Origin of the sequence: Buttiauxella cochleicola (assembly GCF_021282435.1) — a bacterium.
Classification (GTDB): Bacteria; Pseudomonadota; Gammaproteobacteria; order Enterobacterales; family Enterobacteriaceae; genus Buttiauxella; species Buttiauxella massiliensis.
Map to the genome: position 1 here is coordinate 1 of NZ_JAJSOT010000010.1, position 115,343 is coordinate 115,343.

The window sequence follows — 115,343 nt, forward strand, 5'->3', positions numbered from 1 at the left end:
ACAGCAACGCAGCGATGCTAAAACTCCCCTCGAGGCGTGAGCGTGAATATGCAAGGGAAGTGAGAGAAAAAAGGTCGAAATATCCCTTAAAAAACAATGCCGGTCACCTTAAGTGACCGGCATTAGGCCATTCGGCCCCTTTATTATTTCTTATTCTTTATTTCTTAGGATAAAGCTCTTTGCGGCGGTAAGGTTCTGTCTCCCCTTCCTTGCGCGTTTTAAGCAATTTCAGTATCCAGGTATATTGCTCGAGATTCGGCCCTACCAAAATTTCCACTTCTTCGTTCATACGCCGGGCAATGGTGTTGTCGTCTGCCTCAAGCAGGTCATCCATCGGCGGGCGAATATGAATATCCAGGCGATGCGTCTTGCTGTTATAAACAGGGAACAGCGGAACAACACGCGCACGCGATATTTTCATTAAGCGGCCAATCGCTGGTAATGTCGCTTTGTATGTCCCGAAGAAATCAACAAATTCACTGTGCTCGGCACCGTGGTCCTGGTCTGGCAGATAATATCCCCAATATCCCTGACGCACAGAGCTGATAAACGGCTTAATCCCGTCATTACGCGCATGCAGTCGACCACCAAAACGGCGACGTACGGTATTCCACATGTAATCAAATAGCGGGTTGCCCTGATTGTGGAACATCGCCGCCATTTTCTGCCCTTGAGACGCCAGTAGCATCGCAGGGATATCCACAGCCCAGCCGTGCGGTACGAGGAAGATGACATTTTCTTCGCGTTGCTTTAGCTCGTCGATAATCTCTTTACCGTGCCAGTCAACGCGCTGCATGACTTTTTGCGGATCTTTAATCGCAAGCTCCGCCATCATCACCATCGCTTGAGGGGCGGTGGCAAACATTTCATCAATAATAGCTTCGCGGTCAGCTTCCGGCATATCGGGGAAGCAATACAGCAGATTTATTTGTGCACGACGGCGCGCACTTTTACCCAGGCGCCCGGCAATACGCCCTACTTTGCCCAAAAGCGGATCCCGTAATGATGGCGGTAACATTGCAAGCCCTGCGAAAGCGCCAACGCCTAACCAGGCGCCCCAAAATTTCGGGTGCAAGAAGGCCTTTTGAAATTCAGGAATGAACTCACTGTGACTTTTTTTTGCTTTTTCCATGCATATTCTCAGTACAGCATCAAATCATTGATGACATGAATTTGTAAGTATCTTAGCGGGCTAATGCCCATCAGACAAAGAAAAAGCCGGCAACAAAGTACCGGCCTTTTTCATAACGATGGATTAATTGAAGCTAAGTTGCGGTGTGACTTCACGAACTTGTGCCAGATAATCATTACGATCCGAGCCTATCAGCCCTTCGGTACGAGGCAATTTCGCAGTTAATGGGTTTACCGCCTGCTGATTAACCCACACTTCATAATGCAAATGCGGCCCCGTAGAACGCCCGGTATTACCGGAGAGTGCGATACGGTCCCCACGTTTCACTTTCTGCCCAGGCTGAACCAACAGCTTTTTCAGGTGCATATAACGAGTGGTATATGTACGACCATGACGGATAGCGACAAAGTAACCTGCCGCACCACTGCGTTTGGCCATAACAACTTCACCATCACCGACCGCCAGCACCGGAGTACCTTGTGGCATCGCAAAATCTACACCTTTGTGCGGGGCCACACGACCGGTTACCGGGTTGAGACGGCGTGGATTAAAGTTTGACGAGATACGGAACTGTTTTGCAGTTGGGAAGCGCATAAAACCTTTCGCAAGCCCGGAACCACTACGATCGTAGAATTTACCGTCTTCCGCACGAATGGCGTAGTAGTCTTTACCACTGCTGCGCAGGCGCACGCCCACCAATTGGCTTTGTTCACGTTTGCCATCGAGCATTTCGCGTGACATCAGCACAGAAAACTCATCGCCTTTCTTCAGCTTGCGGAAATCCATCTGCCACTGCATGGCTTTGATAACCGAGCTGATCTCAGCACTTGTTAATCCGGCATCTTTCGCACTACTCACAAAACTATTGCCAACCGTGCCTTTCAGCACATTGTTAACCCATTCGCCTTGCTGCATTTCGCTGCTGAGTTTGAAAGTACTGCCTGAACGGTCGTATGTGCGCGTTTCGCGGCGTGACATTTCCCATGTCAGACGTTGCAGTTCGCCATCGTCGTTTAACGTCCAGGAGATCTGTTGGCCGATTTTAAGATTACGCAGGTCTTTATCTACCGTCGCAAGTTGGCTGATATCGCCCATGTCGATGCCATACTGATTCAGGATGCTACCGAGCGTATCCCCTGTCGACACGACATATTCATGAACACCCGTTTCACCGGCAGTTTTGTCGTCCAGTTCATCCTGCGGAATTGTGTCGTCTTCTGCGTCCGGAGACTGATCTAACGGTTCACTGGCTTCAGGGAGTAACGAGCGAATTTCGTTTTTCTCAAGCTCAATGGTTTTAATGACGGGGCTGGCTTCAGGATGATAGACGTACGGTCGCCAGACAGCGACCGCAAGTGTAAGAACTGTAAGAGACCCCAGCATAACGCGGTGGGGCCGGGACAAATTGTCGAATGCCAGGGCGACAGAGCGGGCTATCTGTTGCACGTATTCACTTCCTCATTAATCTCCTTTCAGGCAGCTCGCATATTGGTTCGCAAGCCCGCTCAAAAACTGCATATAGCTGTCTTTGCCGAGTTTAACCTCAATCCCCAGCGGGTCCAGCGTTCCAGAACGAACGTTAGTGCCACGGGCTACGGCATTGATTACGGCTGGCCTGAACTGCGGTTCAGCAAAAACGCACACGGCTTTTTGCTCAACCAACTGTGTTCTGATGTCATGTAAACGCTGCGCACCGGGTTGGATTTCTGGGTTAACGGTAAAATGGCCAAGTGGCGTTAGACCGTAATGTTTTTCAAAGTAGCCGTAGGCGTCGTGAAAAACGAAATACCCTTTTCCTTTGAGCGGTGCGAGCACGCTACCAACTTGCTTATCGATGTTGGCTAATCCTAACTCGAAAGTTTGCAAGTTGGCGTCAAGTTTGGCTCTATTTTGGGGCATAAGTTCCACTAATTTATCGTGGATTGCAACCGCTGACAGGCGCGCTACCTCTGGCGAAAGCCAGATATGCATGTTGTATTCACCATGATGGTGATCTTTGTCACTATTTTCGGCTGAATGGTCATGTCCTTCGTGACCATGTTCGTCATCGTCATCACCCTTCATCAGCAACGGTTTCACGCCAGGTAAAGCTGCAAGTTGCACTTGTTTTTGTTCAGCTAATTGCTTAACCGACTTCTGCATGAATGCCTCCATTTCAGGGCCAACCCACACAACTAAGTCCGCGCTTTGTAAGCGTTTTACATCAGATGGACGGAGTGCATAATCATGCTCTGAAGCACCATCTGGCAGCAAAACCTCGGTAGGCGTGACGCCGTCAGCGATCGCTGCGGCAATAAAACCTAATGGCTTGATAGAAGCAACCACAGCCGCGTGAGCCGGGACCGTTGCCGCCCCTAAAAAAGCAGTTGTTAAAGCTGCGCAAAGAAATGAGTTTTTATGTAACATAATGCGACTTTTCATCGTTATGAATGTGAGAAGTGTGATATTATAACATCCGCTAACTTCTGCAACCCCTGAAATTGTCATGACAAATCTGGTATCACTGGAAAATATTTCTGTTTCTTTCGGACAACGCCGTGTGCTGTCTGATATTTCACTCGATCTCAAGCCAGGGCGCATTTTGACGCTGCTTGGGCCAAATGGTGCAGGAAAATCAACGCTAGTTCGTGTGGTTCTTGGACTGGTAGCCCCTGATGAGGGAGTTATCAAGCGTGACCGCGACTTGCGAATTGGTTACGTACCGCAAAAATTACATCTGGATGCCACTCTGCCGCTAACCGTTAGCCGGTTTATGCGCTTGCGCCCAAGTGTGAAAAAATCCGATATCCTGCCCGCATTAAAACGCGTTCAGGCGGCGCACCTGATTGAAGCTCCGATGCAAAAACTCTCTGGCGGCGAGAATCAACGCGTTCTGCTGGCTCGTGCATTGTTAAATCAGCCGCAGTTATTGGTGCTTGATGAGCCGACCCAGGGTGTTGATGTTAACGGCCAACTGGCACTGTACAACCTGATTGATCAACTGCGTCAGGAACTGAATTGTGCAGTGATGATGGTTTCCCACGACCTGCATTTGGTGATGGCGAAAACCGATGATGTGCTATGCCTGAATCACCATATTTGCTGTTCAGGTACGCCCGAAGTGGTGTCGATGCATCCGGAATTTATTTCGATGTTTGGCGCGCGTGGCGCCGAGCAGTTAGGGATTTATCGCCACCATCATAACCACCGTCACGATCTTACCGGACGTATTGTTCTGCGCAGAGGGAATGGCCAGTCATGATTGAATTGTTGTTGCCCGGCTGGCTTGCCGGGATTTTGCTGGCGTGTGCTGCTGGCCCGCTCGGCTCTTTTGTTGTCTGGCGCCGGATGTCCTATTTTGGCGACACCCTCGCTCACGCATCTTTATTAGGCGTTGCTTTCGGCTTACTGCTCAATGTAAACCCGTTTTATGCGGTGATTGCGGTAACGTTAATGCTGGCGTTAGGTCTGGTCTGGCTCGAAAAACGCCCGCATCTGGCGTTAGATACCTTGCTCGGAATTATGGCGCACAGCGCATTGTCGCTCGGCCTGGTTGTAGTCAGTTTAATGTCTAATGTGCGTGTCGATTTGATGGCCTATCTGTTTGGCGATCTGCTATCGGTCACTATGCCCGATATTATTTCTATTGCTTCGGGCGTCGCTGTGGTAGTAGGCGTGCTTCTCTGGCAATGGCGCAATCTGTTGTCGATGACGATTAGCCCGGACCTGGCTCATGTGGACGGGGTTAATCTGCAACGGGTGAAAATGTTGCTGATGCTGGTGACTGCGCTGACCATAGGCGTGGCGATGAAATTTGTCGGTGCGCTGATTATCACATCGTTGTTGATTATTCCTGCGGCAACGGCACGTCGTTTTGCACGAACGCCGGAGCAAATGGCTGGTTTTGCGGTGATTATCGGCATGCTTTCAGTTACTGGCGGACTGACTTTCTCAGCGTTTTATGACACGCCTGCCGGGCCGTCAGTGGTGTTGAGTTCGGCAGTGTTGTTTGTGTTGAGTATGGCGAAAAAGCAAGCGGCTTAAATTGTGTTGGATGGCGCTTGCGCTTATCCAACCTACAAAACCGTAGGGCGGATAAGTGCAACGTCATCCGCCATTTTACTTAAACTACCGGCGGTACAATTCCAAAGTGAGTCCAGGCTCTTGGTGTTGCCATTCGACCGCGCGGAGTACGTTGCAAGAAGCCCTGTTGAATCAAGAACGGCTCCAGCACATCTTCGATGGTTTCTCGCTCTTCCCCAATCGCCGCCGCCAGGTTATCCAGCCCGACCGGGCCGCCAAGAAACTTGTCTATCACCGCCAGCAATAACTTGCGGTCCATATAGTCAAAACCTTCGGTATCGACATTTAGCATATCCAGTGCTTGCGACGCGATTTCGGCACTGATGGTGCCATCGTGGCGCACTTCCGAAAAATCACGCACGCGGCGCAGTAAGCGGTTAGCGATACGCGGCGTACCGCGCGCGCGCTTAGCTACTTCATATGCGCCCTCTTCGCTCATCTCCAGCCCCAACACAGTCGCGCTGCGGCCTACAATGTGCTGCAAATCGGAAACTCCGTAAAACTCCAGGCGCTGCACAATGCCGAATCGGTCACGCAGTGGCGAAGTCAGAGAACCGGCACGCGTGGTTGCGCCGATCAGGGTAAATGGTGGTAAATCGATTTTAATCGAACGCGCTGCCGGGCCTTCGCCAATCATGATATCGAGTTGGTAATCTTCCATTGCCGGGTACAGCACTTCTTCGACAACTGGCGAAAGACGGTGGATTTCATCAATGAACAGCACGTCGTGCGGCTCAAGATTGGTCAACATCGCCGCCAAATCTCCTGCCTTTTCCAGCACCGGGCCGGAGGTGGTTCGCAGATTCACGCCCATTTCGTTGGCAACGATATTCGCCAGTGTGGTTTTACCCAACCCTGGCGGGCCAAAAATCAACAGATGATCGAGCGCATCCCCACGCAGTTTTGCCGCCTGGATGAAAATTTCCATTTGCGATGTAACCTGCGGCTGGCCGACGTAATCCGCCAAAAAACGCGGGCGAATCGCGCGGTCAATTAACTCATCAGGGGTGATAGTATCTGGCGAAACCAGACGGTCTGCTTCAATCATCCTTCATCTACCTCAGGGGCTTTAAAGTGCTGCGCGGAGTGCTTCACGAATCAGGGTTTCGCAATCGGCACCAGCCTTGCCAACTTTGCTGATCATGCGACTGGCTTCTTGTGGTTTATAGCCCAGCGATACCAACGCCGCAACGGCTTCCTGCTCGGCGTCGTCAGTGGCTCCGCTTTCGGGCGCAGTCAGCACCAGGTCTGATGCTGGAGTAAACAGGTCGCCATGCATGCCTTTGAAGCGGTCTTTCATTTCTACAATCAAACGCTCCGCGGTCTTTTTACCTACTCCCGGCAGTTTGACCAGAGAACCAATTTCTTCACGCTCAACAGCATTCACGAACTGTTGTGCAGACATACCTGAAAGGATTGCCAGCGCCAGTTTAGGGCCAACGCCATTCACTTTGATAAGCTCGCGGAACAGGGTACGTTCTTGTTTGTTATTAAAACCGTAGAGCAGTTGCGCGTCTTCACGCACCACAAACTGGGTAAACACCACAGCTTCTTTGCCGATTTCCGGTAATTCATAGAAGCAAGTCATTGGCATGTGTACTTCATATCCAACGCCGCCCACTTCCATCAATACCAGCGGTGGTTGCTTTTCCAGGATGATGCCTCTGAGTCGTCCAATCACACTGCTTCCCCTACGGTTGCGTAAAAAATTTTGCCTATCATATAAAAAAGGCTGGATAGATATCCAGCCCTATTTATTTTAAACGTCCTCGGGAGAGATTGAGTCGAGACTCACTCATCTGCATCGAGTTCTGCGTCACGTGACAATGCGTGATGGCAATCGCCAGCGCATCTGCCGCATCCGCTTGCGGATTCGCAGATAGTTTCAGCAAGGTCCGCACCATATGCTGCACCTGGCTTTTTTCAGCACTACCAATGCCAACGACCGTCTGTTTAACCTGACGAGCCGCATACTCAAACACCGGCAAATCATGGTTTACAGCAGCGACAATCGCCGCGCCACGCGCCTGGCCGAGTTTCAGTGCGGAATCCGCGTTCTTCGCCATAAATACCGATTCGATGGCGAAATATTCTGGCTGGAACTGGGTGATGATTTCGCTCACCCCCGCGTAGATAAGCTTCAAACGCGAGGGTAAGTCGGTCACCTGAGTACGAATACAGCCGCTACCCAGATAGGTTAGCTGCCGGCCGGTCTGGCGAATAACGCCGTAACCGGTAACGCGTGATCCCGGATCGATGCCGAGGATAATCGCCATCACGCGTCTCCCGTAAACAGAGGTACGGTTTCAGCAAACGCCATTACAGCGTTGCCGCAACCTCGTCAGAGATCTCACCGTTGTGATAAACCTCTTGCACGTCATCACAGTCTTCGAGCATATCGATAAGACGCATCAATTTCGGCGCTGTTTCTGCGTCCATATCCGCTTTAGTGGATGGGATCATAGAAATTTCGGCTTCGTCGGCTTTCAGGCCAGCAGCTTCCAGCGCGTCACGTACTGCACCCATTTCTTCCCACGCAGTGAACACGTCGATTGCACCGTCGTCGTAAGAAACAACGTCTTCAGCACCCGCTTCCAGAGCAGCTTCCATCACGGTGTCTTCATCTTTGCCAGGAGCATAAGAGATAACGCCTTTTTTGGTGAACAGGTAGGCTACAGAGCCATCAGTTCCCAGGTTACCACCGCATTTGTTGAACGCGTGACGTACTTCAGCCACGGTACGGTTACGGTTATCACTCAGGCATTCAACCATGACTGCTGAACCACCAGGACCGTAACCTTCATAAATGATGGTTTCCATATTGGTGTCTTCGTCGCCACCCACACCACGTGCGATTGCACGGTTTAACGTGTCACGCGTCATGTTGTTGGATAACGCTTTATCAATCGCCGCACGCAGACGCGGGTTAGAACCCGGATCACCACCGCCAAGACGAGCTGCAGTTACCAGCTCACGGATAATTTTGGTGAAAATTTTACCGCGTTTGGAATCCTGCGCAGCTTTGCGGTGCTTTGTGTTGGCCCACTTACTATGACCTGCCATAAAAATATCTCCAAAATAGCTACCTGACGGCAGCATTAATTACAAACTCTTCAATCGCTTCCCGGTTGCTCCACGACTTGGTCATAGCAGCCGCAGCTTGTGCGTCGGTCCACTCCCAGGCCAGATGTTCCGAGATGGAAATCAGCCGTTCGTTTGGCAGCGCAAGACAGAACCAATATTCCGTGTTGCGCGTAATTCCCGGGGCATAGCGATGACGCAAATGTGTAAAAATCTCGAACTCAACACAGCGCTGGCAGTCAATCAAGGTCAGTTGCTCTGAGACAACATCGATATCGACCTCTTCCTTTACTTCACGCTGCGCGGCATACAGCGCGGTTTCACCCTCTTCAATGCTGCCGGTAACCGACTGCCAGAATTCAGGATCATCGCGCCGCTGTAACATGAGCACCCGTCCGGTGTCTTTCGCGAAAATCACTACCAGCACCGAAACGGGACGCTTAAAGGCCATTTATTCTTTCTCAGCCTTTTTAATCACTGCCACACCCAGTTCAGCCAACGCCTGTGGGTTTGCGAAGCTAGGCGCTTCGGTCATCAGACACGCTGCTGCAGTGGTTTTCGGGAACGCGATAACATCACGGATGTTGTCGGTGCCGGTCAACAGCATGGTCAGACGGTCAAGACCAAATGCCAGGCCTGCATGCGGTGGAGTACCGTATTTCAGGGCGTCGAGCAGGAAGCCAAACTTCTCGCGTTGATCTTCCTCGGTGATACCCAGAATGCCGAACACAGTCTGCTGCATCTGGCCGTTGTGGATACGCACGGAACCGCCGCCCACTTCGTAACCGTTGATAACCATATCGTATGCGTTCGCAACTGCTGCTTCCGGATCTGCCGCCAGTTGTTCTGGGGACATATCTTTCGGCGCGGTGAACGGGTGATGCATCGCGGTCAGGCCGCCTTCGCCGTTGTCTTCAAACATTGGGAAGTCGATAACCCACAGCGGCGCCCATGCTTTTTCATCGGTGATGCTCAGATCTTTACCGATTTTCAGACGCAGTGCGCCAAGCGCATCGGCAACCACTTTCTTGTTGTCTGCGCCGAAGAAGATCATGTCGCCATCTTGTGCACCGGAGCGGGCCAGAATAGCTTCAACGATGTCTGCGTTCAGGAATTTAGCTACCGGGCTTGTAATACCTTCGATTCCTTTAGCACGTTCGTTCACTTTGATGTAAGCCAGCCCTTTCGCGCCGTAAATCTCAATGAACTTGCCGTAATCGTCAATCTGTTTACGGCTTAACTGTGCGCCACCTGGCACACGCAGTGCAGCAACGCGGCCTTTCGCATCATTTGCTGGGCCCGCGAACACTTTAAACTCAACGTCTTTGAGCAGGTCAGCAACATCCACCAGCTCCATTGGGTTACGCAAGTCTGGTTTGTCAGACCCGTAACGACGCTCAGCTTCGGCGAAAGTCATGATTGGGAAGTCGCCCAGGTCGACGTTTTTCACGTCCAGCCACAGGTCACGAACCAACTTTTCCATCACTTCACGCACTTGCGGTGCGCTCATAAAGGAGGTTTCTACGTCGATCTGAGTAAATTCTGGCTGACGGTCAGCACGCAAATCTTCGTCACGGAAGCATTTAACGATTTGATAGTAGCGATCAAAACCAGACATCATCAGCAGCTGTTTGAACAACTGTGGGGATTGCGGCAGCGCGTAGAATTTACCTTTGTGAACACGGCTTGGCACCAGGTAGTCACGAGCACCTTCTGGTGTAGCTTTGGTCAGCATTGGGGTTTCGATATCAAGGAAACCGTGGTCGTCCATAAAGCGGCGCACAAAGCTGGTGATTTTCGCACGCGTCTTCAGGCGGTTTGCCATTTCAGGGCGGCGCAGATCCAGGTAGCGGAATTTCAGACGCGCTTCTTCTGTGTTGACGTGGTTTGAATCCAGCGGCAGCGCTTCAGAACGGTTGATGATGGTCAGATCGGTTGCGAAAACTTCTACCGCACCGGTAGCCATATCTTTGTTGATGTTTTTCTCATCACGCGGACGAACAGTACCGGTGATTTGGATGCAGAACTCATTACGCAGTTCGGATGCCAACTGGAACGCGTCCTGACGATCAGGGTCGAAAAACACCTGCACGATGCCTTCGCGATCGCGCATATCAATAAAGATAAGGCTACCGAGGTCACGACGACGATTGACCCAACCACACAGTGTTACTTGTTGTCCCACATGGGATTGATTGAGCTGCCCGCAATATACTGTACGCATGAGATATCCCTTAAATTAGCCGCTCACTGTCCAATACCTGCAACGGTGGCCACTATTTTTGTCTGTCAGATATAGTTGAAAAAAGGGGGCTATTATACTGGAAATATTGCCCCACGATAAGAACTGACGCGTCTCAAAACGCCTTGTTTAGCCTATTCTCACAAAAATTAACAAAATTTGTAAACGATCGCGTTCAGGTTCCATCGTAAGGTATTACGCGATAACCCCATTTTGACCCGGAGTCACCGAATGTTAGAACTGAATACTTCCAAAACCGCACTTGTCGTTATTGATTTGCAGGAAGGTATCCTGCCGTTTGCAGGTGGCCCGCACAGTGCACAGGATGTGGTGGCTCGTTCAGCCAGGCTGGCTGATAAATTCCGCGCTAATGGCGCCCCGGTGATTATGGTTCGCGTGGGCTGGTCAAAGGACTTTGCCGAAGCGCTCAAGCAACCGGTTGATGCACAAGCTGGCGCGCATACGCTGCCTGATAACTGGTGGATTTACCCGCAGGCGCTGGGTAAAAAAGACACTGATATTGAAGTAACTAAACGCCAGTGGGGCGCATTCTACGGCACCGATCTCGAGCTTCAACTGCGCCGCCGTGGTATCGACACTATTGTGCTGTGCGGGATTTCCACCAACATCGGCGTCGAATCCACCGCGCGTAACGCCTGGGAATTAGGCTTTAACCTGGTCATTGCCGAAGACGCGTGCAGTGCCGCCAGCAGCGATCAACACCAGGGCAGCATGACAAATATCTTCCCGCGTATTGGCCGCGTTCGCAGCACTGAAGAGGTCATCGCAGCGCTGTGATTTATGTTGGCCTTCCACAATGGTCGCATCCAAAATGGGTGCGACTGGGCATTACTTCACTTGAAGATTACGCTCGCCATTTCAATTGCGTGGAAGGCAACACCACGCTGTACGCGCTTCCCAAAGCAGAAACGGTATTACGCTGGCGCGAAATGACCGACGATAATTTTCGTTTCTGCTTTAAATTCCCGGCGACGATTTCCCACAATGCGGCATTACGCCAGTGTGGCGATTTAACCGCCGAGTTTCTTGAGCGAATGTCACCGCTGGCAAATCGCATCGGGCAATACTGGCTCCAGCTTCCGGCTGCATTTGGGCCGTCAGATTTACCTGCTTTGTGGAATTTCCTCGATTCGTTACCGCAAGATTTCACCTACGGCGTGGAAGTTCGCCACCCTTCTTTCTTCGATAAAAGTGCCGATGAACAAGCGCTAAATCGCGGTCTGCATGAGCGCAATGTCAATCGCGTGATCCTTGATAGCCGCCCGGTTCACAGCGCCAAACCGCATAACGAAGCGATTCGTGAAGCTCAGCGCAAAAAACCAAAAGTGCCGGTTCATGCGCTCGTGACGGCAAACAACCCGCTGGTGCGTTTCATCGGCAGCGACGACATGACGCAAAATCAAGCGCTCTTCGATGTCTGGCTAAAAAAGCTCCCCGAATGGGAACAAAAAACCACGCCGTATCTCTTTTTGCATACACCCGATATTGGCCTGGTGCAGGACCTGGTTCACGCGTTATGGCCCGGGTTGCAGCAAGCATTCCCGGCGTTAGGCAACGAACCCGCCATTCCCAAACAAAACTCCCTATTTTAGGGGGAGCGACAGCTTATGGGTTGCACTGCTATCATAGGCGGTGCTGGAACTATCTCTAAAGGATGTGGGTATGGTAAGCGCGCTCTACGCCGTGTTGGGTGCTTTGTTGCTAATTAAGTTCTCGTTTGATGTTGTTCGTATGCGTTTGCAGTACCGCGTCTCATATGGTGACGGTGGTTTTAGCGAACTCCAGAGCGCAATTAGAATTCATGGTAATGCGGTGGAATATATTCCAGTCGCGTTGATGCTTTTATTACTGATGGAAATGAACGGCGCAGAAACCTGGATGGTACATGTCTGCGGGCTGCTGCTCATTGCTGGTCGCCTGATGCATGCGTATGGTTTTCACCATCGCTTAATCCGCTGGCGTCGCTCCGGTATGAGTGCAACATGGAGCTCTTTAATCCTGATGGTGTTGGCTAATCTATGGTATATGCCATGGGAGTTGGTTTTCTCGCTGCATTAACGCAAAATATGCCCCTTTCGAATTTCCGGATTTAACGTTATGTCTGACCGCGATACGCTGTTTTCCGCCCCGATCGCCAAATTAGGTGACTGGACCTTTGATGAACGCGTGGCTGAAGTGTTCCCCGATATGATTCAACGATCGGTGCCTGGCTACTCCAACATCATTTCTATGATTGGTATGCTGGCGGAGCGCTTTGTGGCACCGGGTAGCCAGGTTTATGACCTTGGCTGTTCGCTTGGTGCGGCAACGTTATCCGTGCGACGTAACATCCAGTATGACAACTGCAAAATTATCGCGGTAGACAATTCCCCGGCTATGGTCGAGCGCTGCCGCCGCCATCTCGACGCCTTTAAAGCACAAACTCCGGTAGAGGTTATTGAAGGCGATATCCGCGATATCGTTATCGAAAACGCCTCAATGGTAGTGCTGAACTTCACGCTGCAATTTCTTGAACCCGATGACCGCAAACTGCTGCTGGAAAAAATCTACAAGGGTCTGAACCCGGGTGGCGCGTTAGTGCTGTCGGAAAAATTCAGTTTTGAAGATGGTGAAGTGGGTGAATTGCTGTTCAACATGCACCACGATTTTAAACGCGCGAACGGTTATAGCGAGCTGGAAATCAGCCAAAAACGCAGCATGCTGGAAAACGTCATGCTCACCGACTCTGTCGAAACACATAAAAAACGCCTCAAACAAGCCGGATTTGACCACGCAGAATTATGGTTCCAGTGCTTTAACTTTGGCTCTTTAGTTGCACTGAAATCAGGAACATCTGCATGATCGACTTTGGTAATTTTTATCAGCTTATTGCGAAAAGCCCGCTGGCTCCGTGGTTAGAAACCCTGCCTGCACAAATTGCTACCTGGCAGCGTGAGAACCTGCACGGCCAGTTCAAGCACTGGTACAACACTGTTGAATACCTGCCGGAACTGGTGCCATATCGCCTGGATTTATTGCACAGCGTCACCGCTGAGTCTGAAACGCCACTCAGCGATGGGCAGCGCCTGGGTATTGAAAAGTTACTGCGTAACCTGATGCCATGGCGCAAAGGGCCATATTCTCTGTATGGCGTAGACATCGATACCGAATGGCGTTCCGACCTGAAATGGGATCGCGTTTTACCGCATATTTCCCCACTTACCGGGCGCACCATTCTGGATGTCGGCTGCGGTAGCGGTTACCACCTGTGGCGGATGATTGGTGCGGGTGCACACCTCGCGGTGGGTATCGACCCAATGCAGTTGTTTGTTTGCCAGTTTGAAGCGGTACGCAAACTGCTGGGTAACGACCAACGTGCCCATGTGCTGCCACTGGGCATTGAGCAACTTCCTGAGCTAAATATTTTCGACACCGTGTTTTCGATGGGCGTGCTGTATCACCGCCGCTCCCCACTCGACCATCTTTATCAGCTAAAAAATCAGCTCGCTAAAGATGGCGAACTGGTACTCGAAACGCTGGTTGTGGAAGGCGATGAGAATACAGTGTTGGTGCCGGGCGAGCGTTACGCGCAAATGCGCAACGTTTACTACATCCCATCTGCTCTGGCGTTGAAAAACTGGCTGGAGAAGTGTGGTTTTGTCGACGTGAAAATTGTCGATCATTGCTATACCACAAGCGAAGAGCAACGTCGTACTAGCTGGTTGACCACCGAATCACTGGCCGACTTCCTTGATCCGAACGATGTGAGCAAAACCATAGAAGGTTATCCAGCCCCACTGCGCGCCGTTCTGGTGGCCCGTAAGCCATAATTATTTAAGGCCACGGAATGTGGCCTTACTTATTTCGCCTCAAATCCAAGCGCCCGAATGACTTCTTGCATCGCACTACCCGTCAATTCAGAACGCTGAATCTTACTATTAGCTGACATGGCTCTGACAACACCCGCAATGACAACATGTTTGGGTTCCTGGCCAAGATCGCGCATCTCAAGCACCACCTTCCCAACAACACGACACATTTCATCGTAAAGTTCTTTATCTGTGATACTCATACCGCCCTCCATTGTTTAGAGGGAGCCTAACACGTTTAAATCATTAAAATAAAAAAAGCCCCAGCAAAACGCCGGGGCCTGGTACGAGCAACATCACATGGGCGACATGATGCGCGGTTAAAATCTTTAAGTGTCAGGCTGCAGTCTTCCCTGCAACCAACACCGCTTTCATTGCTGCCACTACATCACCATCAACGCAGTAACGATTAAACTCATCGGCTTCCGCATCGGCACTCATCGACACACCCGCTTTACGGTAACGCATCGGCGATGGCACGGTCTGCCCGGCTGAACTGTGCATTTCCTCAATGCCTTGATCGACAAACTTTTTCAAGTTGCTCAATCGCACGCCAGCACCGGCCATAATGATTGGAGCACGGGAATGCTGTTTTAGTTCCCTAAGTAATGAAAGTCCTAATTCCGCATTCTGCTGTTGGCCTGAAGTCAGGATACGCGCCACGCCTAAATCGGTGAGTTGTTCCAACGCCTGGTGGGGGTTATGGCACATATCAAACGCCCGGTGGAAAGTCACCGCCATACCTTTAGCCTGCTCCATAACTCGCTTCATGCGAGGTACATCAACATGCCCTTCCCCGTCTAACATACCGATTACCAGTCCCGGATAACCGAGCTTGCGGACGAAAGCGATATCTTCAAGCATGGTTTCGAACTCGGCATCGGTGTAACAAAAATCACCGCCGCGCGGGCGAATAATTGGATGCACAGGTATCGAAACTCGTTCTTTCACTTTACGCAGCACTCCGGCGGAAGGGGTCAAACCACCCTCTTTGGGGGCTGAACATAATTCAAGCCTGTCCGCTCCGGCAAGTTGCGCTGTGACCGCACAGTCAATTCCGTAACAACATATCTCAAGCAAAGGCATTGATTACTCCTTAAAAATCTTTAGCCTGGCGGTTGTGTCATGGGTTCAGAATGATAATCTGAAAATCACGATCCCAAAAAGGTAATAGCTAATCATGATGGCATTCAATTTTGATGAAGGCATCGACCGCCGTCACAGCGACAGTTCGAAGTGGAATAAATATGGTGATGAAGTGTTACCTATGTGGGTGGCAGATATGGATTTTCGCTCACCACCTTGTATTCTCGAAGCTCTTCATAAACGCGTAGATCACGGCATTTTTGGTTACGGTAACCGGCCGCAAGAATTAGTGGATATTGTCGTTGAAAGAATGTCCAGCCGCTACCAGTGGCAGATTAAACCAGAGTGGATCGTCTTTTTACCGGGCATTGTCGCGGGCCTGAATTTGAGTGTTCGTGCTTTTACGACCCCCGATGAAATTACCATTGCGCCAACACCGATTTACCCTCCATTCCGAAAATCATCTGCGTTTGCCAATCGTTCACAACTCAACGCGCCACTGCGCCTTGAAAATGGCCGCTGGGTTATGGATTTGCAGGCACTGGAATCTCAGCTAACCGGAAAAGAAAAATTGCTGATGTTGTGCAACCCGCAAAATCCAGGCGGCACCATCTATACTCGTGAGGAATTACAGCAGCACCTGGCATTTGCCCAACGCCACAACATGATTGTCTGTTCTGATGAAATTCATTGTGATTTGCTGCTTGATCCCGGTGCGAAACACATTCCTTTTGCCACACTGAGCCACGACGCAGAACAGCGTTCTATCACGCTGCTTTCACCGTCCAAAACTTTCAATATTGCCGGGCTTGGCGCATCACTTGCGATTATCCCTGACCCGCAATTGCGTAAGCAATTTAATACGGTTCGCGATGGGATTGTACCGAGTGTAGATGTGCTGGCGCTGACGGCCGCCACCGCAGCGTGGCGCGATGGTGAACCGTGGTTGCAAGAGTTACTGCCCTATCTGCGTCGAAATCGCGACACTTTGGTGACTGCCGTGAATAATATGTCAGGCCTTACGATGGCATCGCCACCCGCCACTTATCTCGGATGGGTGGATGCAAGCACTCTGCCGGTAGAAAATCCGACGCTATTCTTCCAGAAAGCGGGGCTGGGTTTCTCGCCAGGGGCTGATTTTGGCGAAGCGAAATTCGTGCGAATTAACTTTGGCTGCACCTCAGCAACGCTTAATGAAGCCATTAAACGTATGGAAGCAGCCGTGAAATCAGTCGGCTAATTCGCTGGCAACAATCTCTTCAATACTCCACGGATGGAATTTGATGGTGACTTTGCCGTCGGTCACTGCAAGCGTTGGGTTTGGCAAGCGCTCGCGTTCGCCTTTTGGCGAACTGGTTTTCACTGAAATTCCGGTCTGGCGTAAACCCGCGTCAGACATTAAATCCAGCGCTCGGGCATTTAGCGTTTCAGGCTCCCCGGGCAGCACAATTTCTACATGCTCCCAACCTTCGTGCGGATAGCGTTTTTCACCCGGCCACGGCAGTTCCACCACGCTAAATTCCCAGTGCGCCACGCAAACTGGCTCGTCTAATTTGAACAAGCAAATTGGCCGATCATTAATGATATTTTCCGACAGCAATGTGCCGCACTTTTCCAGGCCTGCACGCCAGCGTTCCGCCGTCGTATTCTGATGGCAACGCAGAGAAATGTGATCGGCGTCAAGCGGCGCAATCTCCAAATCAAGCCGAGCGGCAAGTTCTGTTAACGCTTGTGTAAATCGCGGGAGATCCGCTGAAATATCATTCAGTTCTGCAATTGTCTGCCAGTTGGCCATCACCCTATCCTCTGAAGTCACGAATGCGGGCTAATCTACCAATTTAGGCAGATATCACCAACACCCGAAACGTGGCTATATTTCTGAATGGTTATTCACTATACCGTTGATATTAGTCCAGGGCGCACCGGGCAAGGCTTTTGCTGACTAAGGGGGATAAATACAGTTATACTTACGCCCTAATTTTATCCCCAATGATACGGCTGCTGTAAAAGTCACGGCAGCCCTTAGCAAAAAGTAAGGTATCCCGGTGAATATTCAGGCTCTTCTCTCAGATAAAGTCAGTCAGGCACTGATTGCCGCAGGTGCACCTGCGGATTGCGAACCGCAGGTTCGTCAATCAGCAAAAGTTCAGTTCGGCGACTATCAGGCCAATGGCGTGATGTCAGTTGCAAAATCACTGGGCAAGCCACCACGACAAGTCGCAGAGTTGGTCATTGCCAATCTGGATTTGACCGGAATTGCCAGCAAAGTTGAAATCGCCGGCCCAGGCTTTATCAACATTTTCCTCGACCCAGCATTCCTTGCGAAGAGTGTCGACGAAGCAGTTGCTTCTGACCGCGTAGGCGTGAATACCGTTGCGCCGCAAACCATCGTGGTCGACTATTCCGCACCAAACGTAGCGAAAGAGATGCACGTGGGTCATATCCGCTCCACTATCATTGGTGATGCTGCGGTGCGTACGCTGGAATTCCTCGGCCATAAAGTTATCCGGGCCAACCATGTGGGTGACTGGGGCACACAGTTCGGGATGCTGATCGCGTATCTTGAAAAGCAGCAGCAAGAAAACGCAGGTGAGATGGCGCTGGCCGACCTGGAAGAGTTCTATCGTGCAGCCAAGAAACACTACGACGAAGACGCAGAATTTGCGGAACGTGCTCGTGCATACGTCGTGAAACTGCAAGGCGGCGACGAATACTGCCGTGAAATGTGGCGTAAGCTGGTCGATATCACCATGACACAGAACCAGCAAACCTACGATCGCCTTAACGTGACGCTGACCCGTGATGATGTAATGGGTGAAAGTCTTTATAACCCAATGCTGCCGGGCATCGTGGCTGATCTTAAGGCGAAAGGTCTTGCGGTCGAGAGCGAAGGCGCAACCGTGGTTTACCTGGATGAGTTCAAAAACAAAGACGGCGACCCAATGGGCGTTATCATCCAGAAAAAAGATGGCGGCTATCTCTACACCACAACCGATATTGCCTGTGCGAAATATCGCTATGAAACCCTGCATGCGGACCGCGTGCTTTACTTTATCGACTCCCGCCAGCATCAACACCTGATGCAAGCATGGACCATCGTGCGTAAAGCCGGTTACGTTCCAGAATCTGTCACCCTGGAACACCAGATGTTCGGCATGATGCTGGGCAAAGACGGCAAGCCGTTCAAAACCCGTTCTGGCGGCACGGTAAAACTGACCGATCTGCTCGACGAAGCCATGGAACGTGCGCGTAATCTGGTGGCAGAGAAAAACCCGAACATGCCTGCGGATGAACTGGAAGCGTTAGCGAAATCCGTCGGTATTGGCGCAGTGAAATACGCCGACCTGTCGAAAAGCCGTACCACCGATTACATCTTTGACTGGGACAACATGTTGGCCTTCGAAGGCAACACCGCGCCGTATATGCAATATGCATACACTCGCGTGCTGTCTGTGTTCCGCAAAGCTGAGATTGATGAAGCTGAGCTGCTCAAAGCACCAGTAGTGATTCGTGAAGACCGCGAAGCACAGTTGGCTGCGCGCCTGCTGCAATTTGAAGAAACGCTGAACGTGGTTGCGCGTGATGGTACACCGCACGTGATGTGTACTTACTTGTACGACGTGGCAGGCCTGTTCTCTGGTTTCTACGAGCATTGCCCAATTCTGGCTGCTGACTCGGAAGAAGCGCGTAACAGCCGCCTGAAACTGGCTCTGTTAACCGCGAAAACGCTGAAGCTTGGTCTGGATACCCTGGGTATCGAAACCGTAGAACGTATGTAATAGCAAAAAGCTCGTCGCCTGATGCGGCGGGCTTTTTCAAATCACATTAGCGAACAATTCCCCGCGCCGACCGCGCAAAAAAACGATCATAAAGGCCAATCACCGGGAAATCACTCTCCAGTATTTTCAACGACCTCTTCACTTCTTCTATCGACAACGCCTGGTTGTAAAAACGCTCATACAATGTATGAATCAAATCCTGCTGTTCTGGCTCTAACGCCTGAAACGCTTTCGAACTTGCGTTGATACCCAGCGGCACAGCGCGGTTACCTCCAGCCGTCACAAACGGCGGCACATCCTGAACCACTGCTGATTGGTCGAGGATCTTAACCCCACTTGCCAATATGCAAAATTGATGGATAGCACACATAAAGCCTATCTGCGCATCATCATCAAGCTCAACGTGCCCGGCAAGCCCACTGTTATCAGCAATCAATGTGCCATTACCGACCACACAATCATGACCAATATGGACACAATTCAAAAAGCGATTGTCATTACCGATGATAGTGGTGCTAAGCCCCTGAACTGTTCCACGATGAATAGTGGCATTTTTGCCAATCTGATTCCGGTCACCAATAACGACCGTCGTGGGTTCACCGGCATATTTAAGGTCCTGATTCGCATCACCTATGGATGAAAACTGGCCGAAAGTATTGTTACAGCCGATTGTTGTCAGGCCATTAATCACCGAATAAGCACCGACAACAGTTCCTTCGCCTATCACTACACCTGCGGAAATAACACAAAACGGGCCAATACTTACATGCGCACCGAGCACCACACCCGGCTCCACAATACTATTACTGGCAACCCGGGCTAACGGGGAAATAGACATCAATTTATCCTGATGACGGCACGAAACGGAGAACGCCTGTCATCGTTTAGTTATTAATCCAGACCGGGGATCAACAAGAAAGGAGGGACGAAAGAGAAGCTCCGCTTCGCCATTCGCATTATCGTTAAGGAGGGTGAAAACCAGTGAAGGGCTTATCGACAGCGGCAGCATAATGAATTGCGTCACACATTACGCCATTTATTTATTATTAAATTGGAGGAACTTTATGGGGTTTGCCCGCAGGTTTGATTTAGCAGTAATTTGCAGGCCTGGTTCCCCAGGCCTGTTGTATGCGCTTACAAATAAATTCTCAAATACTCACCCATACAGAGGATCGCCATCGCCTGTCCGTACGGCATTGAGGTCAGCGGGATTTGGCGATAAAACTCCAGGTTACTGCCCATTCCCGTGCCAAACGAAACCTGCAACAACTCACCTTCCGGGGAGATATTTTTGACGATACCTTTCATCGCCTTTTCTGCCACTTCTGCATACTCTTTGCCGATATAGCGCTTACGAATGCCTTTCAGAATGCCGTAGGCAAAACCGGCAGTCGCGGATGCCTCCAGATACGAATCGGGGTCGTCAAGCAAGGTGTGCCATAAACCACTGTCGTCCTGGCATTTTGCCAACGCGGCAACCTGATTTTCCAGCACCTGTACCAGATAGCGACGCACCGCGTTGTTCTCAGGTAAATCCACAAGCTCAAGGAAATCAGGGATCACAATAGTCAACCAGCTATTCCCCCGCGCCCAACGCGCATTGGCAAAGTTATGATTGCCTTCGTAACTCCAGCCGTGGAACCACAGCCCGGTTTCGCGATCCATCAGGTTCTGCACATGCAACAAGAACTGATAAGTCGCCTCTTCCACATATTCCGGGCGATTCAACAATTTGCCAATTTTTGCCAGTGGCAATACGGTCATCATCAGGGTGTCGTCCCACATCTGCTGATGGTTCTCTTCCGCAAGCGTAATGTGCTGCATGCCGCCGTGTTCGGTACGCGGCATTTCATACATTGCCCACTCAGCCCAGCTTTCAAGCCAGGGTAAGTAAGATGGATCGCGCGTTTCTTCGTAGCGGTAGGCCAGCGTCAGGAACGGTGCCATGGTATTGACGTTTTTGGTGGTAGCACCTTCTGCGAAACGGTCTGCAAACCAGCTATCAATAATTTCGCACATCTTCTTTTCACCGGTCTGGCGATAATACTGATACATGCCGTACAAACCGACGCCGTGCGTCCACTCCCAACCTGCCCAACCTTTGGTATCAATGACTCGTCCGTCATCCAGTCGCAGCAAGAATTGGCCCGTTTCATCCTTAATATTAATCAGATTATCCGTCACCTTGTGGATCAGGGTTTTCAGCTCATCCCGGGCAATAAAATGCTCCGGCTGGCACAGTAAAGGGCTGTGTTTGACGGGATAAATAATCATTAACTTAACCTCTGTGATGATGTATTCGAACGCATTGCAGCAGCCTCTTTCAATGACGGAGCCGCAGGTTTATTACGGTTGAGATAGCCAATATTGTTGTTGCCCCAAAGCGTGTCGTAAGGCATACCAGCCAACATTTCGACTGTGGCGCGAGCTTGTGGCGTGGTTGCTTCCGGAACCGGACGGCCCGCAACACGCATCTTCGCCGTCTCTTCACGTAATACGCTATGAGTTTGTAAATTGAGTTTAAAGCGCAGAGAAACTAAGAAACCGCACGCCAGTACCGCTACAGTACCGAAGCTTAAAATCATCAGAATAGTGTGGCTTACCGCTGGCGGCTGTACGGCCTGGCCGGAAACAAAACCAGAAAGCTGCATCACGATACCCACTAACATCACGGCCCCTGCCTGAGAAGCTTTACGCGTCAGAGTCATGATCCCGGCGAAGATCCCTTCACGACGCTGGCCGGTAATCACTTCATCAACATCAGCAATATAGGTGTAGGTATTCCACGGCACATAGTTGATGCCACCACGGCCCAAACCGGCGATAGCAGAAACCAGCATCAGCAGCGAGAAGACATCGCTTAATCCCGCGTAATACAATAATGCGTAAGAGATGGAACTCAGGCCAAAGAGCACTACAACCATACGGTAGGACGGCGCCGGGCCATATTTGATACACAGAGGAATCATGCCGATAACCGCGATAAATTGCAGAATCGCCATAGTACCGAGCAAGCTGGAAGCCATGCTTGCACTTTGCATCAGCACAAACACCACATAGTAGGTAAACACGGCATTGAACACATCCTGAGCAATATAACCGCCCAAATACATGCCCAAGTGTTGGCGGAAGATCTTAACGCGCAGCGTAGAAGTCAGTTCAACGTTCAGGCGCTTCATACTCTGCGCAAACGTCAGGGTTTTCTTCTCTTCTTCTGCACGCAGTGCCGCTTCTGTCCAGTCTGAACGAGGGCGCTCCCAGGTGAAGAACCAGACAAATGTCAGCACGATGGCACATATTGTGGCGAACACCAGACTTGAATAGAAGAAGGAGACTGCGTTGTCTTTCCCGAAGTGGTTTAACAGAATGCCCGGCAGGAAGGCGGCAAGAATTGCGGAGAGTTGCGCCATTGAGATACGTGCGCCGGAGAATTTGGTTTTCTGTTTGAAGTCATCGGTCATTTCCGGAACCAGTGTTTCATACGGCACCAGAATCATGGTGTAGACCACATCAAAAATCAGATAGGTCACCAGGTAATACCAATAACTCATCTCCCCAACCCACATAAAGCTGTAGCTGAAGACCAGCGGGATACCGAGCAATATAAAGAATTTACGGCGTCCAAAACGCTTACCAAGCCAGGTAGAACCAAAGTTATCGGTCAGGAAGCCCATCAGCGGACTGACAACGGCATCCAACACCCTCGCCATCGCAAAGATAAACGTCGCTTCAATCGGTGAAAGGCCACAGAAGGTAGTATAAAAGTAGAGCAACCAGGCGGCGGTGAGTGCCGTCGTCCCCGCCCCGAGAAAATCCCCGGAGCCGTAGGCAAGATAATTTGCCAATCCAATCTTACGTGTTTTCATTGCCGTCAAACCCCGTTAATTTTTTTATGGAGATTGCACGTCCCGGTACTTGTCGGGCTTGCGAGAACCTTACCTTGCTAAGGTAGAAGGACGGGGCAATTGAAACCTTTCCATTTTTGCCATCGTTTGATGAATGGTGGCAAAAATACAAAGTGTCTCAGCACTCGCATCACCGATTTATAAAACAGGGGTTTGTTTTTATCAAAAGCAGGGATTGAAAATGAGATCCGGAAGGTGAAAAGCCGCATCAGCGATGCGGCTTTAAAGACTATTTGTAATTCACGATAACCTGATTGCTACGAACTTTCAGTGCCGGGAAAAGAGCGCCGCCACCAGGAACTTCCCAGACAAACCGCAGCGGCTCATTTGCCGCCACATTGGTCAATCCACGTGTCGTCCCACTCTGCCCTTCAATTTCGGCACAGCGAGTCAGCGAGCACAGCCGGACATTTAACCCCGCAGGCGTCGGCCCAATCAGCTCATAACGCCAGGCGACCATCGTCATTACCCCATTCACGGGTTGCGAAGGTGCCAGAGCACGGGATGATGCTGAAGTGCCCCGGTGGCTAAGCGTGGCACCCACGCCACTGGCCTGCCATGCTCCCTCACCTGCGGCATGGGTCATTAAAGGGAAGAGAATCAGCAATAACAGGCGGCTCATTATTTCGCTCCAATGGTCGCAGTCATACGGATGTTACGGTTTTCGGATAGCTCAAGGCTTGAAAGCACCATGAGTTGCGGCAGGCTGCGACGTAAGAAACGCGCCAACAATGGTCGCAGCGCATGGTTAACCAACAACACCGGCGGTGCACCGAGCATTTCCTGACGTTTCAGCGCCTCCTGAGCTTGCTCCAGCAAGCGATCGGCAAGGCCAGGTTCTAACCCACCGCCCCCCTGCAATGCCTGCAATAACAAACGTTCAAGTGCCGCATCCAGGCCAATGACTTGCACTTCACCATTGCCTGGGAACCATTGCTGAGTAATCGCCCTTCCCAGCGCTACACGCACTACCGCTGTTAATTCATGCGGGTCATTTTGTATCGGTGCATGTTCTGCCAGAGTTTCAAGAATTGTGCGCATATCACGAATCGGCACTTTCTCAGCCAGCAGGTTTTGCAGAACTTTATGCAGTGTGGTTAACGTCACCACACCCGGCACCAGGTCCTCCGTCAATTTCGGCATCTCCTGGGTGACACGGTCGAGTAATTGTTGTGCTTCCTGGCGGCCAAACAGTTCTGGCGCAAACTGGCCAATCAAATGGTTAAGATGCGTGGCGACCACGGTACTGGCTTCGACCACGGTAAAGCCCTGAATTTGTGCCTGCTCTTTAAGCGCGCTTTCAATCCAGGTGGCGGCAAGGCCAAATGCCGGGTCAGTCGTGGTTTCGCCGGGAAGAGTGCCTGCGGCTGTGCCTGGGTTGATAGCAAGCCAGCGCCCCGGATAAGCGTCGCCACTGCCAATCTCGACGCCCTTCATCAGGATACGATAACGTGCAGGCGGCAAGTCCATATTGTCGCGAATATGGACTACCGGCGGTAAGAACCCCATATCCTGCGCAAATTTCTTACGGATACTGCGGATTCGCCCTAACAGCTCGCCGTCTTGCTGGAAGTCCACCATCGGAATCAGGCGGTAACCGACTTCCATTCCCAGCGAATCTTCCAGTTGCACATCATTCCAGGTTGCTTCAACCGCCTGTGGGTTTTCCTGCGGTTTGACCGGGGCTGATGGTGCCGTGGGCTGCTCCATCTGACGGCCGCGCATCCACCATGCCAGCCCAAGCAATGCAGCAGTAAACAGCAGGAAGACAAAGTTTGGCATTCCCGGCACCATGCCAAGCAAACCAAGAACACCGGCACTCAGCAGCATAACGCGCGGATTGTTGAACAGTTGGGTGACCATCTGCTCGCCAACATCCTGATCGGTTGCAACACGGGTAACGATAACGCCCGCTGCGGTCGAGATGACCAACGCAGGGATCTGCGCAACCAGGCCATCACCGATGGTCAACAGCGTATAAGTTTCTGCTGCTGCACCAAAAGGCATGTCGTGCTGAAGCATGCCGACTAACAGGCCACCCACCACGTTAATCACCATGATCATCAGCCCGGCGACCGCATCTCCACGCACGAATTTACTGGCCCCGTCCATCGAGCCGTAAAAATCAGCTTCTTGGGTGACTTCTGAACGGCGTTTTTTCGCTTCGTCTTCACCAATCAAGCCGGCGTTAAGATCGGCATCAATCGCCATCTGTTTACCCGGCATACCGTCCAGCACAAAGCGCGCGCCGACTTCAGCAATACGCCCGGCACCTTTAGTGATAACCATAAAGTTGATGATAACGAGGATGATAAACACCACGATACCGATGGCAAAGTTGCCGCCAACGAGGAAGTGGCCGAAGGCTTCAACCACTTTACCCGCTGCCGCACCACCGGTGTGCCCGTCCATCAAAATGATACGTGTTGATGCCACGTTCAACGCCAGGCGCAGTAAGGTGGTAAACAGTAGAATGGTTGGGAAAGCGGCGAACTCGAGGGTTTTCTGGGTGAACATTGCCACCAGCAGAACCATAATCGACAACGCGATGTTAAAGGTGAAGAGCAAATCCAGTATAAACGCCGGAAGCGGCAGTACCATCATCGACAAGATCATCAAGATCAGTATCGGTCCGGCAAGAATTTGCCATTGCCCGGATTTCATACTGGCAGGCAGACGCAGTGTTGCGAGCAAATTAGCCATCGGAGTCCTTCTCGTTTGCAAAGTCCAGCGCTTCAGGCACTGGAAGGTTTTCAGGTTTTTTCGGGATTAATCCGCCAGCGACACGCCAGCGCCGCAGTTGCCATACCCATGCCAGCACTTCTGCTACGGCGGAATACAACTGCCCAGGAATTTGTTGCCCTATTTCAGCATGACGGTATAACGCACGCGCAAGCGGTGGAGCTTCGAGCATTGGAATACGGTGCTCATTACCAATTTCACGAATACGCAGCGCAACCAGGCCGGCCCCTTTCGCCAGCACTTTTGGCGCACTCATTTTGTTTTCGTCGTACTGTAAGGCCACCGAATAGTGCGTTGGGTTGGTCACAATCACATCGGCCTTCGGCACATCTGACATCATGCGGCGACGAGCGGCGGCACGCTGTTGTTGGCGAATACGGCCTTTAACATGTGGGTCGCCTTCTTGTTGCTTGAATTCGTCGCGAATATCCTGGCGGCTCATGCGAAGCTTTTTAATGTTGCTGAAAATCTGGAAGAACACGTCGAAGCCGACCATTGGTGTCAGCCCCAGTACAATCAGCAAACCGCACACCGCTACCATATTTAATGCGTGTCCCAAAGCGGCCAATGGCGGTTCACTCATCAGGCGCATCATCTCTGGCCATTTGTGCAGCAGATACCAGGCCGTTACGCAGCCGACCAAAATGGCTTTGAGGAAGGCTTTTAGCAGTTCAGCGCCTGCCTGGGCTGAGAACATCCGCCCGAGTCCGGAAATTGGATTCATTTTGCTGAATTTAAACTGTATCGACTTCCCGCTGAACAGGATGCCACCCAACAGCATGGGGGCTGCAATCGCCACAATCACCAGCCCGAAAATCAGCGGTAACAGTGCCCAGACGGCCTGTTTAATCAGTTGGCTGATTTGTTTAACGATAAGATTGGGATCGTTAATAATGCTGTGATCAAAATGGAGACCAGTAGACAACATTGCCGCCAGCTGTCGCGCCAACGGCTCCCCACCCATCCAGATAATGCTGATTCCCACCAATAGCATAAGCAGTGAGGTCAACTCGCGGGATCGGGGGATCTGCCCATCTTCGCGCGCTTTTTCAAGTCGGTGGGGTGTGGGGGCTTCTGTTTTGTCGTCGTCGCTTTCTTCTGACACTGCAACAATCTCGTGGCCACAATTACCAGCACAGCATGTCAGAAAGGGGGAACGCTAATGGGAGGAAAACGGGGGAATTTGTAGGTTTGTTTGTGGGTTAAGTAGTTTGTGTGCGCAACGATAGGATTTCATTTTCTTGCATCTGGATTTGCGAGCATGGCCTAAAGATTAAAAAATCAACGCCCTGCCATCTTCTCATCCAAAGATCCGTTTGCTACTTTTCCACCGTTTTATCAATCATGATTAAATAAGGAGCAAACGATGCAATGGACTGAATTACTTAACGCTAATCGGCGTAAACCTAAAAAAACCAATTCTGTAGGAACCGCCAAAGGTCGGCTTCAGATAGAACGAGATTTCGACCGAATTTTATTTGCGGCCCCCACTCGCCGCCTGGCAGATAAGACCCAGGTTTTTCCCCTGGATAAAAATGATAGTGTGAGAACGCGTCTGACCCACTCACATGAAGTAGCCAATCTGGCACGAGGAATTGGGGTTAGGTTGGCGTTCGAAATGAAAGAGGATATTTTCGGCACAAACCTACCTGACGTTTGTGTTGAACGTGATGTCCCGGCACTGCTCGCTGCTATAGGTTTAGTACATGATCTTGGCAACCCCCCTTTTGGCCATCAAGGGGAACGGGCGATGGGTGAATGGTTCAGGAAAGAAATTCCCGTTTGTACCAGTTGCCCCATGGATAAAATTTACAATGATTTCCGCCAGTTTGATGGGAATTCACAAACCTTCAGGCTGGTAACCAAACTTCAAATTCTCAATGATGAGTTTGGCCTTAATCTTACCTACGCCACACTGGCCTCAATGCTCAAGTACCCGCGAACCTCATTTTCAAGTTCAAAGCAGTGGAAAAAGCATGGTTTCTTCTACTCCGAAGAGCCCGTCGTCAAAGACATCTGGGAGAAAACCGGTCTCAGAGAAGGCATCCGTCATCCTTTCACTTATCTTATGGAAGCGTGTGATGATATTGCTTATTCAGTACTTGATGCAGAAGATACGGTTAAAAAGGGTTTAGCTTCATTCCATGATTTAATGGACTTCCTCTCTTGTCAGAATAATGCCTCATCCGATGAAATAATGCGTAATGTCATTACTAAAAGCAAAGAAGACAATAAAGAGTATGCCAAAGGAGAGTTATCCCCAGCAGAGCTGAATGACATGAGCATGCAAATGTTCAGGGTTTATGCCATAGCTGAATTAGTTGATGCTGTTGTCATTGCATTCAAAGAAAACAAAGACAACTTTCTTGACATTAATTGTCAGGAAAAAGATCTCATTTCAATAAGTAAAGGACATGCTTTATGTGAAGCCCTGAAAATGTTCGACCGAACCAGAGGATACCAACATCGCAGTGTATTAAAACTCGAATTAGAAGGTTCGAATTATATAAAGGGATTAATGGATATGCTCTGGGTTGGTATTCATGGACATAAAACTAAACAGCAAAAGAAAGATGAAAAGCTTTCATCAGCCACAACATTGCCGGAATACCATTCTGATACACCATTTGGCAGATATGTCTATGGCAGAATCTCCGAAAATTATCGCCGCATTTTTGAAAGCCCTCAAAACGATCTGCCCGTGCTTTACAAAGAAGCGCAACTTCTCGCCGATGCTATTTCTGGCATGACAGATAGTTATTTGATTGCCCTACACGATGAGCTAAAATCCTTGTATGAGTATGAACATAGTTCAAAGTAAGCGAAATCTGAAGCGAAGAGTTGAAGGATTTTTCGCTTCAGAGAAAGACGAGCGTCAGGCGGCCAGCAACTTCATCGAAGCGCTGTCTATGCATGCTCATGTCTACATTTTCGGTGGCATGATTCGCGACATAGGACTGTTTGGCCATAACGGCTTCAGTTCAGACATCGATCTGGTCTTCCACGGAAGTCGTCATGAGTTGTATGAGGCGTTAGAATCATTAAACATCCCAAACTTTACCGAGAATAAATTTGGTGGTTTCCGGCTGACTTACTCACGCATGGATTATGATATCTGGAGCCTGGAAGATACCTGGGCGTTCAGAGAGGATGTTATTTCACTACATAATATCGATAGCTTACTACATACCACGTTAATGACCTGGGATGCTGTAATTTATGATATTAAAGCAAAGAAAATAATCACTCAGCCAAATTATTTACAGGACTTAATTAACAGACGTTTAGACCTGGTGTTAGAAAAAAACCCTAACGAAAAAGGTTCTGTAGTAAAAATCATCCGGACTATTTACGGGAAAAATGCTGCTACATTAGGAGGAAAACTTTGTGCCTTCCTTCAAAGTCATTTGTCCTGCTATAGCAGCACCGAGTTAATACAATACGAACGCGCCAACTTTGACAAAAATTTAATCACCGCAGATCGAATTGACAAGTTACTTATTTTACTTGAACAATGGCAGAAAGGTGAGGACATTATTATCAATGTTCAACAAAAACCAAAAACCATTCACTATAAATGCATTTCCGAAAAAGGTAATGTATTTCCCTGATGTGATCTCTCTCTCAAATTATACTTGTAATCTTTTGGGTATATACCCATTAGCATTCGAGTTACAAATAGGCGGCCAGGGAGCTTATCCCAATGAGCTTACTAAGGTAAGTAGTTTGGGTAAGTGAGCGCAGCCAACACCCCTGCAGCTTGAAGGATGATGGATATATAACGTCATTAAGAAAAAATGACGCTGTGCCACTTAGACACAGCACCCAATATTAAAACCCTAAACTATCCAGTAAATCATCAACCTGATCCTGGCTTGCAACCACACCCGCTGCGGTCGCGTTCATTTGCGGGCCGTTGAGCAGGCTGTCGGCTGGGCGTTTTGCACGCGCATCCAGTTCTGGCATGTTCTCCATTAACACCATCAACAACTGGCGTTCAATTTCCTGGATAACATCCATCATGCGCTTGATGACCTGACCGGTTAAATCCTGGAAGTCTTGCGCCATCATGATTTCCAGAAGCTGGGCGTTGGTGAAGCTGGTGTGACTCGGGACGCCAGACAAGTAGCTGCGCGTATCGGTAACCAGTTCACGGGCATCACCCAGCTCGATTGGGTTTTCAAACCAGGCATCCCAACGGCCATTGAGTGCTTTGGCGTCGGATTCCAGTTTGTTCTGATGAGGCTGAGCCAGCTCCACACAGTTCAGCGCGCGCTCTGCGGCCTGCGCGGTCATCTGCACCACGTAGTCCAGGCGGTCACGAGCATCGGGAATCGCTTCCGCCGCTTCGGCAATCGCCTGGTCAAGGCCCAGCTCGCGTAGGCTGTCGCGCAGCATTCGGGTCAGGCTGCCTATCCGAACGATAATATCGCCGGTTGAATGTAACTCTGACGCGGGATTGGTAGATGAGTGCATGAGCCTCTCCTTACATGCCGAGCTTTTCGAAGATTTTGTTTAACTTCTCTTCAAGTGTTGCGGCGGTAAACGGTTTTACCACATAGCCACTCGCCCCCGCCTGTGCTGCGGCAATGATGTTCTCTTTCTTCGCCTCAGCGGTCACCATCAATACCGGCAGAGCCGACATTGCACCGTTGCCACGAATGGTTTTCAGCAACTCCAGACCGTCCATGTTCGGCATGTTCCAGTCAGAGATAACAAAACCAAAGCCGCCACCGTTGAGTTTATTGAGCGCATCGACACCATCTTCTGCTTCTTCGACGTTGTTGAAACCCAGCTCTTTTAGCAGGTTACGGACAATGCGACGCATGGTAGAGAAGTCATCCACCACCAAAAATTTGAGTTCTTTATCTGCCATTTATTGGGTTCCTTCGGTTAAATACGTATTGCCTGTCCGGCACTAATTTTTGCCAACATCTGTTGACTGATTACGCTTAAATCGACCACTTCGCTGACACCACCACTGTTGATGGCCTCACGCGGCATGCCGAACACCACACAACTTGCTTCGTTTTGGGCGATAGTCCATGCCCCGGCTTTATGCATTGCCAACATCCCTGCAGCGCCGTCATTCCCCATTCCCGTCAAAATGACGCCCACGGCGTTACGCCCGGCGAATTTGGCGACAGAGTGGAACAGCACATCCACGGCCGGACGATGCCGGTTCACGGGTGGGCCGTCATGAATTTTGATTTGGTAGTTCGCCCCGCTACGGGCAAGCTCCATATGTTTATCGCCCGGTGCGATGTAGGCGTGCCCCGGTAACACACGCTCGCCATCCTCTGCCTCTTTCACCGCTATCTGGCATAACTTGTTAAGCCGGTCAGCAAACGAGCGAGTAAAACCTGGAGGCATATGCTGCGTAATTAGTACCGCCGGGCTTGATAGCGGCAGCGGTTGCAGGACATGGCGAATCGCCTCGGTACCACCGGTTGATGCACCAATAGCTATCAATTTTTCTGAACTGAGTAATGGCCCGGCTTTCAACGCAGCAGGCGCTGCAACGGGTGCTCGCGCCGCCAGTTTTGCCTTCGCAGCAGTACGCACTTTCTCAGCAATAGTTTCGCTATAGGCCAGCATTCCTTCACGAATGCCTAACTGCGGCTTGGTGACAAAATCAATCGCGCCCAACTCCAGCGCTCGTAAAGTCACTTCCGAACCTTTCCCGGTGAGCGATGAAACCATCACCACCGGCATCGGGCGCAGGCGCATTAATTTCTCAAGGAAATCCAGACCGTCCATGCGCGGCATTTCTACATCCAGCGTCAGCACGTCAGGGTTGAATTTCTTAATCAAATCACGAGCCACAAGCGGGTCTGGCGCGGTTGCCACCATTTCCATGTCATCGTGGCTATTGACAATTTCTGTCATGATCTGGCGCATCAGGGCGGAGTCATCGACGCACAGCACGGTTATTTTTGTCATGATCTTTCCTTACTCAGTCCGTACACGGTCTGCCCACGCAGTAAAAACTCGCGGCTGAGGTTACTGAAGTTTTCCGAATGCCCGGCAAACAGCAATCCGCCCGGTTTTAGCAGCGGTACAAAACGCTGCAAAATTTGCTGCTGTGTCGCTTTATCAAAATAAATCATCACATTGCGACAAAAAATGGCGTCAAACGGTCCAGGAATTGGCGCTTGCTTGTCCAAAAGATTGATTGGCGCAAACTCCATGTGACTGGCCAGATCGCTACGCACCCGTACCAGCCCATCGTGTGGCCCGGTGCCACGCAGGAAATAACGCTGCATCTGTACTGGCGACAGCGTTTTCAGTTCATCCTGGCGATAAATGGCACTCTGGGCTTTCTCCAGCACCTGGGTGTCGATATCACTGGCGAAGACTTTCCAGCGCCCAGGTGCCATACCCAGCACATCTGCAAGCGTTATAGCGATGGAATACGGCTCTTCACCGGTTGAGGCTGCCGCACTCCAGACTTTGTACTCCCCACTACGTTTACGCGCATGTTCTGCGAGAATCGGAAAGTGGTGACCTTCGCGAAAAAAAGCCGTCAGGTTAGTGGTCAGGGAGTTAATGAACGCCTGCCATTCGGCATTACTGCCGTTAGCCTCCAGCATGCTCAGGTAGTGTCCAAAATCCTCCAGCCCCAGAGTACGTAAACGTCGCACCAGGCGGTTGTAAACCATGTCTCGCTTGTGATCGGCCAGCACAATTCCTGCACGCTGGTAAATCAACTGGCATATCCGGCGAAAGTGCGTGTCGGACAGCGGTAGACGCTGTGTCATCTGTAACATTAATGACGATTGTCCAGTGGACAGTGGTGATGTCATAGCGTCTTCTCAATTACTTTCAGGAGGTGGCGAGCACCCCGTTGGTGACTAAATCTCTGGTGACGTCTTCATTGCCGACAGTTTCCAGATTAAACACCGATACCACACCGCTAAGGTGTTCGGCCTGGTTTGCCAGAGCATCGGTTGCTGCTGCCGCTTCTTCTACCAGCGCGGCGTTTTGCTGTGTCACTTGATCCATCTGGCTTACCGCGAGTGCTACCTGCTCGATACCACGGCGCTGTTCGTCGGATGCCGAAGCAATTTCGCCCATGATGTCGTTAACCTGCGTAACCGAACGCACGATTTCCGCCATCGTCGTGGCTGCCGTATCAACCAGTTGTGAACCGTGCTGCACGCGGTCGACCGATTCTTCAATAAGCACTTTGATCTCTTTGGCAGCCTGCGCACTGCGTTGTGCCAGGTTGCGTACTTCACCGGCCACCACGGCAAACCCACGCCCTTGCTCACCGGCACGCGCAGCTTCAACGGCGGCGTTCAGAGCAAGGATGTTGGTCTGGAAGGCGATACCATCAATCACGCTGGTGATGTCGCCAATTTTCTTCGAGCTGCCCGCAATGTCGTGCATGGTGCGGGCAACGTTTGCAGCCTGTTTTCCGCCCTGTTGAGCGGTGTCTGCCGCAGTCCGGGAAAGCTGTGCAGCCTGACGTGCGTTATCGGCGTTCTGGCCCACTGTTGCGGTCAGTTGCTCCATGCTGGCGGCAGTTTCAGCAAGTGATGCGGCCTGTTGTTCAGTTCGGGAAGAGAGATCGTTGTTGCCCGCGGCAATTTCAGCGATCCCGGTGTGCATCGCTCCACTGCCCTGACGCACTTGCTGCACGGTCTCTTTCAGCGCTTGCTGCATGTTTTTCAGGCTACGGAAAATCTCGGAGATTTCGTTACGCCCATACACGCTTATCGGGCGTGCTAAATCACCCGCGGCAATGTGTTCAAAGTGGCTACGCACAATATCCAGCGGTTGCACCAGCATTCTGCTCGACCAGATAATTGAACCAATCAGCATCAGGATGGCGATCACCGTCACGCTGGCGAAAATAATCGCCGAGATCTGGTAGTTCATTTTGCTGTCAGCACTCGATGCCGCCACGGTGTCATTGATGCTCTGCTGCCAGGCGTTAAAGTAAGCGTCAAAAATATCCTGTGATTTCTGAATCGGCGCACCCAGGAAGTCAGAAAGCTGATTGCTTTCAAGCCAGGTCGCCTGATGCTGTAAATCATCGCGATAAGCGGCGTAACTCTGCTTTGTCGATACCACCATATCCTCACCTTCTTTATTTAAAGGTGGGATTTCCAGAAACTGGTTAAACAGCATGTCAGCCTGTTTCAGGCTGCCACGGGCATTTGCCATCAAGCGCTTAATGTCTTCCGGCGGGTAACTGAGCGCCGTCAGCGTACCGGCACGGCTCAAGGCAGTGCTGGCCTGTAACAAAGCCGCGCGGCTTTGCGTTAAGGTGTCACGTTGCTGGTTTCCGACTTCAACCATTTTAAGATTCTGAAAATCATCCCTGAATGCCCAAAAAGACAATCCATTACTACCAATCTGCAACACGCCGCAGACGATCAAGATTAACAACAGAGTGGTCGAAATTCGGATACGGTTGAACATCACAGCCCCTCAGCCGGCACGTCTGCCGGCCATTAATGTTTCTTAGAAAGTTTCCCAGTTATCGTCGTGCCCGCTTGTTGTCGGCTTACTCGTTTTGATAACCGGAGCTGACGATACCGTGGCGCTAACGGACGGTGTAACAGTCGGTTCAGTCGTTAAACGGAAGGCCGCAACCAGTTGACTTAGCATGCTGGCTTGCTCTTCAAGTGCGGCAGCCGCAGAGGCTGATTCCTCAACCAAAGAGGCGTTCTGCTGAGTGACGCGGTCCATTTCTGAAACCGCCAGCGCAACCTGGTCGATACCACGGCTTTGCTCATCAGAGGCGGAGGCAATTTCGCCCATGATATCGGTCACACGCGTAACGGCATTCACGATGTCACTCATGGTTTCTCCGGCGCTTTCAACCAGCACAGAGCCGGTATCCACGCGGGAAACAGAATCTTCGATCAGCCCTTTAATCTCTTTCGCCGCCTGGGCGCTACGCTGTGCAAGGTTGCGCACTTCGCCCGCAACGACGGCAAAACCACGCCCCTGTTCACCGGCGCGCGCCGCTTCTACTGCGGCGTTCAGCGCCAGAATGTTGGTCTGGAAAGCGATGCCGTCAATCACGCCGGTAATATCAGCAATTTTCTTCGATGAACCGGCGATGTCGTGCATGGTCTTCACTACACCATCCACAACTTTGCCGCCGCGCTGAGCGGTTTCGGAGGCGCTTAATGCTAATTGAGATGCCTGACGGGCGTTTTCCGCGTTCTGTTTCACGGTCGCGGTGAGCTGTTCCATGCTAGCGGCGGTTTCTTCAAGCGATGCCGCCTGCTGTTCAGTGCGGGAAGAGAGGTCGTTATTTCCGGCGGCAATTTCCGTCGCACCGCTGTAGATGGCATCAGAACCATCACGCACGCTGCCGACGGTTATGATCAGTTCTTGCTGCATATGGCGCACGCTGGAGGTCAGCTCGCTCATTTCGTTGCGCCCGGTAGAAACAATATTTTCCGTCAGATTGCCGTTGGCGATTTCACGAATATGCCCAATCACCACTGCCAGCGGTTGCAGCAGGATGCGTCGCATACCGAACCACACCAGCACAATCACCGCGAACAGCGCGAGTGCAAGCCCCGCAATCTGCCACTTGGCAAAGTTATAGTCGTGAGTGCTGGCAATATACGATTGCTCGTACATGCGGTCGTTGAGCGCAATGTAGTCGGCGTATTCTTTCTCGAGGGCGTTTTGCAGGCTTTGGGTGGACTGCGCAAAATAGGCGTCCATGTTGCCGGTTTCCAGATACCCAACCAACTCGCTCAGCGCCTGGTTGTAGTTGCGGTAATCGTCATCAATGCCCTGCACCAGCGCTTCAAGTTCTGGCGTAATCGCGGGGATTTGTTTGAAGGCGGCGTAATGTTTTTGCGCTTCAACGAGAGATTTTTTGGCGTTATTCAGCAGGTCCGTTTTTGCTGCACTTTGCCCATTGCTGGCATCCATCATCATCCGCGCCGCAGAACGGCTCAGGTTGATGCGTGTTTGCAGCATCAATTCCCAGGTGTTGGCCAGTTCTGACTGCTGAACGCGTAACTCCCTGGAAACTTTAAAGCTGTCGTTATTATGTTTGAGTGAGTTAAAAAACATTCCGCCAGAGATGAGCTGGAGCAGCGCGAACACCACCAGCACCATCATTAGCATGGTGACAACGCGAATACGGTTCAACATATAACACCCTTTTAATGATTTCTTATGGGTGTTATCGGCATGGGGTATTGAAACTTTACGTGAAACTTTGGGGTGGGTTTGTCGGGAGCGTTGCGCTTGCACGACCTACAAGAGCTTTGGTTGAGATGTCACAGAAGATGGGCGGAATAATTAATATTACTTTCGCGATTGCTATCAGATCGTTACATAAAAGACGCCATATTAACAATTGCGACAAAAAGTAAAAAATAGTTGAATCCTGCCGCGCTTTGGTTCAATTTATGGGCCGAATATATATTGGCCAATCATAAAAATTACATATGGCTCAATAAGTTAATTAATTGTTACTAATCGACGGGGTTATTACGTAATTGTCTAGTTCAAACAAACTTACGCTATTCATTCTTCTATTCATGTTTGCCGGGATCCTTTCCGGTGCTGCAATCCATGAATATGCCGCTGCTGACAACATCAAAAGCTATGCCGAAAACATCACGCTGTTTACCGACATCTTTTTACGCCTGATCAAAATGGTTATTGCTCCATTGGTCTTCAGCACCCTGACCGTGGGCATTATGAAGATGGGCGAGACGTCCACCATTGGCCGCGTGGGTGGTAAAGCAATGGTGTGGTTTGTTTCATCTTCTGTGCTTTCTATTCTGGTCGGTTTATTCATTGTTACCCTCCAGCAGCCGGGCGCTGGCATGAACCTTCAAGTGCCTGCGGGAGATGTGCAAACCGGCCTTGCTGTAAGCGGCATGAACCTGAAAGCGTTTATCTCGCACACCATTCCAACCAGCATTGCAGGTGCAATGTCGAACAACGAAATCCTGCAAATCGTCGTGTTCTCTCTGTTCTTCGGTATTGCTGGTGCGTCGCTGGGCGAGAAATTTAACACCCCGCTAGTCGCGGCTCTGGATGTGGTTTCTCACATCATGCTCAAAGTCACAGGCTATGTGATGTATGTGGCACCACTGGCTATCTTCGCGGCAATTTCTTCTGTAATTGCGACGGAAGGCCTGGGGATTTTGCTTAACTACGCATCCTTCATTGGTGGTTACTACCTCGCAATTATCCTGACGTGCATGGTGCTTGTGGGCGTTGGCTATATGGTTCTCAAGCGTGATGTTTTCCGCCTGATTGCCATGCTGAAAGACCCGGTTCTGGTCGCGTTTACTACCAGCAGCTCCGAAGCGGCTTATCCGAAAACCCTGGACCAGCTAACACGCTTTGGTTGTTCTCGTAACATTGCATCATTTGTTCTACCGATTGGTTATTCGTTCAACCTGGTCGGTTCAATGGTGTATTGCTCTTTCGCTTCTATGTTTATTGCGCAGGCTTACAACATTCACCTCACTTTCTCTGAGATTGTGGTGCTGATGCTGACATTAATGCTGGCGTCAAAAGGGATTGCAGGTGTACCGCGTTCTGCGCTGGTTGTACTGGCAGCCACCATCCCAAGCTTCAATATTCCGGTAGCAGGTATTTTACTGCTGATGGGTGTCGACCACTTCCTGGATATGGGCCGTTCTGCCATCAACGTATTGGGTAATGGCGTTGCAACAGCAATGCTGTCGAAAAATGAAGGTGAGCTGGAAGAACAAACGGAAGCAGGTGAGCGCGTAGAAGCGTAATTTTCCTGTATTTGCTGTATCTGTAAATCGAGTAGTGGCGGATGGCGTTTGCGCCAATCCGCCCTATAAAGAAGTAACTATTAAGCCACGCGCGCCGCGCTATCGACCAACGCCATCTCTTCGCTGTTAAGCAGCTTCTCAATATTCACCAGAATCAGCATGCGGTCGCCTAGTGCACCGAGACCCGTCAGATACTCAGTTGAAAGCGTCACAGCAAACTCTGGTGCCGGGCGAATTTGCTCAGCGGTCAGAGATAACACGTCTGATACACCATCTACCACAATACCCACCACGCGCTGACCAAAGTTCAGCACAATGACCACGGTGTTATCGTTATATTCCACGCCATCCTGGTCAAACTTAATACGCAGGTCGAGGATCGGGACAATCACACCACGCAGGTTAGTGACTCCCTTGATAAATGCCGGAGTATTGGCAATACGCGTGACTTGGTCGTAACCGCGAATTTCCTGCACTTTTAAAATATCGATACCGTACTCTTCATCACCAAGAGTAAAGACCAGGAACTCTTGCCCTACCGTTTCCCCGGTCAGTTTTGTCACATTGGTTAATCCACTCATTTTCTTATCCTTACTCAAAACCCGGAGAATCAGGCGGCGGTGCCGGCCATACGTTGTTCACGGTTCAAACCTTGCAGCGCAGAGACATCAACAATTAGCGCCACACTGCCATCACCGAGGATGGTTGCTGCGGAAATACCCGGCACTTTGCGATAGTTGCTTTCGAGGTTTTTCACGACCACCTGATGTTGACCTATCAGCTGATCCACCAGCAGCGCGTAGCGCCGACCTGCGCTTTGCAAAATCACCACAATGCCTTGCGTCGCTTCAGTTTTCGCACCGGCAACATCAAATACTTTCCACAATTCAACCAGCGGCAGGTATTCGCCACGTACTTCAAGTACGCGCTCACCACCGGCAAGAGGATGCAGATCATCTTCTTTCGGCTGTAGCGACTCCATCACTGCGTTGAGCGGCAGGATAAACACTTCGTCGCATACTTTTACCGACATCCCATCAAGAATGGCGAGGGTCAGCGGCAGCATAATGCGGATGGTGGTGCCAACATTGGCCTGCGATTTAATTTCAACATGACCACCCATTTCCTGGATGTTACGCTTCACCACGTCCATGCCTACACCGCGCCCGGAAACGTCCGTCACCTGCTCGGCGGTAGAGAATCCAGGAGCAAAAATCAGCATGCCGACTTCGTCGTCCGACATGTTTTCATGCACTGGCATCCCCTGCGATAACGCTTTAGCAAGAATGCGCTCACGGTTCAGGCCCGCACCATCATCAGAAACTTCAATGCAGATGTTTCCACCCTGATGTTCGGCAGAAAGAATTAAGTTACCAACTGCTGATTTCCCCGCTGCCAGGCGTTTTTCTGGAGTTTCGATGCCGTGATCGAGGCTATTACGCACCAGGTGAGTCAGTGGGTCGATAATGCGTTCAATCAGACTTTTATCCAGTTCGGTGGAGCTACCTTGCAGAGTCAGTTCAACCTGTTTATCCAGCTTACTCGCCAGATCGCGTACCAGACGCGGGAAGCGACTGAAGACATACTCCATTGGCATCATACGGATAGACATCACCGACTCTTGCAAGTCACGGGCGTTACGTTGTAACTGACCCATACTGGTAATCAGTTCGCCGTGTTCAACCGGGTCTAATTCATTGGATCGCTGTGCCAGCATCGACTGGGTAATCACCAGTTCGCCAACCAGGTTGATCAACTGATCAACCTTCTCAACCGCTACGCGAATACTGCTTGATTCGCTGACACGCGCAGGTTTGCTCTCTCTTTCCGTACGTGGCGCGACAGAAGCTACAGGTGCGGCAACCACCGGCTGAGGTGCGTTAACCGCAAGTGCCACCGGCACTTCTTCTGGCTCAACAGCAGCGGCTGGCGCACTTGCCGTTAACGGAAGAAATTCGATTTGTTCAGGCTCGATGACAAAGCAGAGCACCGCACTAATATCATCAGCGCTGACTGTCGTCTCAATAGTTGCAGTGACAGAGTTTTCACCCTTTTCCACTTCACTTAAGGTACCGAGGTTACCCAGCTCTTCGAGCAGTAAATCCAGTTCAGTGGATTTCAGCCCGGTAATCGCAATACGCAAATTGCCATCGTTTGTTGGCAGCGCTTCGATTGACTCTTTTTCTACGACGGTCAATTTTGCAGGCGGCGCAGGCATTTCGCCTTTGGCTTCCAGAGCCAGTTGGCGCAGCGCTTTGCAGATATAATCGAAACTCTCAGCGTCTGGGACCTGTGAGTTTTTATAAGCGTCCAACTGTTCCTGCATAATATCTTTGGTTTCCAAAAACAGGTTGATGATATCGGTGTTGAGGTGCATCTCACCGCGCCGGGCATCGTCGAGCAGGTTTTCCATTAAATGCGTGGTTTCCTGCAAAACGGTGAAACCGAAAGTCCCGGCGCCCCCTTTAATCGAATGTGCCGCGCGGAATATGGCATTCAGCAGTTCTGAATCTGGCGCTTCAGGAAGCAGATTCAGCAGGTGCTGTTCCATATCGGCCAGTAGCTCGTCGGCCTCGTCAAAAAATGTCTGGTAAAAATCGCTGATATCCATACTCACGCTATCACCTCGTACCGGGTTGTGGCGGTAATGTGTTCTGTGCCGGTTCCGCGGCAGCAGGTTGTTGGAGAATGCTTATTGGCTGGTTATCGCTTTCTGCGTTTTCATGCACGATGGCATCCTCAGCTTGTTTGTTGAGCACCAGCAAACTAATGCGCCGGTTAATAGCATCACCTGGTCCACGATTAGTCAGGCGCATTGTTGATGACATCCCCACTACGCGCAGGACTTTGCCGTCGATTAAACCACCGGCCATTAATTCACGCCGCGAAGCGTTGGCCCGGTCGGCAGAAAGTTCCCAGTTGCTATAACCGTGCTCGCCCATGGCATAAGGCAAGTCATCAGTGTGGCCGGATAAACTAATTTTATTTGGAAAATCATTAAGTAACGGCGCAATGCTGCGCAGAATATCGCGCATGTAAGGCTCAACTTCTGCACTGCCGTTTTTAAACATCGGGCGGTTCTGACTGTCGATTATTTGTATCCGCAGTCCCTCCTGAACCAGATCAATTTGCAGATGTGGGCGCAGCGCGCGCAGCTTAGGGTCAGCTTCAATCAGTTGATCCAGTTTGTCTCCCAGCCGCTTGAGGCGGTTGGCTTCCATCCGTTTTCTGAGATCTTCAATATTCGGCTGTTTTTTCACTTCGCCTTGTTGCTGTGTCACATCATCGCCACCGCCAGGAATTGGACTTTGGCTGTCGGCGATGCGTTGCCCACCGGTAATGGCAGCAGATAGTGGCGTACGGAAATAGTCGGCAATTTGCGCCAGTTCTTTAGGGCTGGAGATGGAAATCAGCCACATCACCAGAAAAAAAGCCATCATCGCGGTCATGAAGTCAGCGTAGGCAATTTTCCACGAACCGTGCGCGCCGCCGCCGTGGCCTTTATGCTTACGGCGTTTTACGACAATAATCGGGCGCGCGTTGTGCTTCATACTTCTTCTTCCGTGGCACGCGATTGCGCGTTCGGAGAGCGAACTGCACGAACATGTTCTTCCAGCTCAACAAAGGATGGGCGCTCGCTGGAGTAAAGGGTTTTACGGCCAAATTCGACAGCAATCGGCGGCGCATAACCATTCAGGCTTGAGAGCAATGTGACTTTTACGCACTGCATCATTTTGGTCGTTTCAGCGCTTTTTTGGCGTAAAACGGTCGCCAGCGGTGAAATAAATCCGTAGGCCAACAAAATACCGAGGAAGGTGCCGACCATTGCGTGGGCAATTAAAGAACCGAGTTCTGCTGCGGGTCTGTCGGCTGATGCCAGCGCGTGAACCACGCCCATAACTGCGGCAACAATACCGAAAGCCGGGAGTGAATCCCCCATGATGGCAAGGCTATTGGCCGGTATTTCAGCCTCACTTTCATGGGTTTCAATTTCCTCATCCATCAGCGCTTCAATTTCAAATGAGTTCATATTCCCGCTAATAATCAGGCGCAGGTAATCAATAATGAATTCCAGCATCAGAGTGTCGGCAAGAATACGCGGGTAACTGGCGAAGATTTCACTTTCTTTTGGATTTTCGATATCACGTTCGAGCGAAAACATCCCCTGTTGGCGCGACTTCGCCATCAGGCGATAAAGCAGCGCCATGAGATCCATATACATGCTTTTGGTGTATTTCGAGCGGCGAAACAGTAATGGCAACGCTTTTACCGTCGCCTTTATTGCCTTACCGTTATTACCGACGATAAAGGCCCCGATCCCCGCTCCGCCAATGATGACAAATTCAGCTGGCTGATAGAGTGCGCCAAGATGACCGCCGGTCATCATATAGCCGCCGAATACTGTCGCAATTACGACCAGATAACCTATTACAATCAGCACGAGTACATCCTTCTGCTGTTAAATGTGACGAGGAATCACAAATCAGAGGGGCAAACAGTCGGATGCGGGGCAAAAAAAAGCAGCGATAATTGCTTATCGCTGCTGGAGTGTTTACCACACCGAACTGTTAAACGGCCTGTTTGACCTGTTCATCCAGCAGTTGTGGAATAATATCGGCAGTATTCGTAGAAAGTTTACGTCTTTTTACCGCTCTCGACGGCGGCTGGCATAAACTGCAAGCAAAGCTACCTGCGGGCTGATGTGCGTGAGTAATAAAGTTACCGCCGCAGCAGTTGCAACAGTTCAATTCAAGCATGTTACTTTCAACAAAACGCACCAGTGTCCAGGCGCGAGTCAGCGCCAACAGCGGCCCGCTTTCTTGTGCCGGGCATTGCTCCAGATACAAGCGGTATGCCTTAATGACTGCATCGACACCAGTACATAATCCGGTGCGCAGCAAGAACTGCCAGGCGTTGCAAAACATAGAAGCATGAATATTCTGCTCCCACGTCATAAACCAGTCGGTAGAAAAAGGCAGCATTCCTTTCGGTGGTGGGCTACCACGGAGCTCTTTATATAGTTTGATCAGTCGGCCACGGCTTAATTGCGTTTCGCTCTCCAGCATCTGCAATCTTGCGCCGAGCGTGATTAACTCCATCGCCAGTTGTATATCACGGGCTTCCTGAACAATACTTTTTTCGCTCATTTTGTTACGCCCTTTTTTTGCGAGGTGCCTCGTCTATTGCGGAGACCTCATTTAATAAGCGGGTAGATAACAAAATGCCAGTATGAATTTGCTGTAAATCATCCACACGAGAGTCTTGTGTCAGGCGGGTAATGGTTTGGTTATCGTTAAAGCGGAATTGACAAATCAGCTGGTTAGTTTCCGCCAATTTCACCATTTGCGGCAAAGTTAATTCACTCAGGGAATTGGCCATATCCTCGGTCACTCCCAAACGAAACATTGCTGAGGCTTTGTCGCTACTAATAAGGCGCTGCGCAAGCAACAAATACGATAAATTAATATCGTAGATATGTTTCAACAACTCGGATGTATGCATTTTGTTCATCCTGAAAAACTTACTTTTATACATGCGGTATTACCGCACCCCGTGAGTCGCCGAGAAATCCCGGTTAAAATTAAAACAACCAAAAAAGACAAATTCATTTGACTGATAACACGCACTGAATCCACCGACACGAAAATGCAGTGGAGACTTCCTTGTGGGTACGTTCTTATCCGAGCTTAAATTTCTGACATTAAATTAAGATTTTTCCTAATTCCGGGCAAACTCTACTCGTAGCCCTTTAGACATACAATGCGGATGCCTGCGAATTTTGAGTTATATGTGACACAGATCACATATATTTACTTTATGACTCACCTTAAAACATCAGCAAGACTTTTCATTTGCTCATTAAACAATCAAACTCGAAATAACCGTTACGTTAATCTGGTAAAACCGTTTCGTTTGCCTAACAATCTGATGACTTACCATCAATAACGTGTCTTAAGACCTGGTTAGCTATGTGATTTATATCGCATTTTTTACCAAGCAATTTAATACGCTGTGATAATGCTTGTTTTTAGCACATTACGCCTTGAAGTTTTCTATTTCGTGTAAGAATGGCGATAAATTCTTACACCAGGATGACAACCGCAGTATCAATATAAATTAATACTAAAGTTTGATGGAAAAATGAGCTATCCAGGCACCCAGGCTGCTTCACAAGTTGTTTACATTAGAGTTATTAATCATTTTCCATGAGCAGACTCACATTTTCCATGGGTACTATTCTTGCGTAAGAATGTGAGTTGTAGTAAGGAAAATGTAAGTAATTTGTTATCAACGAGCGGGAGATTGTTATGAGTTACCAACATATATTGGTTGCTGTCGCCATCAGTCCAGAAAGCCAAATCCTGGTTGAAAAGGCGGTTTCAATCGCCCGGCCGGTGAATGGGAAAATTTCGCTGATTACACTCGCATCCGACCCCGAACTTTATAATCAATTTGCCGCACCAATGATGGAAAACCTGCGTGAATTAATGCTTGAAGAGACTCAGCTTTTTATTGATGAACTGGTTAAAAAGGCAAATTACCCTATTATAGAAACGGTTATTGCTACCGGCGAATTAAGTGAGCACATTCTGGCAATATGTAATAAGGGATCTGTGGATTTAGTGATTTGTGGTAACCACAATCAATCCTTTTTTAGCAAGATAATTTGCTCCGCGAAAGCAGTGGTAGCATCCAGTCAGGTTGATGTTTTGCTCGTTCCGCTGAGATAAGCAGTATTTAAGTTAAATTTGGCTTATATCATCAGAAGTAAGAGGGGTATTGATCTTAAAATTGATGTCACTCAAAGCTAACTTCAAAACAAAAATTCAAAAGCTTATTCGATTTTGACCTGGCTCCGGATTTAAATAGCCAAGCCTTACGGTGAAATGGCAATTTAATGATCTGGCGAGGGTTGTCAGGGGGAAGATTTCCCCCTGACACGTTCACCGTTAGCGGGTTTGCAATGCAGGTAAATCATCTATGCGAACGGAATAATCACCGTCCGGCCATAGGCGGTGGAATAGCGTCATGCCAACTTAGGAAATGTCGCCACCTTCTTTCCCATCTCAAACTCCTCATTCCGTGGAGCAACCTGCTTCAAGTCCTCTATAAACCGCTTCTGCCAGTGGTGAATATCATTTTTCTCAATCACCGACATCATTTCGCTATGGCGTGATATCCGTTCGGCTAAAGGCATAGTTAACGCGCGATCCAGGGCTGCGGCAACGTCGTCACGGTCGTAAGGATTAACAATGAGTGCGGAGGATAATTCGTTTGCGGCACCGGCGAATTTCGACAACACCAGCACACCCGGATTAGCAGGGTCCTGAGCCGCGACATACTCTTTTGCCACCAGATTCATCCCATCACGCAGTGGAGTTACTAAGCCAACATCCGCATGGCGGAATACTTTCATTACCAGCTTGCGGTCAAAATGTTGATTCAAATAGTACAGCGGTGTCCAGCCCAGCTGACCGTACTTACCATTGATGCGCCCCGCTTCAGTTTCCAACTGATGACGAATATCCTGATACGCCTGCACATCGCCACGCGAAGTGGGTGCAATTTGCGTGTAACGGATTTTCCCGTGGTGCTGGGGATAATTTTCCAGTAGCGCTTCAAAAGCGAGAAACCGTTCAGGCAATCCTTTGGAATAATCCAGTCGCTCAACCGAAAAGATGTTTTTGATACTCCCCAATTCCGCTTTAAGCTGCGCCAGCTTTGGCGGCAGCGGACCCTGAGCGCTCTTTTTGATTTCTTCTGGTTCGATACCTATCGGATACACTTCCGTGCGAAACGTATTGCCATACGCCTGATGCTGGTTTTTATCCAGGCTATCAAGCCGCGTCTGACTTGCCACACAATCCAGGAATGCCTGGCGATCGTTTTCCGTCTGAAAACCCAGTAAATCGTACTCACACAACGCTTCAAGTAACTCCTCATGCGGCGGGAGCGCGTTAAATACTTCTGGCGTTGGGAATGGAATATGTAAGAAAAAACCGATGCGGTGATTTAGCCCTTGTTTGCGACAATCTGCAGCGAAGGGCAGCAGATGGTAGTCATGTACCCATAAGACATCGTCTTTTTCCAACAATGGCTTAAGCTTGCTCGCAAGCATGGTATTAACCCGTTGATAGCCTTCCCAGGCTTCACGCTGATAATCGACCAGGTCCAGACGATAGTGAAACGCCGGCCAAAGGACAGCGTTGGAAAATTGCAGATAATAGCTTTCGTAGTCTTCTTTGCTGAGATTGAAAGAAGCCCAGGTGATGTTGCCCCGTTTAGTCTTTTGTAATGCAGCATCGGGGTCACCGACCTCTCCACTCCAGCCAAACCACAGCCCTCCGGCCGTCTTTAAAGCACCCAAAATCCCCACAGCCAAGCCACCTGCACCACCTTTCTTATCGTCCGGTGGCGCAATGCGATTAGAGACTACCACTAAGCGACTCATAATCTTCTCCCCGTAAAATATCTGACTTTTGTTGTTCTATGTGTTGCGTTAATTTGCCAAGCCAGTGATAAACCATGCGCACGTTTGCCAGTCGGAAGTTAGCAATCGTGTCGCCATTTCCCACTTTAATGGTCACCCCTCCAAGGGCGTTAACCTGTTTGAACCCTGCTTCATCTGTTAAATCATCACCAATAAAAATCGGTGTGCGGCCCGCAAATGGTGCCTCCTGCATAAATGCGCGAATAGCGGCACCTTTATCAATTCCCAAAGGTTTCAACTCCACGACACATTTCCCCGGTTGCAACGCCAGTTCAGGAAAGCGCAGTGTCATTTGCTGTGCCAATTCAAAAATAGCCTCTTCTGCTTCAGGCGCCTGGCGGTAATGCAGCGCAAAAGCCATCCCTTTAGCTTCAAGTTCAGTACCCGGAAGCTGTAAAAGCGCATTGCTTAAATGCTGATGTAATGCGGTTACTACCGGTTCAGGGAGCGTCACTACATGGGTTTTATCATTGATATCACGGCGTTCTGCCCCATGCACACCCGCGAGTGGGAAGTGAAAGGGAGTGGCGAGCTTATCTAGCTCAGTCATTGAGCGCCCTGAAATCAATGCCAACGCCCCACCACTCATGACTGACATTTTTTGCAGCAATGTGCGCACCGCAGCGGGAATATAAACCTGGTCCGGGTGCGGTTTGATTTCTGCAAGCGTGCCATCGAGGTCGAAGAAAAAGGCAAGGTTTCCTGAAAGTAGAGGCGGTACAGATGCAACTTCAGCCACCAGCGGCTCCTCCTTACATAGTTAGTATTACTACCGTAACGGTAGATTATGATTAGCCATGTAAGTATAGACAGGGTGACGGGTGTCGCAATTTTCCAGGATAAATCGCCAGGCCGCATATGGCCTGGCGTTTCGGTATGGCAGGTGTCAGAAGAAGCTTGCGATAAGTCCTGAAATAGCCACAAGACCCATAACCGTAACGAAGATATTGCTCACTTTGCCACGGAATTTCGCCAGCGCAGGAATTTTGTGGATAGCATACATCGGCATGATAAACAGGATCATCGCGATGATTGGGCCGCCCAGAGATTCGATCATGCCAAGGATGCTTGGATTAAGTGTTGCCACCAACCACAGGCTCAGCAGGAAGAACAGAGCGATAGCTTTATTCAGCTTGCGGTCATCAAAACGCTTGCCGTTGTGGCGGGCAATTTTTTTCACCAGTCCGTGCAGACCTTCACGTGCTCCCAGGTAGTGACCGAAGAAGGAGCTGGAAATTGCCAGAATTGCTACCAGTGGGCCAAAGATGGAGATCAGCGGATTATCGAATTTGTTAGCAAGGAAGCTCAGCATTGAAATATTTTGCTGTTTTGCTGCCATCAAATCTGCCGGCGTTACACTTAGCACGCAGCTGAAGACAAACAACATAACAAACGCCAGCAGAATGGTGGATGTTTTGCGCAGCGTCTGGCTGGCTTTTTCATCTGCCTGGTTGCCATATTCACGACGCTGAGACAACGCAAATGAGGAGATAGCCGGTGAGTGGTTAAAAGCAAAGACCAACACCGGAATAGTCAGCCACATAGTTGTAGTGAAATCTAGCGCAGTAGGTACTTGGGAAAGAGCGGCCGTGTTCCAGTGTGGAATCAAATATAAAGAGAGGAACAGCAGGATGCCGACTAACGGGTAAACCATCAGCTCGGTAATTTTCAGCATCACACGTTCACTCGTCAGCATCACCGCCATCAGCGCGACAATCAGCACAATCGACAAAATCACACGCGGTGGTGAAGCCATTCCCAGTTGGTTGACCATTAGCGAATCAATGGTGTTGGTGATACCAACGCCGTAAATCAACAGAATTGGGTAGATTGCGAAGAAGTACAGCAGAGTAATTAAGATGCCCGCTTTAGCTCCGAAGTGTTCTTCCACAACTTCGGTGATATCGCTGCCAGGGTTTCGTGATGATAAGACAAAACGAGCAAGCCCGCGGTGAGCAAGCCAGGTCATTGGCCCAACGATAACCGCCAGTGCCACTAACGGCCAGAATCCGCCCATCCCTGCGTTGATCGGGAGAAATAACACCCCTGCCCCAACCGCCGTACCAAAAAGGCTAAGAACCCAGGTCGTGTCAAACTTACGATTCCCGGGAACATGCACTTTACTACTGGTGTAATTAACATCACTGCTCATTGGCTCATCTCCTTGAGGCCGAATTCAGGCTGCCAACTCTACTTTAGCCGCGTGATTGTTACAGTGATTCATATCCTGGTTTGAATTAGTTTATGGCGGGAAATACTAACAATCTAATCAATATCACATTTAAACACTGGATATATTATCTGCGTAAAAATTAAACAATGTTGATGACAAAAAAAATGGTGGATGTCGCTTTCGCTAATCCACCCCCAAAAAAGAACTCACACCCTTTACCGCTACAATGTATTCCCACTACCCGAAATCAGCGCAGCAGAACCAAGCCGTTAAACCGTACGTTTTGCTTTCTGTTTGTAGCGGTCGAAGATGACAGCAGCAAGCAGAATCAAGCCACGCACCACATATTGCGAGAAAGGCGAAATGTTCAGCAGGTTCATGGCATTTTCCACGGTGCCAAGAATCAAAATCCCGGCAATCACGTAGGAAATTTTGCCAATCCCACCTTTGAGTGATACCCCACCCAACACGCAGGCTGAAATTACAATCAACTCGTAACCAATAGACGTCATTGGCTGACCACTGGTCATACGCGAAGCAAGGATAATCCCTGCTGCTGCCGACACTAATCCCGAGAGAATAAAGATGATGATTTTAGTGCGCACCACTGGCACACCCGCCAGACGTGCCGCTTCTTCGTTGCCACCAATCGCCAATGTGTTACGGCCAAAGGTTGTTTTGTTGAGCAGGAAACCAAAGATTATCAGACACGCAACTGTCAGCCAGATCGGTGCAGGCAGCCCTAACCAGTTGGCATAACCCAGGGCAAAGAAGCGTTCATCCTCGATGCCCACCGCTTTACCATCAGAAATGATGTATGCGAGGCCGCGTACAATTTGCATGGTGGCAAGCGTGGTGATAAGTGCGTTGATTTTTAGTTTTGCAATAACAAAACCGTTCACCAGGCCGCATAACACACCGAGCAACAGCCCTGCCGCCACACCAATCCACAGGCTTTCTGTCATGTTGATGACTACCGCCGTGGTGACCCCGGCACATGCAATCACCGACGCAACGGACAAATCGAAATCACCAGATGCCAGGCAGAACAACATGCCACAAGCCACCATTCCCGACATTGAGATGGCAAGCCCTAATCCCTTCATATTCACGAAAGAAGAGAAATTCGGTACAAAAATAGCACAGGCAATAAATAGAACGGCGAACACCACCAGCATGCCGTAGTTATCCCAGATACGCCCAAGACTCAGGGACGACTTCTTATTGCTGTCACCTGATGTAGTTAATGCAGACATTTTTATCTCCTTACTCATGCGGCAGACGCACTGGTTTTTGGCATTGCCAGACTTAATGCTTGTTGCTCATTGGTTTCGCCATGCAGCAATTCACCGGCTATTTCCCCTTCGCGCATCACGATAATGCGGTCCGCAAGGCCAAGCACTTCGGGCAGATCGCTTGATGCAAACAGCACAGCTACACCTTGTGCAGCAAGGGCATAAATCACGTTATAGATTTCGTGTTTTGCCCCGACATCAATGCCGCGCGTTGGCTCATCAAGTAAAATCACTTTCATCTCCTCCGACAGCCAGCGCCCTAAAATCGCTTTTTGCTGGTTGCCACCGGAGAGGTTCATGATCAGCTGCTCAGCTGAAGGAGTTTTAATGTTCAGCGAACGGATATGCGAGGCGGCATTGTCTGTTTCCCAGCGGTTGTTTATCAGACAACCGGCGCTAATATGCTTACGCCGCGCACTAATATTGATATTGTCACGCACCGAATGCACCGGAATAATGCCGTCAGCTTTGCGGTCTTCCGGGCACAGCATCATGCCGGCACGAATCGCATCAGCTGGCTTATTAATATTGATAACTTCGCCATCAATAAATACTTTGCCATCGGTGATGCGCGTACCACCAAACATGCCTTTCATCAGTTCACTCCGACCGGCACCGACCAGACCAAACAGACCGACAATTTCACCACTACGCACTGAAAGCGAAATAGGTGTTCGTACACCAGGGGCTTTTACACCATCAAGGCGTAAACGCTCAGCCCCATGTTCACGAGGTTTCCAGCCATAGACATCACCAAGATCGCGCCCGACCATCGCCTGCACCAGCGAGTCATGACTGACTTGCTTCATATCATCAAAGGTGCGCACGTAGCGCCCGTCTTTAAACACGGTGATGGCATCACTGAGCGCAAAGATTTCCTCCATACGATGCGAGACGTAGAGGATCACGCGGCCTTCGGCGCGTAACTCACGGATGACGCGAAACAGGTTGTCGATTTCACGACGAGAGAGAGAACTGGTCGGCTCATCAAAGGCGATCACTTTCGCATTACGCGCCAGTGCCTTAGCAATTTCGACCATCTGCCATTGGCCGATGGATAAATATTTGAGTGGCGTGCTCGGGTCGATATCCAGCCCAAGATGCTCAAGCTGTAATTTTGCTTCGTAATTCAGTAGAGAGCGGTTAACGAACCCCGCTTTATGGGGTAGCTGTCCGAGGTAAATATTCTCTGCCACCGACATTTCCGGCACCAGATGAAGCTCCTGATAAATAATCGCGACTCCGGCATTAAGCGCCGCTGGAGTGTCGGCAAAAGCCACTTCTTCACCGCGCAGGGCAATACAGCCTTGAGTTGGAGCATAATTGCCACTCAAAATTTTCAGCAGCGTTGATTTCCCTGCGCCATTCTCCCCCATTAGTGCGTGAACTTGCCCGGCATAGCAGTCGAAACTGATGTCCTGTAAGGCTTTCACGCCGGGGAAAGTTTTGCCTATACCACGAAAAGAGAGATACGGTGTCTCATGTTGCATGACATACCCCAATGTTGAAGGGCGGATGGGCATAAACCTCATCCGCCAAAGAGATTACTTACCGCCGAGGCCTTTTTTAGCCAGCTCTTCTTTAAAGTTATCGCGAGTGATCAGCACCACGTCGGTAACTTCAGTGAACTTCGGTGGCTCTGCACCTTTGGTGACCCAGTTGTAGAGCATTTCGCTACTTTTATAGCCGTGTACATCCGGGCTTGGGAGCAAAGATCCGTAGAAACCAGTGGCATTAGCTTTCGACAGTTCACTTACGGCATCCACACCATTAATACCTACACCAATAACATCCGGCGCTTTAAAGCCCTGCCCTTCAGTGGCACGCACGCCACCCAGCACGGTGTTGTCGTTCATGCCAACAATTAGCCAGTGTTTCACTTCAGGGTGTTGAACCAACATGGAGTTAGCGGCATCGAAAGCCCCAGGGATGTCGTTAGATTTGGTCGGTACTTTGTAGATTTGTTTTTCTGGGAAACCAGCTGCTTTCAGAGCTTCCATTGAACCAGAAGTACGGCGGCGGGCAGTATCGAGCTCGTCAGACGTAATCGCCATAACTGCGGATTCTTTCACGTCCCAACCGCGTTTTTGCATCTCTTTGTAGAGCTCTTGCCCCTGGCGTTCACCGATTTTGGTCGCCGCCATCATCACTAATGGCACGGTGTCCATTGGCTTGCCTTTCGCGTTGACGAACTGGTCATCAACGGCAATGACTTTCATGTCGTAGCTTTTGGCTTTCGCCACAATTGCCGAACCCAGTTTTGGATCCGGAGTACAAATCACAAAGCCTTTCGCGCCGCTGGCGGCCAGGCTATCGATAGCATTAAGGGTTTTTTCACCGTCAGGAACGGCAATTTTAATCACTTCAAAGCCAAGATCTTTCCCGGCTTTATCAGCAAATTTCCATTCGGTCTGGAACCATGGTTCTTCTGGTTGTTTCACCAGGAAACCCAGCTTCATTGTTTCTGCGATAGCGGATTGTGACATAATTGCAGCAATGCCAATTGCCGCTAGCGCTTTAGTAAATTTGTGCATGGTATTCTCCAGCTCGATTTTATTTTCTGTAGGGTAAGGTTTAGTTAAAACAAGCCATTAGCCGTATGAGCTTTTTGCTTCTGGGCTGGAGATAGTTGTAGCGGGAAATTAATAGTCCATAAGAGAGCGCAATCACATGGCAGAAATACAGTTAGACCGTGCATGTATTCAGCAATAAAAGACATAAAAATAGGGGTTTATGTCGGACAAATGAAATATGCGTTAGCAGGTTTATCCATAAATTCAGCGCTAAGGTGGATAAGCTGATTTATCTGAATAAAGATTGAGGAAGACGGGTAAGTATTGCGCTCACCCGCCGGTCTTTCTGATCATTACCATTGATAATAGATATGTTCCGCGTGATCACGCGCAGGGGCTTCGTCGCCTTCAAGGCGCGCGGCAATGGTCAGGGCAAAATCGAATACTTTTCCCAACCCTCTGCCGCTTATCAAATTGCCATCTTCGACTACGTCAGCATCAACATATTCACCATCCGTCACCTGCTGCCACAAATCCCCAGAACAGACGTAGCGGCGACCTTTAAGCAAACCGTTACCACCCAGGACGCGTGCCGCAGCAGAGCAAATCGGGCAGATTAACTTGCCAAGATCGTCATGACGGCGCACGAAAGCAATCACGTTAGCGCTTTGGGCCAGAAAGACACTGCCGTCTGGGCCGCCAGGCAGCACAACGGTATCGAATGTTTCATCAAAACATTCACTCAGCGTAGCGTCTGCCACCATCGGAATATCGTGGTAACTCACCACCGCACGGGTATCGACGCAAGAAAGTGTGCACACCTCTATTTTAAGGCGACGCAGAATATCAATAGTAACAATGGCTTCGGCTTCTTCAAAACCTGGTGCCAGCAAAACTGCAACGGTTTTCATCATCACTCTCCATGTTGCCCCCGCAATATGACGGGGGCGATAAACTTACCAGTAGAGACTCCACACCTGGCGCACACGTGCCAGCGCTTCCAGGTAGAAATAGTCTCCCCAACTGCAACATTCATCCACCCCTTTGCCGCTCGCCATGTGGTAGACCGAGTGTTTCAGCAGACCTTCACATGGCTCATCGTCACGCGCCAGATAGTTATCGGTCAGCGACTGGATAATACGCAGCGCCATCTCTTCGTAGTGGGCGCGATGTTCGTCCAGCACCGGCAGTACTTTCACCAGTTCCAGCAATCCACAAGCGGTGATCGCCGCGGCTGAACTGTCGCGCACCGCATCGGTGCCCAGCAACGCCAGATCCCAGTGGCACACGTCATCTTCCGGGAGGCGGTTGATAAAGTAATGCGCCAGGCTGCGGGTGAGATCCACCATGCTTTTGTCGCCGGTATACAAATACGTGAGCAAGAAACCGTAGATGCCCCACGCCTGCCCGCGCGACCAGCATGAGCTGTCGCTGTAACCCTGATGCGTATTGCCAAACCGCGGCTCGCCGGTTTTTACATCCATATAGTAAGTATGGAATGTAGAAGCATCCGGGCGAACAATGTACTTCGCCGCCTGTTCCGCGTGTGCCGTAGCGGCCTGCGCGTAGCGTTCGTCGCCCGTTTGCTGGCTTGCCCAATAAAGCAGCGGAAGGTTCATATTACAGTCAATAATCATCCTTCCCTGTTGTTCTGGATCATTCAAATCGCCCCACGCCTGAATGATTTTTGCCACCGGGTTAAAACGCTCCATCAGAATATCCGCCGCTTGCAGCGCGGTCTGGCGGGCGGTTTCATTGCCGGTTAAACGCCAGGCGTTGACGCACGACAGCGTGTAAAGGAAACCCAAATCGTGGGTCGCGGTTTCGATGCGCTTGTCTAAACGCTGTTTAAAAGAAGGCAGATAACGCTCTGCCGCCTGGCGATATTTTTCATCGCCGGTCATCTCCCATGCCAGCCACAGTTGCCCAGGCCAGAAACTGGTGGTCCACTCATTATTCTCCGAAGGTTTCCATTTGCCGCCTTCGCAGGCTTCGTTAGGGAATTTGTCTCCTACGGCAACAATGGTCTTATCCAGCTTTTTAGTGACACTTTGCAAAGCCGCATCCAGCTTGCGTTTCAGGGCCAGGCGGTCTACTTGATGCAATTCAATAGGGCGCAGTGGCTCGGTCACAACTTTTTCAGTGACTACAGAACGGGTCATAACGTCTCCTTAATTAATGTTTTACCGGTTCGACCGGTGAAGTGTCTAAAGCGGGTGAGAATGTCTGAGATTCAGCGCGTTTTGACTGGCAACGCGAGAGTGTGAAAGCGGAAATCAGGGTGAAGACCAGCGCGCAGCAGCCCATCATTAAGTAGGTGTGTGCGAAGCCGATTTTGTCGTACAGATAGCCTGCAGGCGGTGCCACTACTACCGAGCCGACATAAATCATCGCCTGATAACCCAGCAGATACATGGTGGCGTTAACCTTCTGGTGGAAATGCTCGGCGATGTACTTGAACACGGAGATCAGCAGCAGGGCAATTTCGACGCCGTAGAACGGTTTGATAATGGAAATCACCAGCGGATCGGTGGTCAGGCCGGACGCTATCAGGCGCAAACCGACGACGCAGCCGCAGAGCAACAACCCTTTTTTGGCACCGTAATGGTTTACCAGCACCGGGATGAACATCATCATCACGAATTCCATGCCGGACTGCAGCGTGCTGAGGTAGCCGTACCAGGCGTTGCCCTGCTCTTTGGTATCGAAGAAAGAGACGAAGTAGCGTGGGAATTGCTGTTCAGCAACAAACATCATCCATGCCACGCCTGCGACATACAGGCTGAACATCCAGAACTTACGGTTTTTCAGCAGCATCAGAACATCGGAAAAGACGATTTTATTCGCTGAAATCACATTGTTATTGCGCAGTTGTTCATCGCCAATTTTCAGGCTGATCAGCACCAGCAACATCAATACGGAGGTCGTGCTGCTGACAAGGAAGTTTGCTAGCGGCGTGTAGTTGAACAGCAGGCCGGAAACCGACGCCGCCATTGCCCAACCGAGCGATCCCCACATGCGAATGCGCCCAAATTCCAGACCATACAATCGGCTAAATCGGTCGGCATAAGATTCAGAAGCCGCAACACCTGCGTACCAGCCGAGGCTCAGGTAAAAAGCACCGATCACAATACCAATCGTGGTATGCGTCAGCAGCAACGGTTGATACACCGTGACAAAGAACGGGGCCATGAAGGCCGAGATAGCGCAGACAAAATAGAGCAGCCACTTGCTCATACCAATTTTGTCCATGATGTAGCCGTAGACCGGCTTCATCACCACGGCGAACACGCCGTTAATCGCAAAAACGCTGCCGATGGTAATGCTGTCTAATCCCACTTTTTGGCTCAACCACAGGGCATATAACCCGAAGCTTGAGGACCAGGTGAAAAAGTAGAGAAAGATAAACGTGCTCATTTTTATTTGAGCGGTACGCGTTGGTGTTGAACTATTCATTCATGGTTCTCCAGAAACAAGACGTGTTTTTGGTGGTGGCCCATCACCAGGCGTACAGCGCGCTGGCTGATAATGGCTTGCGGGCAAGCGTGTTCATCAAAGCCGTCGCAATCCCCTGCCCAAACGGCGCTGATTAAGAGATGCGTTCCTGCGTTTAATTCACCGCGCAGCAGCGGAATGGCAGCGCGTTCGGCGAACAATAAGTTGCTGTTTGGTGGAGTTAAAACCTGCTCCCCGTTCCGCGGTTGCGGGCTTAAACAGGTGATAGCGCTGGTATCGGTAGCCGTTTTGAGAACGCTGTTTGCAAGCGTCAGATCGGCGTGCGGCAGCGGGCGATTGGGCAAACTAAAACCGCCTTCGGCACAGTCCAAATCACGCGAGGTTTTGATGTGATGCACCCGTACCTGCCAGTCGCCAAGCGGCACCAGCCAGGTGTCGATAATGACGTCATTCCACGGCTGCCAGCGGCTATAAATCATGCCGTCGGCGGTGGTGACGTGCTGGCATTCGCGACGTCCACGCCAATAGTTATCTTTCTCGGATAGCAGCAACATCGAGTCAGGTGCCGCATGGTTCAGCCCGTAGCGCCCGCGTTCAATGGTGAAACCGTAACGTGTGGAATAGGCAAATTTGCAGTATTTAGCTTCGGTATTAACGAAGTTATTTAGCTCAAGCTGCCCGGATGTCAGCATCCATAAGTGGTTATCCTGATGAACCAGAATTTGCGCAGCGTGGGGAATGCTGTGCGGCGTTTCCCGCTCAGGTAATGGCATTTCTTCTGCTTGCCAGAAGGCATCTTGTTCGCTCAGCGCCAGCACCAGCATGGTTTTGAGCCCCCAGTAAGGAGAACCCGGCGCGTTGTAATCTTCCGCCATAATCAGGTTGGGATAGCTGTAGCCAACACTCAGCACACCGTCGCGATCAAACAACGGTTGTTGTAACCACCAGCGCAAATGACGCAACACAATTCCTTTCACTACACCGGGTTCGTAGACATCCAGACCGGCAAATGCAGCAGCACTCCAGAATGCGGCCTGCGCAAAGCGATAAGTCAGGCTGCGACCAAAAGGAATAGCTGCACCATCGTCGGCAAAGAAATGGATGAAATCTGCGGCAAAGAGTGTTGCGCGTTGGCGTAGTTTTTTGCAGCGCTGCGGGTCAACATCGGCCATTAATTTGGAATAGATAAGCCCGTAGAAATGGAAGCCCATCGAAATATAGTAATCACGTGGGCGACCTGGGCCATCGGAATACCAGCCGTCGCCGAGGTAATAATGCTCCATGGCGGCGAAATGCTTTTCCAACGTATCGGCATTGTTCGGCATCCCGCAGTGGTGGAAACCGACCTGCACCAGAATCGGGAAGAAATGCCAGTTGTTATCCGGGATATCGTGGTTTTCGCTCTGCTTCAGCCATTGCCAGAGATTGTGTTTCTCCTGTTCGTTAAAGTGCGCCAGCAGCGGTTTATGCGCCACCGCCAGCATTAATCCGTAGGCCGCCATTTCCACAATGCGCTGATCGTAAGGAGCCACTTCGCCCCAATATTCTGCGTGGTCAGGATTAGTACCGTTTTTTATTGCCTGGATATAAAAAGAGAGTTGCTCCGGCTCGTACCCTCCCGCCAAAAGTGGCGTCACGCCCCATAACAAGCGCGAGAAAGTTTCCATATTGGCAATTTTTTGCCCGTAATGGGCAGTGAAATTTGCCAGGTCGACACCACTGGCCTCTTTTTTAAAGAATGGCGAAACGGCATTCAATAATTCATTCACCAGTTTATGCAGATCATCCCTGCATTTTAGAGGGTTGTTCAGGGTAATATGTTCAGGTTGCACAATGTCCTCCCGCCAGACACGAGAATAATCTAAGTTATTGTTATTCATAATTTGTGCACGCTAGTTCAGCGCGTTGAGGCAAAGAGTAGTCGCTTTTATTCCTGGCTCAGAGTGAGCGGCATCACAAAAATAAACCGTTATTTCATTTTCACTGGATTTTTCAATTTGCGAGGGCAATAAATTACAAATCATGGCGTAAAAATTTAAATTTGTTGTCCTGGAGGGGAAAATGAGTGAACCACAATTGATGGAGAGAATTACACTCGACAGCCAGGTTATCTCATTTCACCGCCTGCGAGCGTCCAGCGCCAGGTACTATCACTGGCACCAATGCGTTGAGTTTCTCTATATTTCAAAAGGCTACGGCATCGTTGTGGTGGACAATCAGCATTACACCGCAAGGCCCGGACGACTTTTTATCTTCCCACCTTTTCGGCTACACAAGGTACATGTCGATGCCGATGACAAAAACCAGTATCACCGCACAACCATGCACATTGAACACTCTTCTGTTATCAGTACTTTGCATGGCTTTCCACGCCAGCAGGCTCAATTTTCAGCCCTCGCCGCAAGTAACGTCCCGGCACAAATTTACGATTTAAGTGAGCAGGCCGATTATATGGAAGTGATTCTCGAGCAGTTCGACAAACTCGACCCCACGGAGCACTCCACCGCCAGCGACGTTGCGTTTATGGTGATGCAAATTATGGCCTTCCTGCCCGCTCAACCGCAGCTATTTATCCCACAACAACAGACTGTTGCATCACGCATCATGCAGTGGGTTGAGAGTAACTACAGTGCGAAGTTTTCACTGGATGAGCTGGCGCAATCCATTGGCTTATCACGCAGCTATACTTCGCGGATTTTTCGTCAACAAACCGGTGGCAGTATTCATGAGTATTTGCTAACGCGGCGCATAAAGAAAAGTTGTGATCTATTGCGCACTTCACCATTAAGCATTGAAGCTATCGCTCAGGAGGTAGGGTTTATAGAAGTTACCTACTTCATCACCTGTTTTAAAAAAATGATGGCCCAGACACCATTGCAGTATCGTAAACGGTCACGAGCTCATTCAACTGAAGAGATTAAAATATGATCTGACACAATAAACCACCTCATAACGGGTTAATTATTCAGTGATGAATCACAGTTTTGGTCATTTCACTTAAATTATTTAAAATAGACAAACCAGGAGATATTTATTTAATTAGTATTTTTTAATATTTCCTGTTGAATAACTTTGTAAATAAGAATGAAACGCCAGAATCAACTGTTTTATTGATAACACTAAAGAGGTATTATTTTTTACAACGCAGTCAGGATGCGGACTCACAGGACATGGATACAATCTTTTTTATCTATATACCCGTCATATTTCATGTAATACAAAATTCTAATCCTAACCGATGTTCCGGCTAAATAAGGAAATTATCATGGCAACTTCCGGCATGGTTCAAAGTCTCAACTTACAGATAAATCGTGATTTTTATTCCTCAAATCTGTATTTACAGTTGAGTAACTGGTGTTCAGAAAAGAGTTTAACGGGCACGGCGAATTTTTTAAGAAACCAGGCTCAATGTAATGTTACGCAGATGATGCGTATATTTAACTTTATGAAACAAGCGGGCGGCACTCCCATTGTAGGGACGATTGAAACCCCACAAAGCGAATGTGACTCTTTGGAAGCTCTATTTGAAAAAACGGTTGAAGATTATCAGCAGCGCTGCGCCACACTGACTAAATTGACCGCTGAAGCAACAGCATTGAAAGATTATTCAACCCTCACGTTCCTGAAAACTATGGATCAGGAACAACAAGACGAAGGCCTGTTGCTCAACACCATTCTTGATGAAGTACGCAGTGCTCATAAAGCCGGATTGTGTATGAGCCAAACAGATGAGCACCTGACAAATTTAGTCAATCATCAACAGCACTAAGTCTCATTATGTCGGGTAATACAACGTTTATTACCCGAGCGAAAAAAATGTTGCTCCCGCTAATCCGTCTTAGTCATGCACACCACATCAACTGTTCACGTAGACTGAGCGTATCTTCCGGGAAATTAGCCAGCACGACTTTATAGCGCGTCATCTCCTTGGGATATCCCCGCATGGATTGCAGTAATAGGCGCAACGCGCTGTCCCAGACGATACCCTGCAAATCACTGTAAGGCCACAAATCGGGGTCTGCGATAAATGGCATCAGATAATCAATACCAAGCTTCACGCTCCTACCATCTTGTACGGCATTCCAGCGGTCAAATTCGACGTGTTCCGCATAACGATTAAGCAGCAGATGGGCTTCAAGGTTAAATAAGGAGTAATGGAATGGCACCGGGCGTTCCAGCTCCATCGTCTGTTTGCCTTCCTGGTCGATTTGCGCCGCCATTCGTTGGGTAATGCCCTGCTGAATGATGCGCGCCACCAGCCCTTTGTCACCATAAAACAGCGCATTAGCAACACGTTGCGCGTCATACCAGGTACCGTGGTTGTTATGCCACACGTATTCAGAATGACCCACGTCGCTGTAAAACATCCAGTGGTTGAAGTCCCTGAACCATTGGTGCAAACCAATAATGTCATCGGTATCCAGTACACCCGCAGGGCTAATCAAACCAATAGTATCAATCACCATCCATAAAAGACGTGTATCGATTAGCCCGGTACCGCGCCCGGAAACAATACCGGGGATCGCCTGGCCATAGTTCAGATGCGGGTTCATACGCGTTTGTTCGTCAAGGAACCAGCACTTGATTTGCTCTGCTGCAGCCTGCGCATATTTACGCTGCCCGCTAAAATACCAGGCCAGTCCAAGCGTTAAACAGCGTTCGCACATGCGGATAATGCGCGTGGTGTCCGTGTCATTATTCTGGCATTGCGGATTAGTATGTCCGTCACGGCGAATATATGGCAGGCCATTTGGCCTGCGTGGATTTGGCCACCAATACGTCCCCAGACTGTAATAATCATGAGGATCACCGCTTACCGGGCGTAATTTCTTATGCACCACGCTTTCCGGTGGCTGACCACGAACCTTATCCGCTTCGCTAACCAGACGCCCCAGCGCCAGCTGCAAAGGAGAAAAAGGCTGCTGTAGGCCACGGCGGGCATTCTCAAGACACGTCTCATCCAGGGTGTACAACTTCATCTATCGCTCCTTAATGGCATGCTACTCGTTGCCCGCTTTCGGCATCAAATATATGAATACCGGTCAGTTTGGGTTGTAGCCATACCGTTTCACCTTCCTGAACATTTAAGCGTTGCTTAAACACCGAGGTAAATGAACCACCTCCAGTGTTGCAGAACAATTGCATATCAGAACCGGTGTTTTCGATGGCGGTAATGGTCGCTTTTAGTGCTCCATTACCCTCGCCTTCTTCCACAACATTGACCTGCTCCGGGCGAATTGCATAAACCACTGTCTGTTGCGGTTTTACCTGCATACCCGGCGGCAAGCTTAGCAGGGAGCCATCGGCGAGGCGCAGCATCATTTCACCATTTTGTAGCGTGACTTCACCTTTTAACTGATTGATTTCAGGAGAACCGATGAATCCTGCAACGAATAGATTTGCCGGGCGGTCATACAACTCCAGCGGGCTACCCACCTGTTCAATACGCCCTTCACGCAACACCACAATCATCTGCCCCATCGTCATGGCTTCGATTTGATCGTGAGTCACATACACCGATGTCGTTTTCAGGCGACGATGCAATTCGCGGATTTCCCCACGCACCTGGGTGCGGAGTTTTGCGTCGAGGTTTGAGAGTGGTTCGTCGAACAAAAACACCTGTGGATTGCGTACAATCGCACGCCCCATTGCTACACGCTGGCGCTGGCCACCCGAAAGATCTTTTGGCAAACGGTCGAGTAAGACGCCTAATCCCAGCAGATCGGCTGCGGCCTCAACCTTACGGCTGATTTCTGCTTTTGGCAGCTTCGCCATTTTCAACGCGAAGCCCATGTTTTCGCGCACGGTCATCTGCGGATAAAGTGCGTAGCTCTGGAATACCATCGCAATATCACGCAGTTTCGGCTCAACGTCAGTTACGTCTTTTTCGTTGATGGCCACCTCCCCGCCCGTTATCTCCTCAAGTCCGGCAATCATACGTAATAACGTTGATTTACCGCAGCCGCTTGGGCCCACCAGCACGCAAAACTCGCCGTCAGGGATAGTGAGAGAAACATCTTTAATGACGTGTGCATCGCCATAAGATTTACAGACATTCTTCAGTACAACGGAACCCATGAGATTCTCCTTATCCTTTGACCGCGCCGGACATAATCCCGCGGTTGAAATGTTTTTGCAGACCGAGATAAACGATGATACTTGGCAACATCGCCAGCAGCGTAATGGCTATAAAGATGTTCGGAGTGATACTTTCATCGGTACGCAAGCTACCGAGAATCACTGGAATAGTGTTCAGGCTGTCGTGGTTGACGACAATTAGCGGCAGCAGGTACTGGTCCCAAATCATGATGAAGCCAAACGTGACTACCGTGCCAAGAGCAGGTTTCACCAACGGCAAAATGACGTGGAAGAAGATTTGCCATTCATTCGCACCATCGATGCGCGCGGCCTCTTCCAGCTCTTTGGGGATGGCGGCCATAAATTCGCTCAGCACGAAGATGGAAAATGCCCAACCCACTACCGGCATGATCATCCCGAGATAGGTGTTATAGAGCGACGCATCAATCAGCGGCAGCTTCCAGTTGATTATCATGTACAGCGGAATAGCGATGACTTCTTCCGGCAACATCATGGTGGAGAGGATCACAAGGCTCACCAGCGACACACCGATGAATTTTTTACGCGCCAGGGCATAAGCAGCAAGCGCACTCACCGACACCTGCAAAATGGTGCCGACAAAAACGACAATCATCGAGTTAAGCAGATATTGCCAAACCCCAATGTCGTTCCAGGCGAAGATAAAGTTCTCGAATGAAAACTCATTAGGCCATGCCAGCAACTCGCCCGGTTTGACCGGTGCCCCGCTAAATGCAGTAGCAACAATGCCCCAGAATGGCCCAACGAATACAATCAGCAACAAGCCATAAATCATCCAGCGGCCTGCAGTATCCCAACGCTTACCTAACATCGGTGGCTCCTTAATAGCGGGCAATACGCTTTTTCAACGTGAGGTGACAAATCGTCAACAGCACAGTGAAGGCGAATAACAGGAACGACACCGCCGAAGCATAGCCGTAGTCAAATTGCTCAAATCCGAGTTTGTAGATATGGGTCATGATCATTTCAGTGGAGTTAGATGGCCCACCGCCGGTTGTGGCATACACTTCTGCAAACACACGGAACCCACGAATAAAGGAGAGCATCAACACCACTGAAATCGCCGGGATCATGCCAGGCAGCGTGACGTAACGCAGACGGTTCCACCAGTTCGCGCCATCAACGTTTGAGGCGTCATATAAATCGCGGCTAATGCCTGCCAGGCCTGCGATAAAGATAACCATGTTGTACGGCACCGCTTTCCAGATATGCAGCAACATGATGACCCAGAGAGCCTGGTCTGAACTTGCGAGGAATCCCTGGTCGGCAATACCAAACCAGCTCAGGATATGGTTCATCACACCGTTCGGAGTTGGGTTAAACAAGATTCGCCACATTTCGGCGACGATAGCCGCACTGGTTACCGCGGGCAGGAAAATGGCGGTGCGGATAAAACGCAAATGGCGAGCCGGCCCTTCAAGTAACATGGCGAGGAAAAATGCCAGCACCGCTCCAACCACCATGGTCACCACGACATAAAGGAAGGTATTGAATACCGCAGCATGGAGTTCAATATCGGCAAAAGCGCGGGCAAAATTGGTAAATCCCACCCATTCGTCTGGTTGATTGAAGTTCACCTTGTAGAAACTCATCACCAGGCCTTGCAGCATGGGAATAAATTTAAACCAGGTGAAGATGACCAGTGCCGGAGCAAGAAATATCCACGGCACCAGATTCCGTTTCTGGCGAGAAGTTAACATCGTTATTTTCACTCTATAAAGATTCAGGCTGTGACTGAGTGTCAGGTGACGCTTCGCTTACCCGACCTACATTTCGGGACGTGCAGGATGGATAAGCGTAAGAACCATTCACCGAATTCAAAAACCAAACTTATTTCGCCAGTACCTGCTGTTTATCCAGCTCGGCATTGACCTTTTCATTGGTCACTTTCAGTTCAGCTGCAATGTCACCATTACAGTCAGCCAGAATACGGTTGAAACCGTCGGCGGTTATCTGACGAATTGGCGTCCAGTTAGGCACCTGCGGCACATAACGCCCGTGTTCAGCGTAAAGTTTGGCGAAGGTTGCCCAACGTGCATCGTCATATACGGCCTGGATATCAACCTGTTTATTCACAGGTAAGCGCACTACCGGTATGTGTTTCGTGCCTTTGCCCATACCGATTTCTTGCCCTTCCTGGGAGATCATAAATTCGATGAACTTCCGCGCGGCTTCTTTATTCTTGCTACTTTTCATCATGAAGACGGTGGTGCCTTCGGCAAGAGTCGCACTATTTTTCGGCCCTTCGAGGGTCACGACTTCAAACTTGTCTTTGCCAGGATCTTTATCAAACAGTGCAATGTGATACGGGCCGGTGAAGAACATGCCCGTCTGGCTTGAGCGGAAGGATGGGATAATGTCTGCGGTTGTCGCGTTGATAGCACCTGGCTGAACAACTTTGTCGCACAGCATTCCTCGCATAAATGCCAGGGTTTCAGCGGCAGCTGGCTCATCAAGCGAGGCTTTGAATTTACCCTTGCCTGATTCGCGAATGAAATCACCCCCTGCCTGCCATAAAAATGCGCTCATAAACCAACTGGCGTAACCACGCGTGGTGGAACCCGGCAACAAAAAGCCATAGGTATCGTTTTTACCATTACCGTCCGGGTCTTGTGTGGTAAAGGCTTTAGCCAGCTTTGCCACATCGCTCCAGGTTTTGGGCTCAGGCATACCCAGTTTTTCACGCCAGTCTTTGCGGACAAACAGCGCAAAGGTTTGGGCAGAAGTAGGCACCCCATAGAATTTCCCGTCGGTGTAGCGAGTACTTTCCCAGGCCGTAGGATAAATATTTTCGCCACCTGCAATGGATTTCGGGTCTATTTCATCAGCTATTCCGAGTTGGATGAACTGGCCAATGGCTACCGCATCGTTGAAGATCAGATCGGGCAATGCGTTGCCCGCAGCGGCACGAGCAAGGCGCTGTTCAAAGTCTGTCGTAGCATTAAAATATTCGATTTTAATGCCAGTCTTCTTCTCAAAAGTTTCGGCCTCTTGCTTGTAAATATTTTTAGAATCATTGCTGGCACGGATCCAGACATTTAGTGTTTCAGCCGCAAATGTTTGCGAAGCACTAAAACCGAGGGCGGAAATCAGTAATACGGATTTTAATTTTGTGGAAAACATTTATATTCACGTCCTTATTTTAAGAGATTTGATTATTGAGAAAACGGAGTGAAGCAGATTATTTCAAGAATGAAAAAAGGCTGCGGGGTAATTAAATAGAATGCATGAGGTAAAAACAACGGGGCGAAACAGAAATAGCGTTTCACAATCCAGAAGTGTGCTTCAAGTCACACAGTAAAGTCAGTCAAAAACACAACTTAAAATTATAAGCTTTAAATTCAATGAATTACATAAATAAAAAATACCCACAACATTTTAAAAATATTTTAAAACCATTGATTTACGTGACTCCAGCCTCACTTTTAGAGCCTATTTACCCTTGAAAACGTTAATTTGATGTGAGTCACATAAAAATTCATTCTGTCTCTTACACTGCGCACTCGGCATCATAAATATTATTCCCACTCTTATATTTTACGAATTAACAGTACCTCTATAGATATATACCCAAAATAATTCAAGATGCAGGAAGGCGGCAAGAGAACGAGTCCCGATGAGCTTACTCAGGTAAGTGATTCGGGTGAGTAAACGTAGCCAACGCACATGCAACTTGAAGTATGACGGGTATAAATAACCAGATATTATTCCATTGGTGGACGGAGAAAATATGCGCCCGATGAAACCCATTTTATTGTCTTGCTTGTCATTACTTTCGTTAGCGGTTGCTAGCGTATTAACCGCATCGCCACTGTACGCCGCCGATGCACATCCATTGCAAATCAAACTTGATGATTTACGTTACAGCCAACAACAGCTTGCGGCGAGAAACCCTGAGTTTCTTGGCGCATATGAAAAGCTTATTGCCGGGGCTGACAAAGCGCTGGGCAAACCACTCTACTCGGTTATGGATAAGACCCTGACAGGCGCAAGTGGTGACAAACATGATTACTACAGCTTCCCTCCATACTGGTGGCCCGATCCGAACAAAAAAGATGGTCTGCCTTATATTCGTAAGGATGGTCAAACCAACCCGGATGCCAACAGCGACGCCACGGACAAAAAGCGCTTGGTGAATATGAGTAATGATGTTTGGACACTGTCGCTTGCATGGCAATTTACCCAAAAGCCAGCCTATGCCGAAAAAGCGCGTGACCAGTTACTGAACTGGTTCGTTAATCCTGACACGCGCATGAATCCTAACCTACAACACGCTCAGGCAATCCCTGGGATTAATGACGGACGTGGAATTGGACTCATCGACAGCCGCGCATTGGTGGAAGTCATCGATGCCGTGGAGTTACTACGCCCGGCTAACGTGATTAGTGATGATGAGTATCAAAAAATTAAACAGTGGTATGGCGATTTCTACCACTGGATGACGACCAGCCAAAATGGTTTTGAAGAAGATAATTGGCACAACAACCACGGCACTTACTTTGATTTGCAGGCAGCGTCTTTTGCACTGTTTAGTGGCGATCTCGCTGCGGCTAAAAAGCGTCTGCAAATCACCCAACTGCGTCGTATTCCCGCTCATTTCGACAGAGATGGCTGCCAGATGGCAGAAATTGAGCGTACTCGTCCTTGGCATTACAGCAATTTCCACCTGGAAGCCTATAACAAACTTGGCCGCCTTGGAGAAATCGCGCAGGTGGATGTCTGGAACTTCAACCTTGATGACCGAAGCCTGCGTAAAGGTTACGCCTATGTCGCCAATTATGTTCACAGCAATGAGCCATGGCCGTGGAAAGATATCGACAAAATGGATGATGAAAAAGCGTTAGTGAACATGGTCAGTGCGGCTCGTGCATGGCCAGATGACAGCGCCTTTGCCGAAAAAGCACAATGGCTAATGGCAAAATATCCTGATGATATCTCTCATCTTATTACCCCATTAAAACAACACTGAAAGAGAGTAAGGATCGAGCGATGAAGCAGTTCACCACGCAACAACTTATTCTCCTTCGCCAACGCATGACCCAGCAGCCTGAAATAGTGGCGCAGTTGATTGCCGAAAATACCGTGGTGCTTAACAACCCGGTCAAAGTACCGGAAACCGCACGGGCAACCTGGAATCTTTACTATTTCTGCCCGGATCACGGAGTCAGACTAAAGTGGGATCGTCACACCCCAACCTCCCATTGCTGCCCGGTTGATGAGCAGTCGTTTAGTGGAGAACCCTACGACGGAGCCTGGTGGCGCGAGCTAAATGGGCTGAATGCCAAAGCCTGCCACCAGCTTGGCTTGCTGTGGCAACTCACGGGTGAACAAGGTTATCTGGATAAGGTCCGCGAACTGTTAATGCGCTATGCCGAGTATTATCCGGGTTACGCAATTCACGGCGGTATCCCTTACAACGGGCCCGGAAAAATGAACGCACAGACGCTGTGCGAAGCCAATTGTATGCTGGATTTCACCCTCGGCTATGATTGCATTGCTGAAGCTTTGTCCGCGCAGCAGCGTGAATACATTACTAGCCGTTTATTACGCGAAGGTGCGCAATTCCTAATGGCCCATCGCACTGCCCAATTGCATAACCATGAGGTAAAAATCGGCTGTGCCATAGGGGTTCTCGGCTTTGTTCTCGAAGATGAGGCCTTACTGGAATTTGCGGTAAATCAGCCTTACGGGCTGCGCTATCAACTTGAACATGGTCTGTTTGAAGAGGGATTGTGGTTTGAAGGGTCAATTCATTACCACTTCTATGCACTACAAGGATTCCTGGCATTCGAAAAGTTGGCTATTGGTTCGCGCTGGAGCTTGCTCGATGAGCCTTTCTATAAAAAAATGCTCAGCTTCCCTCTTGCGCTGCTGATGCCTGATGGCACCTTTCCACGTATCAATGATTGTATCTATGGCCAGGAAAAGCTCGATCATGGCCATCTGTATGAGTTTGCCTGGTATTACTACCAGGATGAGCTATATGCCGCGGCGCTTAAGGCTATACGCCAGCAGTATCCAGTGCCTCATTTTGATACCTTTGTTTACGACTCGCCACTGCCAGAAAAACTGCCGGAACTGATTCCTGAATGTCACCTACACGCTCCAAATTGCGGCCTGACTATCTGGCGCAACTCGCAAAAAAAACGCGCATTGCTGATAAAACACACGCCATTTGGCGGTGAACATGACCACTATGACCGCCTGAATATCCTGCTTTTTAATGGTGGGAAAGAGATCCTCCCCGATCTGGGCACCACCGGTTACGGTGCGCCCATGCATTATGCGTATTACAAAAATAGCGCCACCCACAATACGATCACGGTAAATCAAACTAACCAACCGCCTGCTGTCCCGGTGGTGCATCATTATCATGAAAGTGACGCATTTTGCTGGCTGGATACTGGAGTAGACTGGCGGCAAATTCCCCCGAATCTCGATAGCCATACACGTGTGCAGTGGGATAGCCAAGCCTGGCGGGATGTGCGTTTTCGCCGTCGTTTACTGTGGCTGGATAACGCGATTATTGATATCAGCAATGTGCAAAACCCGCACAGCCAACAAATCGACTGGACGTTGCATCTTCAGGGAAAAGCGCTGGATAGCGAGGGAGAATGTGCGCAATTTAGCTCTCAAGGCCCGCTGGTGATTATGAAGGATGCCCGTTGCGTACAGTTAACCAATAGCCAGCCACGTCACTTTGCCACCCCTCATAATGGGCAAGCGTTATGGCTGTACGGCCATGCTCAGTTATGGCAAGGAAATGCTCCGGATAACCCGGCGGTTCAAGATCTGAGCTATCTGGTTCTGCGTAGCAAAGAACAATCTTCTCAGTTCATTTGCGTTTGGGATTTTGACCATCAACAACCGATAACCGATATGCACGTCACGCCGGATTCTAACGGTATGACTATCCAACTCAGGCGTGGAGAAAGAACGGTACTAGTTGATCTTTGCGAAGAATATGCAGTGCTCCCGCAACTTAAAACCTCGCATATTCCCTTTTAAATCTTTGGGCGGATGCTTCTCCGCCCAACTTAATTAATCGCTTAATTTGCTCAGTCGTCATGAACGCCGTCCATTAAATTGTTAATTTTTTGTTATAATCAATTGTTTTCATTGAGTTTTAACAAATCCGATCTGCGTCTCAATGGTAATCCTTACAATCTGTAATGCTTTATGCGATAGAATTTTAAAAGGGATTGTCATGATTACTATTGAATTTATTGTCATTATTTTATGCCTGTTGGTCGGGACTCGCTTTGGCGGGATGGGGCTTGGTTTAATCAGTGGAATTGGGTTGTTTATCCTGACTTTCATTTTTGGCCTTGAGCCAGGAAAGCCGCCCGTTGATGTAATGCTCACCATTCTTGCCGTAATCGGTTGTGCAGCTACATTGCAAACCGCGGGCGGCCTGAATGTCATGATGCAGTTTGCTGAACGCCTTCTGCGTAAACACCCGCAACACATCACACTACTTGCTCCTTTCACTACCTGGATGCTGACGTTCCTGTGTGGAACCGGGCATGTGGTCTACACCATGTTCCCGATTATCGCCGATATTGCGCTTAAAAAAGGGATTCGCCCGGAGCGCCCAATGGCGGTGGCATCTATTGCTTCTCAGATGGCGATTACGGCCTCTCCGGTTTCGGTGGCGGTGGTTTCGCTGATTTCCATTATTGGGGCCAATCACGGCGTGGGTCAGGCCTGGGGCATTCTCGATATTCTCTGTGTTTCCGTGCCCGCGTCGTTATTTGGCGTGTTAATTGCTGCACTGTGGAGTTTGCGTCGCGGTAAGGATTTGCAGAACGATAAAGAGTTTCAGGAGAAGCTCAAAGACCCGAAACAACGTGAATTTATTTACGGCAGCAGCGAAACGCTGATGGACCAGGTGTTCCCAAAACAAGCCTATTGGTCAACGTGGATTTTCTTCGCCGGTATTCTGGTGGTGGTCTTATTGGGCGCTATTCCGACACTGCGTCCAGCGTTTGAAATTAAAGGTGCGCTAAAGCCACTATCAATGAATCTGGTTATTCAGATGATGATGTTGATTGCGGGCGCAGTGATGCTGATCGTCTGCAAAGTTAACGCCTCGGCCATTTCAAACGGTGCGGTGTTTAAAGCCGGGATGGTGGCGATTTTCTCGGTATTTGGCGTGGCATGGATGAGCGACACTTTCTTCCAGGCGCACCTTGAAGAGCTAAAAATGGCACTGGAAGGCGTGGTGAAAAGCCATCCATGGACTTATGCCATCGTGCTGTTTTTGGTTTCTAAACTGGTAAATAGCCAGGCGGCTGCATTAACCGCTGTGGCACCGATGGGATTGATGCTGGGTGTGGAGCCGAAAATGCTGATTGCCTTCTTCCCGGCATCTTACGGCTACTTTGTCCTGCCTACCTATCCAAGTGATCTGGCATGTATTGGCTTTGACCGCTCGGGCACCACGAAGATTGGTAAATTCATCATCAACCATAGCTTTATTTTACCGGGGTTGATTGGCGTGAGCTGCGCTTGTGCGGCGAGTTACTTGCTGGTGATGACGTTCTTCTAAAAATACCCGTCATACTTCAAGTTGCCTCTTTGTTGGCTGCATTCACTCACCCGAATCACTTACTTTAGTAAGCTCATCGGGATTTGTTCTCTTGCCGCCGCGATGCAACTTGAATTATTAGGGTATTTAACGGATGAAATTAATGCGCTTCGTTCTGGGGCGTAAACTTCAACTCAATCAAGCTAATCGCTTTCTGAATTGCGCGGCGGGTCACCGGATCTGCCGCTGCCGGATGAGTGGCGAAATCAATGGTCTTTAATTGATTAGCCATTTTTTCGCGCACTTCTACCGGTGCAATCACATCAATTACATCCAGAATTTGCTTAATCACCAGCTGGCATGCCACCACATCGGAAACCAGTTCCTGGTCGGCAGATAATTGTTCAGACATCATTTCTCTCCTGTTTCGCAATGGGCAACATAGTACATTTCTGCACGCTGAAACGGTATCGATAATCGACATTCCGTTACTTTATTCGCGAAGAGAATTTTGTGGCTTTTACAACAGTATTTTTATGATCACACGATTAGAATGCTGCCAATAAACATAAGGGCAGAACAATGACAGAACATGAAAAATTGCTGGCGGGTTTGCATTACAACACCCGAGATCCTGAATTGCTCGGGATGTATCACAACGCACGGGCGGTAACCAAACAATTGGCACAGCTGGATTCTCATGACTTTGAAACCAAACTTACGCTGCTGCGTGAAATGCTGGGTGGTTTTGGTGATGAAAGTTGGATTGAATTGCCGTTCTGGTGTGACTACGGAAAGCACGTCACCATTGGCCGTAACTGTTTTATTAATACCAATGTGGTGTTTCTTGACTGCAATACCGTGACGATTGGCGATAACACGTTGGTGGGGCCAAATGTTCAGTTCTACACCCCTGTACATCCGCTGTCGGCGAAAGAGCGCCTGACCGGAGATCCCGATTATCCCTTCCTGACAAGTGCCAAACCGATTGTTGTTGGCAGCAATGTCTGGATTGGCGGAAATGTGGTTATTTTACCGGGTGTGACGATTGGTGATAACACAACGATTGGCGCAGGAAGCATTGTCAGCAAAGATATCCCGGCGGGTGTGCTGGCAATGGGGCAGCCATGCAAAGTAGTGCGGGAGCTTGAATAAGCCCCCCGCTATTAATCACGAGTTCTCAAACAACCAACACGCAACCCGATGCCCAGGTGAAATCTCTTGCATCACCGGGCTTTGGCTTTGGCATTTATCCATCGCCCTTGGGCAGCGATTGCAGAATTTGCAACCTGGCCAGTCGCTCATGGCACTTGGTAATTCGCCTTTAATGCCACCTTGATCAAGCATTTGCACATGCGGATCGGCCACCGGGATTGAGGCAAGAAGTGCCCGGGTATATGGATGCGCAGGCTCTGTATATAGAGTTTCAGCCGGTGCTTCCTCAACCAGAGTGCCAAGATACATCACACCAATTCGGTCTGAAATATGGCGCACCATGGACAGGTCGTGTGCAATAAACAGATATGTCAGCCCCAATGCTTGCTGCAAATCCTGCAAGATATTGACCACCTGCGCTTGCACGGATACATCGAGTGCCGACAGTGGTTCGTCGCAAAGGACAAACTCAGGATTTACTGACAGAGCTCGGGCAATACTTATACGCTGCCGCTGGCCACCGCTAAACTCATGTGGGAAGCGGTTTAAGTGTTCCGCCTTTAACCCCACTTTTTCCAGCAGTTCCAGTGTGCGGGTTTCGCGCTGTTCTTTACCATAACCATGAATCTTCATCGGCTCGGCAATTAACTGCGCGACAGTCATGCCCGGGTTAAGCGATGAATATGGGTCCTGGAAAATTGCCTGCATGCGACGGCGCAACGGTTTAAGTTGCTTGTCGCTCATCTTTGCAATGTCCTGGCCTGCAAACTCAATTTCGCCATCGGTAATATCAAACAGGCGTAGTACGCTGCGCCCAAGTGTTGATTTCCCACATCCAGACTCTCCCACCAGCCCGTAGGTTTCACCTGGATAGATATCGAAACTCACACCATCGACAGCTTTCACCGGTGGTGTTTTATTAAACCATCCCTGTTGGCTATGGAAATATTTGCGTAAGCCCTTTACACGGACTAATGGCTTAACGTCCTGCATTGTTCACCTCCGAATCCCATAACCAGCACATTGCCTGATGACCCTCTCCGGTTTGGTACATCGGAGGCAGGCTGCTACAACGCGCCATGCGCTGCGGGCAACGTTCTGCAAATGGGCAACCAGGTGGTGGGTTGAGTAACCCTGGTGGCGAGCCTTCGATAGGTGACAAACGAGCGCTTGCCTCGCCTGGCCGCGGCAACGATGCCAAAAGCCCGCGAGTATAAGGGTGTGCTGGACGGTAGAAAATATCCTCCACGCTCCCCTGCTCCATCACAAGCCCACCGTACATCACCACCACACGTGAACAAACCTGTGCTACGACACCAAGATCGTGCGTGATGAGCATAATTGCGGTGTCGGTTTGCTGTTGTAGCTGTTTTAGCAGGCGTAAAATCTGCGCCTGAATGGTGACATCCAGTGCGGTTGTTGGCTCATCGGCAATCAGTAACGCCGGGTGGCATGAGAGTGCGATAGCAATCATCACGCGCTGGCGCATACCGCCACTGAACTCGTGCGGATACTGGTTGTAACGCTGCTCCGCATTACCAATCCCCACCTGTTGCAGCATGGCAATCGACTTTTCTTTGGCCGCTTTTTTGCTGAGGTTCTGATTGCGAATCAGGATTTCGCTCATCTGCTTACCAATGGTCAACACCGGGTTAAGTGCCGTCATGGGATCCTGGAAGATCATGGCAATATCGTTGCCACGAATTTGGCGCATTTGCTCGGGTGTTTTACGGGCTAAATCTTCGCCCATAAAATGGACATGGCCGCCGACGACGTTACCGTTGCTACCCAGCAGTTTGAGCACTGATTTACAGGTAACACTCTTGCCGCAGCCTGATTCACCAACAATCCCTACCACTTCACCGCGTTTGACTGCAAAGCTTACACCGCGCACCGCCTTAACTTCCCCTTCACGGGTGAAGAAGGACGTTTGCAGGTTATCGAGTTCCAGTAAGTTATTCATCGCGGTTAGCTCCGGGCTCAAAGGCAGTACGTAATACATCGCCCAATACGTTAAAACTCAGCACCGTCAGCAAAATAAGGACACCCGGGAACATCGCAAGCCATGTTGCTTCACCAATAAAGGATTGCGCATTGTTGAGCATGCTTCCCCATGAGGCATTTGGCTGCTGCACACCAAGTCCGAGGAAGCTCAGCGTCGACTCCATCAGGATTGCAGAGGCGATATTCAGCGTTGCCGCAACCATAATGGTCGGCAAAATATTCGGGATGATATGGCGCGCAATGATGATTAACGGATGCTCACCACACGCACGGGCGTACACCACATACTCACGCTCTTTCACCGATAAAGTTTCAGCACGCACCAGGCGCGACATATTCATCCAGGTCAATGCACTGATAATCAGGATGATATTGGCAATACCGGGCTTGAGGTATGCGTTCAATACCAACAGCAGGAAGAAGGCTGGGATCGACATCAAAATATCGACCACCCGCATCATCAGGTTATCGATTCGCCCGCCAAAATAGCCGCTGACAGTGCCTACCAGCGTGCCAATGAACGTTGAAAATATCATTGCCAGAAAACCGACCATTAACGAAATCTGGCCGCCGTATAAAGCGCGAGTGAAATAGTCACGTCCGTAGTCATCAGTTCCGAACCAGTGTTGCGCATCTGGCGGTGTGAGCCTTGCGGTCAGTGACATCTGGTTTGGGTCCCACGGACTGAATGTTGCCAGTAATGCTGCAATGCTGAAAATGACCAGAACCAGAAGTGATAATTGAGCTGGACGATTACGTTTCAGGCCATGTTTAACTTGTTGCCAACGTCTACTCATCGTCTTACCTCAACGCCTTAATGCGCGGGTCTGCCACGCGATATAACATGTCAGCCAATAAATTGCCGACGATAAGCATCGTTGAAGAGAGCATGATCATCGCCATGATTAACGGATAATCTAGGGAAGTTATCGACTGAATCCCCAACAGGCCCATACCTGGCCAAGAGAAGACGCTTTCAGTCACGTACGCCCCCACCACCAGCTCGCCAAAGGAGATACCAAAGAGTGTGATAACCGGCAGCAGCACGTTTTTAAGGACATGGCGGAATAGGATTGAACGACGTGTAGCACCGTATGCCAGCTGCGTTTGCACATAATCAGCTGATAACTGTGTAATGGTGTTGGAGCGGATGTAACGCACGTAATTGGAGAGGTTATAAAAACTCAGTGCAATGCACGGCAAAATACCGTGACGAACCACATCAAGCCACGAGTCTTCCATACCAATAGTTCGCATGCCCATACTCGGCAACCAGTTTAGCTGCACCGAAAACACAGTTATCAGCAAAATACCAAACCAGAAGATAGGCACCGAAATACCGATATAGGCAAACATATTCAGGAAGTGATCAAGCCAGCGGTGTTTGTAAGCGCCCGCAACTAAACCCAACGGGATAGCCAACACCATAGCCAAAACTAGTGATGCACCCATCAGGCCAAGAGTGGCAGGAATGCGCTCGGCAATCATAGTTAACACCGGGCGATGGTAAATCAGTGAGTAACCCAAATCCCCTTGCAGCACGTTTTTTAGCCACAACAGGTATTGCATAAACATGGGCTTATCGAGCCCCATGCTATGGCGGATACGCTCGATATCCTCCGGGCTCATACGCGGAGTAATATAAGCCTGCACCGGGTCGCCGGGTGCCAGTTTGACCAGCAGAAACGACACCAGCGAGATGAAAAACAGCATCGGCACCAGTTGGGCCAGGCGTCGTACTAACACATTGTTCATACTGCTTTCCAAAAAATAAGTCCCCGGAAGGGGGAAAACTGTAGGGCGGGTAGCTTACGTTACCCGCCCTACGACTACCTCATGGCAGTGTGCTAATTATTGTTGATAGATCTTCGACCAATCCTGGAACATATAAACAGGCTTAGGTTCAGCCTCTTTGGTTCCGGCAAAACGTTTATCTACCGCAACCACCGCATTGGTGTAGGCAATTGGGTACCATGCCATGTCGTTTGCAACGGTCTGCTGGATTTGCTTATAAATTTCAGCACGTTTGGTTTTATCAGTTTCAGTTGCGCCCTGGTTCCACAAAGCATCGAACGCTGGGTTTTTGTAGTGAGCATAGTTATATGCTTCGTTGCTCAGGTACAAAGACTTATAGCCATCAGGTTCCATACCCATGATGTAGCCACCGAGACTCAGCTCATAAGAGGTATTTTTCATATCCAGGCTGCGTTGCGACATGGCGTTGGCATCCAGTGGCATCAGCTCAACCGCAATACCCACGTTTTTCAGCTGCTGTTGAATATACAGCCCCATGCTTTCCTGAGTTTTATTGCTATTGATGTAGGCGAGGCGCAGTTTCAGATCCGCAGGCGTGCCCGCTTCTTTCAGCAATGCTTTCGCTTTTTCAACATCGTATTTGTAGGTTTCAACATCGTTGGTCTGATACAGCGTGTCTGGCGTCAGAATAGATGCGGCAGGTTGCGCATATTCCAGCGAAGAGAATGCAGCCTGAACCAGTTCATCTTTATTGATGGCATAAGCAATGGCCTGACGTAGCGCCTTGTTCTTCATGCTGTCGATATTCTGGTTAAACGTCATATATGCCAGACGCCCTTCCGGGTAGATAACGAAGTCAAATTTACCGCTACTTTTCAAACGATTGACATCCTGAGGGTCAATCATCTTCATATTGATTTCGCCGTTTTGCAGCGCAAGATTGGCAGAGTTGCTGTCTTTAGCGAAACGGTAAGTTACTGTGTCGAGCTTTGGCTTGCCGTTCCAGTAATCATCAAAGCGTGTCAGCGAGTAATACTGCCCGGCACGATATTCTTTGAATTTGAACGGGCCTGAACCAACTGGAGTATCGTTTTTGGTGCTCTTTTCCAGATCGCCACTGTCATTAGCAAACACATGTTCTGGGATTGGGTAAATCTGTACCAGCGTACCTACAAACGCAGCACTCACCTGTGGCAGAGTAAATTTCACTGTCAGGTCATCAACTTTGCTGACCTGAATTGGCTTGTCGCCGTACACAAACATGCTGCGGAAGAAGCTGTGCTGTTTCTCATCAAGCAACTTGTTGAAAGTGAACACCACGTCGCCTGCGGTAATAGGCTTGCCATCTTGCCATTTCAGATTCGGTTTGAGTTTTAAGATGTATGAGAGGTTATCTTCTGAAGGCGTAAGACTCTCAGCCAGAGCCCATTCAATTTTATCGCCATTGAAGCTATAAAGCGGTGCGTATAGCGTCTGCATGATAGTCAGCGTAGTACGGTCGCTGGCATACAGCGGGTTCATCGCTAACGGATCGCCAGTGGTCACGCCAACAATTAAATTGCCGCCATCCTGGGCTGCTTGTTTAGCCGGCGCAGGAGCAGTCGCAGTTTCAGTTTTTGCATTATCACAGCCAGAAAGGGCCAGGGCCAAAGAGGCAAACAGCGCAGATAACAACAGGGGTTTACGCATTTATTCACGGACTCCGTCTCAATTAGAGACCGCATAGTGCACCAGCCATACCCACAATGTAAATAAGTGTAAAACGCATAACGTTATGCGAAAAAGTGCTAAAGAAGAAATTGTGGATATAAAGATTAATATCGCGGGTAAAAAGGCAAATTTCAGGCATAAAAAAACCTGCCGCAGCAGGTTTTTTTTCAAGCGGGCAGATTAAAACATGCCAGCCGGCGGTACATCTTTAAAAGTCTTGCAGTATTGCTCGAACATACTTTTCAGAATTTTGCGCATTTTCATTGTGTGCTCCGGTTTTTTGTTTTGCAGGTGTTGCTCGTTATGCGGCTAATAATATGACATCCGTCACACAAATCAATAGTTTTGTGATGCGCATCACACATTTTTCTTGTGGATTTTACATCTTCTTCACACAAAATGGCTTGCATATCCACGACTTAACTGGTTAATTGGCTCAACAATTTTTTAAAACATTATTTTAATTTTGAATTTCACTCATGACTAACTCCCCTTCTCCAGCAGCAAAACGTGGCATTTCAGGAATGGCACTCCTGGTCGCTGGCGCTTTTTTTATGGAATTTCTCGACGGGACGGTCATTGCCACCGCGCTGCCGGAAATGGCCCGAACTTTTGGTGTTGATGCCGTTGATCTGAATATCGGTATGAGTGCCTACTTGTTGACTCTGGCGGTATTAATACCCGCCAGCGGCTGGATTGCGGACCGATTTGGCGCACGCAAAGTTTTCACCCTCGCACTCGGGATCTTCACTTTCGCCTCGGTACTGTGCGGCATTGCCAATACGATTGAGCAGTTTGTCGCGATGCGCATTTTACAGGGAGTCGGTGGCGCGCTAATGGTGCCTGTCGGGCGGTTGGCTGTGCTGCGTACAACCCCTAAACATTTACTGATCACCGCGATTGCCACTCTCACCTGGCCCGCCCTGGTTGCCCCCATTATTGGCCCACCATTGGGCGGATTTATCACCAGCTACGCCTCGTGGCGTTGGATTTTCTATATCAACTTGCCACTTGGGTTAATTGCCATGGCGCTGGCGTGGCGATTGATTCCCGATATTCATGACGACGACCGTCGTCCATTTGACGGCATTGGTTTTACCGGCACTGCGGTGGCAATGATTAGCCTGGTGTACGGCCTGGAAATGCTTGGGCAATCGCAAATTAATGTGCTGCCAACTGTGAGCTTGCTGGTATTAGGTGCAGCGGCGCTGTGGTTCTCACTGTGGCACTTTAAACACGCTAAGCATCCGATGATTCGCCTTGATGCTTTAAAGGTGCAGACCTTTGGTGTGACAATGTATGGAGGCTCTTTATTTCGTACATCCATCAGCGCAGTGCCATTTTTATTGCCGTTACTATTCCAGGTCGGTTTCGGAATGGATGCTTTTCATTCGGGTTTACTGGTGCTGGCAGTCTTCGCCGGAAATCTCGCGATGAAACCTGCAACGACATCATTAATTCGCGCATTAGGGTTCAAGAAATTACTCATTATTAACGGCCTTCTGAACGTCGCTTCTCTGCTGGCTTGTGCGTTTCTTACCCCGCACACCGCAATATGGGTGACCATAGCGATACTCTTCTTTGGCGGGATGTTCCGTTCGATGCAGTTTACAGGCATAAGCACCCTCGCCTTTTCAGATGTGCCATCCACGCAAATGAGCTACGCCAACACGCTATTTAGTACCGCAACGCAGCTTTCTGTAGGGCTTGGGATTACGCTTGGTGCGATAGGGATTCGTCTGGGGGAGAAAGTCAGCCAGTGGCTCGATTTAACCGCAATCCCTGGCATTTCTATTAAGATTTCGTTTGTGATGATTACGCTCATTTGCCTGGCAGGTTTGTTTGACCTGCTGCGTTTACCACACAATGCGGGCAGCAGTGTGTCGAAAAAACACTAACCCGGTCGCTGGCCTCAATTACACTTAACGATAGGTCAGGTGTGTGAGGCCACTATGAAACGCTTATCGATATACTTACTTATGATGTTGTCACTGATAGGGTCTCAAGCTTTTGCTGTTGAGATCCAACCTCTTAACAACCCTTCTTTGCATAACCCTTATCCAAAAACCAGTGCAGTGCAGCGAGACTGGCCGGAGCTGATGCCGGAGCAAGGAATAAACAGTAAAAATTGGGATGAGCAGCATATGGCTGCCGAACATCAAAGATGGCCACAAGAGCCAGTTCCACATTTTAGCGGGCGAATCGAAGGATGGCGCTAAAAGCGCCACGAGTTAAAGCGGTGTTGGCACAAAAAATACGGCCAGCAAAGGCTGGCCGTAAGCATGACTAAAAGAGATTAAGCAAGGATTTCGCGTACGAATGCTTCAATCTCTTTGCTCTGGCAGTTTTCGAAGAAACATTTCTGGAAGCGTTCGCCGGTCACCGCGGTTTTCACCAGTTCACGGTCGATAGAACGCAGGGTATCCAGGTAGTTTTCTTTAACAACTGCAGCTTTAACCTGGTTCAGGATACCGGCGTTACGAACCTGTGGTTCTTTACGCTCAATCGGGTAGCCTTCGCCTTTACGGCCAGTAAATGCTTTTTCAAACATGTAGCGAACGTTGAGCTCAGCACCCCAGCCGAAGCCTTTAGCGAATGCCAATGACAACGCGTTACCGTTGTTGATTTGTGAGAACAGGAAAGCATCAGCAGGATCCAGGCAGTAGCCACAAACCACACCCGGGTGGATGTTCAGAGACATCATTGCACCCTGACCTGTGCCGCAACCGGTCACAACGAAATCTACAGCTTTAGAGTTCAACAGGATACTGGCCATAATACCGAGGTGGATGTAGGTCAGGTGGTGATCCTGCTCATCGCTCATACCTACGTTGTAAACCGGGTACTCTTTCTCAGCAGCAACCGCTTGCAACTCATTAAGAATGATTGCATTTTTGCCAGCCTGACTGTTTTCCATCATCAGTGCTATTTTCATTTCCGTCTCCTGATTGGGTCACGGGATTTCCCGCGGTGAATAGCTTTGGTATGCACTAACGATACTAGCTCACAAACACACTTTCAAATTTAATGAAATTTTGTTTTAAAAAATTAAGGTGCGCTCACACTTCTGCATTCGACTGAGAGTATTCCCACATTTTCAGGCGGGTTTAGTGATGCGGAACATCGCCACAATATCGTTAAGCTGGTGCGCTTGTTTTTCCAGCTCCACTGACGACAGTGCAGATTGATGAACCAGATTGACGTTTTGCTGAGTGACCGCATCCATCTGTCTTACCGCAACCCCCACCTGCCCAATACCCTGGCTTTGCTCACCCGAAGCATTGGCAATATCTCCCATAATATTGTTCACTTGAGTGACCGCATTGAGAATCTCCCCCATCGCTTCCCCCGCCTTCTTCACCTGTTCAGAACCAGTATGAATGTTATCTACGGACTCTTTGAGCAAGGTTTCTATCTCTTTCGCCGCCACTGCACTACGTTGCGCGAGATTACGCACTTCACTCGCTACAACGGCAAAACCTCGCCCTTGCTCACCGGCCCGTGCTGCTTCAACGGCCGCATTTAACGCCAGGATATTGGTCTGGAAGGAGATGCTGTTAATCACGGTCGTGATATCGACAATTTTGTGAGAGCTACTGGTTATCGTCTCCATCGTGGTCATCACTTTTTTCACCGACTCCCCGCCGTTCACTGCCGTCTTAGTCGCATTTTTTGCAAGTACGCTCGCATGGCTGGCATTTTCCGCATTCAGCGTAACCGTGCTGCTCAATTGCTCCATGCTGGCAGTCGTTTCTTCTAACGCTGCGGCGAGTTGCTCAGAACGAGAAGACAATTCGTTGTTCACCCCAGCCACTTCCGTGGCATTTCCGCGAATGGTGTGGGCACTGGAACGAATATTAGAAACGGCTTTTTCCCAATTCGACTGCATTTTTTGGATCGGTGAAACCATCAAACCAATGCAGTTACTGCCTAAATCAGGTAATTGAGTTTCGAGTTCACCACGCGCAAGAATATGCATATGTGCGCGAATATTCTCGACCGGTTTCACCAGGCAAAAATAAAGATAGCGTTCAGTTATCAACGTAATAGCAATGCTTGCTAACACCGAAGCTCCGAGCAAGAAACGAACGATACCAATCCACTTTTCTTGTTGCGCATTCAGTACCAGGTTTTGCTGCAAATCATGCAAAAACCACAGCGCTATCCCGGATACACCCAGCCACGCCACCGATGAGAAGATCAGTATCAGCACCACCATGACGCGGATTTTGATATTACGAATAAACTTCATGTGTTGTATTTTCCTGGTGAAATAATAAAAAGTATTTCCTGCACCAGCTGTAGTCACCTCAGCTCCGTTTATTCGGTTTTTGTATACCAATACTGAGAGTAGACCGTGCATTACCAGTATTGTCGGCACGATTCAGCCAAACTTGATGGCAGTTGTGATCAAAATTTAATCACCCTACAAATATTGGTGATGCCCATTTTAAATATTACAAAGCACTAAAATTTATGTTAGGAAAATCAATTTATATCGCCCTAATTGAAATTAAACAGCATTATGCTGTTGGTCATTTTTCATTTTTGTGCGTGCTAAAATCATTAAAAAGTCATTCGAGCATCAGCATAATGAAAACTGTTTATTTAATTTTAGCCACGGCGTTATTAGCTGGATGTACGGTGAATAAAACACCTGTGCCCGTAAAAAGTAGTGAAGTGGTGGGTGTGGTTCGTCTGGGATTTGACCTCGCGCCATTACAAACGGCAAAAGTGGATACTTATGTTGCGCAATCAGCAGCCAGCCACCAGTGCCAGCAGTGGGGTTACATCGCCGCATATCCTTACGGAGAGCCAATCAAAACCTGTAGCGTGACCAGTGGCGCTGTGTGCCTGAGCCAAAAAGTGACGCTTGAGTACCAGTGTCGCGGTGTGGGAATGGAGCGGTATCTGAAAGATGAGAGTGTTGTTCAATAATAGAACAATCACCTTAACGTCATTAAAATTAGGGTTGGCTAAGATTTATCTTCTGACCCATAAATAAACAGTAATAATTCTTATTTTCAGAACGAATTAATTATAAAAAAGAAATAATATTAACAACCATTCTCATTACAATAATATAATTAACAATTCCTTTGCATTATAGAAATAATAAAATTAAAGTAGCGACATTGTTAAATATACATTCTTGTGGAGCGCACCATGCTAAAAGCTGAAATGATCGAAAAACTTAACGAACAAATGAATCTTGAGCTTTATTCCTCCCTGCTTTATCAACAAATGAGTGCCTGGTGCAGCTACCATAGCTTTGAAGGGGCTGCCGCTTTCCTGCGTCGCCATGCTCAGGAAGAGATGGAGCATATGCAGCGTCTGTTTGCTTACCTGACTGACACTGGAAGCTTGCCACGCATTAATGCGGTCCCGGCACCAGACCATGATTACTCATCTTTAGATAACCTGTTTAACGCCACTTACGAACATGAGCAGTTAATTACGCGCAAGATTAATGAATTGGCTCATGCTGCGATGACATCTCAGGACTATCCAACTTTTAACTTCCTGCAATGGTATGTTTCTGAACAGCATGAAGAAGAGAAGCTGTTCAAGTCCGTACTGGATAAATTAAGTCTGGTTGGAAAAAGCGGAGAAGGTCTGTATTTCGTAGATAAAGAGCTTTCTACCCTCGATACTCAAGCTTAATAAAATATTTCCGGCAAGTATATTTTGCACTTGCCGGTTCTCCTTAACTAAAACTCTCCCTTTCCCTTCTGTAATCCCTGACAATCACTTTTCTGCTGAAAACCTTACACTGTGGCGGATATCAGTTAAGCGTCTATACTCCAAATCAGCACCTTCTTATGGCAGTTTTTCTATGGCTACTTGCTGGGTGCAATGAGCTGTTCCACACATAGATTGTTAAGCAATATTTATAATAATAAGCGTCATGTTTTTCCTGTTATTTGCAATAACTAATATGGACAATATGATAAAATGTTAAGCAAAAACAACAAATTAATTAGAAAGCTATTTTTCCATGAATCATGGGATATTATGATCATCAAAAATAACTCTCATTCTTTCCCTGAAAACACCCTGGATATTCTAAATAATTCACAAGCAAAATTACTTAAGAAAAAATATACCTTCCAGGCAGATCCTTTTATTATAGAAAAAGATAATAAACTCTACCTTTTCTATGAAGCACTTAGCTTTCTAAATTCTAAAGGCATTCTCAGATGTCGGGTTCTTGACGATAATCTTAATGAGATTCAGGATATCAAACTAGAAGGGTTTGATGAGTTAAAGTGCCATTTATCCTTCCCATATCTTTTTTATCTTAACGATAATCTGTTTATGATTCCTGAGTCTTCAGAGCAAAAAGAAGTGATACTCTTCCAATCCACTGAGTTTCCCACTCACTGGGAAAAGGTAAAGGTGCTAATTTCTGACGCTGAATTTACCGATAATATATTCTTCACTCTAGATAATACCTGTTACCTCATTTCTACTACGCTGAAAAATGAGATGGTTATTCATACAGCAGATCAAATCCTCGGTGAGTGGAAAAAAATAAACCCATCTTTAACACTGTGCAACCACCATCACCGTGGGGCCGGTGCTTCTTATTTTATCAATGATAAGAAATATATCCTCACTCAAGAATGTACGGCTGACTCTTACGGAAAATCCATTTTCATCAAAGAATTAACAAACCTCAACCCACTGATTTTTGAAGAAAAATTGGTGGCGCACGTTACACCTGAAATCAACCAAAGCGCAGGTATTCACACGTTAAACTTTTCGAATAACCATCTTGTTTATGACACCAAAAATTGGGTATTCAGCCTTTTATCTCCTTTAAAAAAGGTTCTATTTAAGGCTTGGGTTAAATACCGTAAAAATCGTTTGCCTGAATAAACATAAGAACAACCCGTCGACCGGTGCTACGCTTTCAATAGTTGACAGTAAATTAAGCACCTAATACCACACTAGTTTTGTAATATTTATCTGGAGATATTATGGCAATTCTTGTAACCGGTGGTGCTGGATATATAGGCTCACATACTGTATTGGCTTTACTTGAAAGGGGTGATGACGTCATCGTTATCGATAATCTCTCTAACTCATCTCAAGAATCTTTAGACCGGGTTGCAGAGTTAACAGGAAAAAAAACAACTCTCTATGTTGCTAATATTTTAGATAAGAATGTTTTGAGAGCTATTTTTTTAAAACATGCGATTACTGATGTGATTCATTTTGCTGGTTTAAAATCTGTTGGCGAGTCAATTAAAAAACCACTGGAATATTATGAGAATAATGTTTCTGGGACAATAGTGTTACTTAGTGAGATGCTAAATGCCGGTGTTAATAGCCTCATTTTCAGTTCATCTGCCACCGTCTATGGGAATCCCGAAAAAGTTCCTTTGAGTGAAGATTGCCGGACCGGTGGAACCACAAACCCTTACGGCACATCCAAACTGATGGTTGAGCAGATTCTGCGTGATTTCTCCCTCGCACAACCGGAGTTTCGCATTACCTGTTTGCGCTATTTCAATCCGGTTGGTGCTCATCAATCGGGGCGAATTGGCGAAGATCCTAACGGTATTCCAAATAATCTGGTTCCCTATATTTCGCAAGTGGCAATCGGCAAACTCGAATATCTGTCGGTATATGGCAATGATTACCCTACACCTGACGGCACAGGCGTTCGCGATTATATCCATGTGCTGGACTTAGCAAGTGGTCATCTGGCGGCATTGGATCATCAAAACAAGGATTCATCTTTTAAAGCGATTAATCTGGGTACTGGTGTGGGTTATTCCGTCATTGACCTTATTGAGGCATTTGAAAAAGCATCTCAGACAAAGATTAACTATAAGTTTGTGGAACGCAGGGCCGGTGATATTGCGGAATGCTGGTCAGATTCATCTTTAGCAAAACAATCATTGGGATGGCAGGCCACGCGAACGATTGATGAGATGATGCGTGACACCTGGAACTGGCAGAAAAATAATCCGAATGGTTACAGTTCTTAGTATGGCGGGACCCATGAATGGGCCAAGTATTACCAACGCATATGCAGCTCGAAGTATGACGGGTATTTACACTCTGAGTCTGTCTTTCCAGACTCAGAGCCAATTAATTACTGACATTTAACTTAGAAATCCGATACCAGCTATCACCTCGCTTCCCTTCGTTAGCCAGATTAATTCTCGATTTCCCCGTCCCATCCAGCATTGCCACTTCGATATAATACTGCCCGTTAGCCACCGTCGAAGGTATTGGCAGTTGATAAATGGTTGGTCGCTTTCCAGGTAACCAGGTGCGAATATCATCACTGGTTTTCCCCTGAGCAATGACTTTGTTCGACTCGTTGACCACACGCCATGTCACGTCATATTTCAAGTAAATGGGTGCGATCCCGTCATTAGTCCACTGGCTATTTAGCGTCAGGATACCGCCTTTTGCGACAGCAGAATTATGGCTCAATGATACTAAACGAAAGCGATAACCCAGTTTGGTCAGCGCCCGGTCGACAATGCTGCGATACTCTTTTGGCACCGCCCGTGACTTCAAATTAATCGTACTGGCGTGTTGTGCGATGGCCCAGTCAAATGTCCGTTGTACTTCGGCAAGAGTGTAATGTTGCTCGGTTTTCCATTCCGGCATGTACCCGCAGATTTCAAAACTCACAGGCGCTCGTTTCCAGGCATCATTAAAACCGGAATACGCAGCTTGAGCCGCCTCTAAGCGCTGCGGATAATCATCTTCCATCAGATTCCAGGTCGACGAAAAGTTACGCCAGTCGCCCAGACAGTCAGCCCGCCAGCCTGCGCCCTGCTTCACGGCGCTGACCAGATTGTCACCACCGGCAATCAACATAATTTTCGGTGTTTTTGGAAACGCGGCAAAATGCATTCTGACGTACTGTTCTAATTGCGCTGGTGTGTAGCGTTTATCGAGCGGTTTCAGTGAGGGGAAATTGCTGTTGTGCCACTCTCCCCACGACCCCACCATGCCAATATCAAGGTATGCCAGGTTTTCATTTCCGTCGTAGCGCTTGCCGAAAGCATTGAGCAAACGCTGGCTATATTGGAGAAATACGGGGTCATCCAGATTGGGAGCGAAGGTTTTTCCGTCTGAAGTCCAGACGCCCTTAACTTTTTTAATTAACCAGTCAGGGATTTTTGAATCGCTTTCCGGGCCATCGAGCGCCATAAAGCGCAGCCCAACGTTCATCGCAGGCGTGTGCATCGCCGCGAATTTAAAAGCGTCGTCAACCAGCGCGTAGTTAAATTGCCCTTCAACCGGTTCAAGCTCGCTCCAGTAGAAGCGCTCGTATTCAATGCCAGGATTCGGGTAGTCTGCCTCAGTGTGCTGCTCTCCATAACCCTGGTGAAAACTGGCAATGCCCATGCCGGGGTTGGTGAGCGGGCCTGATAGCACCTTCGGTGTAACGACTGTCATCGACTCAGCCAGTACGGCTCCCGGAACGACCATGCACATCAACGCTATAAAAGTTTTAATATTCATGAGACTCCTTATCCGTAGTGGGTTAATGACCCAAAAGCTACTTGTTCCTCAGACTGAGCCACCAGTCCCAAATCCCAACATGGAAATCATGAATGAGATCAATGCCTACTGCAGACTTAATCATATATAGCGTGAGTAACACGCAGAGCGTTGCGAACAGCAAACCAGAAAGGATCAGAATCGTCACGACGATGCGCACCAGTGTCGATTCTTTACGTAGTCGCTTGCGGAAATCTCGCCCTAGCAAAAAGACCAGATAATAGCGCGTGCCAAAAAATGGGAAGCTCTTGCGGATATCGATGCGGTGACGTGACGACAACGTGACTGAAACTATCGCATCTTCTATGTCCTGCTTTTGTTCAGCAGTCAGTTGTGCCTGGGTTTGCTCATCAAGCACTTCATAAAAATGATCAAGTATGAGTGGGCGTCTGGTTGAATTGCTCAATTTTAACCTATTGATTTGTTTATTGAGTGGTACACATTGACTGTTTTTCTGGCAATTTCAAGCCAGTTATAATTTCGCAGGAAGTCACTGTAATCGGTACTGTTGAGTACAACTCTTGTCTTAATTTTTTCGGCTAACTCAGCTACATTGCCAACTTTAAAATAGGCTTCAGCTGGCAACCCTACTTCCAAATTCGCCGGAATATCACTGACCACAGCAGGCAGTGAATACGACATTGCTTCAAGCAAAGCTATCGGCAATCCTTCGTGATACGAAGGCATTATAAACAGCTTAGCCTGGGAAAATACCGCCTTCAGTGCATCACCTTTTAAGAAACCGGTCAAAATAACATTCGGTGTTTTTATCGCTAATTGCTTCAGCTGCATACTGTAGTCAGAAGGATGGTCCGCATCACCAACCAATACTAATGTCTCTGAGACACCAGATTTTTGGTAGGCAACAATTAAATCATGTAACCCTTTTTCTTCCACAAAACGCCCTACCGCTACAAGATAGTTCTTAGGTTTTAATGCGTAGCGATCCAGTGTTTTACTGATGGTTTCTACTGCCAGCGGTTCCGGAATATTAACGCCGTTGTAGATTAAATGTGCATCCATACGCCTGTGTTTTTTTTGGATCAGCTGATTAATAACCTCGGAAATAACAATGACTTCATTGGCATAATTAACGGCAAGCTTTTCGCCAATCAGTAAAGTCTGTTTTGCAATGTATCCCCACTTCTGGCGCTCATAATCAGGGCCATGATGAGTAAATACCACTTTCTTGCCCAGCAAACGCAGTAACGGCACGACAAGCCCTGGGCCAATGGCATGAACATGAACAATTGATGATTTATCAAACACGGTGCTAAATGCTGCTAAAACTGAATGGGCAATGGCTTCTAAAGAGCGTTTTTTCGGTGCCCAGAGTGCGCGAGTTTCGATATTTTTGTACCGAGAATGACGGTAATCGACATAAGGAGCACGAGCAATAACACAGATATCGACATCAAATTGTTGTTTGATCGCGGGATAGAGATTTTGGCAATGCGTCTCTACCCCACCTAGTACATCAGGAATTCCACGAGTGCCCAGAACCGTAATTTTCCTGGTCATGTTATGGCTTACTTAACAGTTCTTGATACAGATTTAGTAATGCCTGAATATGATCGCGCATTGCATATTTACCGCAAAGGCGATCATGGGCATTTAGCCCCATGCGTTGGGCTTTTTCTGGATTAATGGCCAAGTCATCAAGTATATCGGCAAGCTGTTGCGAATTTCCTGGTTCGAATAAGGCCCCATCAACACCATCCCGGATTTGTTCAGGTATTCCGCCAATGCGTGACCCAACAATTGGCCGCGCAAAAGACATGGCTTCAAGTACTGACATTGAGCAATTTTCATTACATTCCGAAGGCACAATAATCGCACGCGCGTGCTTTATCAGATTATCTAATTCTTCACCCTGGTGTACAAAACCAAGAAACTCAGCATCGGGATACTTCTCAATCAATTCATTGTAGATAGGACCATGGCCGACAATTTTTAGTGGTATTTTATTACGCATCATCTGATGCGCTTGCGCTAAGGTTTCAATCCCTTTTTCAGGGCTGATACGACCAACAAAAAGCAAATAGCCTCTATCTTCGATATTATCAAATGGTTGGCTGTCATCAATGCCATTAACAATAACGTCAATGCGCGAATTGGGTAATGTGTGCTTTATCACCCCCCGCAAAAACTCACTAGGGGAGATAATAACGTCAATGGCCTGATAGTTTTTTGCAATATATTGCCAGGTTGCTTCTAAAGAAAGTAATAAACTCTTAAATGCCGAGCCTTCATAGCAACGATATTTGAAAGCGTTATACACGGCACCGTTGATACAAGCATCACACACTTTGCCATCGCGCAACATCGCATATGAAGGACAAGCAATTTTGTAGTCGTGAGCAGTTAACACCGTTTTACAACCAAAATCACGGGCAACTTTTATAATTGCAGGTGTTAGCTGATGATAGATATTATGAAAATGAACAATATCCGGGCGCTCTTTCTCCAGTAACGCTTTCATTTTCTTGCATGCTTCAGCGTTATGAATAAAATTTACAGCTGTTTTAACCCCGCCCAACAAGTTACCGCTTTTATGATAGTCAACATTACTGACAAAATATTCTGCATAATCTGACGGGAAGTTTTTCTCATGGTGCATTGAAAAATCAATAACTTCGATACCGGCCCGCTTCAGCATATCGCGCTCTTGAAAATAAACTGTTTCCGCGCCGCCTTTGATGTAGAAAAATTTATTTACCAGTAATATTTTCATCATGGCCGCCTATTCATGAATAACTTTGCTGTCGGGTGGAACCATAGGATCTCGTACTGGGTGAGTCAGCCCTTTGACTAACCCAGCAGAGAGTACGGCTAAATTTATTACACTATACAACCCGTTAGTTAATGAGCGATTTTTGATCGCTTTCAGGATAATAAATGCAACTAATGGCAGTAGCGCTACACCTATAATTTCAACATTGAATGTCAATATCGAAACCAACAGCAAAAACATATAAATGGAAAAAATAATCTCGTTTTTGACAATTCTGAGAACATGACTCAGATAGGGTCTTCCCCATGCACTGCGTAATAACTCACCTGTTGCCTGGTTATAGCCACTGCGCCAACGGTACATTAATAATTTAAATGTCGACATGTTATGAGAGGTGTGGCTGAAATAAGGAACATTAAGGCGATGTAGTTTATAATCGGCATGTAATAAACGCATCCCGAGCTCTGCCTCTTCAAAGGCATGCAGATTACGGTTGGTAAGATAACCAATTTTTTCAATTGCCACGCGACGATATAATCCTCCGCCCCCTAAATGATCGCAATCACCTATCGGATATATTTCATGTAGTCGTTGCTTGCGTGACTTAAACTCATAATTTGCCGCATCATCCATTTCAACGGTACCCGCAACGCCCGCATAATCTGGATGTGCCTCAAGAAATGTAACTGCACTATCAATAAACCCTTTTTCCAGTTCCATATCGCCATCCATTAACAGCAGATATTCACCCTCGCTATACAGATAACCTAGTTGATGCCCAACCCCACAGCAACGATCCGCAGGCTGCGTTAAAGACACCACGGTCACACCTTTAGCGCTTGCTAATTGTTGAGTGTTATCGGTCGATAAGCTATCAGCTACGATGATTTTATGCGGATATTCAGCAATCTGCTGTTGGATACTATCGATGGTTTTCTCGATGCATTCAGCTTCGTTAAAGGTTTTAATACTCACTGTAATAAACGGTTTATTAGCCATACTATTGCTCCGCATAGCGATAAACGGATCGACGAATTACCAGACTCGAACCCAGCGATAAATAAAAAACAAATTGCAGCATTGGGGTGATTGTGAGTATTTGGCTATAGGGTAGGCTCAATAAACAGCTAATCACAAAAACACTAAAAGCAGGTGAAAAACTCAGTAACTGGAGGTCTTGCTGGTCTAAATTCTCGCGTTCCAATAAGGGCTTAGGCTGCACGATTTTTAGCGTATAAATAATTAGGCCAATAAAAAGCATTGTTCCTACTGCACCCACTTCCCAAAGCAACATGCTCAAAGAAGTCGAATCCAGAATCAAATTATAGGTAAGATTTAAAAATCCCTGCGAGACTATACTGCCGCTGTTTGTCGCATTCAGACCATAGCCAAATAACGTGCCAGAAAGCCCCCAAAGATCGTTATTTTTAAGCCAGAAAGTCAGTGTGGTAAAGCGACCAACCTCCCCTGATGGCAGAATATAATTGGGATCAAAAATGTAGTCTAACGAAGACAGGAAGACACTTAATGAACTCTCGGTTGGGTCACTACCAAATGCAGATGAATAACCAGAAGCCAGGATAATTATCGCAAATACAATCAATAGAGCCATGCCTGCAAAAATAAGCAGCAATGCTTTAAGATTTACTTTACTCATCCCTTTAACGTAGCTTGGCATTAGCCAAACCCAGCACATGAGTATTGGCGATAACAAGATAACAAACTTTACCTCGCCAACAATACATAAGCCAAAACCCAATATGATATGCAGTGCCATTGATTTAAATGTCGTTAGCCCATGCTTAAATTCAGAGATTTTCAACAGCATAATCAGCAGGCAAAACAGCCCCATTGCCGCAGTATTACCGCCGCCCATCGGGTCACCGCCGAAGGTTCCAACCACTGAATCCCATTTATCTTCCTCACCATACGCGGCCACACGCTGGGGAACCACAAACAACAATTGGTAAAGGACCAACGGGAATTGTGCGTAAAATACCCAGTATAAAGTTTTGGTTACACGGTAGACCTGCGATTCACGGCAGAATCCCAGTAACAGACAGAGCATAATTAGAGATAGTGCAATTTCATTTTTAAATCCGACAATCGCATCCGTTATCCCTTCCTGTAAAATTGTTGAGACGCCCGCCATGACCAGGAAGATGAGATAAAGCGTGAGCACGATTATTTCTTGCTTATCCAGCAGTAGTGCTTCGTAGCGAGTTTGCATGACCAATAGGCTAAACATCAGCAATGTCAGAAAAAAGGGGATCCACAGCACCGATAATACGCCGGTGAAATATTGAACCACCCCACAAAACACCAGGGTAATTAAAGAGTAGGTCTGTAAATAGTGCCCTGTATTAATATTCATAATACAACCGGTCTATCTTTTAAAAGGTTGGCGCGTTTATTGACCTTCAGATAAATAAACGCATAGCGGATGAATGTTAGTACTGAGAACAGAATGATTGATGTGGCATAGTCATTATAAAAATAGGGTACAACAACAAACGAAATCAACACGATAGCCAATTGTTCAAACTGAATGCGCAAAAAGTAACGGTGAGAGCCAAAAATAAGCTCAATCACTGTCAGTGGGCAGACAGCCAAAGCCGGGAACAAATAAGGCAACATATATCGCGAGGTCGGAATTGAGTTAATCCAATCTTCACTAAAACCAAGGTGCATAACTATTGGATAGAAGATAAATACACCCAAGGTACAAATCACCCCCAGTACCAGCAACAGCAAGCGTACTTTTTTGTACTCGTCATAATTGAAGGTGTTATGTCTAAAATCGATAGACCATTTTGAAAAAATAGCGTTGCGAACGGCATTTCCAACGATCACCACCGGAGCAAGACAGAAGCGGCTGACAATAGAAAAATAGCCTGCAGTCAGTGCTGAGAACCAAAAGTTAATTAGCATAATAGGTAAGTTGCCGTTTGCCATTGCCAGTACTTCAGCACTACCTACTTTAGTAATGTGATGAACGTGTTTATTAAAGAACGCCAGATTATTTCTCGGACTTAAATGCTGCAATGTCACCGAGCGCATATCAAACGCGCAAAGAATGCAGCCAATCGTCAGCAGCATCATCAAACCTGCCCATGCCCAATAGAACGCCTGGACATGTGTGGTGAGCATGACAGAAAGCACCACCACTACGGAAACAGATATCCTCTGAAAGACTAAAAAGCCAAAATTAGCCGTACGTAACGATAAGTTCTCCGATATCAACACCCACGTATTAGAAAGCGTGAGCAGATAAAGGAAGAAGATATTCTGGTCAAATAACCACGCAGTTAGCAAAGCATACGGCAGAGCAGTAATCAGACTTTGCAGTAAACAAAATACGACGTTTTGGGCCAGTTCATCATCATGTTGCTTCGGAATCAAAAGTTGCGAAGCAAATGTGCATACCTGGGCACCAATTAGCGCAATACTGTAATTAAGCGCGTAAAGCCCTACCTCTGCCAGATCATATTTGTGAGAAATCAACCAAATAGAGAGCGCACCAATCAATTGCGAAATGACTGATGAACCAGCAATCGTAGACGCGCTCTTCAGTAAACTCATACCCGGCCTGTGCCATTCATCAGTTCGTTAGTTTGCAGGTTGAGTGAACGTAATCCCTCTTTGGTTTCCAGATTTTTATCAAAAACTTGATTGATGACTACGCCGATAACAACAGACTGATTGGTCTCGAGTTTATCCAGGGCCTGGATAATGTGCTCGGCCGGGGCCGAACCTGCTTTTAGTACGAATATCAGCCCATCTGTAACCCGACTAATTAACTGGCTATCCTGGCTCTGATTCACCGCCGAGGCATCGATAATAATGCGCTGATATTTGCTGCGGAGCTCACGCATTAAGTGCTCAAGATTTTCTGATGACAGCATTAGCAATGATGAAACCGTCGCATTACCACGCGCCAGGAAATCAAGATTTTCATTCACTTTAACAATCAGATTTTCGGAGGTAACTTCACCACGAAGCAACTCGGCAACACCTTGCGCGGAAGGCTTAGCAAACTCGCTCGACAAACCCTCTTTATTGTAAAAATCCAGGTCGATAAGCAGAGTTTTTTGATCGAAGCTAAATGAGTTAGCCAACAGATTTGCCAGCAGTGTACGCCCATCACCATGGTCCGCGGATGTCACAGCAATCGTCTGAAGCTGACGATTATCCAACATAATATGGGTGCGGATGCTGTGAATGATGTCGGCGTTGAGCGGGTTATTGGAGATAATATCGCGGATTTGCGCACGACTCCCGAGCCCCTTATAGCGGCGAATCTCACCGAGTGGTTCGAGGTTCAAACGCTTCTTCACCTGGCTCAAGTTGTTAATCGTGCTGTCCATGGCGGCTTTCACAATGAAGTACATGATGCAAAATGCCAGCGCTAACAAGACCACCATAATAAACAGCAGCGATTTATTAGGCTTCGATGGGCGTTCAGCCGGTACTGCCGGGTCATACAATACAGCGTCCGCCTCAGTATAATTACTCGAAAGTGACTGCTCTTGAGTGCGTTGGTACAGCGTTTTATATGACTCTTCTGTTTTATCCAGCGCCAGTTTCAAACTGTTATAACCATCGCGCTTGGTGGCCAGTTTCTGGAATATCTCTTTTTGCTGATCTAACTGTTTCTGGTAGCTATTTTCATCTGCCAGCGCTGCTTGATATTGCTGACGCAATCCCGTTTCAAGCTCACCCAGCACACTATAGGTTTGATCCTGGATCGCCTGAACCTGAGCCTGAGCTTCCTGGATTTTGGCATGCTTAGGCCCATAGGACTTACGTAATTCATAAAGCGAACGTTTCGCCTGGATCAAGGCAATACGTAAGTCCTGAATTTGTGCGTGATCCGAAATTACCGGAAGAGAAATGACATCTTCGAGGGATTTTCCAGCCCCCCTCCGAACTTCGTTATACAGCGATTCTGCGGCCACGCGGCGCTGGGTCGCATCAGCCAAACGGTTAGTCACAATACCTAACTGCTCTGTTTCAAAACCATCTACACCACGGAAGGTCAACAGCCCTTCTTTATTAAGGTACTCATCAATTGCCTGCTTTTGTTCGGCAATTTGTTTCTGCAACTCGTCCATTTTCTGCAGATTGCTTTCTCGAGCTTTCTGCGTATTGATACGTTTTTGCTCAGCCGTGTAGTTAATAAACGCCTGCGCAACACCGTTAGCCACCTCTGCTGCCATTTCTGGGGAAGGTGACTCATAGGAAATAGATGCCAGATGCGTCGTGCGAATACTGGTAATAGAAAGATTCTTCAGCATGGTTTTAAGAGCATTATCAATACGTTGCTGCTGATTTTCCGGGGTGTTAGCATCTTTGCTGTCTGATTTAACACCATTGAAATCTGGATTTTCATCCAGTTTCAGATTTCGAACGGCCTGTGTAAGCACAATACGTGACTGCATCAACGCGTACTGTGTTTCGTAGTAGCCGTTACGTGTCGAGTCATAGCCATCGACTTGCGGGAACGGTGAGACATTATCAGGCTGTGCCTTAACCAGCACTGTTGCCGTTGAGACATATTTCGATGTCATCATGTTGATAAGTGGCCAGGCAATCGCCCCTGCAATCACACCGCCGAGAAGGATTTTCCAACTGTTTCTTTTAATTTCCTTAGCAAACCGGGAGAAATCGATAGAGCTTTCTCGTTTCTTGCCATTTTCAACTATTGATAGTTTCATAGTCAGAAGAAGCCCATGCCAATAATCACGATATCACCAGGGTGAACGGAATGTCTTACGTCCACGTTCTCAAGCAATTGGTTTGTGCCCGCTAAGCGAATATTGATATCTTTGCGATCGGCTCTATCTGTAAAGCCACCGGCCTGCGCAATCGATTTTTCAACTGTGAGTCCAGGTTCATAGGAAAATCCATTCGGATTTTTTACCTCCCCTGAAACATAGTATTTACGGAACTCAGCAATATTCACCGTCACCATTGGATTTTGCAGGTAATCTCCTCGCAGACGATTAGTTAACTCTGCACTTACCTGTTCTGGAGTTTTGCCTTTTAGGGTGAGTTGCCCAATATAAGGGAAAGTAATAGTTCCGCTTTTATCGAGTATAAATTTCATTGTTAGATCAGGTTCGCCGTACACATTAATACTAACGGCATCACCTGCATCAAGCAGATAGCCTTTTGATTCAGAATCAGGATTATCCATTAGTGGCGGCTTAGATGCAGAACATCCTGCCAGAAGCACACTGAAAAATAAAAATACCCACAGTTTCATTATTTTCATTTTAAATCTGCACCTTAGCTGTAAACATAATCAGCGAATTGTCATAACCTAACGTTCTCAAGACTTCTCTGTCGTCGTCAGGTCCGATATAAAACGAATCGGTCTCTTTATTGGAGTGCAATGTATCTATCTGATATTTCAACTCAAAATTAATAGAGGGCCTAAAGTCATAGCTCATGGTGAAGGTGAACACACCATCTTTGTCATTTCTGTCCTTATCTTGCTTCTTATAGTCTTCCGTGGTGTATGAGTAATCTAACAAAGTGGAGAAACGGTCATCGAACCAAAAGTGTTGATACGAAATGCCGTACTGTGAAACCAAAATATATCCCCCCACTTCTGAAGGGTCTTTAATGCGTTGTGAGGTATGTGCTGTAAAAATAGATTGTTTAAGCGGTTTCCACTCACCCTTAATATCCCAGTTTAGCCCATTAAAATCCTGCGAGTTGGGATTGTTCTCAAATGTTTTATACAACCATGCCAGGTTCATATCGATGTTAGTTTTACCGGTAACCTGTGATTTTATTCCATAAAGCAAATAATATTCGTCACTGTCTTTTTCAGCAGCATGATCATAATGGATCTGGTTGGTAATAAAGCTATAACGGAAACGCGTTTGCGGTGTGTACTGGTCGAAAATTTCAGCAACGAGGCTGTTTTGATGCCATTCCTGCTGCTGAATATAGTTGTAAAAATCATTATCAGTATTCTGCACATCCTGCGTATTACCGAAACGAAGTTTTTTATAAATCAACGCAACTTCTGCTTTGCCACGCCCTTCAGGAGCACCGTAACTATAACGTAGTTCACTGTTTAATAAGTTAGTGCTTAATGGAGAATTAACGCCAAATTCTTGAAATTGCTTGGGTATAAAACCTTCCGTTATGCCACGACCACGGTCTTCATGTCCAAGAGCATCTTCAATATTTAACATGAGGCCATGCATTAACCCATAGCGCCACGCGCCATTGAAACGAAAGAAATGGTCGTTGTAATTATCAGTTGAATCATTGTTATAATTGCGATAATCACCTGAGTACATTAATAAATATTTATCCTGATACCGTTGGCCAGTTAAACTTAACTCAGGTGTAGCACTGATAAAGTTTGAACCAATAGCATCACTTTTATGTGGCTGATAAGTCACATTATCTTCATAACCATAATTCACACCAACGTTGCTCTGAAAATCTATACCCGCAATGCCGATATGTGATTTCGGTGTTAGGTCTGCCATGGCCGGCGGCGATAAAACCATTGCGGCAATAATAAAATATTTAATATGCATTTTTACCGACAAATCCTTTGAAAATAGTTTTTATAATAATTTTAATATCTAGCCATAGCGACCAGTTCTGGATGTATTCGATATCGTACTCAACACGCTTTTCCATTTTATAAAGTGCATCAATTTCGCCGCGATAACCGTTAATTTGTGCTAATCCTGTGATCCCAGGCTTAACTTTATGGCGAATCATGTAGTTTTCGACTTGCTTGCGATATTGCTCATTATGTGTGACTGCATGCGGTCTGGGGCCAACAATTGACATACTGCCCTGCAATACATTAAAAAACTGCGGCAGTTCATCGAGCGAGGTGCGACGTAAAAATGCACCAAACCGAGTGACTCGTGGATCGTCTTTTGTTGCTTGTATCACCGTATCAGAATTTTCCATCACGCGCATAGTACGGAACTTCCAGACTTTAATTTTTTGCCCGCTCAAACCGTACCTGTCTTGCTTGAAAAATATCGGCCCTCGTGAAGTTAGTTTTATCCCGATGCTAATCACTAATAACAACGAGGAAATCAATACCATAATAATGCTGCCAATCACTAAATCTTCGGCACGCTTAATAAAAGAGCCAAACCCTTCAAACGGAGAACTCAGGATGCTGATGGTTTGCAAATCATCGATAGAGCGCAACTGCGACATATGGGTACTGTAGGAGTTAAAATCGGGAACGATATAAGTATTAACCGTGGTATCTGACATCATCGACAAAAAGTGACGTATTCTTTCCAACGCCACTAGTGGTAATGCGATATAGATCTCATCGACCCTTCCCGCTTTGGCCTCATCAACAAGACCACTTACTGACCCCTTAAAGGGGCTATTGATTTGGCCGATAAGTGCGCTGAACCTTGATACATCACGTTCATCATAAAAAGCCAAATCCAATTTCATATCCGAGTATTCTTTAAGAAGTGCCTCTTCGACCGCCAGACCATTCTCTGTAACGCCCACAATCGCCACATGTATACTTTTCTTAACGGAGTATTTCAGAACAATTAAATGGATCAAATAGAGTAAAAAAAGAGGAATGGCATACCAAAAAAGTGTTACCGGGAAAAAACTATTTTCAAAAATTCTTAAATAGCCTAAAGAATGCAAGCCACCAGTTATAAACCTGACAAACTCAACAAAAACAATAGTTAAAAATGAGCACAGGATCAATCTTAGTTGACCACGTATACCCCATTTCTTTGGTTTATGCAGATAAAGTTCAGTGTACTCACCAAATAGTAAGAAAGAGGTAGAAAAAAGAAAGCTAAGCATCAAAACAGTACTCGCTGACTCGAGTGCTAATAGCAATGCGCTCAATATTAAAATCAAGTTTATAAAGAGAAAATCAGCAAGCTTAATAAATACTGGATACCCTCCATGGGCAAATTTCAAAGAATTTCTTGGCATAAGTAGACTCGTTATTCATTGAATTATCGTTTCTGAAATTTTCCTTTCCCGACCTAATTATATCATAGATGTAAAAAATGCGAGCGAGTTGTTAGAAAATGTAAAATTAAATGTTAGCTTCCCGAGTTGACTTAAGTACTATCTATATACGAGATAGATATTTGTTTTAATGGTGTTTATTGGGGAGCACATAAGTATATATAGCGATTTAAGCCATTTTTTATAGATGGGGTCAGTTGCAGTTATAAGCATTTTGCAGCAGCCAGACAGCACGCCGAATGCTGCCTGGTTATTAAAAGAAAGATTTTGTGGCGAGTAATTAATGTAAAACTTCCGACCCAGCCTCACGCATTTTTTGCCAGTAATGATGCAGTTGCAACGCAGCAGGACCAATTGCTGCCTGGCTGGCTTCATATTCTTGCTCAGTCATTTGCTCAAGCTTTGCAATATGCGCTTCATCACCATGTAGAGCTATCGTTTCCAACGCGGTTTCCAGTTGTTCTGGCAATGCCTCCCAGTTACTCAGTTCAACACCACGCATATAGCCAAAACACCACTCTTCTACAATGGTGTATTCCTTGCCATCAATTTCGCGTAAACCAAATAGCGGCTCGAACTGATCCGGAGCATGACACAGTCGCTCTGCAATATCGTTCATATGCTGGCATGCGAGATCGTTAAAGCGTTGCTGCTCTTTTTCACTCTCCCAATGAGGCAATTGTGATTCACCGCCCCAAAGTGCAGTTTGCCACTGCGTGAGTTGAATCGTTCCAGGGGCAGAAAGAATAGCAGTGAGCATCCCGTCCAACTCGGACACATCCAGTACGGAATCATCGCTAACATACTGAGTGAGGGTATCATCCAGCCATTCCAATTCTTCTTCGTTTAGTGGCCCTTGATTCATACTGAGTTCTCCAGAGTTTGTGCGATTTTTAAGCCAATGTTGATGCAAAGACTCATACGATTGATTTCAGCCTATAGTATGCCGTGATATTCCTCTAAGAATGAAAGATTTGTCAGATTGCATTCATAAAACTCCGATAACCATAAGAACAAAAATCACCCAAAAGTGATCTAACGGAAAGGCTTATCATTGATTTTATTACCAGGGTGCTCAAGGTGGGAGTTGTCGCCCAGCTACACATAAGTGTGCGGGCGATAGATGGCCATAGCGAGGAAAAGAGCAGCCTTCTCTATAGCACAAATATCAGCAAGTAAAATCGAGTACAATTATATAGCCCAAACTAAACAAGCTTTGAGTATAAAATATTCAAATACTCAAGATTAATTTATTAGCAATATTCACTGGTAATACTGACCTTAATATATGAAAGCATTTAAACCAGGAAAAATGATAAAGTTTTAGCACATCCCTATCACTTATTGAGTCTTCGTTGCACACGTGCTGGTGTAACTCATCAATCCAACATATCGAAACCATCAAATAACATTAACTTAACAAGTGACATTTTGATAGTTCTTAACTGCTATTTTTAGAGTTGATGACCTTAAAAACCTATCACAAAATCTATTTATATTGATTCACTGAACATTTTGAACGATCATTTACATGATACAGAAATATCTCTTTCATCTGGTTGGGTGGATGGTTACGACGGTTTTACCGATCCGATTCAGAACCATTTTTTCACGGCGTATCACCCCTTCAAGTAGCAGTAAAGAAAATTTCTGATATTTCGAGCACATTTAATGTGTAATTTTACACATTAATTATAGCCATCTATAAAAAATTATTTAACAGAGAAGAAAGCATGTTATTGGCAGAAGCCAAAGATGATATTTTAATCAAAAGAATGATAGGCCCTTTGTGTATCGGAGTGGCATTTTTCTTCTTTCAGTTTCTGGCCGAGTCCCTTACCGCTCAGGAACAGATTGCAGATGCGACAATTCGGTTTTATGACCTTACGCTACCGCTGATTTCTGCTTTGCTGGTGTTATACAGAAAGAAGGCACTTCCCATCCTGGGGATATTTTTCCTTTATTCGATTTCTTGTCATCCGTTATCAGCGAAACTGACTCTAACGTCCCAGTTGCTGGCAGCACTCATCAGTCAGCTACTGTATTACTGGCACACAGGAAAACGTGGTACGGTCAGTTTTGGGCGAAGTCAGTTAACTCCCCGACGCATTGGTTGGCTTGTTTGCTGTAATTCTTTGTTATGTATAACTTTTCATCACTCACTTCAGACTTATTTTGATCCAGAATCAGCCACTGAAATTTTTACAGTACAGACTCTGATTAATCTGCAATGGATGATGAACTCTTGTATTACGGGTATTCCCTTTTGTTATCTTTTACTTCGGGTCTGCCATAAGCCTGCATGGGGACTTCAATATTTAAGATACGTAAAAGCATCAGTAAAATCAGGCCCATCCATTTTATATCAGGCAATCTGGTGGTTTTTACTGCTGATAATTATGTACTGCCTGATTTCAAAAAATCTCAATACGCTGCTCTTTACTGATTATTCTTTACTGTGGTTATTACCGGTAATGTTATGGGGGACAGTTCGTATTGGGCATGCTTTGGTGGCTCCTGTATGGGTCATCATACTGGCATTGCTGGGAAATTATATTGATGGATATATTTCAATAGCAAATACCCTTACAGATGCCAACCATCTGCACAGCTTAATCATATCATCCACAACAATTTTCATTTTCTCCCTGACCATTGTTGCAACAGGAGTGATATCTGCGCACAACCTAAAATACTCCCAGCATGTCAGCAGACTGTACCGCTCCGAGCCAAACACTGGATTGCTAAATTTTCAGGCTCTGAGTATGGATATAGATAAACACTCAGCTGAAGCATTATGCCTGATTCGTTGCCCTGAGCTAAATGAGCTTGAACAGACTTATGGTGTGGAGTTTCGCTTTGAATTTGTTAAAGCGTTAAGTTCGTATATAACAGGCTTATTGCCATGTTGTGGCCAGGTTTATTACAGCCCTGGTCATGGTATAATTCTAAGGCTAAACACGCTCCCAGACGTCCCCGTATTTTACAGATCACTAAGGGTTTTCCGCTTTCAATGGAAAACATCTATCCTCGGACTAAATTGTGGGGTGGCTTATACTAGTGATAAAAGAATCATCCGCAACTTATCAGAAGCAATAAAACAGTTAAACATTAACAGTTATATTTCCTTGTTGCATGGAAGACCGTTATCTCTGAGCCCGACGGTTCCTGGGGATAACATTGTTGAGTCAGGGATGATACGCGATGTTCTGCAACAAGCTATCGACAGACAATCGTTGTTGCTAATGGCACAGCCAATTGTATCTACTGTGCTCACCGCACAACCTGTTATCTCTGTTCGGGGTAAAATTCATTACCATGAGATCCTTATTCGCCTCAAAACAGCAGATGGTAAACTAATTTTTCCTGATACCTTCCTTCCCCTGGCACGCAAAGGTGGCCTGCTGCCTGCACTGGATATTACGGTAATTGAACAAACATTCCGCTTTATGCAGACAAGGAAAGTCTCAGACCCTGATTGTTATTTTTCAATCAACCTGACGCCAGAGTCACTTTACCAAACTGACTTTCTGGATAATGTCTCTACATTATTCAAGAAATACAGCATAGCTCCTTACCGTATTATTTTTGAAATTATTGAATCTGAAATTCTTGATAATGACAATGTCTCAGACATCCTGAGAAGTCTGCGTAATGCGGGCAGTAAAATTGCCATTGATGACTTTGGCACTGGCTCCTCAAGTTATGACAGATTGCGTGTTCTTAATGCAGACATTTTAAAAATCGATGGTTCTTTTATCAAAAATATTATTGATGATCCATTTAGCTACTGTGCCGTTAAATCATTTTGCGAAATGGCGAAATTGAAAAATATGGAGATAGTTGCAGAGTTTGTTGAAAACGAAGAAATCGCGCAGATGCTAACTGAGATGGGTATCGATTGGTTACAGGGATACCATATTGGAAAACCTATCCCCGTTGAGCAAGCAGAGCTGTAGCTTTGTATTAAGCTAATTATCGCATTTGACTCAGAAACCGCTCAACAACCCGGCAGCCTAAAATCCTAATAGGCTGCCGGGCTGGTTTTACATTATCAGGCTGTGGTTTGTCGTTGATTGCAGCCTATGAGCACAAAACGTGAATTTCAGGCATAAAAAAACCACCCGTAGGTGGTTTCACGACACTGCTTATTGCTTTGATTATTCTGATGTTTCCCATGGTGCCCGGGGCGGGACTTGAACCCGCACAGCGCGAACGCCGAGGGATTTTAAATCCCTTGTGTCTACCGATTTCACCACCCGGGCTCGGGAAGAAAGTGGAGGCGCGTTCCGGAGTCGAACCGGACTAGACGGATTTGCAATCCGCTACATAACCGCTTTGCTAACGCGCCAAAACCTTTTACCTTCGCAGGCTGTAACAGAAACTCTGCTACATAAATTTGGAGCGGGAAACGAGACTCGAACTCGCGACCCCGACCTTGGCAAGGTCGTGCTCTACCAACTGAGCTATTCCCGCAAAATCTTATTAATCAACCTTAAAGCTAATCATTTGATTTTACTATCTTCTGGCAAGCTGTGCTGCCGTTCGATGCGTTGCATTCTACTTACCTGACGCGATGAGTCAATGAAATTTTCCGTCATCGCGCTCCGTTTGCTGAATTTTGCACCGTACCGATCACGGTTCGAGCAAATAAGCCTCTGCTGCGGCCAAATATTGATGCATTGACCAGTAAATGGGAATCAAATTTGATAATCCAATATCGTTTCTTCTGGCTCTAGCGCCAACCTTTTAATGTCGGCAACAGAAAGCTCAGGGTTGCACAGTTCGATAAAGCGCCAGACATAATTCCGTTGCAACTGACCTCGCTTCAATCCGAGCCATACGGTGTTAGTGTCAAAAAGATGACGAGTATCGAGTCTGACTAACTCCCCTTCCTCGCTGCTTGCCTGAAATGCCACCAGACCGATACCCAGCCCTAGTTCAACATAAGTTTTCACCACGTCCGAGTCTTGCGCACTCAGCACGATATCTGGAGTAAGTCCACGGCGTGAGAACGCTTCATCAATACGCGCACGTCCGGTAATACCTTGACGATAAGTAATAATCGGCCAATGGCTAATATCATCAAGCGTGAGGGGATTAGCATGGATCAGTGGATGACCGCGCGGCACCAATAAAGTGTGAGACCAGCGAAACCACGGATAAGCAACGACTAAGGGATCGGTACTTAAGCGCTCACTGGCAATACCAATATCTGCAGTACCGTTATGCAGCAGCATCTCGATTTCTTGCGGCGTCCCCTGAATTAGCTCAAGACGTACTTCTGGGAATAATGAGCGGAACGATTTGATAACCGACGGCAAACTGTAGCGTGCCTGAGTATGCGTTGTAGCAATGGTGAGCACACCGCTGGTGTCGTTGGTAAATACATCGGCCAGACGACGTACATTACTGGCTTCATTAAGAATACGTTCAGCAATCACCAGCAGAGCTTTACCCGGCTCTGTCATGCCCAATAAACGTTTACCGCGACGGATGAAAATCTCGATACCGAGTTCTTCTTCCAGTTCACGAATATGGCGGCTTACGCCCGATTGCGAAGTGAAAAGCATATTGGCGACTTCGGTCAGGTTGTAGTCCCGCCGGGCCGCCTCGCGGATGATTTTGAGTTGCTGGAAGTTCACATTGCCCCCGGGGCATAACCATTCTTTACACTATTGTTAAAGTGGCAACCCCGATATAACAAATAATAAAAACCAGCAACTTATTCGATTTAGCAATAAGCCGAATCATCCTACCAGTAGCAGTTCGCGATTTTCCTGTGCAGGACGAACCACCAGCGACATCAAAATGTCTTTTACTGCCTGCGCCTGCGGGGTCAGCGCGCTACGGGCCGATAAATTAACCGAGAGTGGTAAATTCAGTGATGGGCTGGTGATACGAGCCATCCAGCCATTTGCCGAACTCACCAGCGAGCGTGCCGCTGATTCTGGCAACACGGTCACCCCCATACCGCTGGCAATAGCAGCCGTCAGCGTCGAGATAGAATCAATCTCCCCGGTAATTTTTGCCGTCAGGCGGCGTAGTGAGAACGCTTCATCCACTCGTTTACGCACGGCGCTGTAGTCTCGCGGCAGGAATAGGTTCATTTCGGCCACCGCAGAAAGATCGACTGTCTGACCTGGACAGTCGCGGGTGCCGACCAGAAACAACTCCTCTTTAAGTAACGGTTGGCTGGTGATGCCCGCCGTTGGAGAACGGTCATACAAGACCGCCATGTCAAGCTGGCCGCTTAACAGCTTGTCATTCAGGACAGAACTACTGTTCTCATGCAGATAGACCAGCACGTCGGGTAATTCCGCACGTACTGCCTGTAATAAAGGCATGGTAATTGAAGACGCTGCGGTACCGGGAGCCAGACCAATAGAAACCTGACCACCTAAAGTTTGGCCCACATTGCAAACCGCTAATTGAGCCTGTTCACATTGGCGCAAAATAGTTCGCGCATGGGTATAGAGAATTTTTCCTGCTTCTGTTGGCGTTACGCCGCGTTTGGTACGAATTAATAGCTGCTGATCCATTTCACCTTCAAGGGTAGCAACTTGTTGGCTCAGTGCCGGCTGCGCAATATGCAGCACTTCTGCGGCCTGAGTCAGGCTACCAATATCGACGATTTTCACGAAGTATTTCAGTCGTCTTAAATTCATTTTGCCCCCTACACGGAATGCCAACGCCAGTCTCGGCAGTGATGTCTCTCTAAGAATTGCAATATGCTTGCCACTTTTGAGAAACATCCGACCAGATGTCCTAACAAGCTGGATAATAAGCGAAAGTGATGTGAAAAGAGGAAAAATGAGTTTGAAACAGTGGTTCTCTTATGCCCCATTAGAGGTATAGGCGCACCATTACGGTGCGCCAAACCACCTCGTTACAAACTTGCCCACCAAAGACGTAATTTCATTCCTGAAAGGCTGGTCCAACCGGTCGTTGACGAGACAACCTCTCCTTTATAAAGCACAACCAACGTAGGCGTGACGCCAATCTGCCAGTTACGAGATAACTCACCTGAGGCATCATTGACCACAGGGAGATGGATCTTTTTCTGGGCCAACCAACGCGTCACATCCTGTGGTCCACCTGAACGTAGCGCAATTGTCATCACGTTCCCTCCTTCTCCCACCAACTGCGCAACAGAAGGTGTGGTGTAGCGACACACGCCGCACCAACTAGCCCAGAAATAAAGTAGTAATGGGCGATCTTCACTCAACGCGCTCAACGTGACTGCCTGGCCATCCAGTGTATGAAGTGGTGTGCTGTCGAAAGTCGTGGGCATTTTCGGCGCTCGCCACCAGTCCATCAGAAAGACAATGGTGAGGAGGACTACCACCATCACCAATGCTTCCCGTCCCCAGAGCTTTAATTTACTTTTCATTGGCCTGCGCCCGCTTTTCTATCACCAGCGTTTCCAAAGACTCCCATGGCACTGCCCCTGCCAGTAAGGTATCGCCAACCAATGTTGCCGGGGTGCCTTCCACACCGACGACCCGAGCCAGTTGAAGGTTGAGATTCAGTGTTTCCCTACTCAACTCATCAGGCTTTACCACTGTCGTCCCACTTTTGACGAATGCCGCATCAATAGTGGTTGCGGTGTGATTACCCTGTTTCGACATCAAACTGTGATGCAATGCCAGAAACTGCTGCGGGTTCTCGCGCCAGGTCGTTAAGGCGACACGCGCTGCCAGCGATGATGATTCACCACGAAATGGCAGCAGCTTGAACACCACCGCCACGTCGGGATACTTCTCGACAATCTTCTCAAGCATTGGGTCGAACTTTTTACAGTACGGACAGTTGTAGTCGGTAAACGAAATGATGGTTACTTTCGGTGACGTTGCACCAATCCGTGGGCTGGCAGGATCGTGATACAACGCTTGATAGATCATCTGCTGTATTTGTTCTTCATTATTAGGTTGCGTCTCGGCAGTGGCACCAAAAGTGGTCGCCAGCAACAGTACAAGCGTCATGATCATTTTCATTTTTTATCTCCTTTCGCATCATTTAGCGCGTTCAATACGACATCTCGTGTCAACAGAGTTGGCAGGGCTTTTCCTTCGGGTGTACCCGGCCCATAGACCTGGTTGAATGGCACACCAACTTGCCCACGTTGTTTGAGGAATGTGGTTATCTCTTTTGAAGGGAGTGTCCAGTCTCCGCGTAATGCAATGACATCAGGCTCTTGCAACACAGCCTGTACATCCTCACGAGAAAGAACGTTTAACTTGTTAATTTTGCAGGTGATACACCAGTCGGCGGTGACATCAATAAACACACGCTTGTTTTGCGCCACTGCATCCTGAATTGCCTGCTCACTTAGCGGCTGCCAGGCAATATTTTCTTTAACGGGAGTATTTACTGCTGACCCAAAATGCACCGGTAACAGACTAACCAGCCATAAAGCTGAGCCCAGCATCATCACTGCCAGGATGCGGCGCAACCAGACCATCCAGCGTCCAGGTTTCGGCAGTCGTAATGCCAATGAAGGGCGCATGGCAATCAGCAGCCACGGCAGGCTCATTCCCACACCAAGAGCTAAAAAGATACCCCACAATGTTGGCAAAGATGCACCAAGTGCCACAGCAACGGCTGTACCGAGGAATGGAGCACTACAAGGTGTTGCCAGCAGTGTTGCCAGCGCTCCCTGCCAGAAATGCCCACTTATGCCATTGCCACCTTGCGTAGCAATCCTGGTTGTCACTTTTGAAGAAAGTCGGAATTCAAATAGTCCAAACAGATTGGCACTGAACACCAACATCACTACGGCCATAAAGCCAATAAACCAGGCATTCTGGAACTGAATCCCCCAGCCCACCGCCTGGTTTGTCAAACGCAGTACCGTCATTAATAGCGCCAGCGCCATAAACGAAACGAGAATACCGGCAAATGAGGCGAGGAACTGTTGGCGAATAACGCGCTTTTCTTGTTTTTCAGCCAGTAACACGGAACCGAGTTTCATCCCCAAAACGGGCAACACACATGGCATCAGGTTAAGAATGAACCCACCCAGCAGGGCAAGCAGTAACACTTGCCAGAGTACAAAGTCACCCCCAGCCTCAGGTACAACTGGCGTTTCAGCTATCGTGATATTGCTTTGCTGAGCAATGCCATTATCGGCGATAACCAAAGAGAGATTGCGCCCACGGAGATCGGGCCCGGCGCCTTCCCAACCATCACTAACCGGTACGGTTGCCCATAACGTTTCACCTTCGACACGATATTTTGGTTTACCGAAACTGGCATCCTCTGGCATATCAAAAAACAGCTCGGGTTTCTGCCAGCCTGCCGAACGTGTGGCTTGCACAACCAGTTCAGCGCTGCGATACCCCGCTTTCAGGCTATCGGTTAGCCCGTTATGAAGCGGTACTTTACCCATCGCTTGTGCATAATCGTGGGCAAAAGCTGCGTTGCCATTCTCAGGTGTGATTTCAAAGGGAAAATCTGTCAGCAGACAGACATCTTTGCAGGTCGAGAGCGTAAGTACGCCTGCGATTTTCCCTGTAAAAGCACCATCGAGCACCAGCGGAATACTTACCGCATTGTGGTAACCCTGAGTGGTGATCCCCGCCACATCAAAACGTTGTGGCGTCGGCCAGAACCACTGGGCAGATTTCACGGCTTCGCTCCAGACAATAGTCGGCGCAACGCCACCATCACCCGGCGAACGCCAATAGGTTTTCCACCCTTCTTCCAGTTTTACATCCAGCAGGACGCGGGTTTCACCTGGCTGTGAGGTATCTGCACGCAGCCGAACGCTGGCGTGTTGATTATCCGTAGATTGAAGCCAGCCGGATTCCGCAGCCCATGAAAATGGCAGCCATAGCAGTAGCAGGCAGAGCAACGCTCGCCTAAAAAGACTCAACATATTTTTTCTCCGTAAATGAATTATCGAACTGTGTTAAACAGCCGGTGTTTCATTCACGGAAAACGCAAAATCTGAGATGGACTCTTAGGGTGGGCGAACTAAATGCCCTGGCAGGAGAAACAGATGATCGTTCAGCTTGTAATGGTGCAATGAGCGCCAGAAGTAGACTGAAAACAAAAAATGCAGCTTCAAACAACACTGGAGGTGCGGCAAGTAATGACTTTGCACTCAATTCGCAGGGGGTAACCGGCGCGTTATCTTCAACTTCGGAATTGCTGCTTTGCGAGAGCATGATGCTTTGGGCAGCTTTCATTTGCAAAGCGTGCAATCCCGCCATGCGTTGCGCGGTGCAAACTAACACCACCAGACATGCCAGCAATAAAAACCACTTTGCAAAATGCTTCCGTTTAAACATGAATCCCTCGCACTATATGAACCGCATATCTTAACCAGTCGTTCTCGTTTGGCAACTGATGTGCTGTAAAGATATGTCTGCACGCCTGCATTGCCGGGTTTGATTGTTTTATCAGCAAACAAACTTGCAGTGTGATAACAGGCTTTGACAAGCCCGAAGCGCATCGCTAATATGCGCCCCGTTAACCGATTCCTCTGTAGTTCAGTCGGTAGAACGGCGGACTGTTAATCCGTATGTCACTGGTTCGAGTCCAGTCAGAGGAGCCAAATTCTTGTTTTCATGCATCCCTGCTAATCTCTATATGATTTTGATTCAGTAAGTTAGCGTGAAAAACCTTCCCGATGCGTGTTTAGTTTTCCCTACGCATCCAGTGAATTTGGTGGTCAGATTTGGGGTCAGTTTGGTTCGATATTGGAGTGACCCCCAAATGTCTTTAAACGATTCTAAAATCCGCAATTTAAAACCTTCTTCCCGTCCCGTAAAATTCACCGATTCACATGGCCTGTATTTGCTTGTCAATCCGGCTGGTTCGCGCATCTGGTATCTCAAATATCGCTTTAGTGGAAAAGAATCCAGAGTCAGTCTGGGTGCATATCCACTCATCTCACTTTCGCAAGCCAGACAGCAGCGCGATGGCATTCGCAAGCTATTGACACAGAAAATCAATCCAGCGCAACAACGTATTGCGGATAAAGCAGCGTCTTCACCTGGCAAGTGCTTTAAAACCGTGGCGCTTGCATGGCATAAAACCAACAAAAAATGGTCGACCGATTACGCCGCACGTATTCTCGCCAGCATGGACAATCATATCTTTCCGGCAATAGGTCATTTGCCCGTCACAATACTTAAAACGCAGCATTTCACGGCATTACTTCGGGTTATCGAGGATAAAGGCTTCCTTGAGGTCGCGTCCCGAACCCGGCAGCAGCTCTGCAACATCATGCGTTACGCTGTACAGCAGGGAATGACCGAAAATAACCCGGCGCAGCATCTGGAAGGCGTTGTCGCACCTCCCGTTAAAAATCACTATCCCGCACTGCCACTGGAACGGTTGCCTGAACTGCTTGACCGTATCGGCGATTATCAACAGGGTCGGGAGCTAATCCCCGTATTCAGCAGGAAGTCCCCGGTATATTCAACTTAATTACCCGGCGAATTGTTCAGCAGATGCCCCGTGTTTTTATTCTGGTGGACTGGAGTAGTTATCACTGTGAAGCCTTCCAACTGTTGCGTGCGAGCCTCGCCTGTGATGGCCGCTCTCTTCCACTGATGAGCCGGGTGGTACCAAAAGCTCTTCAGGGGAATCCGGATATACATGACCAGTTTTTTACATCACTTTCACACTGCCTCAAACCGGATACAAAAGTCGTTATTATTGCCGATTCGGGTTTTCATGGACGCTGGTTCAGGCAAATCAGTCAACGCGGTTGGTCTTATATCAGCCGGATACAGGGAAATCATTATTACCGCACCGGAACTGAGTGGGAGAAAGTCAGTGAGTCGGGAAATAAAGCCACAGACAGACCTCAGTATTTAGGTGAAGGTATTCTCGGACGAAATAAGTGCGCTCAACGTCCCGGCCATTTTTATCTTTATAAACAGAAAGATAAAGGACGAAAAGAACGAAGTACCAAAGAACGAAAGCGTCGACCCGGACAGGAGATGAAAAGCTGCGCTTCAGCAAAATCTCCCTGGTTAATTTTTACGAATACGACGGAATATAGCGCAAAGCAAGTAATGAAAATTTACAGCAGAAGGATGCAGATTGAGCATAATTTCAGGGATGAAAAAAGTGCCAGATATGGATTTGGATTACGGGATGGAGGGAGCCAGACAGTTGGACGGCTTTCAGTACTGAGTCTGATAGCCACACTGGCAAGCATAATCATGTGGCTGAGTGGTTATAGCTTTGAAAACAAGGGATTGCAGCGGAGGTATCAGGCCAACACAACCCATAGCCGCAGAGTAATATCCCTGTTAACACTGGCAGAAAATGTTAAGAGGCATTCACCAGAATTGTTTGCCAGAGCGTCGCTGGATAAGTCGTTAAGACTACTTATCCAGCGAAATACATCTATGGTACTGGTTTACTGATAATGAGTGGGGATCCCTCAGGGGAATTTCCCCCGGTTCACTCAACGTCATTGAGCGATTTCACCGTATGTACAATTTAAATGAGCGATTTAGTTTTAACCACTTCTCATCGTTCAGGTAAAAGCATCCGCTTCGTTTTTTAATGTGATTTTCATCTCATTTAATCAATCAGATACACCGCATAACATCCCCTCGGTCAATCACTTCTGAGGTTATTTATGCCCTTTGATACCCGTTCCACCCTGATGCATCTCCTGTCGCTGGATGCCATCCCCGGCCACGAAACCGTTGTTGCTGACGTGATACAACCCCTTCTCGCAAAAGGTGCTATCACAACAAGTCGGGATGTTCTGGGCAATGTCATTGCACAGTTTGGCAGTCAAGAACCCGATGCGCTGCGCGTGATGGTGTTCGCCCATATGGACGAAGTCGGTTTTATGGTGCGAAAGATTGAGCAGAACGGTTTTATTCGTTTTGAACGCGTCGGCGGGCCTGCACAGATAACCATGTCCGGCTCCACGGTGAATTTGCAGGGCAGTAAAGGCAGTGTGCCGGGTTGTATCGGGACCAAATCTTACCATTTCAGTAAAGGGGATGAACGCACCCATCAACCTGCAATCGACCAACTGTGGATCGATATCGGGGCCAGCAGCAAACAGGATGCGCTGGCGATGGGGGTTAATGTTGGGACGCCCATCACACTCAATAATCCACCGCGTGCACTCGGCAATAATCTGGTTTGCAGCAAGGCACTGGATAACCGTCTGGGCTGCACAGCCTTGCTTGGGCTGGCGGATAAAATCGCCGGAAAAACGCTGGAAGTGGCTTTGTTTATCGTCGCTGCGGTACAGGAAGAGTTTAATATTCGCGGCATTCTTCCCGCCGTAAATGCTATCAGCCCTGACCTGACGATCGGCATTGATATCACGCCTTCGTGCGATACCCCGGATCTCGCCGACTATTCTGATCTGGTGATCAATCAGGGACCCGGCATCACCTGTCTGAACTACCATGGACGCGGCACGCTGGCTGGTCTTATTACTTCACCCAAAGTCATTCACTGGCTGGAAACGACCGCCGTGCAGCATCAAATCCCGGTTCAACGCGAAGTCGCACCTGGCGTGATTACCGAAAGCGGGTACATCCAGCTTCAGCAGGACGGTATCCTCTGCGCGGGTCTGTCTATTCCCTGTCGTTACACCCATTCTCCTGGCGAAGTTGCCAGCCTGAGCGACCTGCAACACTGCATCAATCTGCTGGCACATCTTGTTGAAGCGAAAGCCGAAACGTTTCCATTAACTGTGAAAGAAAAGAGGTCACCGCAATGAAAAAAATACTTGTTGCCTGTGGTACCGGCATGGCCACGTCCACCATGATTGCCCAGAAACTAAGCCGTTTCCTGAGTGAGCAAGGTATCCACGCCACCACCAATCAATGTTGTCTGAGTGAAATCCCACTCAATAAACATGGGGTTGATCTTATCGTCACGGCCATGAAAACCAGTACTGATTACGGAGTACCGTGCCTGAATGGTGCTGCATTTCTGACGGGAATTAACGATGAACCACTTAAGCAGCAGTTGCTTGAGTTACTGAAATAACATCAGAGGGTACCGTCATGATTGATTATATTTTATCCCTCGGGGGTACAGTTTTCGTCCCCATCATCATGTTTTTCATCGCGCTTATTTTCCGTATCCCGTTTTTCCAGGCAGTTAAAGCTGGCGTCACCATCGGCATTGGCTTCGTGGGAATGGGGCTAGTGATTGTCATGGCAATAGATAGCCTGAATCCCGCCATCAAACTGATGATCGAGCGTTTCGGCCTGCATCTGAATCTACTGGATGTAGGAGCAGGCCCGGCTTCTGGTGTCGGTTATGCCACAGCTGTCGGGGCGGTGGTGATCCCGGTGGTGTTCCTGTTTAACATTGTGTTACTGGTTACACGCCTGACCAAAACCATGAACGTGGATATCTACAACTATTGGCATTACGCCATTACCGGTGCTATTGCCAATATTCTTACCGGCAGCATGATCTATGGCGTGATAGCGGCGGTCTGCCATGCGGCATTGTCACTGAAAGTGGCCGATCTCACTGCCCGTCGCGTACAAAAGATTGTCGGTCTGGAAGGCATTTCTATCCCCCAGGGTTGGGGAACCAGCTCAGTCCCCATCGCGCTGCTGCTGGAGTGGGTCTATGAACGTATTCCGTTTATGAAAAACCACAGCATTGATGCCAGCGAAATCCAAAAACGCTTTGGCATGATTGGCGACCCGGTAATTATTGGCGTGATTCTGGGTATTATCTTTGGCCTCGCAGCCGGTTACGGATTCAAAGATCTGGCAAGTCTGGTGATCACCGTAGCGGCCATCATGGTGCTGTTCCCGCGCATGATCCGTTTGATTGTTGAAGGCTTGCTTCCTATATCCGAGGGGGCTCGCACCTTCTTGCAAAAGCATTTTCATGGTCGGGAGTTTTATATCGGCCTGGACAGTGCCGTCACACTTGGCCACCCCACCACCATTGCCGTCGGCCTGCTGCTAATCCCCATCATGCTCATCACCGCCGGGCTGTTACCGGGGAATCAGGTGCTGCCACTCGCCGACCTTCCCGTTGCACCTTTCTTTGTCTGTATGGCAACCGTTATCCATCGCGGAGATTTCCTGCGTACCTTAATCACCAGCTTTATCACCATGATTTTTGTATTACTGATTTCCACCCATTTTGCCCCGTACTTTACCCAGATGGCCGCACAGGGGGGGTTCAGTCTGGCTAAAGACGGTTCACAAATTACCGCGCTTTCGGTTGGCAACCCGTTCGGCTGGTCGATTACCGAACTCGTCGGCATGGGGTTAATTGGCACTATTGTCTGCATTGGTATCACGGCGCTGGTGGTGATTGGTCTGGGTAAACGTGAGTTATCTGCCTGATTTATCAATCGTTAAAAAGGAGTAGTGAAATATGAGTTGGCTTAAAACTGTTATTGGTACTGAGAAAGCCGTTATTGCTATGTGCCATTTGCGCGCCTTGCCTGGTGATCCGGGTTATGACAGCAAAAAAGGCATGAACTGGGTTATCGACAAAGCCCGCGATGACTTGATTGCGCTACAAAATGGGGGCGTAGATGCCGTCATGTTCTCCAACGAATTCAGCCTGCCCTATCTGACGCGCGTAAAAACGGAAACGACCGCTGCTATGGCGCGCGTTATCGGGCAGTTGATGGCTGAGATTAAGGTGCCTTACGGGGTCAACGTACTTTGGGATCCGGTCGCTTCGTTTGATTTGGCGATGGCCGTAGACGGTAAGTTTATTCGTGAAATCTTTACCGGTGCCTACGCCAGCGATTTCGGTATCTGGGATACCAATGTTGGCGAAACGATTCGCCACCAGCACAGCATTGGTGCCTCACATGTCAAAACCTTATTCAACATTGTGCCAGAAGCCGCCGTTTATCTGGGGAACCGCGATATTCGCGCTATCGCTAAATCAACGGTGTTCAACAACCATCCTGATGCACTGTGTGTTTCGGGCCTGACCGCGGGTAGCAAAACGGATTCCGCCCTGCTCAAAATAGTGAAAGAGACGGTACCGGATACCGTCGTGCTGGCCAATACCGGGGTGTGTCTGGATAACGTAGAAGAACAACTGGCCATTGCCGACGGTTGTGTCACCGCAACACATTTCAAGAAAGACGGGATATTCGATAACTTCGTCGATGAATCGCGGGTCGCGCGCTTTATGGAAAAAGTGCACCAACTCAGAAGGTAAAACGAGGCCGTTTTTCAACGGCCCCTCCGTCATCACTAACGGCCCGGCGCCTTCGCCAAAAGTACACCGGGCCTTTATTTATCGCTATTACGTTACAGGTGTCAATATGCTGATACATCAGCCCCAACTCGCCCAAGCCCGGAGAAAAGCATCAGACTGGCAGCAGGCGGTTCAAATTGCCCTGCAGTCGCTGGAGGAGTCCGGTTACACCACCCGCCGCTACTATCAGAGCGTGATTGAAAATACGCTTGAATGGGGCCCTTATTATGTCATTGCACCCGGTATCGCCATGCCCCACGCACGCCCCGAACAGGGCGTACTGGCGAATGGCATCGCCATCACTACGCTTGAGAGCCCGGTTTGTTTCGGCCATGAAGATTGTGATCCGGTATGGTTGGTGATTGCACTTAGCGCCACGGATGCCAATGCCCACCTGGCAACCATTCAGAGCATCACAACGCTGCTTGATGATGGTGAGTTACTCACCCGGTTGCGACAGGCAAAAACTGACCATGAACTTTTTCAACTGATCGGTTCTCCCACACTACAGGAGCGTTAAAGATGGTCTATCTCCACCCGTCCCTGGCTTCCTCCGACCCGCTGACACTCGGGGAGACACTTTCTTCGCTGGCGCGCCTGAAAGTAAGCTCCCTGCATATTGATATCGAAGACACCAGCTTTATCAACAACATCACCTTCGGGATGAAGACCGTTACCGCCATCGCCCGTGAGACGCAACATTGTTTGTCATTTCATCTGATGCTGGCGGAGCCTCGCCGCTGGCTAACCTGGATTGCACCGCTAAAACCGGCATGGATTTTTCTGCATGCTGAAGCGCTGGCTAACCCATCAGAAGATCTGGACGCTATCCGTCTGACCGGTGCCAAAGCCGGACTGGCATTTAATCCGGCAACGCCCGTTGCCCATTACCGCTACCTGAATAAACAACTTGATGGCTTGTTGATAATGACCAGCGAACCGGATGGTGAAGGGCAACGTTTCATTCCGGCAATGTCAGATAAAGTGGCCGAAGCCGCGCGGTTATTCCCAAAGGCTGAAAT

The 115,343-nt window shown here is 48.3% G+C and carries 104 protein-coding genes, 4 tRNA genes and 2 pseudogenes (1 of these 110 running past the window's edge); 35 read left to right on the forward strand and 75 right to left on the reverse strand.

What is annotated here, in order from left to right; genetic code table 11:
• Window positions 1-157: 157 nt before the first annotated feature.
• From lpxM to znuA, 3 genes are all read right to left on the reverse strand, one after another.
• Window positions 158-1,132 (reverse strand): lauroyl-Kdo(2)-lipid IV(A) myristoyltransferase, encoded by a 975-nt coding sequence (gene lpxM / locus LVQ77_RS19255; protein ID WP_232864820.1) that lies wholly within the window; start codon window positions 1,130-1,132, stop codon window positions 158-160.
• Between the two features lie 123 nt (window positions 1,133-1,255).
• Window positions 1,256-2,578, reverse strand: coding sequence for a murein DD-endopeptidase MepM (gene mepM / locus LVQ77_RS19260; protein ID WP_232864819.1), 1,323 nt, complete (start codon window positions 2,576-2,578; stop codon window positions 1,256-1,258).
• A gap of 15 nt (window positions 2,579-2,593) precedes the next feature.
• Window positions 2,594-3,538: a zinc ABC transporter substrate-binding protein ZnuA gene (gene znuA / locus LVQ77_RS19265; RefSeq protein WP_232864818.1), complete on the reverse strand. Its 945-nt coding sequence runs from the start codon at window positions 3,536-3,538 to the stop codon at window positions 2,594-2,596.
• A gap of 79 nt (window positions 3,539-3,617) precedes the next feature.
• Here znuA and znuC point away from each other — a divergent pair, with 79 nt between their 5' ends.
• The gene (znuC, locus tag LVQ77_RS19270) at window positions 3,618-4,373 is read left to right on the forward strand and encodes a zinc ABC transporter ATP-binding protein ZnuC (RefSeq protein WP_232864817.1); all 756 of its coding nucleotides are present in this window, start codon (window positions 3,618-3,620) and stop codon (window positions 4,371-4,373) included.
• Window positions 4,370-5,155 (forward strand): zinc ABC transporter permease subunit ZnuB, encoded by a 786-nt coding sequence (gene znuB / locus LVQ77_RS19275; protein ID WP_232905261.1) that lies wholly within the window; start codon window positions 4,370-4,372, stop codon window positions 5,153-5,155. Before znuC ends, znuB begins: the two co-directional genes overlap by 4 nt.
• A 79-nt stretch (window positions 5,156-5,234) precedes the next feature.
• On the opposite strand, the gene ruvB is transcribed toward znuB, so the two are convergent.
• From ruvB to aspS, 6 genes are all read right to left on the reverse strand, one after another.
• Window positions 5,235-6,242 carry a Holliday junction branch migration DNA helicase RuvB gene (gene ruvB / locus LVQ77_RS19280; protein ID WP_232905262.1) on the reverse strand — a complete coding sequence of 336 codons (1,008 nt, stop codon included), beginning with the start codon at window positions 6,240-6,242 and terminating at the stop codon, window positions 5,235-5,237.
• Between the two features lie 21 nt (window positions 6,243-6,263).
• On the reverse strand, window positions 6,264-6,875 hold the full coding sequence (ruvA, locus tag LVQ77_RS19285; RefSeq protein ID WP_232864815.1) for a Holliday junction branch migration protein RuvA: 612 nt from the start codon (window positions 6,873-6,875) through the stop codon (window positions 6,264-6,266).
• Window positions 6,876-6,948: 73 nt separating this feature from the next.
• Window positions 6,949-7,470, reverse strand: coding sequence for a crossover junction endodeoxyribonuclease RuvC (gene ruvC, locus LVQ77_RS19290; protein WP_232864814.1), 522 nt, complete (start codon window positions 7,468-7,470; stop codon window positions 6,949-6,951).
• Window positions 7,471-7,513: 43 nt separating this feature from the next.
• Window positions 7,514-8,257, reverse strand: coding sequence for a YebC/PmpR family DNA-binding transcriptional regulator (locus tag LVQ77_RS19295; protein WP_034496310.1), 744 nt, complete (start codon window positions 8,255-8,257; stop codon window positions 7,514-7,516).
• A 19-nt stretch (window positions 8,258-8,276) separates the two neighbouring features.
• Window positions 8,277-8,726, reverse strand: a complete 450-nt coding sequence (nudB, locus tag LVQ77_RS19300) for a dihydroneopterin triphosphate diphosphatase (RefSeq protein ID WP_232905263.1) — start codon at window positions 8,724-8,726, stop codon at window positions 8,277-8,279.
• On the reverse strand, window positions 8,727-10,499 hold the full coding sequence (gene aspS, locus LVQ77_RS19305) for an aspartate--tRNA ligase (RefSeq protein WP_232905264.1): 1,773 nt from the start codon (window positions 10,497-10,499) through the stop codon (window positions 8,727-8,729).
• A gap of 249 nt (window positions 10,500-10,748) precedes the next feature.
• On the opposite strand from aspS, the gene LVQ77_RS19310 reads away from it, so the two are divergent.
• The 5 genes from LVQ77_RS19310 to cmoB all read left to right on the forward strand — a co-directional run bounded on the left by LVQ77_RS19310 (window position 10,749) and on the right by cmoB (window position 14,347).
• Window positions 10,749-11,315: a hydrolase gene (locus LVQ77_RS19310; protein WP_232905265.1), complete on the forward strand. Its 567-nt coding sequence runs from the start codon at window positions 10,749-10,751 to the stop codon at window positions 11,313-11,315.
• Window positions 11,312-12,130, forward strand: a complete 819-nt coding sequence (locus LVQ77_RS19315) for a DUF72 domain-containing protein (RefSeq protein WP_232905266.1) — start codon at window positions 11,312-11,314, stop codon at window positions 12,128-12,130. Before LVQ77_RS19310 ends, LVQ77_RS19315 begins: the two co-directional genes overlap by 4 nt.
• A gap of 70 nt (window positions 12,131-12,200) precedes the next feature.
• Window positions 12,201-12,596, forward strand: a complete 396-nt coding sequence (locus LVQ77_RS19320) for an MAPEG family protein (RefSeq protein ID WP_232905267.1) — start codon at window positions 12,201-12,203, stop codon at window positions 12,594-12,596.
• A gap of 39 nt (window positions 12,597-12,635) precedes the next feature.
• On the forward strand, window positions 12,636-13,379 hold the full coding sequence (gene cmoA, locus LVQ77_RS19325; RefSeq protein WP_232905268.1) for a carboxy-S-adenosyl-L-methionine synthase CmoA: 744 nt from the start codon (window positions 12,636-12,638) through the stop codon (window positions 13,377-13,379).
• A complete protein-coding gene (gene cmoB, locus LVQ77_RS19330; protein WP_232905269.1) occupies window positions 13,376-14,347 on the forward strand; it encodes a tRNA 5-methoxyuridine(34)/uridine 5-oxyacetic acid(34) synthase CmoB in 972 nt (323 codons plus the stop codon). The genes cmoA and cmoB overlap by 4 nt, the downstream gene beginning before the upstream one ends.
• Before the next feature lie 29 nt (window positions 14,348-14,376).
• Here the strand turns inward: cmoB and fumD are convergent, their stop codons facing one another.
• Both fumD and cutC read right to left on the reverse strand, forming a co-directional pair.
• The gene (gene fumD, locus LVQ77_RS19335; protein ID WP_151994632.1) at window positions 14,377-14,589 is read right to left on the reverse strand and encodes a fumarate hydratase FumD; all 213 of its coding nucleotides are present in this window, start codon (window positions 14,587-14,589) and stop codon (window positions 14,377-14,379) included.
• Window positions 14,590-14,722: 133 nt separating this feature from the next.
• Window positions 14,723-15,472, reverse strand: a complete 750-nt coding sequence (gene cutC, locus LVQ77_RS19340) for a copper homeostasis protein CutC (protein WP_232864807.1) — start codon at window positions 15,470-15,472, stop codon at window positions 14,723-14,725.
• Window positions 15,473-15,569: 97 nt separating this feature from the next.
• Here cutC and LVQ77_RS19345 point away from each other — a divergent pair, with 97 nt between their 5' ends.
• Window positions 15,570-16,712, forward strand: coding sequence for a MalY/PatB family protein (locus LVQ77_RS19345; protein WP_232905317.1), 1,143 nt, complete (start codon window positions 15,570-15,572; stop codon window positions 16,710-16,712).
• Here LVQ77_RS19345 and LVQ77_RS19350 read toward each other — a convergent pair.
• The gene (locus LVQ77_RS19350; protein ID WP_120065387.1) at window positions 16,701-17,267 is read right to left on the reverse strand and encodes a VOC family protein; all 567 of its coding nucleotides are present in this window, start codon (window positions 17,265-17,267) and stop codon (window positions 16,701-16,703) included. The genes LVQ77_RS19345 and LVQ77_RS19350 overlap by 12 nt on opposite strands.
• Window positions 17,268-17,517: 250 nt before the next feature.
• Here LVQ77_RS19350 and argS point away from each other — a divergent pair, with 250 nt between their 5' ends.
• Complete coding sequence (argS, locus tag LVQ77_RS19355) at window positions 17,518-19,251, forward strand: arginine--tRNA ligase (RefSeq protein ID WP_232864805.1); 1,734 nt, start codon at window positions 17,518-17,520, stop codon at window positions 19,249-19,251.
• A gap of 46 nt (window positions 19,252-19,297) precedes the next feature.
• On the opposite strand, the gene lpxA is transcribed toward argS, so the two are convergent.
• From lpxA to flhB, 6 genes are all read right to left on the reverse strand, one after another.
• A complete protein-coding gene (lpxA, locus tag LVQ77_RS19360; RefSeq protein ID WP_232864804.1) occupies window positions 19,298-20,089 on the reverse strand; it encodes an acyl-ACP--UDP-N-acetylglucosamine O-acyltransferase in 792 nt (263 codons plus the stop codon).
• Window positions 20,090-20,385: 296 nt separating this feature from the next.
• Window positions 20,386-21,525 carry a beta-galactosidase BglB gene (gene bglB / locus LVQ77_RS19365; protein ID WP_232905270.1) on the reverse strand — a complete coding sequence of 380 codons (1,140 nt, stop codon included), beginning with the start codon at window positions 21,523-21,525 and terminating at the stop codon, window positions 20,386-20,388.
• Window positions 21,525-23,117 carry an MFS transporter gene (locus LVQ77_RS19370; RefSeq protein ID WP_232864802.1) on the reverse strand — a complete coding sequence of 531 codons (1,593 nt, stop codon included), beginning with the start codon at window positions 23,115-23,117 and terminating at the stop codon, window positions 21,525-21,527. Before LVQ77_RS19370 ends, bglB begins: the two co-directional genes overlap by 1 nt.
• 268 nt (window positions 23,118-23,385) lie before the next feature.
• Entirely contained in the window at window positions 23,386-23,778 is a 393-nt protein-coding gene (flhE, locus tag LVQ77_RS19375) for a flagellar protein FlhE (RefSeq protein ID WP_232864801.1), read from the reverse strand.
• On the reverse strand, window positions 23,778-25,859 hold the full coding sequence (flhA, locus tag LVQ77_RS19380; RefSeq protein ID WP_232905271.1) for a flagellar biosynthesis protein FlhA: 2,082 nt from the start codon (window positions 25,857-25,859) through the stop codon (window positions 23,778-23,780). Before flhA ends, flhE begins: the two co-directional genes overlap by 1 nt.
• Window positions 25,852-27,003: a flagellar biosynthesis protein FlhB gene (gene flhB / locus LVQ77_RS19385; protein ID WP_151994685.1), complete on the reverse strand. Its 1,152-nt coding sequence runs from the start codon at window positions 27,001-27,003 to the stop codon at window positions 25,852-25,854. Before flhB ends, flhA begins: the two co-directional genes overlap by 8 nt.
• A 261-nt stretch (window positions 27,004-27,264) precedes the next feature.
• Here flhB and LVQ77_RS19390 point away from each other — a divergent pair, with 261 nt between their 5' ends.
• Entirely contained in the window at window positions 27,265-28,719 is a 1,455-nt protein-coding gene (locus LVQ77_RS19390; RefSeq protein ID WP_232905272.1) for a deoxyguanosinetriphosphate triphosphohydrolase family protein, read from the forward strand.
• Window positions 28,700-29,509: a hypothetical protein gene (locus LVQ77_RS19395; RefSeq protein WP_232905273.1), complete on the forward strand. Its 810-nt coding sequence runs from the start codon at window positions 28,700-28,702 to the stop codon at window positions 29,507-29,509. Before LVQ77_RS19390 ends, LVQ77_RS19395 begins: the two co-directional genes overlap by 20 nt.
• Before the next feature lie 220 nt (window positions 29,510-29,729).
• On the opposite strand, the gene cheZ is transcribed toward LVQ77_RS19395, so the two are convergent.
• Genes cheZ through tar form a run of 6 tightly spaced genes read right to left on the reverse strand, consistent with a single transcriptional unit; the run spans window position 29,730 to window position 36,032 of the window.
• Window positions 29,730-30,374, reverse strand: a complete 645-nt coding sequence (cheZ, locus tag LVQ77_RS19400) for a protein phosphatase CheZ (protein WP_034455095.1) — start codon at window positions 30,372-30,374, stop codon at window positions 29,730-29,732.
• Between the two features lie 10 nt (window positions 30,375-30,384).
• Complete coding sequence (gene cheY, locus LVQ77_RS19405) at window positions 30,385-30,774, reverse strand: chemotaxis response regulator CheY (RefSeq protein ID WP_034455094.1); 390 nt, start codon at window positions 30,772-30,774, stop codon at window positions 30,385-30,387.
• Between the two features lie 17 nt (window positions 30,775-30,791).
• The gene (locus LVQ77_RS19410; protein WP_151994688.1) at window positions 30,792-31,841 is read right to left on the reverse strand and encodes a protein-glutamate methylesterase/protein-glutamine glutaminase; all 1,050 of its coding nucleotides are present in this window, start codon (window positions 31,839-31,841) and stop codon (window positions 30,792-30,794) included.
• The gene (cheR, locus tag LVQ77_RS19415) at window positions 31,838-32,704 is read right to left on the reverse strand and encodes a protein-glutamate O-methyltransferase CheR (protein ID WP_232905274.1); all 867 of its coding nucleotides are present in this window, start codon (window positions 32,702-32,704) and stop codon (window positions 31,838-31,840) included. The genes LVQ77_RS19410 and cheR overlap by 4 nt, the downstream gene beginning before the upstream one ends.
• A gap of 19 nt (window positions 32,705-32,723) precedes the next feature.
• The gene (locus LVQ77_RS19420; RefSeq protein WP_232864796.1) at window positions 32,724-34,328 is read right to left on the reverse strand and encodes a methyl-accepting chemotaxis protein; all 1,605 of its coding nucleotides are present in this window, start codon (window positions 34,326-34,328) and stop codon (window positions 32,724-32,726) included.
• A 42-nt stretch (window positions 34,329-34,370) separates the two neighbouring features.
• Window positions 34,371-36,032 (reverse strand): methyl-accepting chemotaxis protein II, encoded by a 1,662-nt coding sequence (gene tar, locus LVQ77_RS19425; RefSeq protein WP_232864795.1) that lies wholly within the window; start codon window positions 36,030-36,032, stop codon window positions 34,371-34,373.
• A 350-nt stretch (window positions 36,033-36,382) separates the two neighbouring features.
• Here tar and LVQ77_RS19430 point away from each other — a divergent pair, with 350 nt between their 5' ends.
• Entirely contained in the window at window positions 36,383-37,645 is a 1,263-nt protein-coding gene (locus LVQ77_RS19430) for a dicarboxylate/amino acid:cation symporter (RefSeq protein ID WP_232864794.1), read from the forward strand.
• A gap of 80 nt (window positions 37,646-37,725) precedes the next feature.
• Here the strand turns inward: LVQ77_RS19430 and cheW are convergent, their stop codons facing one another.
• The 6 genes from cheW to flhD form a co-directional block, all read right to left on the reverse strand.
• Window positions 37,726-38,226: a chemotaxis protein CheW gene (gene cheW / locus LVQ77_RS19435; RefSeq protein ID WP_034455088.1), complete on the reverse strand. Its 501-nt coding sequence runs from the start codon at window positions 38,224-38,226 to the stop codon at window positions 37,726-37,728.
• A 29-nt stretch (window positions 38,227-38,255) separates the two neighbouring features.
• On the reverse strand, window positions 38,256-40,256 hold the full coding sequence (cheA, locus tag LVQ77_RS19440) for a chemotaxis protein CheA (RefSeq protein ID WP_232905318.1): 2,001 nt from the start codon (window positions 40,254-40,256) through the stop codon (window positions 38,256-38,258).
• Window positions 40,257-40,266: 10 nt separating this feature from the next.
• Window positions 40,267-41,196, reverse strand: coding sequence for a flagellar motor protein MotB (gene motB, locus LVQ77_RS19445; RefSeq protein WP_232905275.1), 930 nt, complete (start codon window positions 41,194-41,196; stop codon window positions 40,267-40,269).
• Window positions 41,193-42,086 carry a flagellar motor stator protein MotA gene (gene motA / locus LVQ77_RS19450; protein ID WP_151994693.1) on the reverse strand — a complete coding sequence of 298 codons (894 nt, stop codon included), beginning with the start codon at window positions 42,084-42,086 and terminating at the stop codon, window positions 41,193-41,195. Before motA ends, motB begins: the two co-directional genes overlap by 4 nt.
• Window positions 42,087-42,213: 127 nt before the next feature.
• The gene (gene flhC, locus LVQ77_RS19455) at window positions 42,214-42,792 is read right to left on the reverse strand and encodes a flagellar transcriptional regulator FlhC (RefSeq protein ID WP_151994694.1); all 579 of its coding nucleotides are present in this window, start codon (window positions 42,790-42,792) and stop codon (window positions 42,214-42,216) included.
• Between the two features lie 4 nt (window positions 42,793-42,796).
• Entirely contained in the window at window positions 42,797-43,147 is a 351-nt protein-coding gene (gene flhD, locus LVQ77_RS19460; RefSeq protein WP_034455083.1) for a flagellar transcriptional regulator FlhD, read from the reverse strand.
• 806 nt (window positions 43,148-43,953) lie between these two features.
• Here flhD and uspC point away from each other — a divergent pair.
• Window positions 43,954-44,376 carry a universal stress protein UspC gene (uspC, locus tag LVQ77_RS19465; protein ID WP_232905276.1) on the forward strand — a complete coding sequence of 141 codons (423 nt, stop codon included), beginning with the start codon at window positions 43,954-43,956 and terminating at the stop codon, window positions 44,374-44,376.
• Window positions 44,377-44,672: 296 nt separating this feature from the next.
• Here uspC and otsA read toward each other — a convergent pair whose 3' ends face one another.
• The 10 genes from otsA to LVQ77_RS19515 all read right to left on the reverse strand — a co-directional run bounded on the left by otsA (window position 44,673) and on the right by LVQ77_RS19515 (window position 57,405).
• Window positions 44,673-46,097, reverse strand: a complete 1,425-nt coding sequence (otsA, locus tag LVQ77_RS19470; protein ID WP_232905277.1) for an alpha,alpha-trehalose-phosphate synthase — start codon at window positions 46,095-46,097, stop codon at window positions 44,673-44,675.
• Window positions 46,072-46,875, reverse strand: coding sequence for a trehalose-phosphatase (otsB, locus tag LVQ77_RS19475; RefSeq protein WP_232905278.1), 804 nt, complete (start codon window positions 46,873-46,875; stop codon window positions 46,072-46,074). The genes otsA and otsB overlap by 26 nt, the downstream gene beginning before the upstream one ends.
• Window positions 46,876-47,022: 147 nt before the next feature.
• Window positions 47,023-48,288: an HAAAP family serine/threonine permease gene (locus tag LVQ77_RS19480; RefSeq protein WP_232864790.1), complete on the reverse strand. Its 1,266-nt coding sequence runs from the start codon at window positions 48,286-48,288 to the stop codon at window positions 47,023-47,025.
• A 290-nt stretch (window positions 48,289-48,578) separates the two neighbouring features.
• Window positions 48,579-49,565 (reverse strand): L-arabinose ABC transporter permease AraH, encoded by a 987-nt coding sequence (araH, locus tag LVQ77_RS19485; RefSeq protein WP_151994699.1) that lies wholly within the window; start codon window positions 49,563-49,565, stop codon window positions 48,579-48,581.
• 14 nt (window positions 49,566-49,579) lie between these two features.
• Window positions 49,580-51,094: an L-arabinose ABC transporter ATP-binding protein AraG gene (gene araG, locus LVQ77_RS19490; RefSeq protein WP_154148610.1), complete on the reverse strand. Its 1,515-nt coding sequence runs from the start codon at window positions 51,092-51,094 to the stop codon at window positions 49,580-49,582.
• Between the two features lie 54 nt (window positions 51,095-51,148).
• A complete protein-coding gene (locus LVQ77_RS19495; RefSeq protein WP_232864788.1) occupies window positions 51,149-52,138 on the reverse strand; it encodes an arabinose ABC transporter substrate-binding protein in 990 nt (329 codons plus the stop codon).
• Window positions 52,139-52,470: 332 nt separating this feature from the next.
• Entirely contained in the window at window positions 52,471-53,028 is a 558-nt protein-coding gene (locus LVQ77_RS19500) for a DJ-1 family glyoxalase III (protein WP_232905279.1), read from the reverse strand.
• Between the two features lie 45 nt (window positions 53,029-53,073).
• Window positions 53,074-54,279 carry a glycoside hydrolase family 88 protein gene (locus tag LVQ77_RS19505; RefSeq protein ID WP_232905280.1) on the reverse strand — a complete coding sequence of 402 codons (1,206 nt, stop codon included), beginning with the start codon at window positions 54,277-54,279 and terminating at the stop codon, window positions 53,074-53,076.
• 13 nt (window positions 54,280-54,292) lie between these two features.
• Window positions 54,293-55,573, reverse strand: coding sequence for an oligosaccharide MFS transporter (locus LVQ77_RS19510; RefSeq protein ID WP_232864786.1), 1,281 nt, complete (start codon window positions 55,571-55,573; stop codon window positions 54,293-54,295).
• Entirely contained in the window at window positions 55,570-57,405 is a 1,836-nt protein-coding gene (locus LVQ77_RS19515; RefSeq protein ID WP_232905281.1) for a DUF2264 domain-containing protein, read from the reverse strand. The genes LVQ77_RS19510 and LVQ77_RS19515 overlap by 4 nt, the downstream gene beginning before the upstream one ends.
• Before the next feature lie 229 nt (window positions 57,406-57,634).
• On the opposite strand from LVQ77_RS19515, the gene LVQ77_RS19520 reads away from it, so the two are divergent.
• A complete protein-coding gene (locus tag LVQ77_RS19520) occupies window positions 57,635-58,501 on the forward strand; it encodes an AraC family transcriptional regulator (protein WP_232905282.1) in 867 nt (288 codons plus the stop codon).
• A 337-nt stretch (window positions 58,502-58,838) separates the two neighbouring features.
• A complete protein-coding gene (locus LVQ77_RS19525) occupies window positions 58,839-59,342 on the forward strand; it encodes a non-heme ferritin-like protein (protein WP_232905283.1) in 504 nt (167 codons plus the stop codon).
• A 73-nt stretch (window positions 59,343-59,415) separates the two neighbouring features.
• Here the strand turns inward: LVQ77_RS19525 and LVQ77_RS19530 are convergent, their stop codons facing one another.
• From LVQ77_RS19530 to LVQ77_RS19550, 5 genes are all read right to left on the reverse strand, one after another.
• The gene (locus LVQ77_RS19530; protein WP_232905284.1) at window positions 59,416-60,552 is read right to left on the reverse strand and encodes an alginate lyase family protein; all 1,137 of its coding nucleotides are present in this window, start codon (window positions 60,550-60,552) and stop codon (window positions 59,416-59,418) included.
• A 10-nt stretch (window positions 60,553-60,562) separates the two neighbouring features.
• Window positions 60,563-61,651 (reverse strand): ABC transporter ATP-binding protein, encoded by a 1,089-nt coding sequence (locus LVQ77_RS19535; protein ID WP_034455068.1) that lies wholly within the window; start codon window positions 61,649-61,651, stop codon window positions 60,563-60,565.
• Between the two features lie 10 nt (window positions 61,652-61,661).
• On the reverse strand, window positions 61,662-62,501 hold the full coding sequence (locus LVQ77_RS19540) for a carbohydrate ABC transporter permease (RefSeq protein WP_232864781.1): 840 nt from the start codon (window positions 62,499-62,501) through the stop codon (window positions 61,662-61,664).
• A gap of 10 nt (window positions 62,502-62,511) precedes the next feature.
• Window positions 62,512-63,396, reverse strand: a complete 885-nt coding sequence (locus tag LVQ77_RS19545; protein ID WP_232905319.1) for a carbohydrate ABC transporter permease — start codon at window positions 63,394-63,396, stop codon at window positions 62,512-62,514.
• A gap of 124 nt (window positions 63,397-63,520) precedes the next feature.
• On the reverse strand, window positions 63,521-64,813 hold the full coding sequence (locus LVQ77_RS19550) for an ABC transporter substrate-binding protein (RefSeq protein ID WP_232905285.1): 1,293 nt from the start codon (window positions 64,811-64,813) through the stop codon (window positions 63,521-63,523).
• Window positions 64,814-65,429: 616 nt separating this feature from the next.
• Between LVQ77_RS19550 and LVQ77_RS19555 the strand changes: the two genes are divergently transcribed.
• The 3 genes from LVQ77_RS19555 (at window position 65,430) to LVQ77_RS19565 (ending at window position 70,241) form a co-directional block, all read left to right on the forward strand.
• A complete protein-coding gene (locus LVQ77_RS19555) occupies window positions 65,430-66,659 on the forward strand; it encodes an alginate lyase family protein (protein ID WP_232905320.1) in 1,230 nt (409 codons plus the stop codon).
• Window positions 66,660-66,679: 20 nt separating this feature from the next.
• Window positions 66,680-68,698, forward strand: a complete 2,019-nt coding sequence (locus LVQ77_RS19560) for a heparinase II/III domain-containing protein (RefSeq protein ID WP_232905286.1) — start codon at window positions 66,680-66,682, stop codon at window positions 68,696-68,698.
• A gap of 199 nt (window positions 68,699-68,897) precedes the next feature.
• Window positions 68,898-70,241, forward strand: coding sequence for an anaerobic C4-dicarboxylate transporter (locus tag LVQ77_RS19565; RefSeq protein WP_232905287.1), 1,344 nt, complete (start codon window positions 68,898-68,900; stop codon window positions 70,239-70,241).
• A 139-nt stretch (window positions 70,242-70,380) separates the two neighbouring features.
• On the opposite strand, the gene LVQ77_RS19570 is transcribed toward LVQ77_RS19565, so the two are convergent.
• Complete coding sequence (locus LVQ77_RS19570) at window positions 70,381-70,632, reverse strand: DUF2766 family protein (protein WP_034496127.1); 252 nt, start codon at window positions 70,630-70,632, stop codon at window positions 70,381-70,383.
• 170 nt (window positions 70,633-70,802) lie between these two features.
• On the opposite strand from LVQ77_RS19570, the gene LVQ77_RS19575 reads away from it, so the two are divergent.
• Window positions 70,803-71,375: a sugar O-acetyltransferase gene (locus LVQ77_RS19575; RefSeq protein WP_154148586.1), complete on the forward strand. Its 573-nt coding sequence runs from the start codon at window positions 70,803-70,805 to the stop codon at window positions 71,373-71,375.
• Window positions 71,376-71,390: 15 nt separating this feature from the next.
• Here LVQ77_RS19575 and LVQ77_RS19580 read toward each other — a convergent pair whose 3' ends face one another.
• The 6 genes from LVQ77_RS19580 to azuC form a co-directional block, all read right to left on the reverse strand.
• Window positions 71,391-72,368, reverse strand: a complete 978-nt coding sequence (locus LVQ77_RS19580; protein ID WP_232905288.1) for an ABC transporter ATP-binding protein — start codon at window positions 72,366-72,368, stop codon at window positions 71,391-71,393.
• Window positions 72,355-73,338, reverse strand: coding sequence for an ABC transporter ATP-binding protein (locus LVQ77_RS19585; protein WP_232905289.1), 984 nt, complete (start codon window positions 73,336-73,338; stop codon window positions 72,355-72,357). Before LVQ77_RS19585 ends, LVQ77_RS19580 begins: the two co-directional genes overlap by 14 nt.
• Window positions 73,331-74,176 carry an ABC transporter permease gene (locus LVQ77_RS19590; protein ID WP_232905290.1) on the reverse strand — a complete coding sequence of 282 codons (846 nt, stop codon included), beginning with the start codon at window positions 74,174-74,176 and terminating at the stop codon, window positions 73,331-73,333. The genes LVQ77_RS19585 and LVQ77_RS19590 overlap by 8 nt, the downstream gene beginning before the upstream one ends.
• Window positions 74,177-74,180: 4 nt before the next feature.
• Entirely contained in the window at window positions 74,181-75,134 is a 954-nt protein-coding gene (locus tag LVQ77_RS19595) for an ABC transporter permease (RefSeq protein ID WP_232905291.1), read from the reverse strand.
• A gap of 96 nt (window positions 75,135-75,230) precedes the next feature.
• Window positions 75,231-76,823, reverse strand: coding sequence for an ABC transporter substrate-binding protein (locus LVQ77_RS19600; RefSeq protein WP_232905292.1), 1,593 nt, complete (start codon window positions 76,821-76,823; stop codon window positions 75,231-75,233).
• Between the two features lie 201 nt (window positions 76,824-77,024).
• Window positions 77,025-77,108 (reverse strand): stress response protein AzuC, encoded by an 84-nt coding sequence (azuC, locus tag LVQ77_RS19605; RefSeq protein ID WP_115628089.1) that lies wholly within the window; start codon window positions 77,106-77,108, stop codon window positions 77,025-77,027.
• Window positions 77,109-77,323: 215 nt separating this feature from the next.
• On the opposite strand from azuC, the gene LVQ77_RS19610 reads away from it, so the two are divergent.
• A complete protein-coding gene (locus tag LVQ77_RS19610) occupies window positions 77,324-78,742 on the forward strand; it encodes an MFS transporter (RefSeq protein WP_151994717.1) in 1,419 nt (472 codons plus the stop codon).
• Window positions 78,743-78,796: 54 nt separating this feature from the next.
• Window positions 78,797-79,063, forward strand: a complete 267-nt coding sequence (locus tag LVQ77_RS19615; protein WP_232905293.1) for a hypothetical protein — start codon at window positions 78,797-78,799, stop codon at window positions 79,061-79,063.
• Window positions 79,064-79,140: 77 nt separating this feature from the next.
• Here the strand turns inward: LVQ77_RS19615 and LVQ77_RS19620 are convergent, their stop codons facing one another.
• Entirely contained in the window at window positions 79,141-79,779 is a 639-nt protein-coding gene (locus tag LVQ77_RS19620; protein WP_232905294.1) for an RpiB/LacA/LacB family sugar-phosphate isomerase, read from the reverse strand.
• A gap of 162 nt (window positions 79,780-79,941) precedes the next feature.
• The gene (locus LVQ77_RS19625; protein ID WP_232905295.1) at window positions 79,942-81,096 is read right to left on the reverse strand and encodes a methyl-accepting chemotaxis protein; all 1,155 of its coding nucleotides are present in this window, start codon (window positions 81,094-81,096) and stop codon (window positions 79,942-79,944) included.
• Window positions 81,097-81,437: 341 nt separating this feature from the next.
• Between LVQ77_RS19625 and yecR the strand changes: the two genes are divergently transcribed.
• From yecR to galE, 4 genes are all read left to right on the forward strand, one after another.
• On the forward strand, window positions 81,438-81,782 hold the full coding sequence (yecR, locus tag LVQ77_RS19630) for a YecR family lipoprotein (protein WP_232864770.1): 345 nt from the start codon (window positions 81,438-81,440) through the stop codon (window positions 81,780-81,782).
• A 228-nt stretch (window positions 81,783-82,010) separates the two neighbouring features.
• A complete protein-coding gene (ftnA, locus tag LVQ77_RS19635; protein WP_232864769.1) occupies window positions 82,011-82,508 on the forward strand; it encodes a non-heme ferritin in 498 nt (165 codons plus the stop codon).
• A gap of 291 nt (window positions 82,509-82,799) precedes the next feature.
• A complete protein-coding gene (locus tag LVQ77_RS19640) occupies window positions 82,800-83,726 on the forward strand; it encodes a glucosamine inositolphosphorylceramide transferase family protein (protein ID WP_232905296.1) in 927 nt (308 codons plus the stop codon).
• 101 nt (window positions 83,727-83,827) lie between these two features.
• On the forward strand, window positions 83,828-84,844 hold the full coding sequence (gene galE / locus LVQ77_RS19645) for a UDP-glucose 4-epimerase GalE (RefSeq protein WP_232905297.1): 1,017 nt from the start codon (window positions 83,828-83,830) through the stop codon (window positions 84,842-84,844).
• Window positions 84,845-84,947: 103 nt separating this feature from the next.
• Here the strand turns inward: galE and LVQ77_RS19650 are convergent, their stop codons facing one another.
• From LVQ77_RS19650 to LVQ77_RS19705, 12 genes are all read right to left on the reverse strand, one after another.
• Window positions 84,948-86,342 (reverse strand): DUF4832 domain-containing protein, encoded by a 1,395-nt coding sequence (locus LVQ77_RS19650; protein ID WP_232905298.1) that lies wholly within the window; start codon window positions 86,340-86,342, stop codon window positions 84,948-84,950.
• Window positions 86,343-86,379: 37 nt separating this feature from the next.
• Entirely contained in the window at window positions 86,380-86,787 is a 408-nt protein-coding gene (locus LVQ77_RS19655; RefSeq protein ID WP_232864765.1) for a hypothetical protein, read from the reverse strand.
• 2 nt (window positions 86,788-86,789) lie between these two features.
• Entirely contained in the window at window positions 86,790-87,902 is a 1,113-nt protein-coding gene (locus LVQ77_RS19660) for a glycosyltransferase family 4 protein (protein ID WP_232864764.1), read from the reverse strand.
• Window position 87,903: 1 nt separating this feature from the next.
• Complete coding sequence (locus tag LVQ77_RS19665; protein ID WP_232864966.1) at window positions 87,904-89,115, reverse strand: glycosyltransferase family 4 protein; 1,212 nt, start codon at window positions 89,113-89,115, stop codon at window positions 87,904-87,906.
• A gap of 9 nt (window positions 89,116-89,124) precedes the next feature.
• The gene (locus LVQ77_RS19670; RefSeq protein WP_232905299.1) at window positions 89,125-90,114 is read right to left on the reverse strand and encodes a glycosyltransferase family 2 protein; all 990 of its coding nucleotides are present in this window, start codon (window positions 90,112-90,114) and stop codon (window positions 89,125-89,127) included.
• A gap of 1 nt (window position 90,115) precedes the next feature.
• Window positions 90,116-91,489 (reverse strand): capsular biosynthesis protein, encoded by a 1,374-nt coding sequence (locus LVQ77_RS19675; protein WP_232905300.1) that lies wholly within the window; start codon window positions 91,487-91,489, stop codon window positions 90,116-90,118.
• Entirely contained in the window at window positions 91,486-92,697 is a 1,212-nt protein-coding gene (locus LVQ77_RS19680) for a lipopolysaccharide biosynthesis protein (RefSeq protein WP_232864761.1), read from the reverse strand. Before LVQ77_RS19680 ends, LVQ77_RS19675 begins: the two co-directional genes overlap by 4 nt.
• On the reverse strand, window positions 92,694-94,832 hold the full coding sequence (locus LVQ77_RS19685) for a GumC family protein (protein ID WP_232905301.1): 2,139 nt from the start codon (window positions 94,830-94,832) through the stop codon (window positions 92,694-92,696). The genes LVQ77_RS19680 and LVQ77_RS19685 overlap by 4 nt, the downstream gene beginning before the upstream one ends.
• Window positions 94,833-94,834: 2 nt before the next feature.
• Complete coding sequence (locus LVQ77_RS19690; RefSeq protein ID WP_064512018.1) at window positions 94,835-95,392, reverse strand: polysaccharide biosynthesis/export family protein; 558 nt, start codon at window positions 95,390-95,392, stop codon at window positions 94,835-94,837.
• Between the two features lies 1 nt (window position 95,393).
• Window positions 95,394-96,680 (reverse strand): outer membrane beta-barrel protein, encoded by a 1,287-nt coding sequence (locus LVQ77_RS19695; RefSeq protein ID WP_232905302.1) that lies wholly within the window; start codon window positions 96,678-96,680, stop codon window positions 95,394-95,396.
• On the reverse strand, window positions 96,670-98,085 hold the full coding sequence (locus LVQ77_RS19700) for an undecaprenyl-phosphate glucose phosphotransferase (protein ID WP_232905303.1): 1,416 nt from the start codon (window positions 98,083-98,085) through the stop codon (window positions 96,670-96,672). The genes LVQ77_RS19695 and LVQ77_RS19700 overlap by 11 nt, the downstream gene beginning before the upstream one ends.
• Window positions 98,086-98,404: 319 nt before the next feature.
• Window positions 98,405-98,989, reverse strand: coding sequence for a UPF0149 family protein (locus LVQ77_RS19705; RefSeq protein ID WP_255666917.1), 585 nt, complete (start codon window positions 98,987-98,989; stop codon window positions 98,405-98,407).
• Window positions 98,990-99,857: 868 nt separating this feature from the next.
• Here LVQ77_RS19705 and LVQ77_RS19710 point away from each other — a divergent pair.
• A complete protein-coding gene (locus tag LVQ77_RS19710; protein ID WP_232905304.1) occupies window positions 99,858-102,083 on the forward strand; it encodes a sensor domain-containing phosphodiesterase in 2,226 nt (741 codons plus the stop codon).
• Between the two features lie 219 nt (window positions 102,084-102,302).
• On the opposite strand, the gene LVQ77_RS19715 is transcribed toward LVQ77_RS19710, so the two are convergent.
• The 9 genes from LVQ77_RS19715 to LVQ77_RS19755 form a co-directional block, all read right to left on the reverse strand.
• Window positions 102,303-102,389, reverse strand: a tRNA-Leu gene (locus LVQ77_RS19715).
• A gap of 12 nt (window positions 102,390-102,401) precedes the next feature.
• Window positions 102,402-102,475: transfer RNA gene (locus tag LVQ77_RS19720), tRNA-Cys, on the reverse strand.
• 49 nt (window positions 102,476-102,524) lie between these two features.
• Window positions 102,525-102,600, reverse strand: a tRNA-Gly gene (locus LVQ77_RS19725).
• A 224-nt stretch (window positions 102,601-102,824) separates the two neighbouring features.
• Window positions 102,825-103,769: an HTH-type transcriptional regulator Cbl gene (gene cbl / locus LVQ77_RS19730; RefSeq protein WP_151996160.1), complete on the reverse strand. Its 945-nt coding sequence runs from the start codon at window positions 103,767-103,769 to the stop codon at window positions 102,825-102,827.
• A 105-nt stretch (window positions 103,770-103,874) separates the two neighbouring features.
• A complete protein-coding gene (gene nac / locus LVQ77_RS19735) occupies window positions 103,875-104,792 on the reverse strand; it encodes a nitrogen assimilation transcriptional regulator NAC (RefSeq protein ID WP_232864755.1) in 918 nt (305 codons plus the stop codon).
• Between the two features lie 221 nt (window positions 104,793-105,013).
• Window positions 105,014-105,517: a protein disulfide oxidoreductase gene (locus LVQ77_RS19740; protein WP_232905305.1), complete on the reverse strand. Its 504-nt coding sequence runs from the start codon at window positions 105,515-105,517 to the stop codon at window positions 105,014-105,016.
• Window positions 105,507-106,121 (reverse strand): DsbA family protein, encoded by a 615-nt coding sequence (locus LVQ77_RS19745; protein ID WP_232905306.1) that lies wholly within the window; start codon window positions 106,119-106,121, stop codon window positions 105,507-105,509. Before LVQ77_RS19745 ends, LVQ77_RS19740 begins: the two co-directional genes overlap by 11 nt.
• On the reverse strand, window positions 106,118-108,004 hold the full coding sequence (locus LVQ77_RS19750) for a cytochrome c biogenesis protein CcdA (protein ID WP_232905307.1): 1,887 nt from the start codon (window positions 108,002-108,004) through the stop codon (window positions 106,118-106,120). Before LVQ77_RS19750 ends, LVQ77_RS19745 begins: the two co-directional genes overlap by 4 nt.
• Before the next feature lie 49 nt (window positions 108,005-108,053).
• A complete protein-coding gene (locus LVQ77_RS19755; protein WP_232864751.1) occupies window positions 108,054-108,419 on the reverse strand; it encodes a copper resistance protein in 366 nt (121 codons plus the stop codon).
• 190 nt (window positions 108,420-108,609) lie between these two features.
• Here LVQ77_RS19755 and LVQ77_RS19760 point away from each other — a divergent pair.
• The 9 genes and pseudogenes from LVQ77_RS19760 to LVQ77_RS19800 form a co-directional block, all read left to right on the forward strand.
• Window positions 108,610-108,685 (forward strand) — tRNA-Asn (locus LVQ77_RS19760).
• 161 nt (window positions 108,686-108,846) lie between these two features.
• Window positions 108,847-109,521 (forward strand): annotated as a pseudogene (locus tag LVQ77_RS19765) (tyrosine-type recombinase/integrase); the annotation flags it as partial.
• Window positions 109,521-110,513: pseudogene (locus tag LVQ77_RS19770) on the forward strand (IS4 family transposase); the annotation flags it as partial. The pseudogenes LVQ77_RS19765 and LVQ77_RS19770, both read left to right, overlap by 1 nt.
• Before the next feature lie 218 nt (window positions 110,514-110,731).
• A complete protein-coding gene (locus LVQ77_RS19775) occupies window positions 110,732-111,841 on the forward strand; it encodes a M42 family metallopeptidase (protein ID WP_232864750.1) in 1,110 nt (369 codons plus the stop codon).
• Window positions 111,838-112,113: a PTS sugar transporter subunit IIB gene (locus tag LVQ77_RS19780; RefSeq protein WP_232905308.1), complete on the forward strand. Its 276-nt coding sequence runs from the start codon at window positions 111,838-111,840 to the stop codon at window positions 112,111-112,113. Before LVQ77_RS19775 ends, LVQ77_RS19780 begins: the two co-directional genes overlap by 4 nt.
• Window positions 112,114-112,130: 17 nt before the next feature.
• Window positions 112,131-113,444 (forward strand): galactitol-specific PTS transporter subunit IIC, encoded by a 1,314-nt coding sequence (locus LVQ77_RS19785; protein ID WP_232905309.1) that lies wholly within the window; start codon window positions 112,131-112,133, stop codon window positions 113,442-113,444.
• Between the two features lie 31 nt (window positions 113,445-113,475).
• Window positions 113,476-114,282: a BtpA/SgcQ family protein gene (locus LVQ77_RS19790; RefSeq protein WP_232864747.1), complete on the forward strand. Its 807-nt coding sequence runs from the start codon at window positions 113,476-113,478 to the stop codon at window positions 114,280-114,282.
• A gap of 109 nt (window positions 114,283-114,391) precedes the next feature.
• Window positions 114,392-114,841 carry a PTS sugar transporter subunit IIA gene (locus LVQ77_RS19795; protein WP_370639845.1) on the forward strand — a complete coding sequence of 150 codons (450 nt, stop codon included), beginning with the start codon at window positions 114,392-114,394 and terminating at the stop codon, window positions 114,839-114,841.
• Between the two features lie 2 nt (window positions 114,842-114,843).
• On the forward strand, window positions 114,844-115,343 hold the 5' portion of the coding sequence (locus LVQ77_RS19800; protein ID WP_232905310.1) for a beta/alpha barrel domain-containing protein. The gene runs 154 nt beyond the window's last position; 500 of the gene's 654 nt are visible here — the first part of the coding sequence; it begins with the start codon at window positions 114,844-114,846; the stop codon falls past the right edge of the window.

What these genes read in the sequence shown, in the direction of transcription:
- LVQ77_RS19310 (WP_232905265.1), top strand. Translation starts at nt 10,749, where the DNA reads ATGTTAGAACTGAATACTTCCAAAACCGCACTTGTCGTTATTGATTTG.
- aspS (WP_232905264.1), bottom strand. Translation starts at nt 10,499, where the DNA reads ATGCGTACAGTATATTGCGGGCAGCTCAATCAATCCCATGTGGGACAA.
- cheW (WP_034455088.1), bottom strand. Translation starts at nt 38,226, where the DNA reads ATGAGTGGATTAACCAATGTGACAAAACTGACCGGGGAAACGGTAGGG.
- cheA (WP_232905318.1), bottom strand. Translation starts at nt 40,256, where the DNA reads ATGGATATCAGCGATTTTTACCAGACATTTTTTGACGAGGCCGACGAG.
- LVQ77_RS19555 (WP_232905320.1), top strand. Translation starts at nt 65,430, where the DNA reads ATGAAACCCATTTTATTGTCTTGCTTGTCATTACTTTCGTTAGCGGTT.
- LVQ77_RS19755 (WP_232864751.1), bottom strand. Translation starts at nt 108,419, where the DNA reads ATGTTTAAACGGAAGCATTTTGCAAAGTGGTTTTTATTGCTGGCATGT.
- cmoB (WP_232905269.1), top strand. Translation starts at nt 13,376, where the DNA reads ATGATCGACTTTGGTAATTTTTATCAGCTTATTGCGAAAAGCCCGCTG.
- otsA (WP_232905277.1), bottom strand. Translation starts at nt 46,097, where the DNA reads ATGAGTCGCTTAGTGGTAGTCTCTAATCGCATTGCGCCACCGGACGAT.
- LVQ77_RS19580 (WP_232905288.1), bottom strand. Translation starts at nt 72,368, where the DNA reads ATGCAGGACGTTAAGCCATTAGTCCGTGTAAAGGGCTTACGCAAATAT.
- znuB (WP_232905261.1), top strand. Translation starts at nt 4,370, where the DNA reads ATGATTGAATTGTTGTTGCCCGGCTGGCTTGCCGGGATTTTGCTGGCG.
- fumD (WP_151994632.1), bottom strand. Translation starts at nt 14,589, where the DNA reads ATGAGTATCACAGATAAAGAACTTTACGATGAAATGTGTCGTGTTGTT.
- LVQ77_RS19665 (WP_232864966.1), bottom strand. Translation starts at nt 89,115, where the DNA reads ATGAAAATATTACTGGTAAATAAATTTTTCTACATCAAAGGCGGCGCG.
- LVQ77_RS19505 (WP_232905280.1), bottom strand. Translation starts at nt 54,279, where the DNA reads ATGACCCGTTCTGTAGTCACTGAAAAAGTTGTGACCGAGCCACTGCGC.
- LVQ77_RS19550 (WP_232905285.1), bottom strand. Translation starts at nt 64,813, where the DNA reads ATGTTTTCCACAAAATTAAAATCCGTATTACTGATTTCCGCCCTCGGT.
- LVQ77_RS19790 (WP_232864747.1), top strand. Translation starts at nt 113,476, where the DNA reads ATGAGTTGGCTTAAAACTGTTATTGGTACTGAGAAAGCCGTTATTGCT.
- LVQ77_RS19670 (WP_232905299.1), bottom strand. Translation starts at nt 90,114, where the DNA reads ATGGCTAATAAACCGTTTATTACAGTGAGTATTAAAACCTTTAACGAA.
- LVQ77_RS19600 (WP_232905292.1), bottom strand. Translation starts at nt 76,823, where the DNA reads ATGCGTAAACCCCTGTTGTTATCTGCGCTGTTTGCCTCTTTGGCCCTG.
- cutC (WP_232864807.1), bottom strand. Translation starts at nt 15,472, where the DNA reads ATGCCTTTGCTTGAGATATGTTGTTACGGAATTGACTGTGCGGTCACA.
- LVQ77_RS19345 (WP_232905317.1), top strand. Translation starts at nt 15,570, where the DNA reads ATGGCATTCAATTTTGATGAAGGCATCGACCGCCGTCACAGCGACAGT.
- flhE (WP_232864801.1), bottom strand. Translation starts at nt 23,778, where the DNA reads ATGAGCCGCCTGTTATTGCTGATTCTCTTCCCTTTAATGACCCATGCC.
- LVQ77_RS19560 (WP_232905286.1), top strand. Translation starts at nt 66,680, where the DNA reads ATGAAGCAGTTCACCACGCAACAACTTATTCTCCTTCGCCAACGCATG.
- LVQ77_RS19620 (WP_232905294.1), bottom strand. Translation starts at nt 79,779, where the DNA reads ATGAAAATAGCACTGATGATGGAAAACAGTCAGGCTGGCAAAAATGCA.
- galE (WP_232905297.1), top strand. Translation starts at nt 83,828, where the DNA reads ATGGCAATTCTTGTAACCGGTGGTGCTGGATATATAGGCTCACATACT.
- LVQ77_RS19585 (WP_232905289.1), bottom strand. Translation starts at nt 73,338, where the DNA reads ATGAATAACTTACTGGAACTCGATAACCTGCAAACGTCCTTCTTCACC.
- ruvB (WP_232905262.1), bottom strand. Translation starts at nt 6,242, where the DNA reads ATGATTGAAGCAGACCGTCTGGTTTCGCCAGATACTATCACCCCTGAT.
- azuC (WP_115628089.1), bottom strand. Translation starts at nt 77,108, where the DNA reads ATGAAAATGCGCAAAATTCTGAAAAGTATGTTCGAGCAATACTGCAAG.
- LVQ77_RS19750 (WP_232905307.1), bottom strand. Translation starts at nt 108,004, where the DNA reads ATGTTGAGTCTTTTTAGGCGAGCGTTGCTCTGCCTGCTACTGCTATGG.
- ruvC (WP_232864814.1), bottom strand. Translation starts at nt 7,470, where the DNA reads ATGGCGATTATCCTCGGCATCGATCCGGGATCACGCGTTACCGGTTAC.
- araG (WP_154148610.1), bottom strand. Translation starts at nt 51,094, where the DNA reads ATGCAACATGAGACACCGTATCTCTCTTTTCGTGGTATAGGCAAAACT.
- LVQ77_RS19640 (WP_232905296.1), top strand. Translation starts at nt 82,800, where the DNA reads ATGTTAAGCAAAAACAACAAATTAATTAGAAAGCTATTTTTCCATGAA.
- LVQ77_RS19370 (WP_232864802.1), bottom strand. Translation starts at nt 23,117, where the DNA reads ATGAAAACACGTAAGATTGGATTGGCAAATTATCTTGCCTACGGCTCC.
- lpxA (WP_232864804.1), bottom strand. Translation starts at nt 20,089, where the DNA reads ATGTCTATTTCCCCGTTAGCCCGGGTTGCCAGTAATAGTATTGTGGAG.
- LVQ77_RS19565 (WP_232905287.1), top strand. Translation starts at nt 68,898, where the DNA reads ATGATTACTATTGAATTTATTGTCATTATTTTATGCCTGTTGGTCGGG.
- LVQ77_RS19295 (WP_034496310.1), bottom strand. Translation starts at nt 8,257, where the DNA reads ATGGCAGGTCATAGTAAGTGGGCCAACACAAAGCACCGCAAAGCTGCG.
- ftnA (WP_232864769.1), top strand. Translation starts at nt 82,011, where the DNA reads ATGCTAAAAGCTGAAATGATCGAAAAACTTAACGAACAAATGAATCTT.
- LVQ77_RS19775 (WP_232864750.1), top strand. Translation starts at nt 110,732, where the DNA reads ATGCCCTTTGATACCCGTTCCACCCTGATGCATCTCCTGTCGCTGGAT.
- LVQ77_RS19420 (WP_232864796.1), bottom strand. Translation starts at nt 34,328, where the DNA reads ATGTTCAACCGTATCCGAATTTCGACCACTCTGTTGTTAATCTTGATC.
- tar (WP_232864795.1), bottom strand. Translation starts at nt 36,032, where the DNA reads ATGTTGAACCGTATTCGCGTTGTCACCATGCTAATGATGGTGCTGGTG.
- LVQ77_RS19510 (WP_232864786.1), bottom strand. Translation starts at nt 55,573, where the DNA reads ATGAATAGTTCAACACCAACGCGTACCGCTCAAATAAAAATGAGCACG.
- LVQ77_RS19495 (WP_232864788.1), bottom strand. Translation starts at nt 52,138, where the DNA reads ATGCACAAATTTACTAAAGCGCTAGCGGCAATTGGCATTGCTGCAATT.
- LVQ77_RS19395 (WP_232905273.1), top strand. Translation starts at nt 28,700, where the DNA reads ATGAACATAGTTCAAAGTAAGCGAAATCTGAAGCGAAGAGTTGAAGGA.
- bglB (WP_232905270.1), bottom strand. Translation starts at nt 21,525, where the DNA reads ATGATTATTTATCCCGTCAAACACAGCCCTTTACTGTGCCAGCCGGAG.
- LVQ77_RS19745 (WP_232905306.1), bottom strand. Translation starts at nt 106,121, where the DNA reads ATGAAAATGATCATGACGCTTGTACTGTTGCTGGCGACCACTTTTGGT.
- LVQ77_RS19525 (WP_232905283.1), top strand. Translation starts at nt 58,839, where the DNA reads ATGGCAACTTCCGGCATGGTTCAAAGTCTCAACTTACAGATAAATCGT.
- LVQ77_RS19500 (WP_232905279.1), bottom strand. Translation starts at nt 53,028, where the DNA reads ATGAAAACCGTTGCAGTTTTGCTGGCACCAGGTTTTGAAGAAGCCGAA.
- nac (WP_232864755.1), bottom strand. Translation starts at nt 104,792, where the DNA reads ATGAATTTAAGACGACTGAAATACTTCGTGAAAATCGTCGATATTGGT.
- LVQ77_RS19320 (WP_232905267.1), top strand. Translation starts at nt 12,201, where the DNA reads ATGGTAAGCGCGCTCTACGCCGTGTTGGGTGCTTTGTTGCTAATTAAG.
- LVQ77_RS19650 (WP_232905298.1), bottom strand. Translation starts at nt 86,342, where the DNA reads ATGAATATTAAAACTTTTATAGCGTTGATGTGCATGGTCGTTCCGGGA.
- LVQ77_RS19570 (WP_034496127.1), bottom strand. Translation starts at nt 70,632, where the DNA reads ATGTCTGAACAATTATCTGCCGACCAGGAACTGGTTTCCGATGTGGTG.
- flhC (WP_151994694.1), bottom strand. Translation starts at nt 42,792, where the DNA reads ATGAGCGAAAAAAGTATTGTTCAGGAAGCCCGTGATATACAACTGGCG.
- LVQ77_RS19480 (WP_232864790.1), bottom strand. Translation starts at nt 48,288, where the DNA reads ATGAGCAGTGATGTTAATTACACCAGTAGTAAAGTGCATGTTCCCGGG.
- LVQ77_RS19785 (WP_232905309.1), top strand. Translation starts at nt 112,131, where the DNA reads ATGATTGATTATATTTTATCCCTCGGGGGTACAGTTTTCGTCCCCATC.
- yecR (WP_232864770.1), top strand. Translation starts at nt 81,438, where the DNA reads ATGAAAACTGTTTATTTAATTTTAGCCACGGCGTTATTAGCTGGATGT.
- LVQ77_RS19520 (WP_232905282.1), top strand. Translation starts at nt 57,635, where the DNA reads ATGAGTGAACCACAATTGATGGAGAGAATTACACTCGACAGCCAGGTT.
- LVQ77_RS19535 (WP_034455068.1), bottom strand. Translation starts at nt 61,651, where the DNA reads ATGGGTTCCGTTGTACTGAAGAATGTCTGTAAATCTTATGGCGATGCA.
- LVQ77_RS19390 (WP_232905272.1), top strand. Translation starts at nt 27,265, where the DNA reads ATGCAATGGACTGAATTACTTAACGCTAATCGGCGTAAACCTAAAAAA.
- cmoA (WP_232905268.1), top strand. Translation starts at nt 12,636, where the DNA reads ATGTCTGACCGCGATACGCTGTTTTCCGCCCCGATCGCCAAATTAGGT.
- LVQ77_RS19350 (WP_120065387.1), bottom strand. Translation starts at nt 17,267, where the DNA reads ATGGCCAACTGGCAGACAATTGCAGAACTGAATGATATTTCAGCGGAT.
- LVQ77_RS19595 (WP_232905291.1), bottom strand. Translation starts at nt 75,134, where the DNA reads ATGAACAATGTGTTAGTACGACGCCTGGCCCAACTGGTGCCGATGCTG.
- LVQ77_RS19685 (WP_232905301.1), bottom strand. Translation starts at nt 94,832, where the DNA reads ATGAAACTATCAATAGTTGAAAATGGCAAGAAACGAGAAAGCTCTATC.
- LVQ77_RS19690 (WP_064512018.1), bottom strand. Translation starts at nt 95,392, where the DNA reads ATGAAAATAATGAAACTGTGGGTATTTTTATTTTTCAGTGTGCTTCTG.
- LVQ77_RS19710 (WP_232905304.1), top strand. Translation starts at nt 99,858, where the DNA reads ATGTTATTGGCAGAAGCCAAAGATGATATTTTAATCAAAAGAATGATA.
- LVQ77_RS19575 (WP_154148586.1), top strand. Translation starts at nt 70,803, where the DNA reads ATGACAGAACATGAAAAATTGCTGGCGGGTTTGCATTACAACACCCGA.
- cheR (WP_232905274.1), bottom strand. Translation starts at nt 32,704, where the DNA reads ATGACATCACCACTGTCCACTGGACAATCGTCATTAATGTTACAGATG.
- LVQ77_RS19740 (WP_232905305.1), bottom strand. Translation starts at nt 105,517, where the DNA reads ATGAAAAGTAAATTAAAGCTCTGGGGACGGGAAGCATTGGTGATGGTG.
- nudB (WP_232905263.1), bottom strand. Translation starts at nt 8,726, where the DNA reads ATGGCCTTTAAGCGTCCCGTTTCGGTGCTGGTAGTGATTTTCGCGAAA.
- flhD (WP_034455083.1), bottom strand. Translation starts at nt 43,147, where the DNA reads ATGCATACATCCGAGTTGTTGAAACATATCTACGATATTAATTTATCG.
- LVQ77_RS19590 (WP_232905290.1), bottom strand. Translation starts at nt 74,176, where the DNA reads ATGAGTAGACGTTGGCAACAAGTTAAACATGGCCTGAAACGTAATCGT.
- LVQ77_RS19680 (WP_232864761.1), bottom strand. Translation starts at nt 92,697, where the DNA reads ATGAGTTTACTGAAGAGCGCGTCTACGATTGCTGGTTCATCAGTCATT.
- LVQ77_RS19615 (WP_232905293.1), top strand. Translation starts at nt 78,797, where the DNA reads ATGAAACGCTTATCGATATACTTACTTATGATGTTGTCACTGATAGGG.
- LVQ77_RS19695 (WP_232905302.1), bottom strand. Translation starts at nt 96,680, where the DNA reads ATGCATATTAAATATTTTATTATTGCCGCAATGGTTTTATCGCCGCCG.
- znuA (WP_232864818.1), bottom strand. Translation starts at nt 3,538, where the DNA reads ATGTTACATAAAAACTCATTTCTTTGCGCAGCTTTAACAACTGCTTTT.
- znuC (WP_232864817.1), top strand. Translation starts at nt 3,618, where the DNA reads ATGACAAATCTGGTATCACTGGAAAATATTTCTGTTTCTTTCGGACAA.
- cheY (WP_034455094.1), bottom strand. Translation starts at nt 30,774, where the DNA reads ATGGCAGATAAAGAACTCAAATTTTTGGTGGTGGATGACTTCTCTACC.
- LVQ77_RS19530 (WP_232905284.1), bottom strand. Translation starts at nt 60,552, where the DNA reads ATGAAGTTGTACACCCTGGATGAGACGTGTCTTGAGAATGCCCGCCGT.
- LVQ77_RS19540 (WP_232864781.1), bottom strand. Translation starts at nt 62,501, where the DNA reads ATGTTAGGTAAGCGTTGGGATACTGCAGGCCGCTGGATGATTTATGGC.
- LVQ77_RS19700 (WP_232905303.1), bottom strand. Translation starts at nt 98,085, where the DNA reads ATGCCAAGAAATTCTTTGAAATTTGCCCATGGAGGGTATCCAGTATTT.
- LVQ77_RS19410 (WP_151994688.1), bottom strand. Translation starts at nt 31,841, where the DNA reads ATGACAAAAATAACCGTGCTGTGCGTCGATGACTCCGCCCTGATGCGC.
- motB (WP_232905275.1), bottom strand. Translation starts at nt 41,196, where the DNA reads ATGAAGCACAACGCGCGCCCGATTATTGTCGTAAAACGCCGTAAGCAT.
- LVQ77_RS19780 (WP_232905308.1), top strand. Translation starts at nt 111,838, where the DNA reads ATGAAAAAAATACTTGTTGCCTGTGGTACCGGCATGGCCACGTCCACC.
- cheZ (WP_034455095.1), bottom strand. Translation starts at nt 30,374, where the DNA reads ATGCACTCATCTACCAATCCCGCGTCAGAGTTACATTCAACCGGCGAT.
- LVQ77_RS19675 (WP_232905300.1), bottom strand. Translation starts at nt 91,489, where the DNA reads ATGAATATTAATACAGGGCACTATTTACAGACCTACTCTTTAATTACC.
- uspC (WP_232905276.1), top strand. Translation starts at nt 43,954, where the DNA reads ATGAGTTACCAACATATATTGGTTGCTGTCGCCATCAGTCCAGAAAGC.
- flhA (WP_232905271.1), bottom strand. Translation starts at nt 25,859, where the DNA reads ATGGCTAATTTGCTCGCAACACTGCGTCTGCCTGCCAGTATGAAATCC.
- lpxM (WP_232864820.1), bottom strand. Translation starts at nt 1,132, where the DNA reads ATGGAAAAAGCAAAAAAAAGTCACAGTGAGTTCATTCCTGAATTTCAA.
- LVQ77_RS19660 (WP_232864764.1), bottom strand. Translation starts at nt 87,902, where the DNA reads ATGACCAGGAAAATTACGGTTCTGGGCACTCGTGGAATTCCTGATGTA.
- LVQ77_RS19625 (WP_232905295.1), bottom strand. Translation starts at nt 81,096, where the DNA reads ATGAAGTTTATTCGTAATATCAAAATCCGCGTCATGGTGGTGCTGATA.
- araH (WP_151994699.1), bottom strand. Translation starts at nt 49,565, where the DNA reads ATGTCTGCATTAACTACATCAGGTGACAGCAATAAGAAGTCGTCCCTG.
- LVQ77_RS19610 (WP_151994717.1), top strand. Translation starts at nt 77,324, where the DNA reads ATGACTAACTCCCCTTCTCCAGCAGCAAAACGTGGCATTTCAGGAATG.
- LVQ77_RS19705 (WP_255666917.1), bottom strand. Translation starts at nt 98,989, where the DNA reads ATGAATCAAGGGCCACTAAACGAAGAAGAATTGGAATGGCTGGATGAT.